The sequence below is a fragment of the Nordella sp. HKS 07 genome (genome assembly GCF_011046735.1).
Classification (GTDB): Bacteria; Pseudomonadota; Alphaproteobacteria; order Rhizobiales; family Aestuariivirgaceae; genus Taklimakanibacter.
This window is the reverse complement of record NZ_CP049258.1, coordinates 845651-959123: the sequence shown is the minus strand read 5'-3', so window position 1 is coordinate 959123 and position 113473 is coordinate 845651. Positions and strand designations below refer to the sequence as shown.

At 61.6% G+C, this 113473-nt stretch carries 109 protein-coding genes, 1 tRNA gene, 1 pseudogene and 1 riboswitch (2 of these 112 cut by a window edge); of the genes and pseudogenes, 48 read left to right on the top strand and 63 right to left on the bottom strand.

Annotation, left to right across the window (positions count from 1 at the left end):
• A protein-coding gene (locus G5V57_RS04630) for a heavy metal translocating P-type ATPase (protein ID WP_371744729.1) crosses the window boundary here: on the top strand, window positions 1-1895 show its 3' portion. The gene continues 580 nt to the left of window position 1, outside the view; 1895 of the gene's 2475 nt are visible here — the last part of the coding sequence; the start codon falls outside the window, past its left edge; its stop codon occupies window positions 1893-1895.
• Between the two features lie 103 nt (window positions 1896-1998).
• Window positions 1999-4389, top strand: coding sequence for an EAL domain-containing protein (locus G5V57_RS04625; protein WP_165166410.1), 2391 nt, complete (start codon window positions 1999-2001; stop codon window positions 4387-4389).
• Window positions 4390-4442: 53 nt separating this feature from the next.
• On the opposite strand, the gene G5V57_RS04620 is transcribed toward G5V57_RS04625, so the two are convergent.
• The gene (locus G5V57_RS04620; RefSeq protein WP_165166409.1) at window positions 4443-5618 is read right to left on the bottom strand and encodes an MFS transporter; all 1176 of its coding nucleotides are present in this window, start codon (window positions 5616-5618) and stop codon (window positions 4443-4445) included.
• A gap of 96 nt (window positions 5619-5714) precedes the next feature.
• The gene (locus G5V57_RS04615; protein WP_165166408.1) at window positions 5715-6608 is read right to left on the bottom strand and encodes a CHAD domain-containing protein; all 894 of its coding nucleotides are present in this window, start codon (window positions 6606-6608) and stop codon (window positions 5715-5717) included.
• Between the two features lie 162 nt (window positions 6609-6770).
• Between G5V57_RS04615 and G5V57_RS04610 the strand changes: the two genes are divergently transcribed.
• Window positions 6771-6847: transfer RNA gene (locus G5V57_RS04610), tRNA-Met, on the top strand.
• Here G5V57_RS04610 and G5V57_RS04605 read toward each other — a convergent pair.
• The 6 genes from G5V57_RS04605 to G5V57_RS04580 all read right to left on the bottom strand — a co-directional run bounded on the left by G5V57_RS04605 (window position 6833) and on the right by G5V57_RS04580 (window position 12587).
• The gene (locus G5V57_RS04605) at window positions 6833-8407 is read right to left on the bottom strand and encodes a recombinase family protein (protein WP_165166407.1); all 1575 of its coding nucleotides are present in this window, start codon (window positions 8405-8407) and stop codon (window positions 6833-6835) included. The genes G5V57_RS04610 and G5V57_RS04605 overlap by 15 nt on opposite strands.
• 1061 nt (window positions 8408-9468) lie before the next feature.
• Complete coding sequence (locus tag G5V57_RS04600; protein WP_165166406.1) at window positions 9469-10398, bottom strand: hypothetical protein; 930 nt, start codon at window positions 10396-10398, stop codon at window positions 9469-9471.
• Window positions 10399-10665: 267 nt separating this feature from the next.
• Window positions 10666-10908 carry a hypothetical protein gene (locus G5V57_RS04595; RefSeq protein WP_165166405.1) on the bottom strand — a complete coding sequence of 81 codons (243 nt, stop codon included), beginning with the start codon at window positions 10906-10908 and terminating at the stop codon, window positions 10666-10668.
• A complete protein-coding gene (locus G5V57_RS04590; protein ID WP_165166404.1) occupies window positions 10905-11222 on the bottom strand; it encodes a hypothetical protein in 318 nt (105 codons plus the stop codon). The genes G5V57_RS04595 and G5V57_RS04590 overlap by 4 nt, the downstream gene beginning before the upstream one ends.
• 239 nt (window positions 11223-11461) lie before the next feature.
• Complete coding sequence (locus G5V57_RS04585; RefSeq protein WP_165166403.1) at window positions 11462-12010, bottom strand: inorganic diphosphatase; 549 nt, start codon at window positions 12008-12010, stop codon at window positions 11462-11464.
• A gap of 64 nt (window positions 12011-12074) precedes the next feature.
• Window positions 12075-12587 (bottom strand): DUF6328 family protein, encoded by a 513-nt coding sequence (locus G5V57_RS04580; protein WP_165166402.1) that lies wholly within the window; start codon window positions 12585-12587, stop codon window positions 12075-12077.
• Between the two features lie 200 nt (window positions 12588-12787).
• Between G5V57_RS04580 and G5V57_RS35110 the strand changes: the two genes are divergently transcribed.
• The 3 genes from G5V57_RS35110 to G5V57_RS04565 all read left to right on the top strand — a co-directional run bounded on the left by G5V57_RS35110 (window position 12788) and on the right by G5V57_RS04565 (window position 14400).
• Window positions 12788-13246, top strand: coding sequence for a thermonuclease family protein (locus G5V57_RS35110; protein ID WP_371744728.1), 459 nt, complete (start codon window positions 12788-12790; stop codon window positions 13244-13246).
• 419 nt (window positions 13247-13665) lie between these two features.
• Complete coding sequence (locus G5V57_RS04570; protein WP_165166400.1) at window positions 13666-14061, top strand: Hsp20 family protein; 396 nt, start codon at window positions 13666-13668, stop codon at window positions 14059-14061.
• A gap of 24 nt (window positions 14062-14085) precedes the next feature.
• The gene (locus G5V57_RS04565; RefSeq protein WP_165166399.1) at window positions 14086-14400 is read left to right on the top strand and encodes a hypothetical protein; all 315 of its coding nucleotides are present in this window, start codon (window positions 14086-14088) and stop codon (window positions 14398-14400) included.
• A 2842-nt stretch (window positions 14401-17242) separates the two neighbouring features.
• On the opposite strand, the gene G5V57_RS04555 is transcribed toward G5V57_RS04565, so the two are convergent.
• Entirely contained in the window at window positions 17243-17380 is a 138-nt protein-coding gene (locus G5V57_RS04555; RefSeq protein WP_165166397.1) for a hypothetical protein, read from the bottom strand.
• 719 nt (window positions 17381-18099) lie between these two features.
• Between G5V57_RS04555 and G5V57_RS04550 the strand changes: the two genes are divergently transcribed.
• The gene (locus tag G5V57_RS04550) at window positions 18100-18378 is read left to right on the top strand and encodes a hypothetical protein (RefSeq protein WP_165165499.1); all 279 of its coding nucleotides are present in this window, start codon (window positions 18100-18102) and stop codon (window positions 18376-18378) included.
• A gap of 64 nt (window positions 18379-18442) precedes the next feature.
• Here the strand turns inward: G5V57_RS04550 and G5V57_RS04545 are convergent, their stop codons facing one another.
• The 9 genes from G5V57_RS04545 to G5V57_RS04505 all read right to left on the bottom strand — a co-directional run bounded on the left by G5V57_RS04545 (window position 18443) and on the right by G5V57_RS04505 (window position 28116).
• Window positions 18443-18655: a hypothetical protein gene (locus G5V57_RS04545; RefSeq protein WP_165166396.1), complete on the bottom strand. Its 213-nt coding sequence runs from the start codon at window positions 18653-18655 to the stop codon at window positions 18443-18445.
• A gap of 377 nt (window positions 18656-19032) precedes the next feature.
• Window positions 19033-19797, bottom strand: a complete 765-nt coding sequence (locus tag G5V57_RS04540) for an outer membrane protein (RefSeq protein WP_165166395.1) — start codon at window positions 19795-19797, stop codon at window positions 19033-19035.
• Window positions 19798-19990: 193 nt separating this feature from the next.
• Window positions 19991-20284: a hypothetical protein gene (locus G5V57_RS04535; RefSeq protein WP_165165498.1), complete on the bottom strand. Its 294-nt coding sequence runs from the start codon at window positions 20282-20284 to the stop codon at window positions 19991-19993.
• Window positions 20285-20729: 445 nt separating this feature from the next.
• On the bottom strand, window positions 20730-20885 hold the full coding sequence (locus G5V57_RS04530) for a hypothetical protein (RefSeq protein ID WP_165166394.1): 156 nt from the start codon (window positions 20883-20885) through the stop codon (window positions 20730-20732).
• Between the two features lie 1749 nt (window positions 20886-22634).
• Window positions 22635-23558 (bottom strand): energy transducer TonB, encoded by a 924-nt coding sequence (locus G5V57_RS04525; protein ID WP_246737657.1) that lies wholly within the window; start codon window positions 23556-23558, stop codon window positions 22635-22637.
• Window positions 23558-24340, bottom strand: coding sequence for an ABC transporter ATP-binding protein (locus G5V57_RS04520; protein WP_165166392.1), 783 nt, complete (start codon window positions 24338-24340; stop codon window positions 23558-23560). Before G5V57_RS04520 ends, G5V57_RS04525 begins: the two co-directional genes overlap by 1 nt.
• Window positions 24337-25338 carry an iron ABC transporter permease gene (locus tag G5V57_RS04515; protein ID WP_165166391.1) on the bottom strand — a complete coding sequence of 334 codons (1002 nt, stop codon included), beginning with the start codon at window positions 25336-25338 and terminating at the stop codon, window positions 24337-24339. The genes G5V57_RS04520 and G5V57_RS04515 overlap by 4 nt, the downstream gene beginning before the upstream one ends.
• The gene (locus tag G5V57_RS04510) at window positions 25331-26194 is read right to left on the bottom strand and encodes an ABC transporter substrate-binding protein (RefSeq protein WP_165166390.1); all 864 of its coding nucleotides are present in this window, start codon (window positions 26192-26194) and stop codon (window positions 25331-25333) included. The genes G5V57_RS04515 and G5V57_RS04510 overlap by 8 nt, the downstream gene beginning before the upstream one ends.
• A 2-nt stretch (window positions 26195-26196) precedes the next feature.
• Window positions 26197-28116: a TonB-dependent siderophore receptor gene (locus G5V57_RS04505; protein WP_165166389.1), complete on the bottom strand. Its 1920-nt coding sequence runs from the start codon at window positions 28114-28116 to the stop codon at window positions 26197-26199.
• Between the two features lie 193 nt (window positions 28117-28309).
• Window positions 28310-28515: riboswitch (cobalamin riboswitch) on the bottom strand.
• 414 nt (window positions 28516-28929) lie between these two features.
• On the opposite strand from G5V57_RS04505, the gene G5V57_RS04500 reads away from it, so the two are divergent.
• The 4 genes from G5V57_RS04500 to G5V57_RS04485 all read left to right on the top strand — a co-directional run bounded on the left by G5V57_RS04500 (window position 28930) and on the right by G5V57_RS04485 (window position 33977).
• On the top strand, window positions 28930-30036 hold the full coding sequence (locus G5V57_RS04500) for a hypothetical protein (RefSeq protein WP_165166388.1): 1107 nt from the start codon (window positions 28930-28932) through the stop codon (window positions 30034-30036).
• Window positions 30036-31970 carry an AAA domain-containing protein gene (locus tag G5V57_RS04495; RefSeq protein ID WP_165166387.1) on the top strand — a complete coding sequence of 645 codons (1935 nt, stop codon included), beginning with the start codon at window positions 30036-30038 and terminating at the stop codon, window positions 31968-31970. The genes G5V57_RS04500 and G5V57_RS04495 overlap by 1 nt, the downstream gene beginning before the upstream one ends.
• 3 nt (window positions 31971-31973) lie before the next feature.
• Window positions 31974-32444: an AAA domain-containing protein gene (locus G5V57_RS04490; protein WP_371744806.1), complete on the top strand. Its 471-nt coding sequence runs from the start codon at window positions 31974-31976 to the stop codon at window positions 32442-32444.
• 1050 nt (window positions 32445-33494) lie between these two features.
• Window positions 33495-33977 carry an N-acetyltransferase gene (locus tag G5V57_RS04485; RefSeq protein ID WP_165166385.1) on the top strand — a complete coding sequence of 161 codons (483 nt, stop codon included), beginning with the start codon at window positions 33495-33497 and terminating at the stop codon, window positions 33975-33977.
• On the opposite strand, the gene G5V57_RS04480 is transcribed toward G5V57_RS04485, so the two are convergent.
• Complete coding sequence (locus G5V57_RS04480; protein ID WP_206530198.1) at window positions 33978-35198, bottom strand: MFS transporter; 1221 nt, start codon at window positions 35196-35198, stop codon at window positions 33978-33980. It abuts the gene before it with no gap.
• Window positions 35199-35468: 270 nt separating this feature from the next.
• Between G5V57_RS04480 and G5V57_RS04475 the strand changes: the two genes are divergently transcribed.
• The 6 genes from G5V57_RS04475 to G5V57_RS04450 all read left to right on the top strand — a co-directional run bounded on the left by G5V57_RS04475 (window position 35469) and on the right by G5V57_RS04450 (window position 41834).
• Window positions 35469-36536 (top strand): PotD/PotF family extracellular solute-binding protein, encoded by a 1068-nt coding sequence (locus tag G5V57_RS04475; protein ID WP_246737523.1) that lies wholly within the window; start codon window positions 35469-35471, stop codon window positions 36534-36536.
• A gap of 223 nt (window positions 36537-36759) precedes the next feature.
• On the top strand, window positions 36760-37785 hold the full coding sequence (locus G5V57_RS04470) for a PotD/PotF family extracellular solute-binding protein (RefSeq protein ID WP_165166384.1): 1026 nt from the start codon (window positions 36760-36762) through the stop codon (window positions 37783-37785).
• Window positions 37786-37834: 49 nt separating this feature from the next.
• Window positions 37835-38689 carry an ABC transporter permease gene (locus G5V57_RS04465; protein ID WP_165166383.1) on the top strand — a complete coding sequence of 285 codons (855 nt, stop codon included), beginning with the start codon at window positions 37835-37837 and terminating at the stop codon, window positions 38687-38689.
• Between the two features lie 17 nt (window positions 38690-38706).
• Entirely contained in the window at window positions 38707-39501 is a 795-nt protein-coding gene (locus tag G5V57_RS04460) for an ABC transporter permease (protein WP_165166382.1), read from the top strand.
• A gap of 20 nt (window positions 39502-39521) precedes the next feature.
• Complete coding sequence (locus tag G5V57_RS04455; protein WP_165166381.1) at window positions 39522-40643, top strand: ABC transporter ATP-binding protein; 1122 nt, start codon at window positions 39522-39524, stop codon at window positions 40641-40643.
• Window positions 40644-40655: 12 nt separating this feature from the next.
• A complete protein-coding gene (locus G5V57_RS04450; RefSeq protein WP_165166380.1) occupies window positions 40656-41834 on the top strand; it encodes a LysR substrate-binding domain-containing protein in 1179 nt (392 codons plus the stop codon).
• Between the two features lie 101 nt (window positions 41835-41935).
• Here G5V57_RS04450 and G5V57_RS04445 read toward each other — a convergent pair whose 3' ends face one another.
• Both G5V57_RS04445 and G5V57_RS04440 read right to left on the bottom strand, forming a co-directional pair.
• Entirely contained in the window at window positions 41936-42232 is a 297-nt protein-coding gene (locus G5V57_RS04445; RefSeq protein ID WP_165166379.1) for a histone-like protein 2, read from the bottom strand.
• Window positions 42233-42620: 388 nt separating this feature from the next.
• Complete coding sequence (locus tag G5V57_RS04440; protein WP_246737522.1) at window positions 42621-42917, bottom strand: NAD(P)-dependent oxidoreductase; 297 nt, start codon at window positions 42915-42917, stop codon at window positions 42621-42623.
• Here G5V57_RS04440 and G5V57_RS34205 point away from each other — a divergent pair.
• The 4 genes and pseudogenes from G5V57_RS34205 to G5V57_RS04425 all read left to right on the top strand — a co-directional run bounded on the left by G5V57_RS34205 (window position 42873) and on the right by G5V57_RS04425 (window position 46484).
• A complete protein-coding gene (locus G5V57_RS34205) occupies window positions 42873-43034 on the top strand; it encodes a hypothetical protein (RefSeq protein WP_246737776.1) in 162 nt (53 codons plus the stop codon). The two genes, G5V57_RS04440 and G5V57_RS34205, sit on opposite strands and share 45 nt — an antisense overlap.
• A 457-nt stretch (window positions 43035-43491) precedes the next feature.
• Window positions 43492-44997, top strand: a pseudogene (locus G5V57_RS04435) (GH1 family beta-glucosidase).
• A 48-nt stretch (window positions 44998-45045) separates the two neighbouring features.
• Window positions 45046-45324, top strand: a complete 279-nt coding sequence (locus G5V57_RS04430) for a hypothetical protein (protein WP_165166378.1) — start codon at window positions 45046-45048, stop codon at window positions 45322-45324.
• Between the two features lie 128 nt (window positions 45325-45452).
• The gene (locus G5V57_RS04425; RefSeq protein WP_165165892.1) at window positions 45453-46484 is read left to right on the top strand and encodes an IS110 family transposase; all 1032 of its coding nucleotides are present in this window, start codon (window positions 45453-45455) and stop codon (window positions 46482-46484) included.
• Between the two features lie 619 nt (window positions 46485-47103).
• On the opposite strand, the gene G5V57_RS04420 is transcribed toward G5V57_RS04425, so the two are convergent.
• Window positions 47104-47535 (bottom strand): hypothetical protein, encoded by a 432-nt coding sequence (locus tag G5V57_RS04420; RefSeq protein WP_165166377.1) that lies wholly within the window; start codon window positions 47533-47535, stop codon window positions 47104-47106.
• A 410-nt stretch (window positions 47536-47945) separates the two neighbouring features.
• Between G5V57_RS04420 and G5V57_RS34770 the strand changes: the two genes are divergently transcribed.
• Window positions 47946-48761 (top strand): oleate hydratase, encoded by an 816-nt coding sequence (locus tag G5V57_RS34770; RefSeq protein WP_165166376.1) that lies wholly within the window; start codon window positions 47946-47948, stop codon window positions 48759-48761.
• Window positions 48730-49515, top strand: coding sequence for an oleate hydratase (locus G5V57_RS34765; RefSeq protein WP_165166375.1), 786 nt, complete (start codon window positions 48730-48732; stop codon window positions 49513-49515). Before G5V57_RS34770 ends, G5V57_RS34765 begins: the two co-directional genes overlap by 32 nt.
• Before the next feature lie 178 nt (window positions 49516-49693).
• On the opposite strand, the gene G5V57_RS04405 is transcribed toward G5V57_RS34765, so the two are convergent.
• The 10 genes from G5V57_RS04405 to G5V57_RS04360 all read right to left on the bottom strand — a co-directional run bounded on the left by G5V57_RS04405 (window position 49694) and on the right by G5V57_RS04360 (window position 58549).
• Window positions 49694-50272: a hypothetical protein gene (locus G5V57_RS04405; RefSeq protein WP_165166374.1), complete on the bottom strand. Its 579-nt coding sequence runs from the start codon at window positions 50270-50272 to the stop codon at window positions 49694-49696.
• A 295-nt stretch (window positions 50273-50567) separates the two neighbouring features.
• On the bottom strand, window positions 50568-51503 hold the full coding sequence (locus G5V57_RS04400; protein WP_165173817.1) for a glyoxylate/hydroxypyruvate reductase A: 936 nt from the start codon (window positions 51501-51503) through the stop codon (window positions 50568-50570).
• Window positions 51503-51958, bottom strand: coding sequence for a type II 3-dehydroquinate dehydratase (locus tag G5V57_RS04395; protein ID WP_165166373.1), 456 nt, complete (start codon window positions 51956-51958; stop codon window positions 51503-51505). Before G5V57_RS04395 ends, G5V57_RS04400 begins: the two co-directional genes overlap by 1 nt.
• Window positions 51959-52018: 60 nt before the next feature.
• Window positions 52019-53062 carry a LysR family transcriptional regulator gene (locus G5V57_RS04390; protein WP_206530197.1) on the bottom strand — a complete coding sequence of 348 codons (1044 nt, stop codon included), beginning with the start codon at window positions 53060-53062 and terminating at the stop codon, window positions 52019-52021.
• Between the two features lie 8 nt (window positions 53063-53070).
• Complete coding sequence (locus tag G5V57_RS04385; protein ID WP_165166372.1) at window positions 53071-53748, bottom strand: DUF1028 domain-containing protein; 678 nt, start codon at window positions 53746-53748, stop codon at window positions 53071-53073.
• A gap of 12 nt (window positions 53749-53760) precedes the next feature.
• A complete protein-coding gene (locus tag G5V57_RS04380; protein ID WP_165166371.1) occupies window positions 53761-54180 on the bottom strand; it encodes a RidA family protein in 420 nt (139 codons plus the stop codon).
• Between the two features lie 43 nt (window positions 54181-54223).
• A complete protein-coding gene (locus tag G5V57_RS04375; protein ID WP_165166370.1) occupies window positions 54224-55222 on the bottom strand; it encodes an NAD(P)H-quinone oxidoreductase in 999 nt (332 codons plus the stop codon).
• Window positions 55219-56406: an acetylornithine deacetylase gene (gene argE / locus G5V57_RS04370; protein WP_165166369.1), complete on the bottom strand. Its 1188-nt coding sequence runs from the start codon at window positions 56404-56406 to the stop codon at window positions 55219-55221. Before argE ends, G5V57_RS04375 begins: the two co-directional genes overlap by 4 nt.
• Window positions 56407-56418: 12 nt before the next feature.
• Window positions 56419-57870, bottom strand: coding sequence for a 4-hydroxyphenylacetate 3-hydroxylase family protein (locus tag G5V57_RS04365; protein WP_165166368.1), 1452 nt, complete (start codon window positions 57868-57870; stop codon window positions 56419-56421).
• A gap of 64 nt (window positions 57871-57934) precedes the next feature.
• Entirely contained in the window at window positions 57935-58549 is a 615-nt protein-coding gene (locus G5V57_RS04360; RefSeq protein WP_165166367.1) for a HutD family protein, read from the bottom strand.
• Window positions 58550-58712: 163 nt separating this feature from the next.
• Between G5V57_RS04360 and G5V57_RS04355 the strand changes: the two genes are divergently transcribed.
• Both G5V57_RS04355 and G5V57_RS04350 read left to right on the top strand, forming a co-directional pair.
• Window positions 58713-59135, top strand: a complete 423-nt coding sequence (locus tag G5V57_RS04355) for a heme-binding protein (protein WP_165166366.1) — start codon at window positions 58713-58715, stop codon at window positions 59133-59135.
• A 5-nt stretch (window positions 59136-59140) separates the two neighbouring features.
• A complete protein-coding gene (locus G5V57_RS04350) occupies window positions 59141-59758 on the top strand; it encodes a glutathione S-transferase (protein ID WP_165173814.1) in 618 nt (205 codons plus the stop codon).
• A 20-nt stretch (window positions 59759-59778) separates the two neighbouring features.
• On the opposite strand, the gene G5V57_RS04345 is transcribed toward G5V57_RS04350, so the two are convergent.
• Window positions 59779-60468 (bottom strand): alpha/beta hydrolase, encoded by a 690-nt coding sequence (locus G5V57_RS04345; RefSeq protein WP_165166365.1) that lies wholly within the window; start codon window positions 60466-60468, stop codon window positions 59779-59781.
• Window positions 60469-60682: 214 nt separating this feature from the next.
• Here G5V57_RS04345 and G5V57_RS04340 point away from each other — a divergent pair, with 214 nt between their 5' ends.
• From G5V57_RS04340 to G5V57_RS04330, 3 genes are read left to right on the top strand one after another with little or no spacing between them, the layout of a single operon-like run.
• Window positions 60683-62218, top strand: a complete 1536-nt coding sequence (locus G5V57_RS04340) for an amidohydrolase family protein (protein ID WP_165166364.1) — start codon at window positions 60683-60685, stop codon at window positions 62216-62218.
• Window positions 62215-64068 carry a S41 family peptidase gene (locus G5V57_RS04335; RefSeq protein ID WP_165166363.1) on the top strand — a complete coding sequence of 618 codons (1854 nt, stop codon included), beginning with the start codon at window positions 62215-62217 and terminating at the stop codon, window positions 64066-64068. Before G5V57_RS04340 ends, G5V57_RS04335 begins: the two co-directional genes overlap by 4 nt.
• Window positions 64069-64087: 19 nt before the next feature.
• Window positions 64088-65302 (top strand): hypothetical protein, encoded by a 1215-nt coding sequence (locus G5V57_RS04330; protein WP_165166362.1) that lies wholly within the window; start codon window positions 64088-64090, stop codon window positions 65300-65302.
• Window positions 65303-65319: 17 nt separating this feature from the next.
• Here G5V57_RS04330 and G5V57_RS04325 read toward each other — a convergent pair whose 3' ends face one another.
• From G5V57_RS04325 to G5V57_RS04315, 3 genes are all read right to left on the bottom strand, one after another.
• Window positions 65320-66951 (bottom strand): murein L,D-transpeptidase, encoded by a 1632-nt coding sequence (locus G5V57_RS04325; protein WP_165166361.1) that lies wholly within the window; start codon window positions 66949-66951, stop codon window positions 65320-65322.
• Between the two features lie 136 nt (window positions 66952-67087).
• The gene (locus G5V57_RS04320; protein WP_246737521.1) at window positions 67088-67486 is read right to left on the bottom strand and encodes a DoxX family protein; all 399 of its coding nucleotides are present in this window, start codon (window positions 67484-67486) and stop codon (window positions 67088-67090) included.
• Between the two features lie 134 nt (window positions 67487-67620).
• Window positions 67621-68244 (bottom strand): TetR/AcrR family transcriptional regulator, encoded by a 624-nt coding sequence (locus G5V57_RS04315; RefSeq protein WP_206530196.1) that lies wholly within the window; start codon window positions 68242-68244, stop codon window positions 67621-67623.
• 81 nt (window positions 68245-68325) lie between these two features.
• Between G5V57_RS04315 and G5V57_RS04310 the strand changes: the two genes are divergently transcribed.
• Both G5V57_RS04310 and G5V57_RS04305 read left to right on the top strand, forming a co-directional pair.
• Window positions 68326-69066: an SDR family NAD(P)-dependent oxidoreductase gene (locus tag G5V57_RS04310; protein ID WP_165166360.1), complete on the top strand. Its 741-nt coding sequence runs from the start codon at window positions 68326-68328 to the stop codon at window positions 69064-69066.
• Window positions 69067-69135: 69 nt separating this feature from the next.
• A complete protein-coding gene (locus G5V57_RS04305; protein ID WP_165166359.1) occupies window positions 69136-69381 on the top strand; it encodes a GlsB/YeaQ/YmgE family stress response membrane protein in 246 nt (81 codons plus the stop codon).
• A gap of 67 nt (window positions 69382-69448) precedes the next feature.
• Here G5V57_RS04305 and G5V57_RS04300 read toward each other — a convergent pair whose 3' ends face one another.
• Window positions 69449-70477 carry a proline racemase family protein gene (locus G5V57_RS04300; RefSeq protein WP_165166358.1) on the bottom strand — a complete coding sequence of 343 codons (1029 nt, stop codon included), beginning with the start codon at window positions 70475-70477 and terminating at the stop codon, window positions 69449-69451.
• Between the two features lie 66 nt (window positions 70478-70543).
• Between G5V57_RS04300 and G5V57_RS04295 the strand changes: the two genes are divergently transcribed.
• Window positions 70544-71056 carry a TIGR00645 family protein gene (locus G5V57_RS04295; protein ID WP_165166357.1) on the top strand — a complete coding sequence of 171 codons (513 nt, stop codon included), beginning with the start codon at window positions 70544-70546 and terminating at the stop codon, window positions 71054-71056.
• A 135-nt stretch (window positions 71057-71191) separates the two neighbouring features.
• Here the strand turns inward: G5V57_RS04295 and G5V57_RS04290 are convergent, their stop codons facing one another.
• The 4 genes from G5V57_RS04290 to G5V57_RS04275 form a co-directional block, all read right to left on the bottom strand.
• Window positions 71192-72679, bottom strand: a complete 1488-nt coding sequence (locus tag G5V57_RS04290; protein ID WP_165166356.1) for a sodium:proton antiporter — start codon at window positions 72677-72679, stop codon at window positions 71192-71194.
• 108 nt (window positions 72680-72787) lie between these two features.
• Window positions 72788-73948, bottom strand: coding sequence for an acetyl-CoA acetyltransferase (locus G5V57_RS04285; protein WP_165166355.1), 1161 nt, complete (start codon window positions 73946-73948; stop codon window positions 72788-72790).
• Between the two features lie 155 nt (window positions 73949-74103).
• Window positions 74104-75480 (bottom strand): glutamine synthetase family protein, encoded by a 1377-nt coding sequence (locus G5V57_RS04280; protein WP_165166354.1) that lies wholly within the window; start codon window positions 75478-75480, stop codon window positions 74104-74106.
• Between the two features lie 21 nt (window positions 75481-75501).
• Window positions 75502-76854: an aspartate aminotransferase family protein gene (locus G5V57_RS04275; RefSeq protein ID WP_165166353.1), complete on the bottom strand. Its 1353-nt coding sequence runs from the start codon at window positions 76852-76854 to the stop codon at window positions 75502-75504.
• 122 nt (window positions 76855-76976) lie between these two features.
• Here G5V57_RS04275 and G5V57_RS04270 point away from each other — a divergent pair, with 122 nt between their 5' ends.
• Together G5V57_RS04270 and G5V57_RS04265 are read left to right on the top strand one after the other, a co-directional pair.
• Window positions 76977-77834: a D-amino-acid transaminase gene (locus G5V57_RS04270; protein WP_165166352.1), complete on the top strand. Its 858-nt coding sequence runs from the start codon at window positions 76977-76979 to the stop codon at window positions 77832-77834.
• A 534-nt stretch (window positions 77835-78368) separates the two neighbouring features.
• Window positions 78369-80459: a catalase gene (locus G5V57_RS04265; RefSeq protein WP_165166351.1), complete on the top strand. Its 2091-nt coding sequence runs from the start codon at window positions 78369-78371 to the stop codon at window positions 80457-80459.
• 86 nt (window positions 80460-80545) lie between these two features.
• On the opposite strand, the gene G5V57_RS04260 is transcribed toward G5V57_RS04265, so the two are convergent.
• Window positions 80546-81031: a low affinity iron permease family protein gene (locus G5V57_RS04260; protein WP_165166350.1), complete on the bottom strand. Its 486-nt coding sequence runs from the start codon at window positions 81029-81031 to the stop codon at window positions 80546-80548.
• 142 nt (window positions 81032-81173) lie between these two features.
• On the opposite strand from G5V57_RS04260, the gene G5V57_RS04255 reads away from it, so the two are divergent.
• Entirely contained in the window at window positions 81174-81881 is a 708-nt protein-coding gene (locus G5V57_RS04255) for a hypothetical protein (protein ID WP_165166349.1), read from the top strand.
• A gap of 310 nt (window positions 81882-82191) precedes the next feature.
• Here G5V57_RS04255 and G5V57_RS04250 read toward each other — a convergent pair whose 3' ends face one another.
• From G5V57_RS04250 to G5V57_RS04240, 3 genes are all read right to left on the bottom strand, one after another.
• On the bottom strand, window positions 82192-82377 hold the full coding sequence (locus G5V57_RS04250; RefSeq protein ID WP_165166348.1) for a hypothetical protein: 186 nt from the start codon (window positions 82375-82377) through the stop codon (window positions 82192-82194).
• A 679-nt stretch (window positions 82378-83056) separates the two neighbouring features.
• Window positions 83057-83638 (bottom strand): general stress protein, encoded by a 582-nt coding sequence (locus tag G5V57_RS04245; protein ID WP_165166347.1) that lies wholly within the window; start codon window positions 83636-83638, stop codon window positions 83057-83059.
• A gap of 26 nt (window positions 83639-83664) precedes the next feature.
• Window positions 83665-84099 carry a hypothetical protein gene (locus G5V57_RS04240; protein WP_165166346.1) on the bottom strand — a complete coding sequence of 145 codons (435 nt, stop codon included), beginning with the start codon at window positions 84097-84099 and terminating at the stop codon, window positions 83665-83667.
• A 408-nt stretch (window positions 84100-84507) separates the two neighbouring features.
• Between G5V57_RS04240 and G5V57_RS04235 the strand changes: the two genes are divergently transcribed.
• Complete coding sequence (locus G5V57_RS04235) at window positions 84508-84759, top strand: hypothetical protein (RefSeq protein ID WP_165166345.1); 252 nt, start codon at window positions 84508-84510, stop codon at window positions 84757-84759.
• A gap of 140 nt (window positions 84760-84899) precedes the next feature.
• Here G5V57_RS04235 and betA read toward each other — a convergent pair whose 3' ends face one another.
• Together betA and G5V57_RS04225 are read right to left on the bottom strand one after the other, a co-directional pair.
• The gene (betA, locus tag G5V57_RS04230; protein ID WP_165166344.1) at window positions 84900-86555 is read right to left on the bottom strand and encodes a choline dehydrogenase; all 1656 of its coding nucleotides are present in this window, start codon (window positions 86553-86555) and stop codon (window positions 84900-84902) included.
• Between the two features lie 83 nt (window positions 86556-86638).
• On the bottom strand, window positions 86639-87514 hold the full coding sequence (locus G5V57_RS04225; protein ID WP_165166343.1) for a MurR/RpiR family transcriptional regulator: 876 nt from the start codon (window positions 87512-87514) through the stop codon (window positions 86639-86641).
• An 80-nt stretch (window positions 87515-87594) separates the two neighbouring features.
• On the opposite strand from G5V57_RS04225, the gene G5V57_RS04220 reads away from it, so the two are divergent.
• The 6 genes from G5V57_RS04220 to G5V57_RS04195 all read left to right on the top strand — a co-directional run bounded on the left by G5V57_RS04220 (window position 87595) and on the right by G5V57_RS04195 (window position 95741).
• The gene (locus G5V57_RS04220) at window positions 87595-88392 is read left to right on the top strand and encodes an N-formylglutamate amidohydrolase (protein ID WP_165166342.1); all 798 of its coding nucleotides are present in this window, start codon (window positions 87595-87597) and stop codon (window positions 88390-88392) included.
• 30 nt (window positions 88393-88422) lie between these two features.
• Window positions 88423-90168 (top strand): amino acid permease, encoded by a 1746-nt coding sequence (locus G5V57_RS04215; RefSeq protein ID WP_206530195.1) that lies wholly within the window; start codon window positions 88423-88425, stop codon window positions 90166-90168.
• Between the two features lie 73 nt (window positions 90169-90241).
• Window positions 90242-91723 carry an amino acid permease gene (locus tag G5V57_RS04210; protein ID WP_165166341.1) on the top strand — a complete coding sequence of 494 codons (1482 nt, stop codon included), beginning with the start codon at window positions 90242-90244 and terminating at the stop codon, window positions 91721-91723.
• A 67-nt stretch (window positions 91724-91790) separates the two neighbouring features.
• Window positions 91791-93167: a glutamine synthetase family protein gene (locus G5V57_RS04205; RefSeq protein ID WP_246737520.1), complete on the top strand. Its 1377-nt coding sequence runs from the start codon at window positions 91791-91793 to the stop codon at window positions 93165-93167.
• Window positions 93168-93179: 12 nt separating this feature from the next.
• Window positions 93180-94574 carry an aldehyde dehydrogenase family protein gene (locus G5V57_RS04200; RefSeq protein ID WP_165166340.1) on the top strand — a complete coding sequence of 465 codons (1395 nt, stop codon included), beginning with the start codon at window positions 93180-93182 and terminating at the stop codon, window positions 94572-94574.
• 6 nt (window positions 94575-94580) lie between these two features.
• The gene (locus G5V57_RS04195; RefSeq protein WP_165166339.1) at window positions 94581-95741 is read left to right on the top strand and encodes an iron-containing alcohol dehydrogenase; all 1161 of its coding nucleotides are present in this window, start codon (window positions 94581-94583) and stop codon (window positions 95739-95741) included.
• 65 nt (window positions 95742-95806) lie between these two features.
• Here the strand turns inward: G5V57_RS04195 and G5V57_RS04190 are convergent, their stop codons facing one another.
• From G5V57_RS04190 to G5V57_RS04165, 6 genes are all read right to left on the bottom strand, one after another.
• A complete protein-coding gene (locus G5V57_RS04190; protein ID WP_165166338.1) occupies window positions 95807-96130 on the bottom strand; it encodes a type II toxin-antitoxin system RelE/ParE family toxin in 324 nt (107 codons plus the stop codon).
• Window positions 96131-96135: 5 nt separating this feature from the next.
• Window positions 96136-96408, bottom strand: a complete 273-nt coding sequence (locus tag G5V57_RS04185) for a type II toxin-antitoxin system Phd/YefM family antitoxin (protein ID WP_165166337.1) — start codon at window positions 96406-96408, stop codon at window positions 96136-96138.
• A 197-nt stretch (window positions 96409-96605) separates the two neighbouring features.
• Complete coding sequence (locus G5V57_RS04180) at window positions 96606-97040, bottom strand: copper chaperone PCu(A)C (protein WP_165166336.1); 435 nt, start codon at window positions 97038-97040, stop codon at window positions 96606-96608.
• Between the two features lie 5 nt (window positions 97041-97045).
• Window positions 97046-98128, bottom strand: a complete 1083-nt coding sequence (locus G5V57_RS04175) for a nickel/cobalt transporter (RefSeq protein ID WP_165166335.1) — start codon at window positions 98126-98128, stop codon at window positions 97046-97048.
• Complete coding sequence (locus G5V57_RS04170) at window positions 98125-98760, bottom strand: DUF1007 family protein (RefSeq protein WP_165166334.1); 636 nt, start codon at window positions 98758-98760, stop codon at window positions 98125-98127. The genes G5V57_RS04175 and G5V57_RS04170 overlap by 4 nt, the downstream gene beginning before the upstream one ends.
• 107 nt (window positions 98761-98867) lie before the next feature.
• Window positions 98868-99821 (bottom strand): zinc ABC transporter substrate-binding protein, encoded by a 954-nt coding sequence (locus G5V57_RS04165; protein ID WP_165166333.1) that lies wholly within the window; start codon window positions 99819-99821, stop codon window positions 98868-98870.
• A 165-nt stretch (window positions 99822-99986) separates the two neighbouring features.
• Here G5V57_RS04165 and G5V57_RS04160 point away from each other — a divergent pair, with 165 nt between their 5' ends.
• Window positions 99987-100709 (top strand): cytochrome c biogenesis CcdA family protein, encoded by a 723-nt coding sequence (locus G5V57_RS04160; protein WP_206530194.1) that lies wholly within the window; start codon window positions 99987-99989, stop codon window positions 100707-100709.
• 109 nt (window positions 100710-100818) lie between these two features.
• On the opposite strand, the gene G5V57_RS04155 is transcribed toward G5V57_RS04160, so the two are convergent.
• Window positions 100819-101670, bottom strand: coding sequence for a LysR family transcriptional regulator (locus G5V57_RS04155; RefSeq protein ID WP_165166331.1), 852 nt, complete (start codon window positions 101668-101670; stop codon window positions 100819-100821).
• A gap of 102 nt (window positions 101671-101772) precedes the next feature.
• Here G5V57_RS04155 and G5V57_RS04150 point away from each other — a divergent pair, with 102 nt between their 5' ends.
• Window positions 101773-101937: a hypothetical protein gene (locus tag G5V57_RS04150; protein ID WP_165166330.1), complete on the top strand. Its 165-nt coding sequence runs from the start codon at window positions 101773-101775 to the stop codon at window positions 101935-101937.
• Window positions 101938-102094: 157 nt separating this feature from the next.
• Here G5V57_RS04150 and G5V57_RS04145 read toward each other — a convergent pair whose 3' ends face one another.
• The 5 genes from G5V57_RS04145 to nthA all read right to left on the bottom strand — a co-directional run bounded on the left by G5V57_RS04145 (window position 102095) and on the right by nthA (window position 106351).
• Window positions 102095-103525 (bottom strand): sugar-transfer associated ATP-grasp domain-containing protein, encoded by a 1431-nt coding sequence (locus G5V57_RS04145; protein ID WP_165166329.1) that lies wholly within the window; start codon window positions 103523-103525, stop codon window positions 102095-102097.
• A 162-nt stretch (window positions 103526-103687) separates the two neighbouring features.
• On the bottom strand, window positions 103688-104614 hold the full coding sequence (locus G5V57_RS04140) for a Kdo hydroxylase family protein (RefSeq protein ID WP_165166328.1): 927 nt from the start codon (window positions 104612-104614) through the stop codon (window positions 103688-103690).
• Between the two features lie 168 nt (window positions 104615-104782).
• Window positions 104783-105082, bottom strand: a complete 300-nt coding sequence (locus G5V57_RS04135; protein WP_246737519.1) for a nitrile hydratase accessory protein — start codon at window positions 105080-105082, stop codon at window positions 104783-104785.
• Complete coding sequence (nthB, locus tag G5V57_RS04130) at window positions 105069-105728, bottom strand: nitrile hydratase subunit beta (protein ID WP_165166327.1); 660 nt, start codon at window positions 105726-105728, stop codon at window positions 105069-105071. The genes G5V57_RS04135 and nthB overlap by 14 nt, the downstream gene beginning before the upstream one ends.
• The gene (gene nthA / locus G5V57_RS04125) at window positions 105725-106351 is read right to left on the bottom strand and encodes a nitrile hydratase subunit alpha (protein ID WP_206530193.1); all 627 of its coding nucleotides are present in this window, start codon (window positions 106349-106351) and stop codon (window positions 105725-105727) included. Before nthA ends, nthB begins: the two co-directional genes overlap by 4 nt.
• 59 nt (window positions 106352-106410) lie before the next feature.
• On the opposite strand from nthA, the gene G5V57_RS04120 reads away from it, so the two are divergent.
• Window positions 106411-107088 carry a haloacid dehalogenase type II gene (locus G5V57_RS04120; protein WP_165166325.1) on the top strand — a complete coding sequence of 226 codons (678 nt, stop codon included), beginning with the start codon at window positions 106411-106413 and terminating at the stop codon, window positions 107086-107088.
• A 10-nt stretch (window positions 107089-107098) separates the two neighbouring features.
• Window positions 107099-107656, top strand: coding sequence for a DUF1349 domain-containing protein (locus tag G5V57_RS04115; protein ID WP_165166324.1), 558 nt, complete (start codon window positions 107099-107101; stop codon window positions 107654-107656).
• On the opposite strand, the gene G5V57_RS04110 is transcribed toward G5V57_RS04115, so the two are convergent.
• Entirely contained in the window at window positions 107657-108445 is a 789-nt protein-coding gene (locus G5V57_RS04110; RefSeq protein WP_246737518.1) for a gamma-glutamyl-gamma-aminobutyrate hydrolase family protein, read from the bottom strand. It abuts the gene before it with no gap.
• Between the two features lie 46 nt (window positions 108446-108491).
• Between G5V57_RS04110 and G5V57_RS04105 the strand changes: the two genes are divergently transcribed.
• Window positions 108492-109694: an acyl-CoA dehydrogenase family protein gene (locus G5V57_RS04105; RefSeq protein WP_165166323.1), complete on the top strand. Its 1203-nt coding sequence runs from the start codon at window positions 108492-108494 to the stop codon at window positions 109692-109694.
• Between the two features lie 157 nt (window positions 109695-109851).
• Here the strand turns inward: G5V57_RS04105 and G5V57_RS04100 are convergent, their stop codons facing one another.
• On the bottom strand, window positions 109852-111282 hold the full coding sequence (locus G5V57_RS04100; protein WP_165166322.1) for a PLP-dependent aminotransferase family protein: 1431 nt from the start codon (window positions 111280-111282) through the stop codon (window positions 109852-109854).
• A gap of 98 nt (window positions 111283-111380) precedes the next feature.
• Between G5V57_RS04100 and G5V57_RS04095 the strand changes: the two genes are divergently transcribed.
• Together G5V57_RS04095 and G5V57_RS04090 are read left to right on the top strand one after the other, a co-directional pair.
• Complete coding sequence (locus tag G5V57_RS04095; RefSeq protein WP_165166321.1) at window positions 111381-111830, top strand: carboxymuconolactone decarboxylase family protein; 450 nt, start codon at window positions 111381-111383, stop codon at window positions 111828-111830.
• On the top strand, window positions 111827-112306 hold the full coding sequence (locus G5V57_RS04090; RefSeq protein WP_165166320.1) for a cupin domain-containing protein: 480 nt from the start codon (window positions 111827-111829) through the stop codon (window positions 112304-112306). Before G5V57_RS04095 ends, G5V57_RS04090 begins: the two co-directional genes overlap by 4 nt.
• Before the next feature lie 14 nt (window positions 112307-112320).
• On the opposite strand, the gene G5V57_RS04085 is transcribed toward G5V57_RS04090, so the two are convergent.
• Window positions 112321-113220 (bottom strand): MurR/RpiR family transcriptional regulator, encoded by a 900-nt coding sequence (locus tag G5V57_RS04085; protein WP_165166319.1) that lies wholly within the window; start codon window positions 113218-113220, stop codon window positions 112321-112323.
• Between the two features lie 2 nt (window positions 113221-113222).
• Window positions 113223-113473: the 3' portion of an ABC transporter ATP-binding protein gene (locus tag G5V57_RS04080; RefSeq protein ID WP_165166318.1), read on the bottom strand. It continues 1351 nt past the right edge of the window; only the last 251 of its 1602 coding nucleotides appear in the window; its start codon lies off the right edge, out of view — the gene reads right to left on this strand; the stop codon is at window positions 113223-113225.

Below are 113473 nucleotides of genomic sequence, written 5' to 3'. Positions count from 1 at the left end.
GCGCATCCGCTGAGGCGCATGACGACCATGCCAAGCCCATCGAAGGTCATTGGTGGCAATCGGCCAAGGGCTGGCTCGTCATCATTTCCGGCGCGCTGATCGCCGCCGCCTATGCCGCGACCCAGCTCGTTCCCGAGGCCTCCTATTATGTGTTCCTCGCCGCCTGCGCGGCGGGTGCCGTTCCGGTGGTCAAGCGCGCGCTGACGGCGGCGCGCTTCGGCTCTATCTTCACCATCGAGATGCTGATGACCATCGCGGTCATTGGCGCCATCATCATCGGCGCCACCGAGGAGGCGGCTCTCGTCGTCTTCCTCTTCGCGGTCGGCGAATTGCTGGAAGGCGTGGCCGCCGGACGCGCCCGCTCCGGCATCAAGGCGCTCGCCAATATCGCGCCCAAGACGGCGATGGTCGAGACCCGCAACGGTATCGTCGAGACGCCCATCGAACAGATTGCCATCGGCGCCATCGTGGTGGTGCGCCCGGGCGACCGGGTTCCCGCCGATGCGACGGTCATCTCCGGCACGTCGTCTCTCGATGAATCGGCGCTGACCGGTGAATCGGTGCCGCGCGTCAAGGAACCGGGCGATACGGTGCTCGCCGGCTCGATCAACAGCGAGGCGCTCTTGCGCTGCCGGGTCGAGAAGCCGGCGGAGGACAATCTGATCGCCCGCGTGGTGCGCCTCGTCGAGGAAGCGGCCGACGCGAAGGCGCCGACCGAGCGCTTCATCGATACGTTCTCGCGCTATTACATGCCGGCCATCTGCGCGGTGGCGATCCTGGTGGCGATCGTCCCGCCGCTCGCCTGGGGCGAGGACTGGTCTACCTGGATCTATCGCGCTCTGGCGCTGCTGCTCATCGGCTGCCCGTGCGCGCTCGTCATCTCGACGCCGGCGGCCATTGCCTCGGCCTTGGCGGCCGGCGCCCGGCGCGGCCTGCTCGTCAAGGGTGGCGGCGTGCTGGAGGCGATCGGCAAGGTGAAGGCGATCGCCTTCGACAAAACCGGCACGCTCACCGAAGGCAAGCCGAAAGTCACCGACATCGTTGCGCTCGGCGATCTCGACGAGGCCTCCGTGCTCAAGGTCGCGGCGGCGGCGGAATCGGCTTCCTCGCATCCCCTCGCGGCGGCGATCGTAGCGGAAGCCAAGGCGCGCACCATCGCCTTCACCCCGGCGAGCCATTCGGAAGTACTGCCCGGCAAAGGCCTCAATGCCATCGTCGAGGGCCTGATCATCACGATCGGCGCGCCGGCGCGGCTCGGCGTCACCAGCGCCGAGGTGCTGGATCGGGCCCGCGCGCTCGAAGCACAAGGCAAGAGCGTCTCCGTCGTGCTGGCGGGCGGCAGGCCGCTGGGGCTCATTGCGCTCCGCGATGAGCCGCGCGCCGATGCGGTGCAGGGGCTGAAGGAAGTGTCGTCCCTCGGCATCAGGACCGTCATGCTGACCGGCGACAACCGCGCCAATGCCGAGGCGATCGGCAAGAGCCTGGGCATGGAAGTCAATGCCGAGCTCCTGCCCGAGGACAAGCTCAGCTTTGTCAAGAAGCTCGCCGCCGAGGGCGGCGTGGCGAAGGTCGGCGACGGCATCAACGACGCGCCGGCGCTCGCCGCCGCCACCGTCGGCATCGCCATGGGCTCGGGCACCGACGTGGCGCTGGAGGCGGCGGATGCGGCGGTGCTCAACAACCGTGTCAGCGATGTCGCCGCACTTGTCCGCCTGTCACGGCGCACGCTCAGGATCATCCGCGAGAATGTGACGATCGCGCTCGGCCTCAAGGCGGTGTTCCTCGTCACCACCGTCATGGGCATGACCGGATTGTGGATCGCCATCCTCGCCGATACCGGCGCCACCGTGCTGGTGACCGCCAACGCGCTGAGACTTCTCAGGGGAAATCGCTAGATCTGGCGAGTTCCCTGGATACTTAGGAAGTTGTTAACCTACGCGGTCCACGGATTCTTAGAGGTTTGTCTCCATTTTTCAGCATAGTTGACGGGACGACACCATGCTGAAAGTACTGACCTGCCTGACCGTGGACCACGATCTGCGGCTTGTCGCGGTGGCGGCCGCGATCTGCGCCATCGGAAGTCTTGTTGCAATGCGGCTGTTCATGCGGGCGCGCGCATCGGACGGCATTCTGCGCCGGCAGTGGCTGGTGATGGCGGGAACCGCCGCCGGCACCGCCACCTGGACCACCCATTTCCTGGCCATGCTGGCTTTCGCGCCCGACCTTTCCACCGGCTACGATCCCTTTCTCACCACGATCTCGCTTCTGATCGCCGTCGTCGGCATGACCCTCGCCTTCATCGTCGCCGGCTGGTCGTCGACGGGCTTCCATCCCTGGCTCGGCGGCGCGCTCGCCGGTCTCAGCATCAGCGCCATGCATTATATCGGCATGGCGGGCTTCCGTGTTGCCGGTACGGTCCAATGGGAAACGGGCTATGTCGCCGCATCGGTCACCGCCAGCATCGCTCTCGGCATGGTGGCGATCCATCTGACACGCTGGCCCGACACCATCCGGGGGCGCTACGGCGCGGCGGTGGCCTTCGTGCTCGCCATCTGCAGCCTGCATTTCACCGGCATGGCGGCCGTCACCATCCTGCCGGATCCGCTGGTCGAGGTGCCGTTGGGCGCGGTGCCGAAACAGGTCATGGTGCTCTTCATTGCCGCCGCCTCGGCTTTGGTGCTCGCCATCGGGATCGCCGCCTATTTCGCCGACAAGTCGGCGCGCGGCGAAGGCCAGGCGCGGCTCAGGCGCCTCGCCAATGCGGCGATCGAAGGCCTGATCATCGTCAAGGAAAACCGCATCGTCGACGTCAATACGAGCTTCGAGGAGCTCACCGGCTGCAAGCGCGACCAGATCGTGGGCAAGAGCCTGTTCGACAACTTCCTCACCGTCGAGGGCGGCGTCGCACCGCCGGCCGGCGCGCTCAAGAGCGAGGGAGTGCTGCGTGGCGAGGGCGGCCGTCTGATCCCGGTCGAGGTCCTGTCGAAGCCGGCCGATATACTGGCCGGTGGCCGTGTCTATTCGGTGCGCGATCTGACCGAGCAGAAGACGGCGGAGGGCCGCATCCACTATCTCGCGCATTTTGACGCGCTGACCGGACTTCCCAATCGCAGCTCTTTCCTCGAGCGCCTCGCCGCCGAGATCAGCGAAGCGCAGGAGAAGAACGAAAGTTTCGCGCTGCTGAGCTTCGATCTCGACCGCTTCAAGGAAGCCAACGACATGTTGGGACACGCGGCGGGCGATCTCGTGCTCAACGACATTGCCCGGCGCTTCAAGGCCGCCCTCAACACGTCCGAATATGCGGCCCGTTTCGGCGGCGACGAGTTCTTCGCCATCCTGCCCGATGCCGGCAGCCCCCAGCAGGTCGTGGCTTTCGCCGAGCGCATCCTCGCCCACTTGCGCGCGCCGATGACGATCGAGGGCAACGAGCTGTTCATCGGGGCGAGCGTCGGCATCGCGCTGTTCCCGGCCGATGCCAGGACCGCGCCCGAGCTCATGGCCAACGCCGATCTCGCTCTCTATCGCGCCAAGGATCGCGCCGATGGCCGCGCCTGTTTCTTCGAGTCCGATATGGACTTCGAGGTGCGCGAACGGCGCAATCTGACGCGTGACCTGAGGCTTGCTCTGGCGCAGGGACAATTCGAGCTCTATTACCAGCCGCAGTCGCGCCTCACCGACAACCGGACCGTCGGCTATGAAGCGCTGATCCGCTGGCACCATCCGCAGCGCGGGCTCGTCTCGCCGGCCGGGTTCATCCCCATCGCGGAAGAGACCGGGCTCATTGTCCAGATCGGTGAATGGGTGCTGCGTGAGGCCTGTGCCACGGCGGCATCCTGGGCCGAGCCCTACCGGATCGCCGTCAATCTCTCGCCGGTGCAGTTCAGCCAGGGCGGATTGACCGAGACCGTGCATGCCGTCCTCGTCGCGACCGGACTTTCGCCGAAGCGTCTCGAGCTCGAAGTCACGGAGTCGCTCCTGATGTCCGATCCCGACATGGCGCTGCACACGCTGAGACGGCTCAAGGCGCTTGGCGTCTCGGTCGCCATGGACGATTTCGGCACCGGCTATTCCTCGCTGTCGACGTTGCAGTCGTTTCCCTTCGACAAGATCAAGATCGATCGCTCCTTCCTCGACAAGCTCGGCAAGCACCACAAGTCGGCCTCGATTATCCGCGCCGTGCTGGCGCTCGGGCGCAGTCTCGAGATCCCGGTTCTGGCGGAAGGCATCGAGACCAAGGCGCATCTCGATTTCCTGAAGGACGAGGGATGCGACGAGGCGCAGGGCTATTTCCTCGGTCGGCCCATGCCGCAGGCGATGATGTTTCCGGAGACTAGCGCGCATCCCGGAGAAGTGGAATCACTTCGCCGAAAAGGATTCGCGCCAAGTTAATATGGTGGAGCAAATCCTTATCGCCAAAGTCTTCAACTTTGGCGGGATTTGCTCTACGCCTTTGCGGGAGCCGCTGTGCGTTTCTGCATCAGCTGCAGCAGCAGGATGAATCCCAGCGCCACCGCCATCGCCACGGCGCACAGGCCGAAGGCGAAGCTCGTCGATTGCGCGGTCGCCACCCAGCCGAAGAACCAGGGCGCCAGCACGCGCGGCAGGCCCGCCACCAGGGAAACGATGCCGAGGCCACGCGCGGGATTTTCCTGCATGTGCCTGGCGGTGATGGCGAAGATCGCCGGGATGACGCAGGCGGTCCCGAAGCCCGTCACTGCGAAGGCGACGGTGCTGAGCAGGAAGTTGTTGGAAATACCGATCAGCACGAAGCCGGCGGTGGCGAGGATCAGCGATCCGAGGATCAGCGGGATATCGCCGAAGCGGGCGCGAATACTGTCGCCGCCTGCGCGGACGCCGGAATTGCACAGGCCGAAGAAGGCGGTGCCGAGGCCGGCAATGGCGGCGAGACTGGGGGCCTGCTCGTCGAGGAGCTTGGCCGACCACATGATCGCGGCGGTCTCACCGGCGATGACGAGGCCGGCGGCGAGGCCGAGGATGATCAAGGGGGTGAGCGGCGGCGATGGCGTGCCGGGCGAGACCCGCGCCATGGCGGAGAATCTGGGCTTGAGGCGGCGCGCCGCGAAGACCAGCGTCGTGCCGATGCCGAGGCACAGAATGACGGCGGCCCAATGGGGACCGGCATCGGCGCTGACCAGGCTGCCGACCAGCGCGAAGACCGCCATGGAGGCCGAAGCCGAGGCATGGAAGCTGGTGAAAATCGGGCGCTTGAGGTCGCTTTCCACATAGCTCGCCTCGGCATTCATGAAGAGGTCGAGCAGGCCCTGGGCGGCGCCGAACAGCACGAAAGCGATGAGGAACCAGAGCGGGCTCGCGGAGAGGAGCAGCAGGGCGCCGGTCAAGGCGACGAGCGGCATGCTGGCCAGGATGATGGCGCGGTTGCTGGCGAAGCGGGCGAGGGCGCCGCCCGAGGACATGACGATCACATAGGCGATGCCGTAGAAGGTGATGCCGAGGCCGAGCATCAGGCTGTCGATCCCGGCGTTGCGCATGACGACCGGGATGGCGCCCGCCCACATGCCGGAGGACACGCCATAGCCGATGAAGACGGCCGTCGTGGCGGCGCGCTGCGACGTGAAAAAGCGGGCTGCGGGGAACATTTGCGGCGGGACGTTAACTACCGCGAAGTGATCCGGCAAGCGGGGCCGGCGCAGGGCTGGCCCGCTCAGCGATGTCAAATTTGCATGGGGATGCGGCTAAGCCGCCAAATGTCGCCATAAAGCGTCGATACGGGCGGCGAAGTTCTTGGGTTCCTCGGCAAAAAGATGCCCCGTCTCGTTGGCGATGCGGGCGAGGATGGACTTGCGCCGCCGGTCGATCAGGGCCAGGGCCCGGTCCTTCTGGGCGATGGCGGCGAAGGGGCTGTCGGGACGGGCAAATTCGTCGGACAGATCGTCGAGGTCGTTGAGGTCGCCCAGATCCTCGCGCAGTTCCTGCAGTTCCCCCGCCCAGACCTTGAACAGCTTCGGCCACAAAGGACTTAAGAGCTCGATATGGTGGAGGTGATGGATGACGGATTTGCGCGCTTCGTGCAGCAGCGGCGTCTCTTCCCGCTCGAGACCCTCGCGCAGCAGCCGGCGGGCCTTGGCAAAGCAGGCGCGCATGCCCTGGACGAACAGGCGCATGTCGCGCTTGGGCAGGGGCCAGTCGGCGATGCGCGGGCGCAATTCCTCGATCGAGGCGAGGGCCGTCTCTATGCGCCGGCCGGTTTCCTCCGGGCTTACCACATCGGCGCGCAGCTCCCGTGCCGCCGCCTCGAGTGCGGCGAACACCACCTGGTCCGCCTCGGCGTCGCCGGTTGCGGCCTTGAGCTTGGCGATAGCTTCGCTCATGGCTTCGGTCAGCCGGAGTGCCGCAAGGGCATGGGCGGCGGTGCGCAAGGCTTGGTTTTCCTGCTGGAAGACCTCACTTCCCAGAGACGGCTTCATCAGGCGCAGCAGGCTGCGGGCGAGCTTCAGGCGCCGCCTTGCCGGATGCACGGTCTTGCCGGTTCGGGCCTGTTCTAGGTCCTGGGCCAATGCCCGCATGGTCTTGCGCATCGTCCGGCGCAAAGCCTCACCTGCCGGATGATCCACCGAGATCTTCGGCACTTTTCTGTCCCTCGACTGCCCGGCCCGTACCCTGTCCGGGTTCCTTGTCACAATCAACGATTTCCACTGAAATTTCTTCAGGATGGGGGTTCACAAACAGCATTTCGATTGCTACATACATCCCGCGTTCGCACATCCCTTGGTTCGTCCAAGCCGTTTTGACGCGGGATGGAGCAGCCCGGTAGCTCGTCAGGCTCATAACCTGAAGGTCATAGGTTCAAATCCTATTCCCGCAACCAACAGTGCCGTACGTGTTCGGGGTCTCCTGCAGCCTGCAGGAGACCCCGAACTTTTCCATCGACCTCCAGCGTCATGCGGCCGTCGACCGGGCCTGAGCGGATCTCGGCGATCGTCGAGCGAAAATCTTCCCTTAATTTCAACGCCTCTGTGTCCTTGCCGGCGAGGACTACGGCAAGGTTCTGGTTGGCGGACATGGCGGCGGCCAGGCTGTGGGTCTCCGGGATCATCCGCCGCACCTTCTCCTGCGCCTTTGGCTCGGCGTTGGGGAGCTCGGCCGCCAGTTGGTGGCGGTCATATTCGAGGTCGTGCAGGCGCTCCCTGACGGCCTGCGAATCCAGGCCCGTCTCAAGACTCCGGGTCAGGTTGGCGATCTTGCGGTCGAGCTCGGCGAGCTTCTTCCTAATCTCCCCGGCGCCGGCGCGGCGCACCGCCAGCTGGCGCTCCACCTCCTCGCGAAACACCTTCTGAAAGCGCGCGATCAGGATAGGGTCTTGGAGGGCGGCCCTCACCGCCTCGATCGTGATCTTCTCGACGCGCTCGACGGCGAGACCATTGCCATTGCTGCAGGCACCGGAATTGAGCCGCTCGGCGCAGCGATAATAGGCGCCGGCCTTGGTCATCGGTCCGCCGCAGACGCGGCAGCGGATCAGGCCGCTCAGGAGCGACTGCGGCCGGCGGAACTCGCCCAGCTTGCGCAGGCCCCTCAGATTGTTGGCGCGCCGGCGCTGGACCTCGTCCCAGAGGTCCACATCGACGATCGCGAGATCGGGATGCTCCTCATAGATCCAGAGATCGGCCGGGTTCTCGCGCGCGATGCGCCGGCCGGTCTCCGGGTCTTTCCGGAAGCTTTGCCGGTTGAACGTCAGCCGGCCACGATAGATCGGATTGTTGAGCGTGCCATTGAGGCGCTTCGGATTGCCGATGAGCGTCGACACACGCCACAGGCCGCCGCGCGGGCCCGGCACGCCTTCGCGGTTGAGATCTGCCACGATCTTGCGGGGACTCTTGCCGGCCGAATATTCGTGGAAGATCCGTCGTACGATCGTCGCCTCACCCTCATTGACGGTCCGTTTTGCGGTGCCGGCGACGTCATACCCATAGCAACGCCCGCCCGGGATGCCGCCGCGCTTGACGACACCGATGAGCCCGCGCCTGGTCTTGACCGCGAGATTGCGAAGGAAGTCCTGACCCGAAATGCCTTTCCAGGCGGCGTGCATCATGGTGAGGCGGCCGTCGACGATCGTCCACAGCTCGACGCCCGCATATTCGGCGATGTCGTGGAGCGAGGCCATTTCCTTCAGCGAGCGCGCCAGACGGTCGGTGTCTTCCGCCATCAGCGCATCGAAGCCGCGCTCTTTCAGGGCACGGACCATGGCGAGATACTGCGGTCGCTGTGCCGTGTGGAAACCGGACTTGCCGGCATCGGCGAAGGTCAAGACGACGTCACCGCCGCCCTTGCGCGCGATCTCGGCGCGGCATTCGTGCACCTGATCGTCGATCGATTTCGCATTCTGCTTTTCTTCGTCGCTATAGCGCGCGTAAATCGCCCAACGCTTCATGGTCGAGTTTCTCCACATACTCGCGAGCCGCTCGGATGGCCATCTGGTCGGTCATAGAGATCAGGACGGCCTGCAACTCGGAAGGTAGACTGCTGAAGGGCGCCGGAGCAAGGGGCGGCCCAGTTACGGTGGTTGCGGGTTGTGGACGGCGTTTCATGGCCGGCGCTTGACGTAGTCGAATGAGGGCGTCGGTTTCACGGGCCTAGGCGGCTTGGCGCGCAACTGCTCATATTCAACCCAGGAGCGATGCCAATAGCTGCCGGCCTCGAATATCGGGGGATCTGCTTCGCCCATGAGCGATTCAAAGCGGTCCGCGTCAGGCGATTTTGCACCGATCCGGATCATACTGCTGGCGCTCAATGGAGCACCCTGCATGCCGGCTTCCTCCCGCGCTTCGCCGGCGCACCCTTGCTCATCGGCTCGTCTGTTCCAAGCGGGCGAGGGCGATTGGTGCCCTGGTGCTCGCAGATGCTCCACCCTGAAGACCTGCGAGGGCAAGCGGAGGGACTGGCAGCGGTTTTACAAGTTCTTGAAGGAGAAACGATGAGCGAGATTGGTTCCGTCTAGGAGGAGCGCAACCGCGTCGTTGCCGCCCTCTCGAAATGCTTTCCAGCTGGCATCGCCAAGACCGCAATCGAAGGCTGGGACCCTGAGTGGCATTGGTGGGTCTATATCGACCTGCCGAGCGGACAGGTGAGTTGGCACGTCCACGAAAGCCAGCTTGATCTTTTCAGGCATTTGCCGCCCTACACGAAGCCCTGGGACGGCCACGACACACCTGAGAAGTATCGGCGCGTCGCCGCGCTGCAGTAATTCCGGCCATCGCCGGTTTCCGAGCCTGACGGAGGAAGATGATATGATCCCCGACCCAAGAGCCCTGCTTTTCGCCGCCTGTATCCTCATGGTTCTCAGCGCCATCATCGGAGGCGGCCTTGTCTGGCTGATCTTCTAATCCACCCGCAAAACTCGACGCCAGCCCGCTCCTTTGGAAACCAGGGGACGAGCTTTTGCTTTGAGGTCCGCCCTGGCCCTACGTGGCCCATGCCGTGGCTGACACGGCTCTAGGTATAGCGAGCAGAACTCACTAGCGACAGCTCGTCATCATCGCGCTTCAGTTCGTCGTCATCCCGCTGCCGTCCGCCCATGGCCCCAGCAACAGAAGCTATGAATGCCCCGATTACCATTGACAGCGCACCAAGAATGGCTGCCGTGGCACTGGCTTTGCGGGCGTCATCTGCAGCCTGCTGTGCCTTCGCTTTAAACCCGTTGGCCTTGGTGAGGATGGCCTCGACACGCGCTTGCGCATCCTGCTGCGCGAGGCCGGTCCTTGCGGCGACAAGACTGGCCAGATAAGTCCGGTCTTCTTGAGTAACCTCACCCTGCAGTGCCCCCATTACGAGGATGCGGGACGCTTGCGCCGATGCAGCCTGATCTGCTTCCGCGCCTGTAGTTGTCAAGCGCGCTGGATCGGCGGGCCTCAGCAAGCTGTCCACCAGATAGCCGGTCGCCTCATTCTGATTGTTCGCCTGGGCAGTCTGGCTAGCGGCATTGGCGGCGCCGCCAGCGACAGAAGCCGCGACATGAGTTCCAGCCCCGAGAAGCATAGTCGTATGGATGCCCACTAAGCCTATGATGAGTAGCGTCGCCATTGCCCATGCCATGAAGCCGTGTGCCGTATCGCGGAAAAACACTTCGTCAGAATGAACGCCAACCCATTTGGTCCGAAGTCGCCCGGAGAGGTAGCCACCTAGAGCTGAGGAAAGCCATTGAACAACGACGAGCCAGATCGCCGTTGATGCGGCTACGGTCGCCAGGCCTGCGCTTTCTCCCGACCAGGGAGAGATTAGGGTAAGACCCAGCCCCGAGCCAAGAAGCACGAGCACCGCCGTTGCGGCCACGGCGGCGAATGCGCCGGCAAATATGGGTCCCCATACGACCGCTGGCTTTGAAGCCTCGTCCATCAGCGGAACCTCACGTGTAACGGTTGCCATATCGTCCTCCTAACGAAAGAAGAGGAGGAGCAGCAGGATAATGGGAATGGGAACACCCAACATCCAAAGTAGAATACCGCGTCCCATATGGTCCTCCTTCGATCATTCTCGGAACAACTTCCTGAGCACTGTGTAACCCGCAAAGTGAGCACCAGTTCCATTTTGTCGTCTCAGGAGGTTCGCAGAACGAGGCCCGCCACGAAACGGTGCTCGGCATCGTGGCGGGTTTTACTGTGGGATCTTCAGAAAAGTGCCGATGCAGTTACTCTATTTCTTCGTAGTCTGCTCCGTTTGGCTCTTAGCGGGCCGACTGCTGCGCCACTTGTCGAAGTCTTCCGAGAATTTCTTGCGCCGCTCCTGGCGCCATTCGTCGTAGTCTTCGTCTAGCTTCTTCATCTGCTCGCCCCGCCAATGCCGATAGTCAGGATCATAGTCATCCTCATCCCGGGAACGCGGACTTTCCGATCCGCCTTCGCCCTGACCGTAGCCACCCCAATTTTCACCTCTCATGCCTCGTCCCCGCGTCCCGCTTCTTTGGCTTTCCTCTGGATAGCCCCATCCTCCTTCGGGGCCGCCATAGTCACGCTCATAGCCGCCGCGGGTGAGGCCACCGCCCCGGAACTCACCGTACCTGCCTTGCTCGCCATCACCACCAAAGCGAGATGATCCGAATTCGCCGAAGCCTTGGCCAGATCCGCGTCCGCCGTATTCACCGCGACCATATCGACCCTGATAGCGGTCGCCATTGTCCTCATCATCGTCAACAAATCGCCCACGGGCGTCGCGGGGGTGTTCGCCTTCGTCGAAATCGCGATGATTGTCACGTCTGTTCCTCATGAGTTTTGTCCTTCAGAAAAAAGCCGTCCTTGCGGGCCAAACTCGGCGCTTCAAACAATGTTCCGGCCCCGATGGGATGAATCGATAAGAGGCGGTGGTCATTCAATCCTCTCCAATCGCCCTTAGGTATTTCTGTAGTGCCTGCGGGTCGCCATTGGCGCTGATCTATGAGGGCGGAAATCAAATAGCCATCTTGGCCTGCGTGGGCACCGCAAGCGTGCAGTCGCTAGTGTTTCTTTCGGAAGAGCTTTTGTGCGTCCTCGATAAGGCGCGCGGCCCGCTTTGGACCGACGTCCTTAATGCACTCGAATTGTTTGTCGAAGAGCCGATTGTAGTTGATGAAAAATCCCTTGATGTCTTTGAGCACGTGGGGGCCAAGGTCATCGAGGCTGCGCGCGCTATCGTGCACGCGGGCACGCTCGGCCAGCGCGATTAATCTGTCATTACGAATCCAATCGCTGCCCTTTTCCTTCTGGCGAGCCTCAATGGCCCCCAGTGGGCGGGCTTTCAGTGTGCATCCGGGCACGGCAGGCGCATCCGTCAGCACCAGAACGTCGAGCGGATCGCCGTCTGGGGCCAGCGTCGAAGGCACGAAGCCGAAATCAAATGGAAAATTCATGCCTTCGGGAAGAACTTTTGCCAGCTCAAATGTATCGCTGTCCGGATCATAATCGTACTTGTTGCGGCTGCCCTTTGGGGTCTCGATGATGACGCGCAATGCTCCTGATTTCTTATCGTAAGGTTCGAGTTCCAGAAGCAGTTTGCTGCGGGCCATTGTTGTTTCTCACGGAGAACCTACAGCGACAAACCCACAGCGCTGCGCCCGGTTCCCCTTGTGCTCATCTGGAGCTTCTATTCTGCGGTCTGGGGGGCCTCGCGCTCGGCGGCGACCAATCAGGATCTAGCTTACGACGGGCGCGGAGCGCCAATGGCAATGCAAACCACAAGGACGCGAATATGCAAAAAAGTCCGACAGCAATACAGATGCTGAGAAAACTGCGACCCATCAGGACGACCCCTACGATATAGAGTTCCAACGAAATGGCGGTTGCCAGGGGGCCCATGGCAATAGCGATGAGCCATGAAGCAAATGATACGAAAAACACAGAAATCGTAGTTTGCTCGGCAAGGCGGTGATAGGCGGCTGGCGTCATAATTATCGCAATAGACACGGCGATGAGCACTATAGCGCCGTAATGTAGGTATTGCTCCAAGATCGGTAGTGATGAAAAGTGTTGGTTGAAGACCGCGATAAGCTGGAATCCGAATAAAGCTTGAATGCCGGGGAGCACCATTCGCGCTTCCTCAATTACACTCTGCCCAATCGCCTCGATGCTCGATTTCTTCTCCATGAGGCCGCCTTTTGACCCTCGCCGGCTTCGGAAAAAGCAAAGCCCGGACGTGCATTTGCGTTTTTGGGCACCCGCCGGACCGGGAGGCATCCGTGGCCCGCCGGCTAGATGGCTATGAACGCACCTCGATCATGGCCCTCTTCGTAATTCGGACGCTGGTTAAATGGTTCCAGGCGTCGAGTTGAGTACGACATCCGTCGGTGCTTTTGGGTTTCGGGAAAGCTTACCCGCGCGCCAATGTCATATTTCACGGCGGAAGGCACCTGGGACGCGCCAAGGCTGCCGCCGACGCCCTGGCGGCGATGACAGACGGCAAGACGGTGACCTGCGAAGGACGCGAGCTTGACGACTATGGCCCGTTGATCGCCCGCTGCTCGACTGATGACGTGTCCGACATCGGCGCAAAGCTCGTCAGCCGTGGTCTGGCCTGGGCCTTCGTCAAGTATTCGGCCGACTACATAGATCTCGAGATGAAACCGCAGCGTGACAAACTCGGGGTTTGGCAGTCCAGAACCCAGCCGCCATGGGCAGGCGCTGGGAGACGTCTCAAAAGGTCTCCTCTTCCGAAGGTGGCTGTCCGATCAAAGGCAACATCAGCGCCAAGGGCGAGAAAATCTACCACGCCCCATGGTCGGAGAGTTATGCCAAGACGCGGATAGACACCTCGAAGGGGCGAGAGGTGGTTTTGCTCCGAAGCGGAAGCTAAGGCCGCTGGCTGGGGCGCGCCTTATCGGTAAGCGAGCACTATTTCAGTGGCCCGCCAGGGTTGGGCATTAGCTAGGTGGAGACCTGGCGGGCCTTGGGCTGCCTGCCGGCGGCGGCAGGCAACAGGCAACGAAATGCAACGGTAAATTGTTCCGTAGGCAGGGTGCCCGCCGGACTGGGAGGCAATCCATAGCCCGACGGGCGAGATGGCCATGAATTGAGCGCAATCATGACCATTTTCGTAATGCGGGGTGCTCGTAAATGGTTCCGGACGCCGAGTTGAGCGCGAAGCTCGTCGGCGCGTAGGGTGTTCGTCGCTCACCGGAAGGAACTCACAATAAAATTTTTTGCGAGGGGGGTCTTGAACGTCTGTGTGGCCGAACTAGATCAAATTTCGCCGGATCACTCGGGTATTCAGGTTCCGGGAAATTTTCCGCCCTATGACATTATTAGGAAAGACGAGGCGAATTATACTATCCGTCTCGCTGTGGCGGGCTTCTCAACGCGCGACATCAACATCACAACTCAGCAAAACCTCTTGACCGTTGCGGGCCGAAAAGAACGGGAGCAGGGGCGCCATTATCTGCATGAAGGTATCCCGAACAAGGATTTCGAGCGTCAATTCAGCCTGGCCGACCATGTCGAAGTGACGAATGCCCATTATGAGGACGGTATTCTCGAAATAGAGCTGCATAAGGAGATTCCTGAAGCAGCGAAGCCGCGCAAAATCTCCATTAATGGGAGTGGCGCGCACAAGCTCCTTTCGTGAGGTGGTGCCATGCGAGGAATGAAGATGGCAAGGAAAATCCCTTGCGAGCTCAACCTTGATGGTGTCCTGCGACCTTCGGACGCCTTCATGCACCCGAATGAAGTTGTGTGCGACTCTGATCTTTCGATCAACGAGAAGCGGGCAATTCTTGCTTCCTGGGCCTCTGACGCCTGCGCCGTCGAATCTGTTCCTGAACTGCGCAGGGCGCCGACCGGCACAACCGTGACATTCGATGAAATCATGGACGCGCTCAGAGAGCTGGATGAACAGGCCCGGCAGGGTCTCAAGCGAACGCCGGCCTATCGAAGGTGGGTGAGGCAGAGCGACCTACGGAGCTAACCCCACCGAGGGTCCGCTCACCGCCCTCGCGCGGCTCTCGGAGAGCCTGCCGCAGAGCACCACAGCGGCGGCAGGCTCGCTTAAATTCGAAGATGCACTCCACCATGAAACTTCACAGCGTATTATGGGCGAGCGCCGCCAAACTCGCGAGTCGCCAGACCGTTCGCCGCGTCGAGCTCTATGCCGAAATCGCCCGGCGCCAAGGCTATCCGGTTACGGACGAGGCAGCTCGGGAACTCGCCGCCCTGGAGGCGGAGGCCGATAATTGCCGCCAAGCACTGCGCCGATTAGGGGCCTTCCGACCGGATAAGGATCCGACATGCCCTTATTGCTGGATCGTGAATGAGGACCGTGCCTCCGTTTCACACAGTGTCCAGCCGGGGTTGTATCGCTGCTCAAAGTGCGATGGCGAATACAGTTTATCGGCCGGTTCGTAATTATAGCGGGGGAACCCGCGTTTTTTTGGAATGCGGGTTGGCATTTTTGTTTTGCAACGATCCGCCGGCGCCAGCAGGTGCATTGCGGCTGATGCCGGCGGTTGTGGTGCCGAAGGGGAGTGCGTGGCTCCGGAACGCGGAACTTTCCACCGAATAAAAAGTTCCTCAGCAAAATTGGAGGAATCTCTCATGGCAGTAAATAAACCGCCCGGCGATAACGCGCGTAAAGGCGCCGTACGCAAGCGCTCTCAGCTTAAGACTCAGATGGAAGGCGAGGAGCATTGGACGAAGCGGGACAAGACGTCTGGCGAGTTCATGGCTCAGAAGAAAGACCCTGAAGCCCCGCCATATAAGGGGGTGCGGAAGGAATGAGGCCTGGCAAATCCCGCTCGCTCGGTCACAAGATCCAGCGCCTGGATGAGCAGATCAAACGCGCCGCAGCTCTCGCGCAGGTATCCGAGCAACAAATCGCCGAGTTATATCTCATGCATAAACAGTTTTGCGAAGAGAGCCGTGCGAGACAACTTCGACCGCGCCGCCGAGGACGCTAGCATTTCAAAAAAAGAACCCGCCAGGGAAGCGGGTTCAGGCTGCTGATTAGAGGATCATCAGATCAATGCAGAAATTCTCGCGGGGTTCCTGCAGGCGCGACATTTCTTGAAGGGGACGGCGGTGCGTTGCCGGCCACCCCATGGCGAGCTTCAATAGGGGCTCGTTTGCGTTTGAAAATGGTCCGCCGGCGCTGCGCTGGGCAGTGCGTTGAGTGGTGAGCGCCGGCTAGCTTGGTGCCGGCCCTGAGGCTTCCCAGGCAGCAGCCTGAGCTCAGCGACGATGAGTGATGGGGCGATGCCTTGCGTGGCGAAAAGGAGGATGTGCTGTACGAGAGCGCTATGGTGTAAAAATCACGGCCCGCCAAGCCTTGGAGAAGCCTTGGAGATGAAAAGGACACAAGAGGCGAGAAGCCAAGCGGGCACGCGTTCCTGCGATGGGCAGGTGAGGATCAATTCCGTGCAACCAAGAATGTTCCGGGCTCACCGCCCATCTCATAGCAGGGAAAAACCGGAAATGTCCTTAGGACGGACGTCTCGTTGCGTTCGGGGAACACATTCTTGCAAACGTAGGCACAAAAAAGGCCCGCCGAAGCGGGCTTAATAAGTCCTGGTGATCAAATCAATGGCCCCTGTCACCGGGCTTGTGTCCAACATCGCGAACGTCGGCGGTTGCGGGGACTGTGGTGAACGCCATCGTTACTGCCACGGTGGTTAAGAGCAGCGTGGATACCACGCCAATTGTCTTCAGGAGATTTGTCATGCCGTCCTCCTAAACCTTGGTTAAGCCGCCCGGCTAACAAAGAATTTAAGACCTTCCGGACGCTACGCCAGAATATTTGACGCAAGGGAATCAAACTACTTTTTAATCAAAATGTACATAGAACTTGCGATATACGGATCGGGCGCTTCGCTTACTTCGCGCCATGCTCAACCCAGCCTACGGCAGGCCTGGCTTCTGATCCAGCCGGCGCCTTCTGCCACCATTTCGACCTGGCGGACAACGGGCGTCTCGCCATTCTCGCCGGCATAGACGGTCATCTGGGTTTTCATCGGCCGGCCGTGAAAAAGGGTTCGCCGCGAACAGGCCAGCGAACCCTAGGTAGATGTCAATGGGCACATAACGCGAGTGCGCTGACCAAAGTTCCACTGAGCTGCCTAGCCTGTGAGAAGTTCTCTGAGATTACCGGATAACTCACGCTGCCCACCGAACCAAAGGAAAAACAAAGGCTTGCGCGCTTGCGGTCTCGTCCAGAGCGGGTTCCCGCAACCAACTTTGCGAACGTCGGGGCTTCCTGCCACCAGCAGGAAGCCCTAACTGTTTCCGGCGACCCCTTCGTTCAATCGGTCGAACCTGACCTGATCTGGTCAATGGTGCTGCGGAAGCCATCCCCGAGTTCGAGCGGGCCAAATCAAGGGTCCTGGACCAGGTTCTCGTTTTCCACTTACCGAGCCGCGAGGGGTGGCGATCTTGCGGTCGATCTCCGCCACGTGCCGGTCGGCATCGGCGCTCGTCGCATTCTGCTCGGCGAGCCGGCGGTCGACATGGGCGCAAGAGACTTCGGCAAAGCGCGCGACCTGCGCGCAACGCGTCGATCGTGATCTCCTCGACCTTGGCGACAGCGATGCCGCGGTTGTTGGTGCAGGCGCCCGAATTCGCCTGCTCGGCGCCGCGGAAATAGGCTCCCATCTTTGTCATGGGACCGCCGCGCAGGCGGCACTTGCGCTACGCGACGTGGGGCGCCGGATTGCGCGGCGTTGGTGTAGACGCCGACCTCGGTGCCGCCCCTCCTGGCGATGAGGGCGCACGCCTCGCTGATCCGATCGTCGATCGACTTAGGGTTCTGGAGGTCGTCGCTACAACGCGTGTAAATCGCCCAACGCATCTTTGATCTGCCTCTCGACAAAAGCTTCGAGGGTCTGCTTGGGGCGCCAGAGGACTTTGCGAATGTCTTCGATCGCCTGAGCAAGCCGGCGCTGCTCGGATTGTTGCATTCCTCTCTCTTAATACTTGGGGCGTTAAACATCGCGCTCGGGCTTGTGATCGCGAGCGGCTCGCTTGGGTCGAAGGAAGAGGCACTGCCTCGATACTTACCTACATTCGCAACGACAGGCGAAGCTATCGACAAAGGGGGTGTATTACGTCGGTCTCGCTATAGTGTTGGGAAGCCTGGCTGAAATCAGCGTCCACCTGCGCAGGATCTAGGCCATCCTGCCACCACGGAGCAAAGGGAGTGGGGGCGACGCAAAGCCTCATTAGACTGATTCACCACAACACCTTTGCCGTTCTTCGATCCACTTCAGACGAGACCACTTTTCGGCGGACAGCGTCGTGAATTGAGCGAGGGGTCTTGTTATAAGCAACATCTGCATTCGGCCGATGAATCCACCGAGATAAGACGGATTTGAGTTGGTCGTCGGCCTGCTGGAAGGGCTATAGCAAAATAACTTGCGGCAGCAGGCATCTCGAACGGAGCGTCGTCAGTCAACTGAGCGCGAGCTGTCACCGCCATCTCCCACTGAGCGCGTGGCAACATTGAACCAGCATGCCGCCTATGCGGCAATATATCTTCCGATCTAGGATTGAGGTGCTCTCACACAAAAGTGACGTGAGGTCTCTCATACGTGATTCCGGAATCCATGCTCCCTGTTGTCAAATGCGATGGGGCTAATGGACGTTTGCACGTCCTCAACAAGCAGAAAAGGATATGGGCATGATTAGACTAGCGAAAGCATCAGCTGTGTTCCTGCTTGGTTTGGGCTGTCTCGCGGCAGCACCGCTTGTTTCAAGCACTTTCTTTGGCGGCGACATGGCATTTGCAGATCAGCGCGACGTGGGCCACGCCAAGCGTGACAAGGGCAAGCAGGATGCAAACAAGCAGGTCGCGGGCAATCAGGTGGGCGGCACAGCAACAGCGGACAAACGCGACCCTGGACATGCCAAGCGCGATAAGGGCCAGCAGGACGCAGGCAGAGTGAGTCAAGGCAACTAATGCGGACTGCCCGATTTAGCTAACCATTGCCGCGTTCGCATTGACGGGTGGATGCGCGCCGTTATCAAACGGTGATTGTTTCTAACTCGGCGTGTATCCACCCCTGCGCCAAGTCCCGCTGCGGATGACGGCTCAACTTCAGAGCCAAATGCGTGAGGGTGCCAACCTTCACAAGACAGTTTTCGTCGTCAATCATGACCGTGAACAGTTGATTGCTCGGTGCAGGATCGACGCTGTGGACAACCTCGAATAAGCAGAAGCAGACGCTGGCGCTCATCGCGGTGCTGACGATCTACGGGCTGGAGATATCACAGTGCGGCAAGCGCGTGATCCGGCGGGTGAGGCAGTTTCAATTGGTTCCGGCCCCGCACAGTCGACGAATCGCTGCCTCAGGCTGGACGCAGCGGGCCGTTCACCTCCGCCTCCTGAGGGGAGGAAGCCAGGGTAGTTTTTCATGGCTCCAAAGTGCGAGGTCAGGCCGGTGCGCACGGCCATTGGCGGCAGATTGTCGTCCCTCGCGAACCAGACCACGTCTTTTTCCTGGTGACCGGATCAAAGGACCCGCCATGAGGCGGGTCCAGAGGTGCCGATGTCGCCTGACTGCGAAGGACGAGACATCGACCCGATGTCCAAGATGCCTGACGGTGGCAGCGATCAGATGCCGCCAAAGTGCCAGCTCAGGCCCACGCGCACAGCATTGAAGTTGTTGTCGAACTTGGTCTTACCGCTAAACCCGAAGTCGGCCTGATCGACGGACACTTCAGTACTTTCAAGATCCGTATAGCGGTATTCGATATTGCCGCTCAACTCGTCCGTGAAGGCATATTCGAAACCGCCGCCAAGCGTCCAGCCCCAGGCGGTGTCGCTCTCGCTCTCGTGAACGGACGGCGCCAATAACCTCACTTCAGAGTCGACCCCGCCGGCGGCGAGACCTCCCGTCAAGTAGATGAGCGAGCGGTCCATGGCATAGCCCAGGCGCAGCCTCAGTGAGCCCAGCCAGTCGATCTCCTGCTTGACTTCGCCGATCGGGCCTGGATCGGTCTCGCTGAAGAAGAGATCGGTATCGCCGTCCATACCGGCAAACTCGATATCGCCTTCGAGACCGAAGACAAAGCTATCCATCTGGACATTGTAGCCGGCATGCGCGCCGCCTATCCAGCCCTCCAGGTCGATTTTGCCGTCGTCTCCCTCCAGCATGACGACGTCATCGCCGTCAATTCCCTCGAACACTGGAGGGTTGGGTACCGCACCCGCAAGGTCACTGAACCCAACATCGTTCTCGCCCCAGGCGTAGCCTCCCTGAAGGCCGAGATAGCCTCCCGTCCAGTCGTAATAAGTTGGTTCGACGATGTCGGCGGCCTGCGCGCTGCAGATCATCAGGGCGGATGCGGCACCCGCCAACAGGAAAGTTCTAGGCATAATCCCCTCCTAGGTACGTCGCTTGCGAGCCGTCCTGCTCCGGTTGTGGACGGATTATGCTGCGAGTCAATAAATTGGAGGGAAGCTTCGAAACAATTCCAGAATTGTAGCTGAAAGGTTACAGCTGGACCACAGGCGATTGGTCACCGGCTGATTTGCCCGTATGGCGGCGTTGAAATCCTGACGAGGAGTTTCACCAATGGGCAGCACGAGTTCCTTGTCCCGACGAGATAAAAGAAAGGAGCCTGTCGAAGGCTCCTTGAAGTTGAGTTGCAGGCCGTTGCAATGAACGGCTGATTATTCCCTTACCAGGGGTCTGTTTGCTCTTGACGTATTTGCCCGCCTTGTCACGCGTGCCGTGTCCAACATCGCGTACGTCCGCAAATGCCTTCGCACCGCCAAATAAATTGCTCGAGACCAGCGGTGTTGCAACGAGGTACGCAAATGCAAGCAAGAATATGACTGATGCTTTGAAGAATACAGTCATGCCCATATCCTTTCTTTTGCCGTCTGGGACGATTCATATCGTCCGTGCACGTATAATATCATTAGAATTTCACTCAAACAATCGAGGCCTAGATCAAATTTCTGTAAATGTTGGAGGGTGAGTTTTCAGATTAAGGGCGACATGCTCGCATCGTAATTTTCACATCGCGCTTAGAACACAATTCTCACCCACGCATCACAGAAAGACGAGACTTACGTCGCCGAGCGCCCATGACGTCGCCCTAGCGCGACTGACTCTGACCTAACGGAAGCGTATAAGCAATATACCAAAGGATGTAGGTGCTCCGACCTGCGGAGAGATGGACATACTGTTGAAAGTCCTGACGAGAATCAAAGAAAGGAGCCTGTCGAAGGCTCCTTGAAGTTGAGTTGCGGGCCGTTGCAATCAGCAGCGGATTAGCCCCCAGGAGCTGTTTGCTCTTGACCTATTTGCCCGCCTTGTCGCGCTTGCCGTGTCCAACATCGCGCTTGTCCGCAAATGCCTTGTCGCCGTTAAAAAAAGTGCTTGAGAAAAGCGGTGTTGCCACGAGATATGTTAGCCCAAGCAACAGTACGACTGATGCTTTCAAAAGCTTCTTCATGCCCATATCCTTTCTTTGCCGTCTGGGACGATCAAATTCGTCCGTATGCATGCGAATTGTTGTCGTGCTTAAGACTCAATTCTCGCCAACATAAATCGCGCAAGAATCAATGCGACTTGCGTCGCCGCGCGCCAGCAATATCGCCTTCACTCGACCGACATTGACGCGAAGGAAGGGCGTAAGCAATATACCAAAGGATGTAGGTGCTCCGAGCTGCGATGGACATAGGGCTGAGGCTGAAGTGCAACTAGTTGCGTCGCTGGACCTACTTGGAATCCTTCATCGGGTGTCTTCGTCTGGGGTAGCTGTCCGTTTCGGCCGCAAGGGCCGCGTCGCGATCCGTTTAATATCGTTTGTTTTCAATCCGCTGGCAAGAGCTTCGCGCCCGCGTATCACTCCAAAAATTCCAATGCGCGCCGCGTCTCAATGACGCCGCCCGCGCCTTGAGAAACCCCGGCGCGGCTCGGCGGTTCAACCTTCTCAAGTTTACCCGTTGCTAAAAACTCCAACAGTGACGTCTGCTTCTGTAACCTTGATGCAACATTGAAGGCGACTATCAGTTTTCTGATTTCGAGGTTCGGCTGCCGATTCCCACTTTAAAACATCGGAGGAGCTCAAGTTTTTCGGCACGCTTCGCCTGCGCGCCGGTCTCTATATGGAGCTGGGCGCCGAGGATTTCGATCTCAACTTCTCAGGCACTGCCGGCGATACACCCCGACCTATTGCGCGCCGCTCTTCGGTTCCTCCGGCGAAAGCCTGATCTGCACTTTGCTGATGCCCGCTTCCGAGGGGGACATGGGCTGAACCACTTCCGCGAGGATGAGTGATGGAGCCAGGCCTTCAGACGCGAGATGGAGGATAGGTGAGCCACCCAATGGAGGTTTGCCGGGGTATCTTATTCTCTACGCTCCAGGATCGCCTTGGCTTGTCTGAGGACTTCGCCCAGTGCTGCGATAGTTGCCGGCTCAAAATACGCCTTTGGTATGCTCTAACTCCCAGCGCAAAATGGATCTCGCCAGATTCTTGTGCGAACGGCGTCGGGAAACAACTGAAAATGAATCAGCTCCTTCAGGTGGAGGGATTGCAATGGGGGCAATCTCTCGCTGGAGGTAGGAAAATAAGGTTAGCTCTGACGTGGTCCCAGGCAGCCTCATAGTTTTCGCAAGGCCGCGACCAGGAGAGGTGAAGGCCTATTTGGGGCTGGAAGATTCCATACTGGCAAAATGAGCAATTCGCGCGATGTACAGTCACCTCGTAGCCTGGCGTTTCAAAACAAACATAGAAGGACATAAAAGAGTGGAACACACCTTCGCGTTGTCAATCCTTTCCTCCAACATATGTTCCATTCGACGGCATGGCCGCGCGGTCAGCACAACCTTTACGCCCCTTATAGGGGCCGGTCCTTGACCGTGAGGGGGGACTTGAAGGTGGGCGTGCTTCGATCCCGTCGCCGGTATCAGCCCTGGTCCATCACATCCAGCAGCCGTTCCATTTCTGCCAGGTCAACATCCCGGGCCTCTATCAATCTGGCGAGGATGGCGCGCGCTTTCTCGGAGGGGGAGGCCTTGCTTTTCGAGTTCCCCGACGATTTCATTCTGGGCCGCAATATCAAAGCCGCCAGCTTCGGCGCGTTGCCGCGCCTCCTTGAGAAGGGTGAGAAGAGTGGTCTTGTTCATCCAGCCATGATGGCATCGAGGAAGGGCGACGTAAATCGGCTATGATCCATCGATCAGCGACGCGCCGGAATTCTCATCGGGTGCCGAATACCAAAGGCACCGTGAACGCCCATCGCGCGCGCCCGGCCTCCCTGGGGATGGGCGGGAAAGGAGATGCGCGTCGGACCGCAGCCAGAGCGATCCGGTCGAGGACCGGATTGCCCGATGTTCGAACCAGACGGATGTCCGATGCGCTGCCATTCGAGGCGATTGTCAGGCTGACAACCACCTTGCCCGGCGCCCCCACTCCCGACCGCGCGGCAGCGCTTTGCACGCGGGCTTGTATCTTGCCGCGATAGGCGGCAACCGCGCTGCTGCTCGGCCCCCCGATCCGGTCAGGTCGCTCGCCGCTCGAGCCCGTGCCTTGCGCGCCCTTCGGCGTGGCCGGTTCCTTGCCTCTCTTGGCCTTGGCGTCCGGCCGTGCCTCGGTCTTCGTCTTGCGCGATGTCTTTGCAATCTCGGGGAGCTGAGCTTTTGTCCGCGAAGCTGGCTCTGTCGACCTGGCCAGTGTTTTCTCGGGATTCGCTGTTTTTTCTCTGTTTATCGGCAAAGGCGAGGGCGCGCGCTCGTCCGGCTCGGGCGGGGGTCCCGGCGGTTTATCCGTCGCGTGGGAACGAGGCGCTGGATCCGTCTGTTCCGGCATGATCGGATCGATCTGTTCGGCGCGGGCCGAAGGCGGAACTCCTGGCGTCGTTTTTTCCTGTTCGGCGCCGACATCGTCCGCGGCGAAGAGGTCGACAGCGATCGCGTCCGGTTCCTGTGTCGCCGACGCCAATTGCGGCGGTCCGATCGCGATCAGCACGACCAGCAAAGTAGCCGCGTGCAGAGCCGTGGAAAGTCCGACGACGGAGGCAAACCGGCCCGGCCTTTCTCCTTCTATCGGCCGGATCGGGCCATCGGGATGCGGCCGAAGCGCGATCTCGGCACCGAGCGTCGCAGTGGCCGGGGGCTTCGTCATCAATCGCGTCGGGCCGGGCCGATGGGCTGGACGATCAAACGGCCCTGGGCCTCGCCGAAATGAGCCTCGATGCCATAGACGGCGCGTAATATGTCTGGCGTCAGCACGGCCTCGGGCGCTCCATCGGCCACGAGCTTTCCGTGCGCGAGCAAGATCAGGCGCGAGCAAAATCGTGCCGCGAGCCCGAGATCGTGCGTCGAGACGATGACGCTTCTGCCTTGCAGCGTCGCGAGGTCCTTGAACAGCCGCATCACGGCGATCTGGTGGGCGGGATCGAGGCCGGCAGCCGGCTCGTCGGCCAGAAGCACCGGTGTTTCCTGGGCCAAGGCCCGCGCGATCAACACGCGCGCCCGCTCGCCGCCGGAGAGCTCGCTCGCCGGCCGGTCGAGAAAGGCTTCGATGCCCATATGGCGTATGGCCTTGTCCACCGCGGCCTGATCGGCGGCGCTCAGCGGCGCGAAACGGCCCAGATATGGCGTGCGCCCGAGCGCCACCAGCGCCTCGACGTGCATGGGCCAAGAGATCTCGTGGTCCTGCGCGACATAAGCGGTCTTGCGCGCCCTTTCTGCGGGCTTCATGGCGCGGCCGTCCATGCCGTCGATACGGATCTCGCCCGTATGGGGCAGAAGCCCCATGACCGCGCGCAGGAAGGTGGATTTGCCGGCGCCATTCGGACCAATGAGACCGACAAACTCACCGGGTTTCACGTCGAGCGAGACGCTGTCCAGAATAAGGCGTCCGCTTAAAGAAGCGCCGAGCCGGTTGAGCGAGAGCAGCGTCATGCGAGCTTGCGCCTTTCGCGGTAGATCAGCCACAGGAAGAAGGGCGTGCCGACGATGGCGGTGAGAACGCCGAGCTTGAGATCGCGCTCAGGCGCGACCAGGCGCACCGCTATGTCCGCGGCGAGCACCATTGAGGCGCCGCCCAGCGCGCTGGCGGGCAGCAGCCGTGACGGTCTGCCGCCCACCAGCGGGCGCAGGAGATGGGGGATGACGAGGCCGACGAAGCCAATGGCGCCCGCCACCGCCGTTGCAGCACCTACCGAGGCGGCGGTTCCGAACACCGCCAGGAACTGAACCCGGCGCATATTGATGCCCATGCTGGCGGCCGTATCGGCGCCGAGCGTCAGCGCGTCGAGCGCGCGGCCGAGCATCGCCAGACATATCCAGCCCAGCAGCATGAAGGGAAGGGCGATCCAGACTTGGAGCATCGAGCGGTCGGTGAGCGAGCCCAGCATCCAGAACACGATCTCCAGCGCCGCGAAGGGATTCGGCGACAGATTCAGGACCAGCGAGGTCATGGCGCCGGCGAAGCTCGACACGGCGACACCGGCCAGGATGATGGTGAGCACGCTGCCGCGCAGGCCAGCCAGCAATTGGACGACGAACATCGCCAGCACGGCTGCCGCCAGAGCCGTCAAGGGAAGCGCCAGGGGAAATATGGCGCTCAAGCCCGTATAGATGGCAATAACCGCGCCAAGCGAGGCGGAAGCGCTGACACCGATCAGGCCCGGCTCCGCCAGGGGATTGCGGAGATAACCTTGCAGGGCGGCGCCCGACAGGCCGAGTGTCGCGCCGATCAAAAGGCCGAGCAATGCCCGTGGCAGCCTTACCTCCTGCATGATCAGGGCGATCGCATCGCCCTTCTCGGAGAACAGTGCTGCGATGCTGTCGATGAAGGCGATGGCCGCGGGTCCGACCGTCAGCGACAGGATAAACAGGATCATCGTGAGGAAGCCAAGGACGGTCAGCGCCAGCCGGTATCTTTGGACATCATTCATGGCCGGTGCCGCCCATCTTGCCGTCCGCCGTCTGGCGCAGAATCCGCACGGCCTCGGCGGTAAACGGTCCTCCGCAAATGGTGTATTTGGGGGGCACGGCGGTGTGGATGCCGCGCCGCGCCAGATCGCGATAGGCCGGGTGGATGAAGTTCGCCTCCGCGAGCGCCGGCGCCGAATAATCCTCCACGCCGTCGACCAGAATATCGGGCTTCGCAAATATCAGCAGTTCCAGAGGCAGTCTGGCGGTGCCGGTGAAACCGAGCTTGGCGGCGATATTCGTCAGGCCGGATGCCGTGATCAGCGCATCGACGAGAGTTCCCGCCCCTGAGGTGTAGCTGTCCGCGTAATAGGTGGCGACGCTGGCATCGGGGGTGGTACCGCTCGCCAGCGCCGCCAGTTCCCGGTCGAGCTCGGCGATGATCTCGGCGGCGCGCTCCCGCCGTGCGAGCACCTCGCCCAGCCGCCGCAGATTGGCGCGGATATCGTCCAGCGAATTCTCCGGCGCGAACTCCTCGACCCGGATGCCGAGCCGGCGCAGCAGCTGAACGGTGGCCCGCGTCGTGTAGGTACCGGCAAGCACGAGGTCGGGCTGCATGAGGAAGATTTCCTCCGCCAGCCCGTGATTGATCGCGTAACCCTTCGCCTCGGACGCCAGCGTCGAAGAGGCCGGATCGACGGCCAGATGGGATACGGAATGCAGTTGTCCGGGGGAAGCGACGAGCATCGCCATCTGGTCGGTGCATAGATTCATCGACACCACGCGCTTCGGTGGCGTGCCCTCGGCAGCGGTGGGCGCGCCGGCGAGCAAGACCAGCATCACTATTGCCCGCCACATGCCAAGGGCCACCCTTTGCATGCTCAGAAGCTTCCTCGCAAGCCGATGAAGGCCGTGCGCCCAGGCGTGTTGTAGTCGAACACCTCTTCGTAATCCTCATCGAGGAGGTTCTCGATCCGGCCATAGATCTCGAGCTGATCGTTGAGCCTGAAGCTGCCGCCGGCATTGACGAGCGTATAGGCGTCGAGGGTCACCCGGTCATATGGGTACGTGATGTATTCCGTATCCTTCTGCCTGCCGTTGAAGTCGGCATCCGCGAAGACGCGCGCCCGGCCGTCGTAGAAAATATAGGCCAGGGCGAGCGAGCCCGTGTGCCGCGGCCGCCTTATCTCTTCGAGCCGCGGGCCATGATCCTCGGTCTGCTCGGTCGCGTCGGTATAGGTGTAGGTGGCCGTGGCGGTGAAACCGTTCTGGAGATCGAGTGTCGCCGACACCTCGACACCCTGCCGTTTGCTCCTGCCGTCGCGATTGATCGCGGTGCCGATGAAGTTGGAGTCATAGACGACGACGATCTCGTCGGTCAGATCCTGACTGAAGTACGTGATGCCCGCCACCAGGTAGCGGTCGAAGAAGCCCTGTTCGATGCCGATATCCCAGCCGAAGCTCTGTTCCGGCTTCAGGTCGGGATTGCCGATATAGGTCGATGGTATGTATCCGTACTGCTCGGTGAAGGTGGGATTGGTGACACCGGTGCCAATCGAGGCGTGCAGTCGAGTCGCGGTGTCCGGCACCAGCCATGCGCCGCTCACGCTGTAGGTCGTCGCATTGGCGAAGCTGTCATTGAAATCGCGTCTCAGCGCGGCGTTCAGATAGAGCTGGTCGAGGAAGGCGCCGCGATATTCACCCACCACCGAATTGGCCTCGCGCGCGAGCGTCTCGTCGAGATGCGAAGGGGCGAATGTCTCGCGTTCCCACTCATAGCCGCCGGTCAGCTGATGCTGCGCGGCGAGAAGGCTCGGCGTGTCGAACCGGTAGCTCGCCTGATAGGTCGCGTTGTAGCGGTTGCCGTCGTCCCAGAACCGGGCGCCGCCGAATGTGCTGGCGTAATTGTCCCGGTATGTGTCGGAGCCGGTGAAACGCGCTTTCTGCGTCAGCGCGCCGTCGAGCGCCAAATTGGTCGCGCCGATCGAGCCGTAGAATTCCTCGGTGGCCGTCCAGTCGTTTCCATCGATCACCCTGCCGTCCTGAGGGTCGGCGTCGCTCTTGCGATCGACATAACGCAACGTGCTGTCGAGCGAGAGGTTCGGCGCGAGATCGGCATTGAAGCGGCCGTTCAGCGTGGTATTGCGGTCGCCATCCTCTTCATGCCCGAAGTCCGAGATATTGAAGCCGTCATTGCGGCGAAATGCGCCGGAGAGCGCCAGATCGTACTTCTCGCCGCCGCCGGAAAGGCCCAGGCTTCCGAAATAGGTGCCGTCGGTTCCGGTTTCCGTTCGGGCAGCGCCCTGATAATCGTTCCTTTCGCCGCGCCTGGTGATGATGTTGATGACACCTGCCGTCGCATTCGAGCCCCAGAAGGCGCTTTGCGGTCCGCGCAGGATTTCGATGCGGTCGATATCGTCGACCAGCAGGCTGCCGAAGTCGAATTCGCCGTTGGAGGTTTCGTTGACCTCGACCCCGTCGATCATAACGAGCAGGTGGTTGGCTTCGGCGCCGCGCACCCTGATCTGCGTCGGCCCGCCATGGGAGCCGGTGCGGGACACGGCGAAGCCCGGAACCTGGCGCAAGGCATCGGCGACGTAACGTATCTGGTTCTTCTCGAGCTGCTCGCCGTAGATGACCGTATAGGCGCGCCCCGATTTTTCCTGTTCGATCGGCGTCAGGCCGTCGGTCACCAGGATCGGATCAAGCATCGTCGGTTCTTCCGCCCCGGCCTCGCGAAACAGGCCGATATCGCTCAAGGCCAGCGCTGCGATGCCGGCACCAAAAATTCTTCTCTTCATCCCATCCCCAACTGCGATGTGCGGGAGCAAACAAGGTTTGTCCCGAGGTTTTCGACAAACCGCAGGCGGATGGGCGCTTTAAGGGTTTCGTCCGAAATGGACGTCAATCGACCCCGGCGGTCTCCGGCATGCGGCAACACTTCTCACGTGTCACCGCCACGGACGACCGCGCTCGACCACACCCCGTGGTCAAGCATGGGTGACCGGATCCGGCAGGTCTCCTGACTTCCGTGTCGTCGTCCTCTCCCGCCTTCCCGGCCGTCTACGGCCAGTGGCGCATTTGGGGGAGGACTCAACGGTTACAGTTGCGGGGGCAGTCTCAGCTTCGGCCGAAGACTCGGCCTCACTGTGTTCCCTTTCAATCTGCCTTGCGGCAGAACCAGCTCCGTCGGCGAAGCTAGCTGTTGCGCCGGAGAAGTCAACGGCTTGCTCACAGATTTGGCGGCGTGCCTGACCGCCATTCGGCGAACGGGAAGCGTTCCAGATCATGTGTTGATCGAGCTCAAGGCGGCTCAATCACTTTGGGTAAAGCGCTATTTGACGCAGTGACCCTGCAGGAGGTGCTCCACCGGCGCCCAGTCGATATAGCGGGGATGGGGCCAACTTGGCGTGGGTTTCGGAGCCTCGATTGCTTCCAGGGAATCGATAATCCCCACAAGCATTGCAGCTCCGCGATTGGATCGGCGCGGTGACGTCCGCGCTGGACGCGCATGTGGAAGAGCAGGTTGAGCGGACGCGTGGCAAATAGACAGGCCCACAATTCTTTGATTTCCTGTTAAATTTTGTGCGAGACTTCCGCGAAACAGAACAAGCGTGAGCATGTCCTCCAGGCCGTTGTTGAAGAAAGGAATAGCAGAGCTTGAAAAGCTCTTCGATCAGAACCGTGATGATCCGCAGTTTCTGAAGACCCTGCTTGCCGAATTGTCCGAGCGGAAGGTGCCGCGGGCGAGGGAGTTGCATCGAAGGGCGCTTCAGGCGGTTTCTGTCAGTCGCGAGACGCCCAAAGCTAAAGCAGAGATTGAGGCTGCACGGGAATCCCGCGCACGGGTGGCGGCATCTTCACGTGCAGCTGCTGCGATCCCGCCAGAGCAGTCCGCTCACGCGGCCGAGCCAATCAAGGAACCGCAAATCCGGGGGCCGGTTCGTATAGCTCCGGAGCCGCCGCCTGTTACCAACAAGGCAACGGATATTCTTGGTGCATGGACGGCGATGGAGGTGTTATCGCCCCCTTCGTTCCGTAAGCCGGAAGACCTGGCAAGCGGAGACCGCTTCCGTATCGCGCCACTGGACAAGGGCAAGCTGCCTTGGGAGGGGGATGGCGAGAAAAGCCGTCCCAACCAGAAGCTCTATTATCAGATCGTCCTGGGCAGCATCGATATGGAGGCGGCAGTCTCCTCGCTGCTCCAGATCTATTCGGATAGCCGGATTGAAAGACCCTCGGCGCGGGGGGAAGCCGTGCTCGCGACGATCATGGTCGATCGTACCGGCAGGCCAGTCGAGAGTGAGGCCGTTTCGATCTCTAGTTTCGGCTGGGGCGTTCCCGTGGCCTTGGCCGGGAGGCTGCGCGACCTTGGTAACTGGTCGCAGGTCGAACGCCAGTTGGTCGAACAGCTCGAGGAAAAAATCGTCTCCGAAGACAAGGACGGCAATCCGCTGCCGCTGACGGCAAAGGCGATTGATGCCGCCTATCGGTGGCTGGTGGAAACGCTCGGGCTGGACGCTCGTTTCGCAGAACAGCCTGTCTTCGCCGTCCGCTCCTATCAGTATTTCAAGCTCCAGGACCCGCCTGAATCGATCCTGCTGAACTCGTTCTTTCTTGAGGACCTCGCCAGGGCCGCCGAGCTAACCGGCACCGAAAGGGTACGGCGAACCTCAACCGCTATCTTGGCACGACAAAACCGAAGGCGCGGCGGAACCTGATGAAGGACAACCAGGCGCTTTCGGAGGCGCTGGAGCCGGTAAGATTTCCGTCTGGCGCGTGGCCCGCCAGCGGCCGTCATCCGCTGGTCATGCTTCAGCAGTGCGCTGTTAATCTTGCCATCAAGGACCTGACATCGGACGGCATCCTTGCCGTTAACGGACCTCCTGGAACCGGGAAGACGACGTTGCTCCGGGACATCGTGGCGGCGATCGTCACAAAGCGGGCTGAGCTTCTTTGCAAATTCGGCGATCCGGAAGACGCCTTTACGCCATCAGGCCAGAAGATCAAAAGAGGCAGCGCTTTCATCCATCTCTACAAGCTGGATGAGAAGCTGCGTGGTCATGAAATCATCGTCGCCTCATCGAACAACAAGGCTGTGGAAAATGTCAGCGCGGAATTGCCCGGAATGGGTGCTATCGCGGCCGATGCGACGGGCTTGCGATATTTCAAGACGGTTTCGGATGCTCTTTTGGAGCGCGATAGCTGGGGCGTGATCGCCGCCGTGCTCGGCAATGCCAGAAACCGCAGCGATTTTCGCCAGACCTTCTGGTGGGACGACGATGTCGGCTTCCAGCGGTATTTGCAGGAGGCGAGCGGTAATCCGCAGCTGATCACCGAAAAGACGGAAACCGGAAACCGGCAACGCCGCCCCGTCATCGTCGAGCGGGAAAACGCGCCTGAAGGTCACGACGATGCGCTGAAGCGCTGGCGCAATGTGCGGCATAAATTTACGAAGACGCTGAGCGAGGCGAAAACCGCGCTCGCGAACTTGCAGGTCATCCACGATCTGTTGATCGCGATGGCGAAGGCCCGGGCAAAGTTCGCAAAGATCGAAGCGGAGATCGTCTCGCGCGGGCCTGCGCTGATGGAGGCGGAACAGACGGCCGATGATGCCGTCTTGCTCCAGCAAAGCCAGGAAAAACTGGTTTTGGCGCTGAAGCGGAATGTGGACGACGCGATGCAATTAAGGCCCGGCTTCTGGAGTCGCCTTTTCAGAACGTCGACCTTTCGCGCCTGGCAGTCAAATCATGGCGCATTGGCCGAAAAACTGAAGGGCGCGAATGCCCGCTTCGTCTCTTTGAAGTCCGATGCCGATACCAAGGTGGCGGCGCATTCGCGGCTGAAGGCCGACGCTGAAGAACTTCAGAAAACAAGATCGGAGTTGATCGCATCGCATGAGGGGGATCGAGAACGCTACGCGGCGCTCGCGGAGCAATATTCAGGCACTTTCCTCTCGGAAGAGTTCTTCGAAAGACGGCATGCCGATAGGCAAAAGACCGCGCCGTGGCTTGACGATCAGACGGCGAGGCTGCGTAACGACGTGTTCGAGGCCGCGATGGATCTGCACCGCGCTTTCATCGACGCGGCGGCGAGGCCGGTGCGGCACAATCTCAATGCCTTGATGGACAGTTTCGGCGTTCGTTCGCTGGGCAACGCCGAAAGGGATGCGCTGATCCCGCATCTGTGGTCGACCTTGCTCCTTCTGGTGCCGGTGGTGTCGACGACATTCGCTTCCGTCTCCCGGATGTTCGGCAGGATCGATCCCGAGGAGTTCGGATGGCTTCTTGTGGATGAGGCCGGACAGGCTTTGCCGCAGGCTGCCGTGGGAGCGCTGATGAGAACGAAGCGCGCCGTTGTGGTGGGCGATCCGATCCAGATCGAGCCCGTGGTCGTCCTGCCGGACCAGTTGACCGACGCGATGTGCCGTCAATTCGGGGTCGATCCGCTGCTCTACAATCCGCCCGGAGCGTCGGCGCAGACTTTGGCGGATGCCGCGACCGAATATTACGGCACCTTCGAGACCAAGTTCGGCACCCGTGAAGTAGGTGTGCCGCTGCTGGTTCACAGGCGCTGCGACGAGCCGATGTTCTCTGTCTCGAACATGATCGCCTATGAAAACCTCATGGTGCAGGCAAAGACGGCCAAAGCCTAGGCCATTCGCGATGTTCTCGGCCCGTCGCGCTGGATCGATGTCGAGGGGCGCGGCCAAGAAAAATGGTGCCAGCGGGAAGGCGAAGTGCTGTTGGAACTGCTGCGGCAGCTTCGGGACAGAGGAATCGAACCCGACTTTTACATCGTGACGCCGTTCGTCGTCGTTCAGGACCGGATGCGGGAAATGCTCCGCTCCAGCGGCCTGCTTGGGGGATGGGTCGAAAACCCCTTTGCCTGGGTCTATGAGCGCGTGGGCACGGTCCATACGGTGCAGGGCCGCGAGGCGGAGGCGGTCTTCTTCCTGCTTGGCGCGCCCAATGCCGAGCAGCGCGGCGCGCGCGGCTGGGCGGGTGGGCGGCCGAATCTCCTGAACGTTGCCGTGACGCGGGCGAAAGAAGCCGTCTATGTCATCGGCAATCGGTCGCTTTGGAAGAGCGCCGGGGTGTTCCAGTCACTGGATGATTTTCTAAGATAACCCACGAAAAAGGCGAAGAAGAAAAATAGAGAAACGATCCCACCGGATTCAGCAAAGTCCGAAACGCGAGACGGCGGAGCAGCAACGGCCTCAGGCATGATTGTGTGTCCTCGGAGTGATGGACGCTTGACATCGTGGGCCAAACGGCAGGATTGGGAAATATCAAGCTTGGAGTTGCGTTCGGACTTCGACAGCTGTGTTGGACGGCTGGGCTTAACCGAACCATAGCCGGCCTATGCCCGGCCACCCAATTGGCGGCTCCAAGACGTTTCATCTCCGAGTAAAAACTCCGCAATCCTTCAGATCATCAAACCCCTGCTAGAGGATCAACCGAATGGCTCTCGATCTCCGAAAGGCCTGTAAGATCCTGCAAGCTTTGTTGCGTGCGTGGATCAAGAAGGATGGGGGTGATGTCCTCGAGAATGTCGCACAAACCAGCACGGCATCTTACTGCGGAAGCAATGGCAAGCCCGCTCTTGTGAGAACGCGATTATCCTCCCCGTCACAGCCGGGCGTGACGACAGGCGATGAAGCTGCAAGTCAATCTCACAAGCCTATACCGACGCCTCGTCCTCGCCTGCTCCGTGATTCAGCAAGATTCTCCCATGCTTGCGAGGTTGCCGACATGGCGAAAGCTCGCGGCAATCCTGCGTACGATCAGCTTGCCCTCAAGGCGGCACCCAGCACTTTGTCACGGTTGGCAAATCTGCAGGCGAGCTATTGCTCAAGCAGTCTCAGATATTGCGCCCAGTGGCGCCAACGCCCGGCTTGGCACATTCGGCGGTGTTCATATTGATACCGAAAATCCCGACTTGTTTGGGCCACCAACAAATGCGCCAAGAAATGTCGCCACGTAAACTGAGCGCGGAGTAATGGCTGAACGATTGGGTTTCCGCTTGCCGATGAAATGGAGCTTAGAGAAGTTCCTCCTCTAGTCTAGCTAGCGGTAGCGGCCCCACAAATACTGCTTTGCACGCACAAGGCAAGCAATCCGGCGGCTTGACGCGGCAACGATCGCCTCTATGCGCGGGCCAGCAAAACAGGATGATCATGACCGAACAATCTCCACCCGACGCCGAAATCACGCTGCGTCGGATTTCCGCGCTGACCGTCTGGGACGTATGCGAGCTCAGCAAAACGCTGTCGCCCGAGCATCGCGGGCTCGTAGCCGACAATGGCGCCTCGATCGCGCAGGCGCATTTTTCCGAGAATGCCTGGATGCGCGCCATCTATGCGGATGAGACGATGGTCGGTTTCGTCATGCTGCATATCGGGGCCGACTATGATGACGGCATAGACTGTCCGGGCGCCTTCCTGTGGCGCCTGATGATCGGCGGACCTTTCCAGCGCAAAGGCTATGGCGAGAAGGCGATGGCGATCATCGTCCGCGACCTCAAGGCTCAAGGGTTCACGGAACTTTTCACCAGCTATGGTCAGGAGGCCGGCAATGCCGAAGGCTTCTATAAACGCCTCGGCTTCGTGACGACGGGTGAAATGTATGACGACGAGGTCGAGGCGGTGCTGAAATTCTGATCAGCCTCGTCTGGCGAGGGCCTGTGTGTAGAGAGCCGGGTCGAGCCTGAGTGCCAGCACGGCGACGATGAGGATCAGCGCCGATTGCAGCGCCCAGATAAGCGTGAAATCCGGCACGAGGCTATAGAGAGCGGAAATCAGAAGCGGGATCAGCGCCGCGATGATGAAGCCGCCGCCCTGCATGGCGGCGCTGAGCGCGCCGGCGCGCCACGGATCGGCGAGGTGATCGAGGCTGATCACCAGGGCCAGGGCGAAGCAACCGCCAAGCCCTGAGCCCAGCAAAGCCGCGATGAAATAGGGGCTGAGGTCGGGCGCAAGGATGAGTCCGCCGAAGCCCGCAAGCTGCAAAGCAAGGGCGAGCCAGAACCACGGCCGCTTGTCGCGCGACTTGCGGCTGAGAAACGGCAGGCCGAGGGCCGTCACTGTCTGGGCCAGCGCCATGACCGCGACGATGGCGCCGCCCGTGGCGGCGGTATGGCCGGTGCTCTGAAAGAAGGGAGCCAGCCAGGCGATGGTGAGGGAATAGCCGCTATTGACGAGACCGAAGCAGGCCATCAGCAGGAAGGCGCGCGGTGCGCGCCAATAGGATGGCATCGGACCGTTCTCGGCGCGCTTTTGCGGAGTGGATTTCCTGATCATCACGGCGGCGAGCAAGGCGCCGAGGAGCGCCAAAGGCGCGAAGAGGGCAAGGGAAAACTGCCAGCTGCCGGCCCATGTGGCGACACGCGGCGCCAGATAGGCGCCGAGTGCGCCGCCGCCCATCAAGGACGCGGAATAGAGGCCGGTCATGGTGGACACCCGATGCGGGAAACGGGCCTTGAGGATTCCCGGGAACACCGCCTGGACGGCGGCGACGCCGAGGCCGCAGATCAGGGCCGATGCCAGAAGCAGGATCTGCTCATGGGCGATGCCGCGCAAAGCCAGACCCAAAGCGAGAAGCAGCATGCCGCCCAGGACGACGCCGCGCCCGCCAAGCATCCGCTGGAGGCGGGGTGCGGCGAAGCCCAGCACGCCCATCAGCAGCATCGGCAGGAAGGTCATGACGGAGAGCACCGTCATGCCCATGCCCGTCGCGCCTGAGATCTCCTGCGCCAAAGGGCCGACAGCCGTCAGGAAGGGGCGCAGATTGAGGCCGATGACGATGATGAACGCCACGAAGGCAGCGCCTCCCGCGGCCGGCGCGTAGCGCGCGCCGGTCTCCGGCGACCGATCGGTGCTCACGTCGGCAGCGTAGCAGTGTCGCGTTTGAGGATGACGCTGGTGTTTTGCGGCAATGGTACAATCATATCGTGCACATTATTGTGCGCAGGTGTCGTGAGCAAGTCTCAGGTCACGCCCGAGGCTGGCGAGGATCGGGACGGTGCCAGGTGCCCCGCTAGGTCCGTGTTGCTTTGGAACATCAGAACCAGATGAACGGAAAATAATAGTTACCTTGCCTGCCGTTTCGGACAGACTCTTGCGCGGTCAAAAAAATGGATCGCGGCGACCGCCGTGATCGAGAGCAAGAAGTCATATAAACGGAGGAAACGACTGCATGAAAAGAGTTCGGATCGCGCTCGGCGCGATGGTCCTTATGCTCGCCGGCACGGCGCATCGGCGCAAGAGAAGCTTGTCGTCAGCATCTGGGGCGGCAACTGGAAGGAAGGCGCCGGCATCATCGCCAAGGAATTCACCAAGCGCACCGGCATGGAGGTCGAATTCATTACCGGGGGAACGCTCGACCGTCTCACCAAGGCGAAGGTCGCCAAGGACAATCCGGAATCGGACGTGGTCTTCACCACGAGCCAGGTCGGTTTCCTCTATCAGGCCGACGACCTGTTTGAGATGCTCGACAAGGGCAAGATCTCCAACTTCGCCGGTCTGCACCAGGTTGCCGATCGCGGCGATTATGAAGTCGGCATCTATTCTTACGTTTACAGTCCGGTCTACCGCGCCGATCTCATGCCCAAGGACTTCAGCATCAGCTCGTGGAACGATCTGTGGTCGTCGGAAGTGGCGGGCAAGCTGTCGCTGCCCGACTTCGATCCGAGCCATATCATCATCGCTTCCGCGGTGCTCGCCGGGGGTGCCGCGGCGAACTGGGAAGTCGGCATTCCGCTGCTCGAGAAGCTCAAGCCCGGCGTAAAAGCCTTCTACCAGTCGGACGCGACGAGCCAGGATCTGCTCAAGTCGGGTGAAACCCCGGTCCAGGTCATGCTGTCGATCAATGCCTATCACCTGATCGCCAATGGCGTGCCGGTCACAATCGCCATTCCGAAAGAGGGGGCTGTCGTCGGCATCGACGTGCTCGGCATCAACAAGGGCACCAAGAAACCTGATGCGGCGCAGGAATTCATCAATGTCGCGCTCGATCCGGAAATCCAGCGGCAGCTCTGCAACTTCCATAAATGCTCGCCGATGCACAAGGACGCGAAGATTGATCCGGAAATCGCCAAGCTGCCCGGCATCTTCACGACCCCCGAACAATGGTCGACACAGGCGATCACCACGCCGGATGAGGTCCGCGCCAAGCTGCTGCCGACCTGGAAGGCCTGGTTCACCGAGAACATGATGCAGTAGGCGGCGTTTTTCGGACTTTCTTTGCGGATGCGCCAGGCCGGCAACGGCCTGGCGCATTTGTTTTTGGCGAGTGGCCTTCTGCTTAGGAACATTGGAAGCAGACCAACAAAAAATAATAATTCTCTGATTTAGTCCTGTCCGTAAGATTGTCCCGATCCTCAAGCAGGCGTTGCTACGCAGGGTCAATATAGAAAACGCCAAACAAACAGGGAGAAATGTCCAGATGAAGAAGCTTTGGGTCGCGCTCGGCGCGCTCGTCGTCACCCTCGCCAGCACCGCCGCTTCGGCGCAGGAAAAGCTCATTGTCAGCGTCTGGGGCGGCAATTGGAAGGACGGCGCCGCCATCATCGCCAAGGAGTTCACAAAGCGCACCGGGATGGAGGTCGAGTTCATCACCGGCGGCACGCTCGACCGGCTCGCCAAAGCGAAAGTCGCCAAGGACAATCCTGAATCGGACGTGACCTATACGACGAGCCATGTCGGCTATCTCTATCAGTCCGACGGCCTCTTCGAGAAACTCGACAAGAGCAAGATCCCGAATTTCGCCAACCTGCATCCGGCGGCGGATCGCGGCGACTATGAAGTCGGCGTCTATTCTTATGTCTATAGCCCGGTCTTCCGCACCGATCTCATGCCCAAGGACTTCCGCATCAGCTCGTGGAACGACCTGTGGTCGGAAGGTGTGGCGGGTAAGCTGTCGATGCCGGATTTCGATCCGAGCCACATCATCGTCGCATCGGCGATCCTGGCCGGCGGCAACGCCACCACATGGGAAGCCGGCATTCCGCTGCTCGAAAAGCTCAAGCCCAATATCAAGGCCTTCTACCAGTCGGACGCGACCAGCCAGGATCTTCTCAAGACGGGCGAAACGCCGGTCCAGATCATGCTGTCGATCAACGCCTATCACCTGATCCAGAACGGCGTGCCGATCACCATCGAGATCCCGAAGGAAGGGGCGGTCGTCGGCATCGGCGCGCTCGGCATCAACAAGGGCACCAAGAAGCTCGACGCGGCGCAGGAGTTCATCAATGTCGCGCTCGATCCGATCGTGCAGCGCGATATCTGCAACTTCCACAAATGCTCGCCCATGAACAAGGATGCCCAGATCGATCCGGAGCTCGCCAAACTGCCGGGCATCTTCACCACGCCGGAGCAGTGGTCGACCCAGGCGATCGTGACACCGGATGAGGTCCAGGCCAAGCTGCTGCCCACCTGGAAGGTGTGGTTCACCGAGAACATGATGCAATAAGCGGACATTGGATGGCCCGCCGCAAGCGGGCCATCCATTTCATTTGCCAATGTCCAAGCGCCCCTTCCTCATCCCGTTCCTGGTTCCGGCCATACTCGTCGCGGTCATCTTCCTCGCGGCGCTGGCTGAGATCCTGCAATACAGTTTCCGCGAATTCATCCCCGGCTCTCTCGATGTCGGCGGTTTCACGCTCGACAATTTCGCCCGCATCTACCGGCCGGTCTACTTCATGGCGGTCGTCAATACCTTCGTGCTGAGCCTCGCCACCGCCTTCTTCACGCTGATACTGTCCTATCCGATCGCCTTCGCGCTGGTGCGTACCAAGGTCGAGTGGATCAGAACGCTCCTCATCCTGTTGTCGATCACGCCGTTGTTCACCGGCGAGATCGTGCGCACCTATGCGTGGATGCTGGTGCTCGGCACCAATGGCTTCCTCAATACGGTGCTCATGAATCTCGGCATCATCGCCGAGCCCGTCACCTTCATGTATACGCGCGCCGGTGTCGTCATCGCGCTGGTCCAGTTCGCCATGCCGGTGATGATCATCATCCTCGCCACCGCCATCAGCCATATCAATACCGATTACGAGAAGGCCGCCGCCAATCTGGGCGCTCCGCCCGCGACCGTCATCCTGCGCGTGATCATCCCCCTCACCATGCCCGGGATCGTCTCCGGATTCATTGTGATCTTCGCCTGGACGATGAGCGCCTTCGCCACCCCGCAGCTCATCGGCGGCGGCAAGGTTCTCATGATCTCCAACGCCATCTATCTGCAGGGCTTCTCGGCCCTGAACTTCCCCTTCGCCGCCACGCTCAGCGTGATCGCGCTGATCAGCGCTTTCGCCAGCTTGGCGCTCATGAAACTCGTCGCCGGCCGCCTCGAGCGGCAGACGGCGATCCACTGACGGGAGCCGCGAGAGCCATGTGGAGACAAACACTGTTCTGGCTGGTCGTCAGCTGCATCCTGTTCTACATGACGATCCCGGCGATCGTCGTGGTGATGACATCGTTCAATCCGGGCGAGATCCTGTCCTTCCCGCCCGAGGGCTTCTCGCTGCGCTGGTATGAGAAGGCGCTCACTTATCCGGATTTCCGCGCTGCTTTCCAGACCGGCCTCATCATCGCCTTGATTTCCTCGACGCTGGCGCTCGCCGTCGGCACGGCCTTCGCCTTCCTGGTCGTGCGCTATGCTTTCCCGGGCAAGAGCCTGCTCGAGGGTATCCTGTCCTCGCCGCTGATCATCCCGCATTTCACCACGGGCTTCGGCTTCCTGCTGCTCGGGGCGCGATTGAGCCTCACCCAGACGCTCACCATCATCATCATCACCCATGTGGTGCTGGTGCTGCCCTTCGTCGCCCGCGCCGTCTATGTGAGCCTGCTCAATATCGATCCCAATCTCGAGCGCTCCGCCGCCAATCTCGGCGCCTCGCCCTTGATGGTGCTGAGCCGCATCACCATACCCCTCATCATTCCGGGCATGGCCGGCGGCTGGCTGGTGGCGGCGATCCTGTCGCTCACCGAATTCTCGGCCTCGCTTTATGTCACGGCGAGCCGCACCCAGACGCTGCCCGTCGCCATGTACAACTACATGCGCGAATATACCGATCCCACGGTCGCCGCGGTCTCGGCGCTGCTCATCATCTCCACCATGCTGATACTGCTGGTGGCCAATCACTTCCTCGGCCTGCGCAAGGTCCTCGCGATAGATTCTCACTGATGACAGGTGGCTCGACCAGCATGAATAAGAACAACCGGCTAGGTGGTACCGGCGGGGACAGCGGCCATTCGGTGGATATCGTCGAGGTGACGAAGACCTTCGCCAATGTCACCGCCGTGCATAAGGCTTCGCTTAGCATTCGCAAGGGCGAGTTCATGACGCTCCTCGGCCCCTCGGGCTGCGGCAAGACCACGCTCCTCAATATGGTGGCGGGCTTCGAGACGCAGAGCTCGGGCGCCATCCATATCGACGGCAAGGACATCTCCAGTGTTCCGCCCTATATGCGCGAGACCGGCATGGTGTTCCAAAGCTATGCGCTCTTCCCGCATATGAATGTCTTCGACAATATCGCCTTCGGCCTGCGCATGCGAAAACTGCCGGCCAGGCAGGTCCAGGCCGAGGTCGAGCGGGCCCTCGACATGGTGAAGCTCTCCGGCATGGAGGGGCGGCGGGTGCGCCAGCTCTCGGGCGGCCAGCAGCAGCGCATCGCTCTGGCGCGCGCCATCGTCATAAGGCCGAAAGTGCTGCTCCTCGACGAGCCGCTCTCCGCGCTCGACAAGAATCTGCGTCTGCAGATGCAGGTCGAGCTCAAGGAGCTGCATCAGAAGACCGGCCTCACCACCATCTTCGTGACCCATGATCAGGGCGAGGCGCTCAGCCTGTCGGACCGCGTGGTAGTCATGAATCGCGGTGAGGTGCAGCAGGTCTCGGCGCCGATCGAGCTCTACACCCAGCCGGCCAACGGCTTTGTCGCCTCCTTCATCGGCGAGATCAACGCCTTGCCTAGAGCGCGCTGCCAGAAGCAGGGCCAGGATTTGCGCTTCGAGGTCTGTCCGGAGATTACCCTGAACGGCCGGCAGCTGGCGCGCCAGGAAATCAAAGACGGCCAGATGGTCCATATCTTCATCAGGCCGGAGCATATCGAGATCGCCGGGCCCCGGAGCGTGGGCGCCAATATCATCAAGGGCAATGTCGCCGCGCATATCTATCAAGGCACGCATACGCAGACCCGGGTCAATGTTGCGGGAATAGGCCTGATCGAACTGCGCACCAAGGGGGCAACGGCGATCGACCAGGCACCACTCGGTTCAGAGATCGCGCTCTCGGTGGCGCTCGACGAGGCCGTCATCCTGCCGGCTTGAAGGAGGTAATCCATGGCCGAAGCTCCAGATAATTCTCCCGATCCGGCGCTCCGGCAGCGCTTCCTGAATGGCATGGGGCTTGCCGCCTGCACGGTCAATGTCGTCACCACCGAGGGCCAGGCGGGCCGCCATGGCGTCACCGTATCGGCGATGGCCTCGGTTTCGGCCGACACGTCGCGCCCGACGCTGCTCGTCTGTGTGCATCATCTGAGCCCGGCGGCGCAGGCGATCATCGACAACGGCATCTTCTGCGTGAATGTGCTGCGCGACGACCAGTCCTTCATCTCCGATTGCTTCGCCGGACGCTTCAAGACGCCGGACGGCAATAAATTCTCCTGCACCAGTTGGACCACGCTCGCCACCGGTGCGCCGCGCGTCGTCGACGCGCTGGCCGCCTTCGATTGCCGCATCCTGTCGGCGCAGAAAATCGGCACGCATTATGTGATTATCGGCAGCGTCGAGGAGATATTCGCCCTCGATCGCGGATCACCCTTGATCTATGCCAACCGCGCCTACGGCACGCCGTCGCGCATCGACACCCGGCGCGACGGTCAGTCGGAAGACGTGGAATCGGTCCGGCTTGGCGCCTTTCATACTTTCGGCCCGCATGTGGTGCCGCAGGTGCTGAGCCGCCTCGCCGCCCGGGGCCGCCAGATCGATCTCAAGCTGGTCGAAGGCGACCACCGGCGCGTTCTCGAGGCGATCAAGGCCGGCGATGTCGATCTCGCCCTCATCTATGATTTCAATCTGGGCGACCAGATCGAGACCGAGCTTCTCACCGAACTTCAACCCTATGTTCTGCTCGCCGAGAACCATCCGCTGGCGCGGGAGAGCGCCTTGCCGCTGGCGACGCTGGCAAACGAGCCCTTGATCCTTCTCGAGCCGCCGCCGAGCGGGGAATACTTCTTGTCGCTGTTCAGCGAGAGGGGGCTTACGCCCCATATCCGCTTTCGCACCGCGTCCTTCGAGATGGCGCGCAGCCTCGTCGCCGGCGGCTTCGGTTACAGCCTTCTGTCGACGAAACCGGCGGCAACCATGTCCTATGACGGCAACGCGCTGGTGACGCGGCCCCTGGCGGATGAGACACGGCCGAGCCAGGTGGTCCTGGCGCGCCGCGCGCACACTGAACTTGGCGCCGGCGCTGAAGTTTTCGCGGCGGAGTGCAGAGGTCTCTTCGGCGTGGCAAACTGAGTTCGGTCATCCCGACCGAAAGTCGGGAGCCATTGATCAGCAACCCGTCCGAGATCCATGCGCCCCGTCTGGAGTGACGGGGCGCAACTGGCGCATTCAGCTCATTCGGAGCCCGAACCACCGCCCGTTTCGCTGAGCGCGCGAGCAACGATCGCTTGCCGGAGCGCCCGCTTGACGATTGCACGCTTGATGGCTTTGCGCGCAATGGCCTTCTTGACCGCCCGACGCTTCAAGGCTTTGCGCGCGATGGCCTTCTTGACCACCCGACGCTTCACGGCTTTGCGAACGACGGCTTTCTTGACCGCCCGACGCTTCACGGCTTTGCGAACGACGGCTTTCTTGACGGCGCGCCTCTTCAAGGCGCCCTTGACGGCTTTCCTCTTTACCGCACGTCTCACCAAGGCTCTCTTCGCTGCTTTCTTTGCCACATTAGCCTCCTGTGACTGGCGCGGATGCCACCGCGCGCGAATCATCAGCTCAACGACAATGTTGAGCTTTCCGACTCGACCGAACAGATGTTAGGTTGTAACTCGCTCTTTAACAACAATTTTGAATCGTCGGTCGAGGACGGCACAGAAGTTAAGCAGACCATTTGCGCATTAGGCAGGCGCCCCCTGGTCGGCTGTGCTTGGTGACGATTTCATTGACGACCTCCACGAACAGCGGCACCAGCATCAGGCGCAGCAAGAGCCTCAGTCAGGAGAAGGCGGGAGTTATAACCGGCGGTGCAACCATCTCGCTGGGATGGGGCGACGCCGTCACAACGCCGTTCTTGCCGGTTGTCGATCAATATCCCCGTTTCGGATCGACGTGGTGAAGCGGCCGTTCGCCCCAGCGGATGCGCCGAATGCTCTCGGCGACATCGCGCGCCGCGATGGCCGGGGTGGTGTTGCTGGCGAGATGCGGCGTGATCAGCACATTGTCGAGCGACCATAGCGGATGGCCTTCCGGCAAGGGCTCCTGGACGAAGACATCGAGCGTCGCCTCGGCGATGCGGCCGCTGCGCAAGGCCTCGATCATGACCGCTTCATCGACGACTTGGCCACGCGAGACATTGGTAAGTTTGGCGCCTTCGGGCAGCAATGCGAGCCGCGCGGCCTCGTCGCGGGGGGCTTCGGCTACAGCCTTCTGTCGACGAAGCCGGTGGCAACCATGTCCTATGACGGCAACGCGCTAGTGACGCGGCTCTTGGCGGATTAGACGCGGCCGAGCCAGGTGATGCTGGCGCGCCCCGCGCGCGCCGAGCTTGGCGCAGGTGCTGAGGCTTTTGTGGCTGAGTGCATAGGCCTCTTCGACCTGGTGAGCTGAATTCCATCGTCCCGACTCCATTAGTCTGCCGGGCGGACGGCTCGATAGCACAGCGAAAAGACTCGATGGGCCACTAGCTAACCGATCGCTCCCGAGCAACCGGCAGCATTATCCGCAGCCTGTCGCTTTTGGGCCAAGCGGACATCAACCGGCACCCCGAGCCGGCTGGATCGGTAGAAAATGACCCAAACCGGAATACGACTTGTTTACAGCCCACCCGCCCAATTCTATTCTAACTGATGTTGCTGCGAATATTGCCGCTGGAGCGCTGCGAAAGCGACGTCGCGCACCGACGCCAATTCCACTTGGCCATTGGTGCGCCGACTCCTGTTATCCTCAGGAGGCAAGCATGGGCAAAAGGACCAAGCGAACTGATCCCCTCAAGGGTATTGGCACTGCCACACTCGGAGTAGCCGCACCTGCAATGAGCTCTCCACCAGGGGCGCAGGCCCAGCAAAAACCGGAGTACGAAGCCCCGCGCGAGTTCCCAAAGGATTTTCTATGGGGCGTGGCAACGGCAGCCTACCAGATTGAGGGAGCGTGGAACGAGGACGGCAAGGGACCATCAATTTGGGACACGTTTGCCCACACGCCGGGCAAGATCAAAAACGGCGAAACAGGCGATGTCGCGATCGACCACTACCATCGCTACAAGGAAGACGTGCAGCTGATGAAGGACATGGGCGCGAAGGCCTATCGTTTTTCCATCTCGTGGCCGCGCGTCTTTCCTGACGGCACCGGACAGGTCAATCAAAAGGGCCTCGACTTCTACAATCGGCTGGTGGACGAACTGAAGGCGGGTGGCATCGAGCCGTTCGCAACGCTTTACCACTGGGACCTGCCACAGGCGCTGCAAGACAGGTACGGCGGCTGGCAGTCAGCCGAAACCGCGAAAGCGTTCGGGCAGTATGCCGATGTGATCGCGAAGAGCCTGAGTGACCGGGTAAGCCACTTCTTCACAATCAACGAGTTCAAGCAGGTCACCGAGACGGCGTACCGTGGCGTCGAACTGCATGTACAGGGCAAGACGGTTCGTCTGATGGGGGCTCCCGGCATCTTGCTTGAAGACGGGCCGCTCAATCAGGTGCGGCACCACGCGGTCCTCGGCCACGGCTTGGCCGTACAAGCGATCCGTGCGATGGGACGCGTGGGCACGAGGGTCGGACCGGCCGAGAACATGGGTCACGCGATCCCGATCATCGACGCGCCCGAACACGTGAAGGCCGCGGAAGCGGCCACCAAAACGCTGAACGGCTACTTTCTCGGACCCATAATGGAGGGCAGGTACGACGATGCCTATCTGAAGGCGGCGGCGAAGGACGCACCGAAGTTCACCGACGATGAGATGAAGATCATCGGCTCGCCGGTCGATTTTGTCGGCATCAACGTCTACATCCCGCTGCTTCTGATCATGGCGTCGGACGAGCCGCCGGGATAACGGGAAGTGCCGTTCAGCATCTCCCACCCGAAGATGTTCTCGGCTTGGCACCGGCTCTTGCCGGAGTCCCAGTATTGGTCACCGCGCCTCCTGCACTCGATCTGGAAGCCGAAAGAGATCTACATCACCGAGAACGGATGTGCGGCGAACGACGAAGTGGCAGCCGATGGCAACATCTACGATTCCGACCGGCTGACCTATCTGAGAAACGGCATGATGTGGCAGCAGCGTGCGACTGCCGAAGGCATTCCGCTGAAAGGGAACTTCGTGTGGAGCGCGATGGATAACTTCGAGTGGATCAACGGGTACGGCGACCGCTTCGGTATCGTGTATGTGGACTTCAGAACACAGAAGCGTACACCGAAGCTCAGCGCTCAGTGGTTCCGCGAGGCGGCCCGACGCAATGCCGTGGTGTAGCGCCAAGGGGACAAGTCAAATAGGAGGCTACAATGATCGCTGCTGGGAATGGTCCTTCAATCGCCGATCCAATACGCCGCCGGTCTGAATGAGGTAGCGGCAAAGGCTCTGAGGAATGCCACAGATCAAAACGAGTCCCGGGTTGTATTGACGGCCGCCCTGGCGCGGCTTGGCAGCCTGGAGGAAGCACGTGAGGAGGCCAAGCAATATCTGGCGACAAACCCTCAATACAGGATTGGGCGAACGACCGAATTCCACCCCTACCGCCACATGGCGCTGCGCGACAGGATTGCCGAAGACCTTCGCAAAGCTGGCCTTCCGGAGTAACTGCGTCGGAACTCGAAAGCGCCGCATGCTGGAGTCCGCTTCTGATGCTGTGGACGGCTCCTCCACCTGGTGCGCAAGTGCCATAGGATTGGTGGCCAAAAGGTGACCACGATTCGGAGGAGCTCGATATGCAAGCGGTGACGACAATCGGTTTCGACATTGCGAAGTCTGTTTTCCAGGTTCACGGCATTGACGCAGACGGCCAGGGGGTTATTCGCCAGCGTCTCAAGCGGTCACGGGTTCTCGGTTTCTTCAGGAAGCTTTCGCCTTGTGTGGTTGGTATCGAGGCATGCGCGTCCTCGCACCACTGGTCGCGCGAGTTGCAGGCACTCGGGCACACGGTTCGATTGATGCCGCCGGCCTATGTGAAGCCGTATGTGAAACGCCAGAAGAACGATGCGGCCGATGCCGAGGCCATTTGCGAGGCGGTGCAGCGGCCAAGCATGCGGTTCGTGCCGACCAAGACACCCGACCAGCAAGCCTGTCTGATGCTCCACCGTACGCGGCATCTGTTCATTCGCCAGCAGACTGCGCTGATCAATGCGATCCGCGCCCACCTTGCCGAGTTTGGCATTGTCGCACCAGTCGGCCGCAATGGCGTCGAGAAGCTGCTCGATGTGGTTGCCGATCCCGACGATGGACGCGTGCCCGAGATTGCGCGCGAGTGCCTGGAGGCACTGGGCCGTCAACTATGGCAGCTGAAGCGGCAGATCCTGACGTTCGACCAGCATATCAACGCCTGGCATCGCTCAAACGAGACCAGCCGTCGGCTCGACGAACTCCCCGGGGTCGGTCCGGCGCTGGCAACCGCGCTGGTCGCCAGTATTCCCGATCCGAGGGCGTTTCGCTCGGGACGCGACTTCTCAGCCTGGATTGGGCTGGTGCCGAAGCAGAACTCCAGTGGAGGCAGGGAGAGGCTTGGCAATATCACCAAACAGGGCGATCGATACCTGCGCTCGCTGTTCTGTGCTGGCGCGTTGGCGGTGATCCGATACGCGAAAATCCACGGCACCAAGCATCGGCCATGGCTTGCCAAGCTGCTGGAGCGGCGGCCGACAAAGGTGGCCGCGATCGCGTTCGCCAACAAGATTGCCCGCATGGCCTGGGCGATGATGGCCAAGGGCGAGCGTTACAGGGAACCCGTCGCGCTGGCTCGCTAGGGCACGGCGACTTTGGACGAGATCGCGCCGGCAACGGCGTGATGTGAAGGCTGGAAAGGACTGACAGCAGGTAACGCAGAACCGGTCGATCCGGCGATCAGGACAACCCACATGGGCCACAGCATTGTCGAATGCGAGCTTTTGACCGGGACCTGATCCGCGGAAGGCATTATGGCCAGCGGCCCTATGAGCCGCGCTCAAAGGCCGAACACATGGCTGCTACGACCAGCGCTGCGACATGCAAAAGAACCTTGACAGCCCGGAGCCGTCCACACATGGCCCTTTTCCGGAAGTAGCGGAATGTCCGACTTGAGTCCGCGATCCACTCCATAACGGACATTGGCGAGCAGGCAAAAAACCATTCCCTTTTCAATTAGCTTCTACGTGACTCTAGGAAACCCCGGCTCGCTATCAGCCCATCGAAGTCACTCCCTTCCCCGAATTCTGCCGCCCGTCGTCTAAGGTTGCTAAAAAAGCCGGAGCCGAGAAATTCCAGATGGCGGAACTACTCACTGACCCGATCCAGTACCTCCAGGTCTCGGTGCCGCTTTGGGCGTATGCAGCGCAACTCCTCTTGCCTGGCGACGGTGCACAGGGCACGGCTTGGCGCGGGTCTAATCTACTTCGCGCTGCCAAGCAGGTAGCCACCCTCCCAATGCCAGATTTGCTTGTCGTCAACTGTGACTTTGGCGATGGCCTGGAATCCGGCGAGAGATCCGCTTCCGGCGTGGAATGCGCACAGACCAAGCGGTGGCTTGGCGGTATCGTAGACGACGCAATATCCAACAGCCGAGTCTCCAGGCCCGACCGCAAGTACCACGGCGCTGCTGGTAAACAACGAACTGCCGGTAACCGGCCCGTAGTAGAGGATTTTGGATCCCTTGGGTATCGCAGCGACGTTCGATTCGGTAACTGTGCAGAAGCTTGGCGCCTCTCCGGAATACTGACTGCATTCTTTCGCAATTTTGAGAGGTTCCATCTCGGAGCCGGCGAACGCCGCCGAGTTTACTGATAAGACGGCTCCGATTGACAGGATCGATAGTGTGCGCATAGCTCGCTCCTAGCTTCTCGTTGAATGAGCGCATGAAATCAGCTTTGGTCGTATTGGCGTGGGCTAATTGATTGAATCGGCGAATGCGTTGCCGAATTGCTCGCGCAGTCATCAATGCGGGAGATGGAGACCGAGCGACCCCAGTCCCGGAATTCAGAAGACGCCAGTTTGGCGCTCCTGTCAAAGGATCTAATGAGCATTACCTAAAATTTGAAGCATCATGATGTTCATGCTGAGGCCTGTTCAATCGGCTTTTGACCCTGAGCGGAAGCGCGGATGCTTCACAGTCCTTGCTGAGCTAGATTGCTTGTTCGACGAGCGTGTCGCGTCCCATTTGGCATTGGTCGGCGGTGCGTCGGTCGGCGGGAAACGGGAAGACTTCCGAAACCCGGACTCCAGGGAGGAAGCAGATGAAGGCGCATCTCATCGGTGGCGGGTTTGGCGGATTGGCGGCGGCGGCGTTGCTCATCCGGAATGCAGGCGTTGCCGGGCAGGACATCACGATCTACGAGGCGGATGAGCGGCTGGGCGGCGGGTTCTTTTTGGACGGCAGTCCCCAGAGCGGCTACAACCTGCCTGGCTCTATTTTTGATAGGGAATTCCGCTGTGCTTTCGACCTGCTCGCAACAATTCCCACGGAAGCCAACCCCAAGATTTCAGTCAAAGAGCAACTCTTCACTTTCAACAGGGAGCACCCATTCGACGACCAGACACACATCGTCGATCGCGACCTCCGTACCGTGCATGGCCCGCGTTACGGGTTGAGCTGGAGCGACGGCTTTGCACTCGCGCGGCTCTCGCTCACGCCCGAAGCGTGGTTGGACGGGCGGCGGATAGAGGAGTTCTTCTCTCCGAAGTTCTTTGAGACGGAATTTTGGCTGTTATGGTCGACGCTCATGGGGTCGCTACCTCAGCATAGCGTCGTCGAATTCCGCCGCTACATGAACCGCTTCGTCTACTTGTTCCCCGACCTCTCGACCATGGCGCACGTTCTGCGCTCGCCCTTCAACCAGCACGAAGCGTTCGTAAAACCCCTGGTCGCTTGGCTGGAGCCGCGCCGCGTGAACTTCTTGACCGGCACTTTCGTCAAGGACATCGGCTTCGAATCGTCGCCCGGCCGGATAACCGTCAACCGACTCGACTACGAACGTGGGGGCGCCGCGGCCCTCGGTCATCGTCGCGCCGGAGGATATCGTGCTGTTGACGACCGGGTCGCAGGCGGCTGACCTTTCGGCGGGATCGATGACCGCGGCGCCGAAGCCGGTGGGCACCGGGCGGTCCTGGGCGCTGTGGAAGCGCCTGGCTGAGGAGCACAAGGGCTTTGGCAATCCGGACGCGTTCTTCGGCGCCCCCCGCATAGTCGACTCGCGCTGGGTGACATTCACGGTCACCACGACGGGTACGGAATTCATCGATCAAATGACCAGGCTGACCCGCAGCGACCCCGGAAGCGGCGGGCTTCTGACCTTGAAAGACTCAGGGTGGGTGCTGTCGGTCTCGATCTTCCTCCAGCCGGAAATCCTCGATCAGCCCCAGGGCACGTCTGTCTGGTGGGGCTATGGGCTCTATCCCGAACGCCAAGGCACTTTCGTGAAGAAACGCATGGATCAATGCACGGGCGAGGAGATCCTAGGGGAATTGCTGCGCCATCTTCGGTTCGAGAAATCGGACGCGATCATGAAGTCATCGATCTGTATTCCCTGCAACATGCCCTATGTGAACAACATCTGGCTGGTGCGCAGGCACGGCGACAGGCCACCTGTAGTGCCGGAGGGGGCGACCAATCTCGGACTCATCGGCCAGTATGTGGAGATTCCGAAAGACATTGCGTTCACCTTCGAATACTCAACTCGCACCGCCTGGGAGGCCATTTACCGCCTCCTCAAGCGTGGCCCTCCGCCGCCGCCCGTCTATCAGGGCCAGTTCGATCCGAAGGGTGTGTGGGCGGCTTTCAAAGTGTTTCTAGGTCTCGGGCCCTAGTGTGCTGAACGCGAAGTTCCTGATATCAGGCGGCCAGCACCGACAGGAACTTGCGTTCAAAAGCACACTAGATTCATTAAGCTTTCTAATGTCCTTCCGAATCCGAAGTTCACTCGCAAGGTCCCGCTGGCTGTGGCGAACTTCGGATTCGGGACACTAGAACGACGAAGCGGCATTCTCATTCGCGGACAAAAGCGAAATTGGCGGTGTTGCGGTTCGTTCCGGCTACAGAGTCATTTACCGTCTCGGCGAAGGAATTGGGGCCTGTCCGTTCAAGCACCATCTGTGCCGTGCGGTCCCCATTGACGAGACCTCCCCACCTAATGGTCATCACCAGTCGGTTGCCGCGAAGGGTACCCTCCAGTTTGGCAGGCCCAGTCTTGGAGCCCGTATAGGTTCCGACATACCTGTTATTGCCCGCTTTCCGAAGAGAAAATCCAAGAGGTTGCCGGAACACCAACATTCCACAACTACCGCTCATGATGATAACGACCTCGGTCCCCCTTATCGAGACCCGGCACCTCGCTGAAATTTCACCGTATATTTTGACATACGCCTTTCCCGAACCAGTCCAATTTCCCGCCAAGTTGTCAAAGAAGCTCTCTGAGGCAGCATCTGCGGGCGAGATGAGCAATATGCTGGCAACTGCGGCAATGAAAGAAGCGTATTTCATGGTCGTGGTAGTCCGGACGAGTGCCCAAAAAGCAAACTTGCTTTTCACTTTCCTGGAGCCATGAAGACACAGATTCTTGGACATTTGCTTTGCCGGCAGCCACTGCCTATTCCCGAAGGGTTGGCGGGAACATTGACTTTATAGGCTTATTTAACCAGACGAAGTAGAAGTTTTGCGGCGCAGCGCGTGGGCGGCATTGATGAGCCCGCTTGCAGAAACGGACTTCCGCGACCAGGCCGAGCCGGCCGCAAGTCCGGTCATGTCCGCTATGCCGCCGAAACCGGAGGTAAATTCAGAGCAGGACTCATGATTCCACGCCCGAATATTCGGGTGGAGAGCACTTAATTGGCCCCAACCTTCGCCGGGTTGACGGTAGCGCTCAGTAGCCCCGCTTCGGATCGACGCGGTGTAGCGGCTCTTCGCCCCGGCGGATGCGCCGGATGCTCTCGGCGACATCACGCGCCGCGATGGCCGGGGTGGTGTTGCTGGCGAGATGCGGCGTGATCAGCACATTGTCGAGCGCCCAAAGCGGATGGCCTTCCGGCAACGGCTCCTTGACGAAGACATCGAGCGTCGCCTCGGCGATGCGGCGGCTGCGCAAGGCCTCGATCATGGCCGCTTCATCGACGACCTGGCCACGTGAGACATTGATAAGCTTGGCGCCTTCGGGCAGCAGTGCGAGCCGTCTCTTGTCGAGCAGCCCGTGCGTCTCGGGCGTCAAGGGGAGCATGCAGACGAGGATCTCATTTGCGGCAAGGAACCCATCGAGCGCGCCGGCGCCCGAGACGCAGTTCACATGCGCCAGCTGCTTCTGCGTGCGGCTCCAGCCCGAGACCGTGAAGCCGAGATTGGCCAATGCCGTTGCCGCCGCCGCGCCGAGATCGCCGAGCCCCAGAAGGCCAACCTTGATCTCGGCGAACGGGCGCGGATGGATGAACTCCCATTTGCCGCGCGCCTTGGAGCGCTCGAAGGAGGGAATGTCGCGGGCATAGCGCAGGACGGCGAAGAGCACATAGCTCGTCATGAGCTGGACCATGCCCGGATCGGACAGGCGGCAGATGGGGACGTCAGGCAGGTCATTGCGGCCGACGATCTCATCGACGCCGGCGCCGAGATTGGTCACCAGCCTGAGATGAGGATAGGGTGCGAAGAAGCCCGTCGGTGGCTTCCAGACGAGGGCGTAGTGGATCTCGGACGTGTCGCCCGGCTGCGCGCTCAGACGAAAGTCGAGGTCGGGCAGTTCGGCCGCGAGCGCGTCCCGCCAGGCTGTTGGATCGTCGGTTGGACTATAGAAAACCAGCGCCTCGCGCTTCATCACTTCGCCTCTCTCTTCAACAACCGTGCCATGGCCATGACAGCCAGTTCGTAGCCGTCAGGACCTAACCCTGCAATGATTCCCGTCGCCGCCTTGGAGATGAAGGAGTGATGCCGGAACGGCTCGCGCCGGTAGATATTGGTCATATGCACCTCGATGACCGGCTTGGCGAAGGCGGAAAGGGCGTCGAGCAGGCCGATCGATGTGTAAGTCAGGCTGCCGGCATTGATGATGATGCCGTCCTCGCTCTGGCGCGCCGCGTGGATCCAGTCGATCAGCTGGCCCTCGTGATTCGACTGGCGGAAATCGAGCGTGAGGCCCTGTGTCGCGGTGACGGCGCGGCAGCCGGCCTCGATGTCGGCCAATGTCTTGGCGCCATAGACGCCGCTCGGGTCGACACCATAGAGATTGGTGTTGGCGCCATTGACGATCAAAGCCCTGAATATTCGGCTCATCCGTGCACTCCTGGGGATTGCGTGGGTTGGTCAGTGAAAGGGAATGATGCACAACGCGCGTCAGCCGAGCGGCGCCATGCCAGGCATCTGATTGGTCGAGATCACATTGCGGCAGTGGTGCTCGAAGGCCTGGGTGATGCTGGTCTTGCGCAGTCCCTTCAGCGTTGCGAGGCCGAACACCATCGGAGGATAATTGCCGGCCAGCGGCACATAAGCGAGCGGCTTGCCGTTGAGGGCCGCCTTGTTGCGTGGCCGCGCCGTCGCCAGCGAATAGCCGAAGCCACTCGCCACATAGCTGCGGATGGCTTCCGGATACTCGGTCCGCGTGAGGATATTGGGCGCCAGATTCTCGCGCAGGAAGAGCGACATGAAATATTCGCGGCTCAAGGGCAGGTCGAGCAGGATGAAGGGCAGGTCGACAAGGTCGCGCAAATGGAGCGGAGCCTTTGACACGAACTCGTGATCGGCCGGCAGCAGGGCATAGGTCGGCAGCTTCGCTAACGGCTCGAAATCGATATCCTCCGGAATGTTCTGCGAATAGGTCACCGCAATGCTGATCTCGGCGCGGCGCAGCCTTGCGACGAGCGAGGCCTCGTCGCCTTCCGAGACATGCAATTTGACGCGCGGGAACTGGTCGAGGAAGCCCTTGCAGACTTCCGAGATGATAAGCGGCGCATAGGTGCGGAACGAGCCGATATTCAAAGGACCGCTGACCGAGCCCGCCACCTCGTCAGCGACATTGTGCAGTTCCTCGGCCTGGTCGAGGAGCGTCTTGGCCGCCTGCAGGAAGCGCACGCCGGCCGGGGTCAGCGACAAGCCTTGCGCGTGATGGCGCACAAAGAGCTGGATATCGAATTCGGCTTCGATCTGCGCGATGGCGGTTGAAATGGAAGGCTGCGAGATGTTCAGCCGCTCGGCGGCTTGCTTGACGCTCCTGGTTTCGCCGGCCGCGACGAAATATAGAAGTTGCCGCAGTGTAAAGCGTAGCGGCGATCGCGCCGGATCGGCTTTCGTCACAATATTCGACCGGACTTGGACACGTATCTCCTCCTGCTGGAGATACGAGTTTATGTCACCTTTGAAGGCCTGTTCAATGCGTATCACGCCTGCCTCTATTGGTCGCCGGGAACCCCATAGGAAGGGGCGGTAGACGGGTCGAGGGCGCGGGTCACATAGGCGTCCATCTGCGGTTGCCACAGTGCCCAAAGTCTTGCCAGTTCGCCGATGGGGTCGGTCTCGTGCCAGTCGACGCGCAGATCGGCAACCGGCCAGGCGACGTCGCGCACCAGCAGCATGCCGACCGAATGGACCGGGCCTTCCTCGCCGCCCGCGGCGAGGGCAGCCTGCATGGCGGCGATGAGCCGGTCGCCCAGCGCGGCCTGTTCGTCGGCGAGAAAGGCCTCGACCATGTGGTCGGGCACCTGCGGATCCTTCAGCAGGTTGCCGGCCGCCACGACATTGGGCGCTTCCTTGATGCGGTGGGTGCCCAGCGTCTTCGCTCCGGAGAAGGAGGCGGTGCCGCCCTGGCGGTCGACGAGGGCCAGTTGGCGGTAGTCGAGATGAGGGGCCGTCGCCTTGAGCTTCGCCAAAGCCTCAGGCGCCGAGAGGCCCGAGGCGAGCAGATCGAGACCTTTGGGCCCTAGTGTCGGGTCGGTGATATTCTGGGTGGCGACGGCGCCGACGCCGGCGCGGGCATGGGCGCAACGCGCCGCCACACAAGGGCTCGAGGAGGAGACCGCGATACCGAACATGCCGGTGCGCCGGCAGCGGGCGGAGATCGAGAAGGTCATGACGGCGGCACCTCAGGTCTTGTCGGGAATGACGGCGGTCACTTCGATCTCGACCACCCATTCGGGGCGGGCCAAGGCCGGCACAACGAGGCCGGTGGAGCAGGGGAAGACGCCTTTGAGCCACACGCCCATCTCGCGATAGACGGCTTCGCGATAGCGGATGTCGGTCAGATAAACGACGATCCGGCAGATATGCGAGAGCTCGCTGCCGGCTTCCTCGAGAAGCATCTTGATGTTCTCCATCGTCTTGCGCGTCTGCAGCGCGGCATCGCCGACATGCAGGCTTTCGCGCGTATCGAGATCCTGCGCGACCTGGCCGCGCAGAAACACCATCGTGCCGCGCGCGACGACGCCTTGCGAAAGATCGTTGTCAAGCTTCTGCTCGGGATAGGTCTGCTTCGTGTTGAAGGGGCGGATGCGCTTATGGATCATGGAGTTTCCTCATCTCAGAAGGGTTGAAGCGGATTGTTTTCTCTCAGCAGCGCAGCACCACTTTGCCGACCTGTTCGGAGGCTTCAAGGATGCGATGGGCTTCCGCCGCTTCGGCGAGCGGCAGTTCGGCATGGATGACCGGGCGTACGCGACCTGTCTCGACGAGCGGCCAGACATGACGCTCGAGGGCACGCTTGAGGCGGGCCTTCTCGTCGGCTGATTTCGGCCGCAGCGTCGATGAAGTCAGCGTCAGGCTCTTGCGCATCACGACGGTGAAATCGAGCGTGATGTTGGCGCTTTCCATGAAAGCGAGGCTCACATGGCGTCCACCGGGGCCCAGAGCCGCGAGATTGCGCGGCATATAGGAGCCGCCGACGATGTCGAGCACGACATCGACGCCGCGCTCGCCTCTGGCCTCGCCGATCACCGAGACGAAATCCTGGTCGCGATAGACGATCGGATGGGCGCAGCCGAGCTTGTGCAGAAAGGTCGCCTTCTCCTTGGTGCCGGCGGTGGCGAAGACGGTGGCGCCAATGGCATTGGCGAGCTGGATGGCGATGGTTCCGTTGCCGCTGGCGCCGCCATGGATCAGCACCGCCTCGCCGCAGCTGAGGCGGCCGAGCTCGAAGAGATTGTGCCAGATGGTGAACAAGGCCTCGGGCAAAGCGGCGCATTCGCGCTCGCCGAGAAAGCCCGGCAGCTTGAGGCAGCAGCGCGCATCGGCCACGGCATATTGCGCATAGCCGCCGCCCGAGAGCAGAGCGGCCACACGGTTGCCGACCTTGAGATCATGGACCTCGGCGCCGCAGGCGACGACCGTGCCGGCCACTTCGAGGCCCAATATCTCGGAAGCGCCGGGCGGCGGCGAGAAGATACCGCGGCGCTGCATGATGTCGGGCCGGCACACGCCGGCATAAACGACCTTGATCAGAACCTCGCCCGGCCTGGGCTCTGGCACCGGGAAGGTATCGACCGACAGCGCTTCAGGACCGCCCTTGGTCCTGGCGATCACGCCGCGCATGGTCTTTGGCAAAAAGGTCATGAGATCATCCATGTCGCTAGCGGCTGGCGCAGCCTTCCGGCAAGGCGCTCGAGCATCCGCTCGGTGGCGGCGAGTTCATCGAGACCGATCCACTCATCGGCCTTGTGGGCTCGTGTCATGTCACCCGGCCCGCAGATGACGGTCGGGATTCCCGCTTCGGCATAGAGCCCGGCTTCGGTACCGAAACTGACGGTCCTTGGCCTTGCTTCCGTGCCGGCTAGGCGCGCGACGGCGGCGACCGCCGGATGATCGGCGGCTGTGGCGAGTTGGGGATAGGCGACGATCTCCTCGATCAGGATATCGGCTTCGGGCGCCGATCTCCGCAACGCCTGGCACTCGGCGGCGATTCCCGCCTCGATACGACTGCAGAGGACCGGGATACCGCCTTCGCGATCTGGAATGTTGCGGATCTCATATTCAAGCACGGCGCGGTCGGGCACCAGATTGAGCGCCGAGCCGCCGTGGAGCGATCCGACATGAATAGTCGTATAGGGCGGATCGAAGCTCTCATCCCGTGGACCGGAAATCGCCACCTCGTCGGCGAGATCGCCCAGCATGGCGGCGATCCGCGCCGCCGCCGTCACCGCATTGGCGGCGCGATGCGGCAAAGCCGAATGGCCGGTCCGGCCCGTGACCGTGATGCGGTAGGCGACCTTGCCCTTATGCGCGGTGGCAATCTGAAGCGAGGTTGGCTCGCCGACGATGCAGACCGCCGGTTTCACCGGCAGGCCCGCGACTTCGGCGACGAGATCCGGCGCGCCTCGGCAGCCCACTTCCTCGTCATAGGAGAAAGCGAGATGCACCGGCGTCTCGCTCGCTTCCCGATGAAGCAGCGGAAGCTGGGCCAGGATGGCGGCGATGAACCCCTTCATGTCGCAGGCGCCGCGGCCATAAAGCCGCCCGTCGCGCAGCGATGCCTCAAAGGGCGGGCTCGACCAGTTAGGCTCGCTGGCCGGCACGACATCGGTATGAGCCGAGAGCACGATGCCGGCGCGATCGGTGGGGCCGATCGTCGCCAGCAGGGAAGCCTTCTTGGCCATCTTGTCGGGTAGGCGCCGCGACGCGATGCCTAGGGACGCCAATCGCTCCTCGACATAGGCGATGATATCGAGATTCGAATTGGCGCTGACCGAGGCGAAGCCGACGAGCTCCTTCAGGATGGTGGCCGATGCCGGCGGCGTCATGATCCAGGACCGTCAGAGCGAGCCGTTGACCCGCTCCGACAGGCCGGCCGACCGGCGCACGAAATCGAGCGGCCCGGAGAAGTCGAAGGCGTTGTAGGTGGCGGCCAGATGGTTGAAATGCGGCGCCTGGGCGAACTGGACGAAGGTCAGCCGGTGATTGGCATAGTCCGAATTCAAGAGGTCGCGCGCGAAGGCCAGAAGCTTGCGACGGTCCTCCGCCTGCCAGGCATCGTTGAGGCTGTAGAATTTCGCCAGCCAGTCCTTCGAGTCGCCGTTGTTGAAGGCGGCAGCGCTCGGCGTCACGCAGATCTGTCCGCCGCACAATTCGCGCGCGATATGCATCATCTGCGGGAGATTGGCGCAGGCATGGATGCGGCCGGCATAGAGGATCGACTGATGCGGCATCAGCAGCCCGCCGGGGCTCTTCTGCGCCAGCGCGATCGAGGCGGTGAGATGGGCGTTGATGCCCTCGCGGTAGCAGACGAGATCGGCGAGCTTCTCGCGCACCGCCTGCAGCTTGTCGAGACCGGTCTGCTTGGCATTCCACAAAGCGGCGCCGATCATCATGTCGGCGACGTAGAGAAGGCGCAGCGTATAGGGGAAAGCCGAATAACGGTGCAGCGTGCCGCGGATATAGGCGGCGGCGCGGGTGTGCCGGTAGAAGAAGATGTCCTCCCAGGGGATGAGGACATTGTCGAGCACCATCAGGAAGTCGACCTCGTCATATTTGTTGGCAAGCGGATAGTCGTCCTTGCTGCCCTTGCCGGCAAAGCCCGAGCGGGCGATCATCTTCACGCCGGGCGCGCCCATCTTGACGATGCCGCCCACCGCATAGTTCGACAGCTTCTCATTGGTCCAGGCGCCGACCGTCGGCTTGAGGAAGGCCTGGTCGGCATAGCCGGCCGCCGTTTCGTATTTGGCGCCGCGCACGATGATGCCCTTGTCGGTCTCCTTGACGACATGGACCATCATGTCGGGGTCCTGCTCCTGCGGCGGCTTGGAGCGGTCGCCTTTGGGATCGGTATTGGCCGAGACATGGAAGACGTCGGTCTCGATGACGCGCTGGATATGGCGGGTGATATTCTCGGAGAACTGCGAATCGATCTCGTTGAGCACGTCCTGGCCGTCATAGAGCGACCACATCTCGCCGACCGTCTCGTCGCCGACGCGGGTGACGACGCCGCCTATGTCGGAGATGACGGTATCGACGGCTTTCCATTTGTCGTGCCAGTCCTGCTGTTCCCTGGGCAGGCGGTTGAAGATCGAATGGGTGCCGTTCGCGTCGCTGTAGGTGAGGGTCTCGGCATGGCTGTTGTCGTGCTGCATGTCATACATGCGGGCGCGGATGTCGATGATCGGCTTCATGGACGGATGCCCGGTCACATCCTTGACGCGTTCCCCATCGACCCAGACCTCGCGTCCATCGCGGAGGCCTTCACGATATTGCTCACCTGTTCTGATCATTGTCTTCACGCTGTTTTTTGAGGTTGCGGGAAGCCTAGGAGAGGACGCTAGATAGCGAAAATAATTAATTCCTGCCAGTTGCTTCAAAAAAAGCGAATAGGGCGTCCCGACTTTCGGCGGCGGGGACCAGATCGGCCAGAAGGGCGGCGCAACCCGCCGTGCCAACCAGGGTTATCGCAGCCGGTCTTGCCGCCAGCAAGGTCTCCCCGGGCAGGCAATTGACGCTGGTATTGCCGGCCTCCACCCTCCATTCGCCGGCAACGGCAAAGAGCAGCACGGCATGGCCCTCCGCGAGAACGACCGGGTGCCGGCCCGCCGCCAGCGGCCGCACCGACGATCGCCATGAAGTCGCGCGCGTCATGACATTGAGGACGCGCACATCGTCGCCGGAGGCCTCGCAATGGGGCGCCTCGCCGCTGTCGAAGGTCAGGGGCGTCATGAGTCCAAGCCGCTCGACCCTGCCGTCAGCGAAGATCAATGTCGTGGCGCTCCCTGAGATCCGTGTGATGTGGCGAGTGATGCCGGGGAAAGCGGAGAAGGTGCTGGCAGGGGGAATATCGGCGAGGCTGACCCGGAGATCGAACTCGTCCGTGGCGGGCCAGAGGAGAATATCGCGCGTGATGCCCTGGCCGTTCTTCCAGGGTTTGGCTTCATAGCCCTCGGCGCGCAACAGTCGCATCAATCTCACCTTTCGTTTGGCATCGCGGAGTCTAGACGAGATGGCGCTGAAGCGGCGTGCATGTTGAATAAGATTTTCCGATCCAGACGGAATAGGAAAAGTAATTTATCGCCAACGTGGCGTGCTTCATCGTCATGCTCAAAATGCAAGGAATCACACCCAGATGACGACCAGACCGGCGTTGAAACTGACACATGAGGGCGCGCTCAAGGCGCTGGCGGGAGCGGTCGCGAAGGCCAATGAGCTCGGCGTGCCGCAGAACATCACGGTTGTCGATGACGGCGGCAATCTGCTGGCCTTCCTGCGCATGGACGGCGCCAAGCTCCTGTCGATCGAGACCTCGCGCTCGAAAGCGATCACCGCCGCCTCGCACCGTCAGCCGACCTCCAGGCTCGATCCCAAGAACGAGATCAAACTCGCCATCGCGGCCGGCGGCCGGCTCACCAATCTGGAAGGCGGCCTGCCGATCATCATCGGCGGCTTCTGCGTCGGCGCGGTCGGGGTCGGCTCCGGCACTGGCGCGCAGGATGTCGAAGTGGCGCGCGCCGCGCTCGCCGCCATCGGTGCTGAGGACCAGGTGCCGTGACCATGCTGAAGCTCTTCTACGCTCCGACGTCGCCCTATGTACGCAAGGTCATGGTCACCGCGCATGAGCTCGGCCTTGCCGATGGGATCGAAAAGCTGCCGAGTGCCGCGCATCCGGTGAAGCGCGACGAGCGCATCGCGCTCGCCAATCCGCTGGCCAAGATCCCGGCGGCGATCACGCCCGAGGGCGATACTCTCTTCGACAGCCGGGTCATCTGCGAATATCTCGACGCGAACGTGCCGGGCCGCCATCTGTTTCCCGCCGAGCAGAAGGCGCGCTGGCGCGCGCTCACCTTGCAGGCGCTGGGCGACGGACTGCTCGATGCCGCCTTGCTGTCGCGCTACGAAATGACGGCGCGACCGGAAGCCCGACAATGGGCCGACTGGGTGCAGGGGCAGATGACCAAGGTCGATGGCGCCTTGGCGCGGCTCGAGGAGCATGTCGAGACGCTGTCGGGGCCGTTGACGATCGGCCTCATCACCATCGGCTGCGCGCTGGGTTATCTCGACTTCCGTTTCGCTCACCGGCCCTGGCGGGAAGATCACCCGCGCCTGGCGGCCTGGTATGCGGTCTTCGCCGAGCGTCCTTCGATGCAGGCCACGATTCCACGCGACGCAAGCTGACCTTCAGGCGCCGGGGCGCCTCAGACCGCGGCGACGGCTTCGTCGATGAGTGCCACCACCGCGTCCGGCTGTGAGGCGAGCGAGGCATGGCTCGCCTTGAGCGTCACCACTTTCCTAGCCTTGAGGCGCCCCGACATCCATGTCTGATTGTCGGGCGCGATCATGCGGTCCTCGCTGGAGATCTGATACCAGGACGGTTTCTTCTTCCAGGCGGGCATCGAGACCGTGTCGCCGAAGGTGCTGGCGAGCGGTGCCTTCTGCGTCGCCGCCATCACCAAGGCTTCGTCGGCGGAAAGATCCTGGCAGAAGCTTTCATGAAATTTATCCCGCTTGATCCACAGATAGCCGTCGCTGTCGGGCTCGAGATTGGGGGCGGCGACCGGCGGCGACTTGGCGGTTATGGCGCCGGGACTTTCGCCGGCATCGGGCGCGAAGGCGGCGATGAAGACGAGGCCCGCGACGTTGGGCTGGCCGCCGGCTTCCGAGATGACCGCACCGCCATAGGAATGCCCGACCAGGATTACCGGCTGCTTTTGCTGGGCGATCATCTTGCGCGTGCGCCCGGCATCGTCGGTGAGCGAGGTGAGCGGGTTCTCCACCGCCATGACCGACTTGTGGCCTAAACGGGACAGTCCGAGAATGACCTTGCTCCAATGGGCGGCGCCGCCCCAAAAACCGTGCACGAGAACGATGCTGGCCTGCTTGGGCATGGGGATCTCCCTGCAAAAAAGCTGTGGTCAGCTCCCCGACCGATCCTGGCCCCGCGGGCCCGTCGATGCAAGCCGATTGCGCATTACAAAGCGGTCACGATGGGATAAGGGCCGGCGGCATCTGGCATCTGGCGTGAGGGCAAGTTTTATTGTATAATTAAAACAGTGCGGGGGCGTACGCACATCCGGAACCGATCACCAGTCGAGGTCACTCATGGTCTTGGTGCTTGCCGGTCGTGTCGCGCCTTGTGACCCGAATGATCCCGACGCGGTATTCAAAGGCCGCGTCTTCCTCAATGATACCGGCAGCATAGAACATATCGCCAAGGGTGCCGGCGGTGCGCCGGCCGGCTTCGCCAATGCCCCTGTCATCGATCTGGGGAATGATTTCATCCTTCCAGGTCTCATCGATCTGCATAATCACATCGGTTACAATACGCTGCCGCTCTGGGCCGAGCCGACGCGCACGACGCCTTATGCCCATCACGACAGCTGGCCGAACGCTCCCAGCTATCAGGCGTCCATCACCTGGCCCTCCAAGGCTCTCGCGGCAACCGAGCCCGAGGCGCTGCTCGCCTATGTGCAACTGCGGGCACTCGTCGGCGGCACCACCGCCATGCAAGGATGGCCGACCGCCAATCGCCAGCATGTCCAGGTTCTGCGCAATATCGACGACGAGACGGCAGGCGGCACCAGCCGCGACCTGATCTACACCTCGACGCTTACGCTGAAGCCCCTGGAACTCGCGAAGCGGGCGCAGGCGCAGAGAAACGGCGCCGGCTTCATCTATCACTGTGGCGAAGGGGCGGTCGGATCGCTGGTGAAGCGCGAATTCGTCGACAGCGCCAATGCCGGCTGCCTGACCCAAACCTTCATCGGCATCCATTGCAATTCGCTCGCCGAGGCCGACTGGACCCGCTGGCCCCAGGCCGAGGCGGGCGCCGTCGTCTGGTCGCCTTTTTCCAACCTTTGGCTCTATGGCTCGACAACCAATATCAAGGCGGCGCGGCGGCAGGGCGTCGCCATCTGCATCGGATCCGACTGGGGACCATCCGGTACCAAGAACATCCTGGGCGAGATCAAGGTGGCCAAGCTCGTCAGCGAAAGGGATGGGCTCGGGCTCAGCGACCGCGATCTCGTCGCCATGATGACCAGCAATCCGGGCGATGTGCTGACGCGCTGCTGGAAGAGAGCGATCGGCCGGCTCGTCAAGGGCGCATTCGCCGATATCACGGTGATCAAGTCGGCCGGCGACAAGCCTGTATGGACACAAGTGATCGAGGCGACCGAAGCCGATATCGCTCTCGTCGTTATCGATGGCCTGGCGCGCTACGGCAATCCGAGCCTGATGCAGAAGGCCGGGCGGCCCAGCGCCAAATTCAGGCTCGCCGGCAAGGACCGGCGCTTCGCCATCGCCAATCCCGATGCCCCGGACAAACCCTGGAAATGGGAGGAGTTCACCAAGCTTCTCAAGGCGGTGATCGCCGATCCGAAGACCGCGTTGACCCGGGCCGAGGCACGGTTGCGGGCCTATGCCGGCCCGCTCGATTCCCCCAACGCGCCGCTGCTCCTGGCGCTCGATATGCCCACCGGCGGCGGCGCCTTCGCCGGGAACATAAGGGATCATGCCGACAAGGTGGTCATCCCGCCGCTCAGCTCCCTCGTTCACGACAAGAAATTCTTCGCCGACATCACCGGTCGCGGCTTCCACGGCGGATTGCTGGACGGCCTCGCGGAGTTCTACCGATGAAACGGGCAGCCCGCCGGCGGGCCACAGGCAAAACGCAGATCCGCACCGAGGACATCGTGCCCCAGGTCGCCAAGCTCAGCTGGGCCGAGCGGCTCGACGTGCTGGACACGCTGATGCTGGTGCTCGGTGAGCTCTATGTTCATCTGCCGCTCAAGCGCTCGCTTTATGGCTTCGATGTCATCCGGGCCCTGGTGAGCCTGCGCCAGCAGCTGACCCAGATCGACGATACCCAGTTCCACCGCGAGATGACGACGATCATCAGCCGGCTGCGCGACGCGCATACGCAGTATCAGGGCCCGTGGACGCAGAAGAACATCGTGGCGAGCCTGCCCTTCCTTATCGAAAGCTACGGTCCCCTGGACGACACGACCTATATCGTCTCGAAAGTGGACACGCGCACCGTCAAGGACAAGCATTTCGAGGAAAACGTCCACATCACCCATTGGAACGGCATCCCCTTCAGCCGCGCGGTCGATCTACATGCCGATGTGGAAACCGGCGGCCGGCCCGATTCCAGGCGCGCCCGGTCGCTCGAGTCGCTCACCTTCAGGGCACTGGAGTATCGTCCGCCACCCAATGAGGAATGGGTGGACATCGACTATATCGATAACGAAAATCAGCCGCGCAGCATAAGGCTGCACTGGGAGATATTCGACCCGGATCTGGCTCCCAACAGCGAGCGCGACGCGCTCGCCACGCGCTTCAAGCGCAGCATCCATCTGGGCGCCGAAGCGGTACGGCGGGCCAAGAAATTCCGCTTCAACCATGCCCTGTGGCAGGCGGAGAAGAAGGTCGCGAAAGTCCGCGCCGGCAAGCAGCGGATGGCGACCCAGTTCGCGGATTTCCTGACCGCCAGCACCGTCACGACGAGCAAGGGCAAGTTCGGCTATCTGCGGATCTGGAGTTTCAATGTCGACGATGATCAGGCCTTCATCGATGCCGTGTCGACGCTCGTGCAGGATTTGCCGGATCGCGGCCTCATCATCGATGTCAGAGGCAATCCGGGCGGGCTGATCTGGGCGGCCGAGCGGCTTCTCCAGATCTTCACGCCGCATCCGGTGACGCCGACCAAGTTCGCTCTGCGCGCCACGGCGACGACGGCGGCGATGGCGCGCGCCGTCTTCAACCGCGACGACCTTGGCGCGTGGTCGGAGTCGCTCGACAGCGCGGAGAACACCGGCGAGCCCTATTCGAGCCATATCCCGATCACGCCGCCGGAGGAATGCAACAATCTCGGCCAGCGCTATGGCGGGCCGGTCGTGGCCATCGCCGACGCCAATACCTATTCGTCGGGAGATCTCTTCTCAGCCGGCATCGTCGACAATCGCATAGGCCCTCTGGTCTGCGTCGGTCAGGCGACGGGTGCTGGCGGCGCCAATGTGTGGTCGGCGCGGGATCTCGCCGATTCCTTGCGCCCCGCTAAGATTTTGCTGCCGCGGCTGCCGGACGGCGTCGATTTTACCATGGCGATACGGCGCGCGGTACGCTCGGGACCGGCCGACGGCGCGCTGATCGAAGATGGCGGCGTCGTGGGCCAGCCCTATGTCATGACCGGCACCGATATCCTCAATGGCAACCGCGATCTCATCGAACAATGCGCCGAGATGCTCGCGGCTCAACCCTGGACGCGGATGAATGTCCGGCAGGCGGCGGGCGGCATCGAGGTCGAGACCGCGGGGATCGAGCAGGTCGACCTCTTCGTCGACGGCCATCCCGCCGGCTTCCCCCACAGCATTCCGGGCGACGGCAAGCACCGGATCAAGCTCGCGGTGAAAAAAGGTCAGATGGTGGAAGTCGCAGGCTTTGCGGAAGAGAGCCTGCGCCAGAAGCGGCGCCTGACGATCAGATAGGCCACGACAGGAGACAAGTATGGCGGCTCCCGCGACGGTGAGTGCATCCGGCTTCTTCAGCATGACGCGGGCGAATGCCGGTCTTGGCGAGGCAGTCATCCGCATGGCGTCGGCGACCAGCGGAACGCTTGCTCTCGGCGGCAGCACGATCAGGCTCAGAGGCGATGCCGCGACCAAGACGCTGACCGGCAGGCTCTCAGGCCAGGCTTTTTCGCTCAAGATCAAGAATCGCAACCTGCTGAGCGGAAAGGTCGGGGCCGACACGCTGGAGCTCAGCCGTGTCACGCTGCGCCCGATCCCGGCAAGTGAGCAGGCGCAGTTCGATGCGGGCCCGCCGCCGCCGGTCAAGGCGATATTCGACGCGACCCCGAATTATCTGACGGCCACCGGCGATCCCACGATCTTCTGGGATCATTTCGGCAATCTCTTCTTTCGCGGCCGGCTCGACGGTTCGGCGCGCCTCCTGTGCATCGCGTCCGATCCGGGCCCCGCCGAATGCCTGCCCTTCGCCCGGCGTTCGCTCATCGGCGATTCCGGCCAGAAGACGCAAGGCTTCCTCGCCAAATTGGGGCTCACACGCAGCTATGTCCTGGTCAACGCCTTCGCCGTCGCCATGCGTCCAAGGGCCCGGACCAAGGGGCTCGCCGTGTTGAAGAACAATCAGGCGATCAAGACGGCGCGCCACGCACTCTATGACGCGCTCCTGGCGGCCGGTCCGCTTCAGGCAATCGTCGCCTTTGGCGATGTCGCGCAGCAGGCTTTCGATATCTGGGCCGAAACAAATCCGGCCGCCAAGGCGCTGCCGCTGTTCCGTCTCGCGCATCCCGCCGCCGTCGATCGCGACGGCAGCGGCGATGACGCGGCGTTGAAGGCCTGGGCGAGGGCGGTGAGGAAGCTCAGGAAGATCGTGACGCCCGACGCGGATGGCGACGCGACGGGCTCCAACTTCGGCAAGTTCTTCACGGAAGTGGATTATGTCCGCATTCCGCGCTGGGATTTCCCGAAAGTGACGCCGCTCTATGTCGGCGATGACTCCTGGGGCAGGGCGGCGACGCCCCGGCACAATAATTGTGCCAAGCGGCCCAATCCCGATGACAGCGTGAGCCTGATCCTGACGCGCCCTGCCGGGCAAGGGCAGGGACTGCGTTATATCTACGGCAACGGCCAGCTCACGGGCGCCAAGAACGAGGCGGGACAGGATGTCCCGCTCGATGGTGACGGTCTCGAGGTCTGAGCCAGGGGCAGATCAACTCAGCCGCCCGCTTCCGAACCCGCCAGCACCCTGGCCAGCTGCTCGTCGCGTTTGTAGACGTCGCGGCGGAAATGGATCGAGCCGTCCTTGTTCGCCCAGGCGGTCAAATAGGTCACATGCACCGGGACCGGCGTCTTGAGATTGATGATGCGCTGGCCGCCTTGCGCGATCTGGGCGTCGATGCGCGCTTTCGACCAGCCCTGACCGGCGAGAAGCAATTCGGCGAGATCGAGCGGGTCCTGCACCCTTATGCAGCCATGGCTGAAAATACGCAGATCGTGGTTGAACAGGCTCTTTGACGGCGTGTCGTGCAAATAGACATTGAAGCGGTTGGGGAACATGAACTTCACCCGCCCCAGCGCGTTCTTAGGCCCCGAATCCTGGCGCAGCGAATAGGGCATGCGGCGCATCGACGACCAGTTCACGGTAGCGGGATCGACTTCCGTACCGCCATCGCCATTGCCGGAGAAGACGCGGATGCGCTCGCGCTTGAGCGCGTTCGGATTGCGCTTGAGCTTGGGCAGATATTCGTTGTTGGCGATATTGGGCGGCACGTTCCAATAGGGGTTGAGAACGATGTATTTCATCTTCTCGGAGAAGACCGGTGTACGGGTGAAGGGCTTGCCGACCACGACACGCGCGGTATGCACGGTCTTGCCGTCCTTCACCACCTTGAGCTCCTGGTCGGCGATGTTGACCAGGATATAGAGTTGGCCCAGATCGTCATCCATCCAGCGCCGCCGCTCCATATTGATCTCGAGCTGGCGGATACGGTCGGCGACCGGCACGCTCATCGCGTCGAAGGAACTCTGCGCCAGGATGCCATCCTCAGTGAGACCGTGGCGGTATTGGAACCACTTCACCGCGGCGACCAGGTCGGTATCGTAGAGATCTTCGCCCTTGTCGGCATCGGCCGGGAGATCGCCGGTGAGGAGCAGATATTTGCGGATGGCAAGGATGCGCTGGTCGCGCATGCCCGGCTTGAGCGCACCGCCCTTGCCGATCACCGGGAAGCCGCCCCTGGCTTCGATATCGCGATAGGCGGCAAGCGCCGATTTGAGGCGCTGATATTCCGGCGTCTGCGGCTCGAGCGTCCTGACATAATCGGCGATGCTGTTTGCCTGCTCGGCGCCGTCGATCAGGGTGAGCGCCCCGAGCTCCTTGGAGACGATGGCGTTCTCCTTTCCGGCCGCCTGCGGCTCGACGATGCCGCGATTGATGTCGCGGCCGAAATCGATGAAAGCGCGGGTGAGGAGGAATTCGAGCTCGGCTAGCTCGCGCGGCGTCTTCGCCGTTTCCATCTTCGCGTCGATCTCGGCGACCCGATAAGCAAGGGGATCGAGCCCCAGATCCGCGGCGCCCTTGATCGCGTCGAGCACATCACGGGCCTTCGCCTTGGGACCACTATCGCGTACCCAGAGGGGTTTGTAGTCGCGGTCGTCGGCATAGAAGACATAGACCTCGACGATGCGTTCGTCCGACTGCTGGTCGCCCATGAGGGGTTCGCCGCTGTCGATGATCTTGCGGATCTCGGCGGCGACCATTTCATTCTCGGCGGCCTGCGCCAGCGGGGCTGCCATCCATAGAAGTAGCACTACCGGCGCCCAGGCCAACAGGCGGGCAAAGGACATAGCTATTCCTCCGTAAACTCCCTGAATCGGAGCTTATGGGGGAAGGCGCGCTTACACCAGCGTCAATTTACCCGGGACGTAAAATTTAAGAGTTTGAAAAGGCCCGCTCTTTCGAGCGGGCCGCATCAGGAAACGCTCAGGCCTTTCCGCGGCTGGCGTCAACGCTCCAGGGGCCGGGGCCCGCGGCGGCGATATAGAGGAAGATAAAGCAATAAAGGATTGCCAGCTCGCCATTATTGAGAATGGGATGGAAGCCCTGCGGCGCATGCACCATGAAATAGGCGACCGCCATCAAACCGGACAGGATGAAGGCGGTGAGGCGGCTGAAGAGGCCGATGACCAACAGAATGCCGCCGACGATTTCCAGAATGCCGGCAATGCCGCCCGGCGACATCGGCGGCACATTGGCGAGCCCTTCGACCGCCGGAAAGCCGAAATACTTGGCCGAGCCGTGGGCGAAGAAAAGCAAAGCGGTGATGATGCGCAGCACGCTCAGAAGCTGTGGCGCGAAGCGCGAAAGAAACATGAAGTCCATGGAATCCCCTTATCCGTTCCGTTTGACAGCCGGCGGTGCCTCTTCCGGGTGGCCGACAAAATTCGCTACCGAGCACACGTCATAATGGCAATGTCAGAAGTTTCACTTTCTCGTTATCACGCGAATCAGGCGCGTCAGCTGGCCGTCAGCGGATCCCAGGCGGCCATGGCGCCGTCGATGATGGTATTCAGCTTGTCGCATGTTGCACCGTCGCGGGCCTGGATCGACAGGCCTTCGAGCAGAGTCGCGTAGAAGCCGGCCAGGCGCTCGGCATTGGCGGTTCTAGGGACATCGCCTTCCGCCATGCCGCGCGCGATGCAGGCTTCGAGGTCGAGATAGGACTGGCGTCGATGCGCCGCCAGATGGTCGCGCACGTCCTTGTTCTGCGGCGTGCCGAGAAGGGCCGACAGCACGATCATGCAGCCGGGAGGCTGGTTGGGCTTCGTATAACTCGCCGCATAATCGCGCAGCATCATCTCGATTGCCTGGCGCGCCGTCGGCGCCGTTTCAAGCGCGCGCCGCGCCGGAACGCCCTCTACCGCATTGTAAAGGTCGACCGCCTCGCGGAAGAGCTTCTCCTTGCAGCCGAAGGCGGCATAGAGGCTCGGCCGTTCGATGCCCATGGCGTGAGTAAGGTCAGTCAGGGAGGTGCCCTCATAGCCGCGCTCCCAGAACACCTCCATCGCGCGGCGCAAGGCTTGGGCGCGGTTGAAATTACGCGGCCGGCCGCGTTCGCCCGGCGGATTATCCTTTTTCATACCGTTCAGTAAATAATTCTCTTGACGGTCCAACGCAAGACTCTCATATTTGTACCGATCGATACAGTAATGGAGAGTGAAATGAGCAACTTGTCCGGAAAAGTAGCGCTCGTCACCGGCGGCAGCCGCGGCATCGGCGCCGCCATCGCCAGGCGGCTCGCGGCTGAGGGGGCGGATGTCGCCATAAGCTTCGCGAAGGAGGCGGCCGCGGCGGACAAGGTGATTGCCGACATCGAAGCCCAGGGCCGCAAAGGACTAGCCATCGTGGCCGACAGCAGCGATCCCGAAGCGGTCAGGCGCGCCGTCGTCGAAACGGTGAAGGGCCTGGGCCGCCTCGATATTCTCATCAACAATGCCGGCGTCTTCCCCTTTGGTCCCTTCGAGGCGGTGAGCCTCGAGGAATACGACCGCACCATGGCGATTCATGCGCGGGCAGCGTTCGTCGCTGCGCAGGAAGCCTCGCGGCACATGCGCACGGGCGGCCGCATCATCGCTATCGGCAGCAATCTCGGCGAGCGCGTGCCGTTTCCGGGTGTCGCCCTCTATGCCATGAGCAAGTCGGCGCTCATCGGTTTCACCAAGGTACTCGCCCGCGATCTCGGGCCGCGCGGCATTACGGTGAATCTCGTTCAGCCAGGCTCGACCGAGACCGATATGAATCCATCCGACGGCGCAAGCGCCGATGAACAGCGCGGCCTCACCGCGCTCGGTCAATTCGGTTCGGCAACGGATGTGGCGGCGGCCGTCGCCTATCTGTCGAGCGACGGCGCCCGCCAGGTCACCGGCGCGTCGTTTCTTGTCGATGGCGGCGCCAACGCCTGACGAAGACTGCCTTAGCGGCCGCTCTGATTTCTGATAGGTTCGTTGCCGTAGACTAACCTGGAGGGGACTATGAGCATTATCATCGCGATCATTATCGGCCTCATTGCCGGCTGGCTGGCGGGCCAGATCGTCAAAGGGGGCGGCTATGGCCTCATCGGCGATATCGTCGTCGGCATCGTCGGCTCGCTCATTGCGAGTTGGCTGTTTCCGCGACTCGGCATCTCGCTCGGCGGCGACATCCTCGGCGCGATCATCTCCGCCACGATCGGGGCCATCATCCTGCTGGTCATACTGCGGCTCATCAAGCGCGCCTGAACGCAGTTTTACTTCTGCTTTCTGTTGCAAGGATCCCGGTCCGGAGCGGTCGGGATTTTTTGTTTCGTCAAATGCTGGGCCAGGTATCGGCGATCTTGTAGCCCGACGGCCAGGGATCATCGGGATCGAGCAGCAAGGTCGAGGTGCCGGTGATCCAGGCGCGCCCGGCGATCGAGGGAATGATCGCCTTGCGCCCGGCAATCTCGGTCTCGTCCTCGATGCGGCCGTCGAAGCGCGATTCGATGATCGAGCGGCCGACGAAGCGCTCGCCCGTTCTGAGCAGGCCCTTGGCATGCAGCACCGCCATCAGCGCCGAGCAGCCGGTGCCGGTCGGCGAGCGGTCGAGCTTGCCCGGATTGACGACGCAGGCATTGCGGCTGGAGAGGTTTCCGTCGACCTGCTCGAGCTCGCCGGTCATGAAGCAGAAAGAGATGTGGTTCCAGCCGGCGAGGACCGGGTGCCGGAAGCCCAGCTGCTCATTGGCCGCCTTGACGATCCGGCGGCCCATGACCGCAATGTCGCGCGCTTCCTCCGGCTTCATCGCGAAGCCGAAATCCCGGGCGCGGGCGATGACGAAACTGTCGCCGCCGAAGGCGATATCGACGGTGACGGCGCCGACACCCGGCACATCCAGCGTCACGCCGAGCTTGTCGGCGAAGGAGGGCACATTGCGCAGAATGATGCGCTCGGCCTTGCCGTTCCGGCATTCGGCCCGGATGGAGATCAGACCCGCGGGCGCCTCCAGCACGAGCAACGTCTCCGGTTCCTGCATCGGCAGTATGCCGGTGTCGAGCAAGACGGTCGCCACGCAGATGCAGTTCGAGCCCGACATCGGCGGGGTGTCCTCGGGCTCCATGATGATGAAGCCCATCTGGGCTTCGGGGTTCTTCGGGGGCACCAGCAGGTTGACATGGCGGAAGACTCCGCCCCGGGGCTCGTTCAGGACGAAATTGCGCAATTCCTGGTCGTCGGCGATGAAGCGCGACTGGTCCCACAAAGTCGAGCCGGGCGGCGGCGCCACGCCCCCCACGATGACATCGCCGACCTCACCTTCGGCATGGCAGCCGACGATCTGGACCGCCTTGCAACTCCGCATGGTTTCTGCCTCTTGATTGCCCGAATTGATAGGTTATGAAAACGCCGGACATAACGGAAGGGCCCCATGAAACCCATCGAGCATTTCATCGAATCGATCATCCTCGCCTCTCGCTGGTTGCTCGTGGTGTTCTATCTGGGGCTCGCCCTGGCGCTCGCTATCTATGCCTTCTCCTTCGCCAACAAGCTCATCGAGTTCGTCAGCAAGGTCATGGTGCTAGAGGACACCGACACCATCCTCAAGATGCTGGGGCTGATCGATGCGGCGCTGGTGGCGAGCCTGGTGGTGATGGTGATCATCTCGGGCTATGAGAATTTCGTCAGCCGCTTCGACAAAGCCGACGGCGAGGTGCACTGGCTCGGCAAGATCGATGCCGGCTCCCTCAAGGTGAAGGTCGCCTCGACCATCGTCGCCATCTCCTCCATCCACCTTCTGCAGGTGTTTCTCAACTCCGCCCAGTATACGTCCGAGCAGATCATGTGGCTCACCATCATGCATATGGCCTTCGTGGTCTCGGCGATCTTCCTCGCCATCATCGACAAGGTGATGTCGGCCACCGGCAAGGGCAAGGAAGAGTAGCATCGGACCGAAAAGCTTGTGGCCGGGCCTGACCCGGCCATCGAAGCGGTTTTCGGATAATCCGATGCGCAAATCAGAGAGTTGGAGCGCCGGACGATTCTATGTGAGCGTCCGGCGATCTAGGTCCGGCAGTCATCACATATAGAAGATGAAGGTCAGGAGCGCGAATAGGGGCAGCAGGATCGTGACCGACCACAGCATGTAACCGAAGAAGCCCGGCATGTTGACGCCGGAGCGCCGGGCGATCGAATACACCATGAAATTGGGCGCGTTGCCTATATAGGTGAGGGCGCCCATGAAGACCGCGCCGGCCGAGATCGCCGTCAGCGTCATTTCCTTCGCGTACATGAGCTCCTGCGGATCGCCGCCCCCCAGCTCGAAGAAGACCAGATAGGTCGGCGCATTATCGAGGAAGGCCGACAGCATGCCGGTCAGCCAGAAATAGGCGGCGGTGTTGGGTGAGCCATCGGCGCTGCTGACCAGCGCGACGAGTGGCGCGAAGACGCCGTTCTGGCCCGCCTTCAGCATGGCGAGCACCGGGATGATGGTGATGAAGATCCCGGCGAAGAGCTTGGCCACTTCCTTGATCGGTTCCCAGGAAAAGGCATTGGCTTCGCGATCCGCCTTGGGCGTCACCGCGAGGGAGACAAACGTCACGGTAATCATCACGAGGTCGCGCAGGATGTTCGCGATCTCGGCATCGACGCCGAGAATGCGGACGGTGCCGAGCGAGGCGGAGGCGCTGAGCAGGATCGCGCCGATGATGACGCCGAGCAGGACGATGTTGAGGCCGCCCGACAGGCGCAAACGCTCGTCGTCAGGGGTGGGATCAGGCTTCGAATGGCCGTCCTGGCGATAGATGATGCTGTCGAGAATGAAGAACATCACCAGAAGGACGGCGACCAGGAACAGCGTTTCGAGAAAGAGATGCTCGGTGGTCCAGAAGAAATCGACGCCGCGCAGGAACCCCAGGAACAGAGGCGGGTCACCGAGCGGGGTGAGCGAGCCGCCGATATTCGCGACGAGGAAGATGAAGAAGATGACGACATGCGCATTGCGCTTGCGGTCGTCATTGGCGCGCAGCAGCGGGCGGATCATCACCATGGCAGCACCTGTCGTGCCGGTGAAGCTCGCCAGCGCCGAGCCTATGGCCAGAAGCCCGGTATTGACGGCGGGCGAGCCATGGAGATTCCCGCGCAGCACGATGCCGCCGGCGACCGTGAAGAGCGCGAGCAGGAGCAGGATGAACGGAATATATTCGAGAACGATCGCATGACCGATTGCCGCGGTGGCGGTCGCCGAATCGAAGAGGGTGAAGAGGGGCAGGAGGACGAGGGCGGCCCAGAACGCCGCGATCTTGCCCTGGTGATGTTCCCAGAAATCATGGGCCAGCAGAGGAAGCAGCGCGATCGACAGCAGGATGCCGAGAAAGGGCACCGCCCAGGGCAGCAGTAATTCGGCGCCGTTGAGTTCCGCCGCTTGGGCCTGTGCCGGCCAGAGGAGAGGGAGGAGGAGCGCTATCGCAGGAAGCGCGCGCCGAATACCCTCGCCCCGCGATGCCGGGAGAGGGAAGGGGCCCGACGCGAAGCGACGGGAAGGGTGAGGGGCCTTGCTGAACGGCATTTCGAAACAGACCTTTTCGTTTGGTTCAGCGAATGCCGACCGTGCGTGCAATAAAACTGTGTTCAAGGGGTCCCCTCCCTCTCCCCGCTCACGCGGGGCGAGGGACTTTTACCTCAACCGCTCGAGGATCGAAACATAATTGGCGACCGCGGCGCCACCCATGTTGAAGATCCCCGCCAGTTTCGCGTCCTTCACCTGCATGCCCTCGGCCTTGCCCTCGAGCTGCAATGCCGCCATCACATGCATCGATACGCCGGTGGCGCCGATCGGATGTCCTTTGGATTTGAGGCCGCCCGAGGGATTGACCGGCAGCTTGCCGTCCTTCTGCGTCCAGCCCTCGGCGATGGCGCGCGCACCCTGGCCTCTGGGGGCGAGGCCCATGGCCTCGTATTCGAGGAGCTCGGCGATGGTGAAGCAATCATGTGTCTCGACGAAGGATAGGTCGGCAAGGGACGTGCCGGCGCGCTCATGCGCTTTGCGCCAGGCGACTTCGCAGCCCTCGAAATTGACGATGTCGCGCGCGGACATCGGCAGATAGTCCTGGACATGGGCGAGGCCGCGCAGATGCACGGCCTTGGGAAAGCGCAAGGCAGTTTCCGTGTCGCACATCACGATGGCCGCGGCGCCGTCTGAAACCAGCGAGCAGTCGGTGCGCCGCAAAGGTCCGGCGACGATGGGGTTCTTGTCCGACACCGTATTGCAGAATTCGACCGAGAGCTCCTTGCGCAATTGCGCGTAAGGATTGGCGACGCCGTTCTTGTGGTTCTTGGCGGCAATGCGGGCGAGCGCTTCCGACTGGTCGCCATAACGCTGAAAATAAAGTTCGGCGATGCGCCCGAATATGCCGGCGAAGCCGCCCGGCGTGTCGCCTTCCTCGGCCCGATAGGAGGCATTGAGCAGGATGTCGCCGATCTGATCGCCGGGCGCCACGGTCATCTTCTCCGCCCCCACCACCAGCACGAAACGGGCGGCGCGCGCGGCGATCGAGGTGTCGGCGGCATGGATGGCGGCGGAACCGGTGGCGCAGGCGTTCTCCACCCGCGTCGCCGGTTTGAAGCGCAGGTCCGGCGATGCATTCAGCGCGAAGGCGGCCGGGAAAGACTGCTTCTCGAAACCGCCGAAATTGCCGACATAAATGGCGTCGATGTCCTTAGGTGAAATGCCGGCATCGGCGATCGCTTGCGCAGCGATGCCGGCGATCAGGCTTTCGAGCGTTTCGGCTTCGAGCTTGCCGAATTTCGAATGCGCCCAGCCGATGATGGCGGTCATGGGTCAGCTCCCTGTATGAGTTAGCTGACCCATAACATAGAAGCCTTTCCCGTTCGGATGAAAACATCCGAACGGGATAAAAAGGCTCGATTACGCAAAAATAGGAGCGCTTCCTTATCGCAAAAGTCGAGCAACTTTTGCGGGAAGCGCTCTGGTCAAATAGTTCTGAGATACCACTCGTAATCGCGCGCCGTCGGCTCGGCGAAGAAGCGATCGGCTTCGACCTCTTTCAGCGTACAGAATGTGTCGACGAAGTCCTTGCCGAAATACTCCTTGAGGATCGAGGCGCGCCAGAAGGCGTCGATCGCCTCGAACCAGTTGCCGGGAATATATTTGGCCCGCTTCTCATAGCCGTTGCCGGTGACGGGAGCGCCCGGATCGAGCTTCTCGGCGATGCCATGATGCATGCCGGCGAGGATGGCGGCCATCACCAGATAGGGATTGGCGTCGGCGCCCGCGGGGCGGTGCTCGATATGGCAGGTCTCGGGCGCGCCCGCCGGGATGCGCAGCGAGACGGTGCGGTTGTTGACGCCCCAGCTCGCCGATACCGGCGCATAGGAGTTGCGGCGGAAGCGGCGATAGGAATTGGCGTTGGGGGCGAAGATCAGCATGGATTCGGCCATCGACGCCTTGAGTCCGCCCAGCGCATTGAGCAGCAACTCGTTCTCGGTCGGGTTTGCTGCGGCGAAGAGATTCTTGCCGGCCTCGTCGGCGAGACTGATATGAATATGCATGCCCGAGCCTGTCCACTCGGAATAGGGCTTCGCCATGAAGGTGGCGACAAGGCCATGCTTGTCGGCGACGGCCTTGATGAGCCGCTTCAGCATGATACCTTCATCGCAGGCCTTCAGCACGTCGTTGCGATGGCGCAGCACGATCTCCATCTGGCCCGGCGCATATTCCGAGATCAGCGTCTTGGCCGGCAGGCCCTGGATGTCGGCATAGGCGTAGAGGTCGTGGAAGAAGGGCGCGAAATCGTCGAGATCCTGCAGGTGATAGGCCTGGTAGTGCTGCGGGCGCGCGCCGTTGGTGAGCGCCTTGGGCGCCCTGGGCGTGCCGGCGAAGGCCGATTCACGATCCATCAGGAAGAATTCGACCTCGACCGCGCCGACCGGCGTCATGTTGAATTCGGAGAAGCGCCCGACGATCTTTTCAAGGGCATTGCGCGGATCGGCATAATGGGGAAAGCCGTCGAGGTCATGCGCGGCGCCGATATATTGCGCCGCCGGCTGGGTGGCCCAGGGAATGGTCGTCATGCTGCCGGGTACAGGCCACAGCAGCAGGTCGCGGTCGCCTTCATCGAAGACGAGACCGGTCTCCGGCACATCCTGGCCGGTGGCGTCGAGAACAAGCGCCGAGATCGGCAGGAAGCGGCCGTCGCGCCAGCCCGGCACCAATTCGTCGCGGCGCAGGATCTTGCCGCGCTGGATACCGCACAGATCGGTCCAGATCAGATGAAAGCTTTCGATCCCGGGATTGGCGTCGAGAAAGCTCTGAGCTTCACTCTGGCGCTGCGGGGTGATGACGGTCATGATTCAAGGGCTCCCATCCGGTCAGACGAGTTCGGCAAGGCATTGGTCGAGGCCGTTGATCAGGCTCTCGACATGCGCTTCCGTCGTCGCGGGGCATATCAACATCATATTATGGAACGGCGTGATCAACACGCCGCGGTTCAGAAGATAGTGATGAATGGCCATGTCGATCGGGCGGTGGATGATACGGCCCGCTTCGCCGCCATTACGCGGTCTGTCCGGGCTGCACATGAATTCCACGCGAGCGCCGACGCGCACGACATGCCATGGTGCCCCATATTTGATGATGACATTCGCGATACCTCTTTCGAGCCTTCTGGCGAGCTCGATCAGAGGGGCGAAAGCCTCCCGGGTGAAATAGGTTTCGAGCATGGTGCGCATGAGCGCTACCTGCAGCTTCGAGCCTGAGAGCGTGGTGCCGATGCCGGAGCGGCCCGGCTCGCGATGTTCGAGATAGTTGCTGATGCGCAGCGCGGTCTCCGCCGAGAAGCCGTAGACGGCCGCGGGCACGCCGCCGGCGATCGGCTTGCCGAGCACGATGGCGTCGGGTTCGAGGCCATGGACGCCCGAATAACCGCCGGGGCCGGAGGACATGCAATGCGTCTCGTCCATCACCAGCAGCGTGCCGGTGCGCCGCGTGATCCGGCGCAAGGCGTCATGGAAACCCTCATCGGGCAGCACCATGCCGATATTGGTCATCAAAGGCTCGGCCAGCACGCAGGCGACATCGCCAGGCGCCAGCGCCGCCTCGAGGGCCGGTAAGTCGTTGAACTCGACGACCTTGGTGAATTGGGTGATGTCGCGCGGCTCGCCGATCAAGGCCGGATCGGCGACTTCTCTGCCGTTTTCGAGGCCGACAAAGGTTTCGTCCACAGAACCATGATAGCAGCCGTTGAAGACGAGGATTTTCTTGCGCCCGGTGATGGCGCGGCACCAGCGCAACACCGCGCGGTTGGCATCCGACGCGGTCGCCGTCACCTGCCAGGCGGGCAAGCCGAAGCGCTCGGCGAGGAGGCGCCCGACGATTGGCGCATCGGGTGAGGGCAGCATGGTGGTGAAGCCGTCGAGGCTTGCCTGGCGCAAGGTTTCGGCCAGCGCCTTGGGGCTGTGGCCGAACATGGCGCCGGTATCGCCCAGGCAGAAATCGACATAGAAGTTGCCGTCGGCATCGGTCAGATCGACGCCCGAGGCTTTTTCGATGAACAAGGGAAAAGGCGTGCCCCAGTCGATCATCCAATGCATCGGCACGCCGCGCAGCCAATATTTGGAGGATTCGTCCGACAAGGTCCTGGATTTCGGGTTGCGCTGCAGAAAATGGGCTTTTTCACGCGTCAGCATCGCCTCGACCGAGGCGTCCGTGATCCGGGAGGCCATGATATCCTTTACGGTAGTTGAGCCGGCACTTACCTAGCCGGGCCAGGGGGGAGGCACAACCCCCATGGATTTCTGCTCCAGAATCTGGTTTGACAGCGCTTCACGTCACAAGGGAAAATCCAATGAGCCGCGTCGTCTATGTGAATGGAAGCTATGTCCCTGAAAATGAAGGGAAAGTCTCAATTTTCGATCGCGGCTTCCTGTTCGCCGACGGCATCTATGAAGTGACGGCCGTGATCAACGGCAGGCTCGTCGATTATGAGCCGCATGCCGAGCGGCTGGAGCGCTCGCTCAACGAGATCCGCATGGCCTGGCCGTGCAGCAAGGCGGAACTTCGCCAGATGCATGAGGAGCTCATCAAGCGCAACAAGCTCGATGAGGGCATCATCTATATGCAGGTGACGCGCGGCGCCGCCGACCGCGATTTCAAGTTTCCGAAGGAGGCGAAGTCGACGCTCGTTGCTTTCACGCAGGAGCAGAAGCTGCTCGAAAACCCGTATGCGCCGGCGGGCGTCAAGGTCGTCACCATTCCCGATATCCGCTGGGCGCGGCGCGACATCAAGTCGGTGATGCTGCTGGCGCCGGTGCTCGGCAAGCAGAAGGCTTATGAAGAGGGTGCTTTCGAGGCCTGGATGGTCGAGGACGGCAAGATCACCGAAGGCACGTCGTCGAACGCCTATATCGTGAAAGACGGCAAGGTCATCACCAGGCCTCTGTCCAACAGCATCCTCGCCGGCTGCACGCGCCGTTCGTTGTTCCGCCTCGCCAAGGAGCACGGCGTCACCATCGAGGAGCGTTTGTTCACGCCGGACGAAGCCTATGCGGCGGACGAAGCTTTCCTCACCAGCGCTTCCAATTTCGTGCTGCCGATTGTCGAGATCGACGGCAAACGCGTCGGCGGCGGCCAGCCGGGCCCGGTGGTGCGCAAATTGCGCGACATCTATCTCGACGAGGCGCGCAGGCAGGCGGGGCTGAAGTAAGGCGCGGACGTTACCAGAGATACTTTCCTCAACTAGCGCCGCATACAGCCACGGGGCGCTTGGCTTTTATCTGCCCGGTTTGCGACCATCCACCCGGATCAAGGACAATGTCGCTGTTTCGCGACATGGAAGAATCCTCACGCTGAGCGCTCGCTTGCCTTTGCGCGCCGGCCTGGTCCTTGACAGTTCGGGGAACGATCTCCTGAGCGGATGCTCCCCCCGGAAGGGCAGGGGTTCCAAAAGTATAGCGACGCACCTCAACGCTTCTGCCTTATTCCCCATCGAACGCGCTTGAGCCGACCCGCACCCACGGACGCCGGAGGGGGAGGCGCGCAAAGTAATGGCGAACCATTCGGAACCAACACCCTTCCCCGTCATTGTCCTGACGATGTGCGGAGGGCTTCTGCAAGAGGACTGACGCGTGAATGCGACGATCCGACTGCAAAAGGAAGATCGCGGCGCAAAGCCCCAGCCTAATCGCATCCAACAGGTTCAACGAATTTCGCCCCCTCGGGCTCACAGCAGGAGACTCATATGAAATCGTCACGTGCGACAGGCTCGACTGGGGAAGTCGGTTCCGGCGGGGAACTCCATCAAAAGAGCGAGAAGACCGGTGATCGACTGACGACCAATCAGGGCATTACGATCTCAGACAACCAGAACTCCCTTAGAGTAGGTAGCCGCGGTCCCGCATTGCTCGAAGATTTCATGCTGCGGGAGAAAATCACGCACTTTGATCATGAGCGTATCCCCGAGCGGATCGTCCATGCGAGAGGGTCCGGGGCGCATGGCTATTTCGAGCTGACGAAGTCGCTTCGCCATCTCACCAAGGCAGGATTCTTGCAGAATACGGCCAAACAAACTGAGGTTTTCGTGCGATTTTCAACAGTCGCCGGTGGTGCGGGATCAGTGGATCTCCCACGCGACGTCCGCGGCTTCGCCGTCAAGTTTTATACCGACGAAGGAAATTTCGATCTCGTCGGCAATAACATTCCCGTCTTCTTTATCCAGGATGCGGTGAAATTTCCCGATCTGGTCCATTCCGTGAAGATGGAACCGGATCGCGGCTTTCCGCAGAACGCATCGGCGCATGACACCTTCTGGGATTTCGTGTCCCTGATGCCGGAAAGCATGCATATGCTGATGTGGGTGATGTCGGATCGCGCGATCCCCCGCTCGCTCAGAATGATTGAGGGCTTTGGCGTGAACACTTTCCGCTTCGTGAACGCTGAAGGCGACTCCAACTTCGTGAAATTCCACTGGCGCCCTGTCCTGGGCGCGGCTTCGGTGCTTTGGGACGAGGCTGTCAAGATCAATGGAGCGGATCAGGATTTCCACCGGCGTGATTTGTGGAAGGCCATAGACAGCGGGAACTTCCCCGAGTTCGAATTTGGCGTGCAAATTATCGATGAGGCAACGGCCGCCGGTCTGGACTTTGACATTCTCGACGCCACCAAGCTCATTCCTGAGGAGGTCGTGCCGCTGCAGATCGTCGGAAAAATGGTGCTAAATCGGAACCCGGACAATTTCTTTGCGGAGACAGAACAGGTCGCCTTCCATCCGGCCAATATCGTGCCGGGCATCGAGTTCTCGGATGACCCGCTTTTGCAGGGTCGCCTGTTTTCGTATCTCGATACGCAGCTTTCTCGGCTTGGCGGGGCGAATTTCCACGAAATACCCGTAAATCGGCCGCGCTGCCCGATGCGGAACTTCCAGCGCGACGGCATGCGCCGCATCGACGTCCCCAAGGGCCGCGTGGCCTATGAACCGAACAGCCTTGACCCCGATAGTCCCCGCGAAAGCGGTACAGGCTTCGCCACTCATCCTGAGGGCGATTTCGGCCCTCGAAAGATCCGGGAACGATCCGAAACCTTCAAAGACCACTACAGCCAGGCGCGGATGTTTTTCAACTCCATGTCAGAGCCCGAGCAGCGGCATATTGTGAGCGCCTTCGCGTTCGAGCTTGGAAAAGTGGAAACACCGGCCATTCGCAAGCGGATGCTCGGCCATCTGGCCATTATCGACAAGGCGCTTTGCGGCGGTGTGAGCAAGGCGCTTGGAACGACTGAGATTGATCCAATCAAGCCCGCCCTTGAACCGCGCGATCTCGCCCCTTCACCTGCGTTGAGCATAATCAAGAAGGCGCCAGCGACTCTTCGTGGAAGAAAGATTGGTGTCCTTCTCTCGAACGGCATCGACGGCTCTCTGGTCAAGCAATTCCGGAAGGCGATTGAGGCGGAAGGCGCGGAAATGGCCGTCGTCTGCCCAAAAATTGGCGGCGTCCTCCTGGCGGACAAGGCCAAGCTGCCGGCGGATCACGCGCTGTCGGGCGCCCCCTCGGTCATCTTCGACGCGGTCGCAGTTTTCACAAGCGACGATGGTGCAAGGGAACTCGCCGAGGAGGCCTCTGCCATCGATTGGGTACGGGACGCATTTGGCCACTTGAAGGTCATTGGGTTCAACGGTCCATCCGCAGAGCTGCTGAATAAGGCTGGCCTGTCGGGGATGTTTGATGAGGGCATTGTCAAGCTGGATGACAAGAAGGCCGATTTCCTAACCTTCATAAACGCTGCAAAACAGCAGCGGATCTGGGAGCGAGAGCCGAAGATCCGAAGCCCTGGATAAGGCAGTGCCGGCCGGGCTGCGGTTCCCCCGTGCCGGCGCTCGGCGCCCCCCTCTTCGGCAGGACGCTGAGAAGTTCGCGGGAGTTACTACGCGTGCAAAGTCCGTTTCGTCTTCGCTCCATTTTTCTTCGCGGATCGCGCGGCATGCCCACCGGGGCGGCGTTTACGCGTTTGCACCGCATGTTCGTCCTTTCGCGCCTCGTCGGCGATGGTCGCAAACTTCACTCTGAGGTCCGCCAGTTCCTCGTTGGTCAAGCACTCCAGATCAATCATCGAGTTCTTGGCGCCAGTCAATGCTCTGATAATTTCATCGAGCTTGATCTGCGTGGCCAAGCCGTCGCGGTTTTGGCTGTTCTGAATGACGAAGACCATCAGGAATGTAACGATGGTTGTCCCTGTATTCACCACCAGCTGCCAGGCGTCCGAATAACTGAAGAGCGGGCCGCACGCCACCCAAGTGACTAAGACAGTCAAAGCCAATCCAAAGGCAACCGGGCTGCCAGCCGCCCAGGCGACTTTATTGGCAAATGTGGCGAAAAGGTCTCCTGACGATGCTTTGGAGTTTCTCTTCATAGCCTGCCTCCTATTACGCCCACTCCTGCGATAGGCAGGCGTCCATCAATATTTTCTGCCCCACTAAGTTCCCTTCATGAGCTCAGGAACTTAGTTGCCCTCAAACGCTTTGCTCAATCGAACCCCCAAGGAGATTAGGCAAATGAGTAAAGTCGAACGCCCGGAAGCGCTTGCTCAGTTCGCAGAGTCGGCGCGACGTGGGGAGCAAGACGGAGTTGCCGGCCTCACGGCAACGGAGGCCACGACACCCCTCTCGACAAATCCGAAGGACAAGGACGATGCGGCAACGCGCATCCTGGCAGAGGGAGCAACCGGAAAGGACTTCCACTCGGAGGATGCTGTAGCACGGGTTCCAGATCGTATTCTCGAAAGTCAGGGCAAATCGAACGCCGTGTCAGAGGAAACCCAGGAAGCCGTCCAAGGCGACGATGCCCCCTATGACGCAACTCAAGATCCTCGCACTGGTAGGCCGCCTACACCGTTGGACGCCCAGCGCCTGGCACGCGACCATGAGCTGGATCGGCTATCCGCCGCGCTGACGCCCGAGGAAGAAGCCGACGAAGAAGATGCCGAGCCCCTGGAGGATGAGGCGGAAGAAGATTTCACAAGCGTCAGTGAAGACGATGAAGAGCTGGGAGATGAGGACATGGAGGATAGCGAGACCCAATTTGTCCAAGCTCCTGCCCGAATGGTTGCACCCCGCTCAGAAGAGGGATCGCCCTCGGACGACGAGGACTTTCCCGAACAAAGCGCGCTGCGAGATTCGGCGCGCGAGGACACTGAAGAGGACGCCGAACATGACGGGAGAATTAACATCGACGCTCCGCGCGCCGGCCATGGCAAGCGGTGATTCTGACGAGACCATAGAAGCGCTCACCATAGCCGACCGCTCTTATCCAAAAAGAGTCTTGAGCCGGGAAATCGGTTAGCCATCCTGCCTGCGTTGCCTTTTTCGACGGCTCCTTTGAACCTCTTGCGGTCCCTGCCATCGACCGCCGACTGAATGCGACGTCCGGTAGAACCCCGCTCTTCTGGCTCACGCCGGTAGTGCGACGACGTGGGGGCATTTGCGAACCTCAGAAGCTTGGGATTCGTCGACCGTGCAGAAACAAAAAGAGCCCCTTCGTTTAAAGGGGCTCCGTTGCAACGCATGACTTGTTCTAGCCGCTCGGAGTGCGGTCGTCTTCTTCATACTCAGGACGTATAGGTGTCGGATTCTGCTGCTGCTGCTGCTGCTGCTGACCGGGGTTCTTTGCTCCGCCGCCCTGCTGCTCCTGGCCGGGCCGCTGCCCCGGATTCCCTTGCTGTTGCTGGTTCTGATCACGGTTGTCTTTATTGGGATTCATGGAGTGCTCCTGTCTAGAGGGTTAGCTACTGGAAACCCTTCATGGGCCGGATGGTTCCTCCCGACCAAACAGGTCTCTGCAATTCCCTGTTCGCTTGCTGATTGTCTTTCTTCCCGCTGCGGATCCCCAGCGTCTATTGAGCCTCAAGCTTCGCTTCTTTGCGGTCCGCCCTGGACGAGTCCAGATGGTCTTCCGCTGATAGCCTTGCGCTTTCCTTCGCAAATCGCCGCATGGATCAAATAAAGCTCCGCTATCAGTCCGTCGTGAGCAAGGGCAAGCTTCCTCGCGCGCGTGATCTGCTTGTCCAGTCGGGCTGATTCAAGGGCGAGCTGCTTGCGACCATGCTCCTCCGCGCATCTTATCATTCGGACGAACTCCTTACATTGTAGCACTTCCGCGTCTTTCTCCAGCGCCCCAAGCTCGCTTGAGGTCTTATCTTGGTCTGCCGCGCCGTGCCTTGGCTCTTATCTTCACACTTATCTATCGAGCGTGACCGCCAGGGGGGTTAATGACCGCAATGTCCGCGTCAAAGGGCCCGCTCCAGATCGACTGAGGGCGGGCCCAAGAGGATAAGACTAGGTGATTAACCAGGGGGTCAATGCCATGGCGGCAGAAAGGTTCCACACCGCCTGGAATTAATTTGCCTCGGACTCGACCGGGCTACCCGCCGGAAAGCCCGTTACAAGGGCCTTCTGATGCGTTCGATCTCAGCTTCGGTAAGCTTGTAGGGAGGAGCATCCGGATCATAGGATTTCCAGCCCGCCTTCCTGTAGTCGTCGCCCAAAGTGACAGGGTCCAACGGTTCATGCCTGTCAAGGATCATCCGCACTTTCTCAGCCCGATCGTCGTCGGTTTTCACGGAAAGCAAAGTTCCGCCCCGCCGTATCGCCTCCGAATAAACATGGGCCTGGTCTTCCGGGACGCCTGCTTCTACAAGCGCGCCCACGACACCACCGGCCGCACCGCCTGCTAGCGCACCAGCCGCGGTCGACGCCAGCCAACCGGCAGCCACTATCGGACCGACGCCAGGGATGGCCAGAAGGCCAAGACCAGCGAGAAGTCCTGCGCCCCCGCCAATAACCGCTCCGAGCCCGGCTCCCGCTGCCGTCTTGGAAGCGTCATCTCTGTCGTCGTACTTGGCGCTGACATTGCGATTAGCAAGCAAGCTTATTTGCGACGAGGGGATGCCACCCGCCTCAAGGTCCCCCACCGCTCTCTGAGCGCGCTCGTAATTGTCATATATTTTTGTTACGGTCTGCATTGAACATTTTCCTTATGTGAGATTCATTAGTTCGAGACGACATTGCCTTTGTAATCGACGGCAACTTTTGAGGCCTTTCCATCTATCGTCGCCGTGCCGCGCCAAATGCCCTTGTCATCTTTCGTCAACATCGACACGTCCGTGTAGCCGGCGGCAAGCGCGCGATCTTGCGCCTGTCCTTCCGTGAAGCTGTTTGCTCCTTCCAGCGGCGCGCCCTCATCGACCGCAGCGGCCGTGAATACGCCCGATTTGCAATTGTCCATGAACACGGACTTGCCGATCATGCTATCGGCGGGCGCGCCTTTGCCGTTCACACGCATCCATGCTGCGTAGCGGGTTGCCTCGGCGCCGTTCAAAGTGCCATCGTTGTTCGCATCCGCCTGCTTCCACATTGTATTGCATTCCTCATCCGTCGCCGCAAAAGCCGGAACGGAGAAGACAAGGCAGGCGGTCGCCGCCAAGAGAAAAGCTTTCATATGATTGCCTCAGCTGTTGAAGGTTTCTCGCTTAAACAGCGAGTACGTGACTAAATGCTTTCAGTCGCGCTTAGTTCCTCTTTGGACGACCAGTTCTCCAATGCTTCTTCAGGAAGTTCGCCGCGCGAAAGCCGATCTGAGAGAGATGAATGACTCTAAACGCAACGGCCCGGGATAACCCAATAGAAACCGGAGGCGCCTCGACCGTATGGAACTGCTGTGAATGATTGCTTCGTTACTTGGAACTTAGTGCGTCTTGCGGACTTGACGACCTGCTTTTCGGGTCGCAGTCATTGCGGCGCCGTCGGAGCCCTACAATCAGCGTGCAGATGGCTTGCGGATCTCATCGAATTTAAAACGGAGCGTGGTCCCGAATGAACGAGGCGCCCACAGATGAAACCGGCAATTGAAAGGAGGCTTGATCACATGCACAATAGTCTACTTGACACTAATGAGCATCAATTACTCAACGCGGTACTCGCGCAAGTGTGTCGTGACCTGCAGGTCACCGACGACGCGACGCGGTCAAAGCTGCGGGACCACATCCTTGTTCTCGCCGATCATGGTGTGAGAGACTTTGAGACGCTGCGCAACTACGCCGCGCGGCCGCGGATCAACCGGTTTTCGATGGTCGATCCGGCCTAGTCCTAGGGGATGTGCTCAGGTCGGCACTCGTTCGTTCGAACAGTACCCCTTCGCGATGCCAGATCATTTGATTGCGAATGCGGTCCCCCTTCCGGAATGCTAATAGTGCCGTGCTGCGACGCATGGGGAGCAGCGAGAGACTACCTCTGACTTGTCTTCCAATTAGGATTGATCCACGGCTCCTGATTGGAGGCGGGGAGCGGCTCGCGGCCGAGAATGTGATCGGAGGCCTTCTCGCCGATCAGAATCGACGGCGCATTGAGATTGCCGTTGGTGATCTGGGGCATGATCGATGAATCGGCGACGCGCAAGGCGTCGATGCCGATGACGCGGCATTCGGGATCGACCACCGCCATTGGATCGCCCGCATCGCCCATGCGGCAGGTGCCGCAAGGGTGGAAAGCGCTTTCGCAGTGATCGCGGATGAAGCCGTCGAGCTCGGCGTCGCTTTTGAGATTCGCGCCTGGCTGGATCTCGCGGCCCTTGTAGGGCTTCAGCGCCTCCTGCTCGAAGATTTCGCGCGTCAGCCGCATGGCGGCGCGGAACTCCGTCCAATCGTCGGGATGCGACATGTAGTTGAACCTGATGGTGGGCGCTCCCTTAGGATCCGCCGATGTCGCCTTCACGAAGCCGCGCGACTTGGATCGCATTGGCCCGACATGGACCTGGAAGGAATGGCCCTTGGCGGCGGCCTTGCCGTCATAGCGGATGGCGATCGGCAGGAAGTGATATTCGATGTCGGGATATTCGACGCCGGCGCGTGAGCGGATGAAGCCGCAGCTCTCGAAATGATTGGTGGCGCCGAGGCCGGTCTTGAACAGCAGCCATTCGAGACCGATGAGGCCCTTCGAAAAGAGATTGAGGCTCGGCAGCAGGGAGACGGGCTTCAGCGATTCCATCTGAAAATAGACTTCGAGATGGTCCTGCAGATTCTGGCCGACGCCCGGCAGCGCGTGCACTGGCGTGACGCCGATCGACTGGAGATGCGCCGGATCGCCGATGCCGGAGATCTGCAGGAGCTTCGGGGAATTGATCGAGCTCGCCGCCAGGATCACCTCGCGGCGCGCCTCCGCCCGCAGGATCTCGCCGCCGCGCTCATATTCGACACCGGTGGCGCGCTTGCCCTCGAGCAGGATGCGGCGCGCGAACGCGCGGGCGACGAGCTTCACATTGGTTCGCTTGAGAGCGGGGCGCAAATAGGCATTGGCGGTGGACCAGCGCCGGCCCTGCCAGATGGTCCGCTCCATGGCGCCGAAGCCTTCCTGCTGGCGGCCATTATAGTCTTCGGTGACGGGGTAGCCCGCTTGCCGGCCCGCTTCGACGAACGCCTGATAGAGCGGATTCTTGCGGACGCCGCGCGTGACATGGAGCGGCCCGTCGGTGCCGCGCCAGCCTTCCTCGCCGCCATGCGAAGCTTCGAGCCGCTTGTAATAGGGCAGCACATGGCGGTGACCCCAACCCTCGGCGCCCATCTCCTCCCAGGTGTCGAAGTCGCGGGCGTGTCCGCGCACATAGACCATGCCGTTGATCGAGGAAGAGCCGCCGATCACCTTGCCGCGTGGTGTCACCAGACGGCGCCCGCCCAAAGCCGGCTCGGGCTCGGCGATGAAGCCCCAGTCATAGGTCTGCATGTTCATCGGATAGGATAGCGCCGACGGCATCTGAATCAGCGGGCCCATGTCGGTGCCGCCATATTCGAGCACCAGCACGCTGTGCCGTCCGTCTTCCGACAGGCGATAGGCCATGGCCGATCCGGCCGAGCCCGACCCGATGATGATGAAGTCGAACGACTCCATATGAACTTCCCCTTTTGGCGCTTATCCCTGCGCGCTCTTCTTGAGGGTAGTGGATCGCATAGCGGGCGGCCTTGCGCAATACGTCATGAATTGCGGCGTAAGCGGCCAGTTATGCCCTCGAGCTCGCGGATGCGCTGCTCGGTATCGGACCAGCGGCGGTCGACGATGTCGGCGATGAGCGCCTCGATCATGAAAAGTGTCGCGACGTTCGAATCCCAGCCCGAGGGCGCCTCGATACGCAAGGGAAAGGAGTGCGCGGCGATGCTGGCGATCGGCGACATCCATTGATCGGTGAACAGAACGATCCTGATCCTGCGCTGATGCGCGAGATTGGCGAGTTCGGCCAGCCTCGGGTCATAGCGGCGCACGTCGAAGGCAATGAGAACATCGCCGCGATCCATATTGAGCACATATTGCGGCCAGGACGCTGGCAGCGCCGGCATCAGCGTCACGCCGGGGCGGATCATATGCAGATGGGTATGGAAATACTCGGCGAGCGGCATGGTGATGCGCCCGCCGACAATATGGACGGCATGGCCCAGGTCGGCGATGAAGTCGGCAATATGGTCGAAGCTCCGGTGATCGACGAGCTTGAGGGAGCCGCGCAAATTCTCCATCACCGCATCGGCGAAGCGGTTGAGCACATGGGCTTCGGGCGCGTCCTTCGACCAGCGCTGATGGCGCGCGATCGGGTCCTTCAACTGCGCCGATACTTCACCGCGCAAGGCGGCCTGGAATGCCGGAAAGCCCGTGAAGCCGAGTTTCTTGGCGAGTCGCAGAGCCGTTGGCGTCGATACCCGCGCCGCCTTGGCGAATTCGGTGATGCTGGAAAGTCCCGCCACCGGATAGTTGGCGAGCAGCGCATGGGCGAGCTTGTGTTCGGCGGGAGTCAGCGTCGGCGCGCCGAGCCTCAGGCGCTCGGCAACGGTTTCGGTCTTGTCGGTCTTGCGCGTGGTCATGGTTGCTCTTGTAACGAATTTGACAGGCGATAGCGATTCTGAAATGATCGTTCCAGGTGGGACAAGGAGAGTCGTTCTCCATGCGTGGGTTGCTTCGCCCCGACGAGGGCGATCCGGTCATTTCGATCAATGAGAACGGGCAATCGCCGGTCGTGCTCGTGTGCGAGCATGCCGGCAGGGTGATTCCGCAAGCGCTTGGAAATATGGGACTTTCGCCCGAAGACCTGACCCGCCATATCGCCTGGGATATCGGGGCGGAGGTAGTGGCGCGTAGGCTTTCCGAGACACTCGACGCGCCGCTTCTGCTGCAGCGCTATTCGCGGCTGGCCTATGATTGCAACCGGCCACCCGAATCACTCGATGCCATGCCGGTAAAGAGCGAGGCGACGCGGGTGCCTGGCAATGAGAATCTCACCCCCGATGCGCGGCTCGCCCGCATCCGCGATATCTATCGCCCCTTTCATGATGCGGTGTCGGAACTGCTCGACCGGCGCGCGAGCCAGAACATCACCTCTCTCATCGTGACGATGCACAGTTTCACCCCCGTCTACCGGGGAATAAGGCGCCATCTCGATCTCGGCGTCCTGCATGACCGCGACACCCGTCTGGCCGATCTGGTGCTCGGCCTCGCCGGCCGCATGAAGGATATCGTGGTGCGGCGTAACGAGCCTTATGGGCCGCAGGACGGCGTGTGCCACACGCTCAATCTGCATGGCGGCACCCGCGGGATCCACCATGTCATGCTGGAGATCCGCAATGATCTCATCGACCAGGAGGCCGGCCAGGCGCAATGGGCAGCGCGGCTTGCGAGCGTGTTGGAGCAGGCCGTTTCGATCATCTTCCCTTCGACAATAGTGAGGACGCGGTTGAGTACATAAAACCGAGGCGGGGGCATATCGGAGGATGCAATGAGACCCAAAGATTATTCAGATTCCGAGCATCATGAGGACGTGAAAGTTCTACACGGCATGGGCTATGCGCAGGAACTCACCCGCCGCATGGGGCCATTCCAGAATTTCGCGATCTCCTTCGCCATCATCTGCATCGTGGCAGGTGGCATCACCGCGTTTCCAGCCGCCCTCAGCGCCGGCGGCGGCGGCTCGATCGGCTATATCTGGCCGCTCGGCTCGCTGTTCGCCCTGCTGGTGGCGGCCGCGATGGGACAGATCGCCTCCTCTTATCCGACCGCCGGCGGCATTTACCACTGGTCGTCGATCCTTGGCGGCCGGGGTTTCGGCTGGGCCGCCGCGTGGTTCAATCTGCTGGGCCTGATGTTTGTCGTCTCGTCGGTGAACTTCGGACTGTTTAACCTGTTCCGTGATCTGTTCCTTGCCCAGGTGCTGGGCATGGACGTCACCAATTGGACATCCACCGGCGAGTTTTCGACCGGCTGGTGGGTCCAGACGGCCTTCATTGCCGGCGTCACGATCGTCCAGGCGATCCTCAATCACTACTTCCTCAGGCTGACGACCATCCTCACGGACTGGAGCGGCTATATCATCCTGGCGACAACGGTCGTGCTGACGGTGTCGCTGCTCGCCTTCGCGCCGTCACTCGACTTCGGCCGCCTGTTCACCTTCACCAATTTCACCGGCGATGCCGGCGGTGGCGTGTGGCCACAGGCCAATGTTTTCCTCTATGTCGTGGCGCTCGGGCTGCTGCATGCGGTCTACACCATCACCGGCTTCGATGCCTCCGCGCATACGTCGGAGGAAACCCGCAATGCCCAGCGTGAAGTGCCGAAAGGAATGATCCGCTCGGTCTGGTGGTCATTCCTGTTTGGCTATTTCATGGTGTGCGCGATGGTGCTGGCGCTCCCCAATCAGACCGACGCGTCCGGCACCGTCATTGACGGAGTAGCCGCCGCGGCCAAGCAGGGCTGGGCCTCGTTCAACTGGCTCATGCAGGTCTCGCCCATGCCTTTCGCGCTTAAGGCGTTGATCATCATCGGCATTGTGGTGTCGAACTTCCTCTGCGCGCTCGCGGGACTGACCTCCTGCTCGCGCATGATGTATGCCTTCGCTCGCGATGGCGGCCTGCCGATGTCGAATGTGCTCAGGAAGGTGAGCCCGATCTATCGCACACCGGGAGCGGCGATATGGGTGGGTGGTGCCCTCTCGATTGTGGCAACTCTCTATGGCGGCGCATTCCTGGTCCTGTCGACGGGCTGCGCCGTGTTTCTATATCTGTCCTATCTCATGCCGATCGGCGCCGCGCTCAAAGGCGAATTCAGCGGCGAATGGACCAACAAGGGGCCGTTCGATCTCAAGGCGGCCTCCATTCCGGTGGCGGTGCTCGCCGTCATCGGTTGCGCGCTGCTGATCTTCGTCGGTGTGCAGCCGCCGCAGGAAAAGGTGGGCTATCTCATCGTGCTCATGATCCTGGCGCTTGCTGCCTTCTGGTTCGCGATGGAAGGCAAGGCGGCGTTCGGTGCGCTGTTCGCGGCGCTCACCGTCGCGGCCGTCTACTACTTCTGGCGGGACCCCGCGAGTAACTTCGGCCTCTGGGCAGCGGTCGTCGTCGCGGTGGTGATGGCGGCTCTGCTTCTGGTGCTGCGTGGCAAGCGCTTCGCCGGCCCGCCGATCGGCGACGAAATCGCCCGGCGCAGGGCTGAGATCGCGGCTGCCGAGGCGGCGATCGCACAGGGAAGTTGACGTGCGTTGACAAGAAACGGCGGCGCCCATGGGGGGCGCCGTCGCGGGCAACAACAGGGGAAACGGGGGACTCATGTCTCAAACGGAAAGTGGTGGCGTCAGCTTTACCAAGGCTGACGCCGGATATTTCGAGAAGCGACATCTCCAGCGCTATGCGGGGATATGGTCGCTATGGGCATTGGGTGTCGGCGCCGTCATCTCCGGCCATTTCTCAGGCTGGAATTTCGGCTTTGCCACCGGGGGCTGGGGCGGGCTTCTGGTCGCCGGCGCCATCATCGCCGTCATGTATATCGGCCTCGTCTTCTGCATCGCCGAAATGTCGCCGGCGCTGCCGCATACGGGGGCGGCCTATTCCTTCGGTCGCACCGCCATGGGTCCATGGGGCGGCTTTATCACGGGCCTGTGCGAAAACGTCGAATATGTAGTGACGCCGGCGGTGATCGTGACCTTCATCACGGCTTACGTGAACAGCATCTTCGGCTTCGATCCGAGCTACTCGCCGCTCATCTGGATCATCACCTATCTGATCTTCCTTGGGCTCAACATCTTCGGCGTGGCGCTCTCCTTCCGGGTGACGCTGATCGTGACGCTGCTGTCGCTCGCGGTCATGGTCACCTTCTGGTTCAGCGCTTTCCCGAACATGGACTTCAGCCGGTGGGCTCTTAATATCGCGCCCGACGGAAGCGAGCTTCCGGAAGGCAACGGCTCGCTGTTCCCGATGGGCGTCTCGGGCATCCTCGCCTCGCTGCCCTTCGCGGTGTGGCTGTTCCTCGCCATCGAGCAACTGCCGCTGGCGGCGGAAGAATCGGTGGATCCCAAGCGCGACATGCCGAAGGGCATCCTGCTCGGCATGCTGACGCTCGTGATTTCGGCCTTCATGATCGTGCTGCTCAATCCGTCGGTCGCCGGCGTCGGCGCCCACAAGCTCGGCTCTTCGCTCGAGCCACTGCTCGACGGTTTCCGCGCCATCTATGGCGATATGGGGGTCACGGTGCTCGGCATCATGGCGCTCACCGGGCTCATTGCGAGCTTCCATACGATCCTGTTCGCGCAAGGACGGCAAATCTACTCCCTGTCGCGGGCGGGCTATTTCCCGAAGGGCCTGTCGCTCACCCACCAAACCTACCGTACACCGCATATCGCGATGGTCGTGGGCTCGATCGTGGGCCTGCTCATCATGCTGGTGATCTGGTTCTCGCTCGGTGCGGAGAAGGGCGGCGCCATCATCGGCAGCGTGCTGCTCAACATGGCGGTGTTCGGGGCGATGTTCTCCTATATCCTGCAGGCGGTCTCTTTCATCCTGCTCAGGAAGAACAAGCCCCATATCAACCGGCCCTACAGGAGCCCGCTCGGCATCGGCGGCGCCGTGGTGACGATCATCATCGCGGTGGTCACGCTCTATTACCAGATCCAGGATCCGAACTTCTTCTATGGCGTGTTCTGGGTCGGCGTGTGGTTCGTGGCCGCGATCATCTACTTCGCTGCTGTTGGCCGCCACAAGCTCATCCTCTCGCCGGAGGAGGAGTTCGCGATGGAGCATCGCGCCAAGGCATAACGGACGACGACGGCGGCGCGGGAAACTCCCGCGCCGCTTTTTCATTTTGTATGAGAAAGAGAGAAAAATGGTTCAAGGCATGCTGACGCTGGCCCAGCTCAAAAAGGAAGTTGCGGCTGGCACAATCGATACGGTCGTCGCGGCGTTTCCCGACATGCAAGGCCGCCTGATCGGCAAGCGCTTCCACGCGCAGTTCTTCGTCGACGGTGCCTATGAGGAGACGCATGGCTGCAATTATCTCCTCGCCGACGACATCGATATGGAACCGGTGCCCGGCTACAAGGTGGCGAGCTGGCAGAAGGGTTATGGCGATTTCGTCATCAAGCCGGACCTGGCAACCATGCGGGTGACGCCCTGGCTCGACAAGACGGCGCTGGTGATCTGCGACGTGCTCGATCATCACGACCATTCGCCCTTGCCGCATGCGCCGCGCAATATCCTCAAGAAGCAGCTCGAACGTCTCAGCAAGATGAAGATGAAGGCCTATATGGCCTCGGAGCTCGAATTCTTCCTGTTCGACGAGTCCTATCAGAGCGCCCATGACAAGGCTTACGCCAATCTCAAGACGGCGGGCTATTATATCGAGGACTATCACATCCTGCAGACGACCAAGGAAGAAGGCGTGATGCGCGCCATCCGCAATGGTCTCGCTGGTGCCGGCATTCCGGTCGAAAACTCGAAGGGTGAATGGGGCCCGGGCCAGGAAGAGATCAATGTCAAATATGCCGAGGCCCTCGACATGGCCGACCGGCATGTGATCATGAAAAATGGCTGCAAGGAGATCGCCTGGGGGCTCGGCAAGGCCATCAGCTTCATGGCCAAATGGAATTACGGGCTCGCCGGCAACTCCTCCCACATCCATCAGAGCCTGTGGTCGGCCGACGGCAAGAGCTCGATGTTCCATGATGCCAAGGGCGATCACGGCATGTCGGCCATGATGAAGCACTATCTGGCAGGCCAACTCGCCCATGCCGGCGAGATCACCTATTTCCTGGCGCCCTATATCAACTCCTATAAGCGCTTCATGGCCGGGACTTTCGCGCCGACACGGGCGATCTGGAGCTTCGACAACCGCACCGCCGGCTACCGTCTGTGCGGCGCCGACACCAAGGCGATCCGCGTCGAATGCCGGGTCGGTGGTGCCGATCTCAACCCCTATCTCGCTTTCGCGGCACTGCTCGCCGCCGGCCTCGACGGGATCGAGAAGAAGATGGCGCTCGAGCCGGCTTTTGCGGGAGATGCCTACGACACCTCGAAGAAACTGCGTGAGATCCCCAAGACATTGCGCGAGGCGACCGAGCTTCTCGACAAGTCCAAGCTTCTGCGTGGGGCCTTCGGCGACGACGTGATCGATCACTATGTGCATACTGCCAAATGGGAGCAGTTCGAGTATGACCGGCGCATCACCGACTGGGAACTGAAGCGCGGCTTCGAGCAATATTGAGAGGATAGAAGAGTGGCTGAGAAGATAAGATGTGTGTCGCCGGTTGACGGCTCGGTCTATGCCGAGCGCTCGGTGGCGAAGAAGAAGGAAATCGAGGCGGCCTTCACGGCGGCCCATGCGGCGCAGGAGAAGTGGAAGCGACTGCCGCTGGCTGAGCGGGCGAAATATTGCTCGGCCGCCGTGGACGCGATGCTCACCATGAAGGATGCCATCGTGCCGGAACTCGCCTGGCAGATGGGACGCCCGATACGCTATGGCGCCGGCGAGCTTCGCGGTTTCGAGGAGCGCGCGCGTTACATGATCGCGATCGCCGAGCGCTCGCTTTCCGACATCCGCCCCGAGCCCAAGGAAGGCTTCCTGCGCCATATCAAGCGTGAGCCCTTGGGTGTCGTCTTCACCATAGCGCCGTGGAATTATCCCTATCTCACTGCCGTCAATTCAATCATTCCGGCGCTGATGGCCGGCAACGCCGTCGTGCTCAAGCATGCGGCGCAGACGATCATGGTGGGCGAGCGCTTCGCCAAGGCCTTCAAGGCGGCAGGCCTGCCTAAGAACGTCTTCCAGAATCTGGTGCTGTCGCACGACCAGACGGCCCAGATCATCTCGGGCGGTCATGCCAACATGGTCTGTTTCACCGGCTCGGTTGCCGGCGGCAAGGCGATGGAGAAGGCGGCGGCCGGGCACTTCATCAATGTCGGGCTCGAACTCGGCGGCAAGGACCCGGCCTATGTGCGCCCCGATGCCAACATGGCGCATGCGATCGAGAACCTGGTCGACGGCGCCTTCTTCAATTCGGGGCAGAGCTGCTGCGGCATCGAGCGCATTTATGTGCACAAGAAAGTGTGGGGCGATTTTATCGACGGCTTCGTCGACCTGACCCGGAAATATGTTCTGGGCTCGCCGCTCGACGAGGCGACGACGCTTGGGCCCCTGGTCAAGCTGGAGGCCGCCGATTTCGTGCGCAAGCAGATCGCCTCGGCTGTCCGCTCCGGCGCCAAGGCCCATATCGATCCCAAGAGCTTCGCGCGCGATCGCAAGGGTTCGGCTTACATGGCCCCGCAGGTTCTCACCTCGGTCAATCACCAGATGTCGGTGATGATGGAGGAGAGCTTCGGGCCCGTCGTCGGCATCATGAAGGTGAGCGATGACGAGGAGGCCATCGGGCTGATGAACGATTCACCCTACGGCCTCACCGCCGCGGTATGGACGGAGGACGCCGACGCCGCCGAGCGCATCGGCAACGAGATCGCCACCGGCACGGTGTTCATGAACCGCTGTGACTATCTCGACCCGGCATTGACCTGGACCGGCGTCAAGGATACGGGCCGGGGCGCCACACTTTCCGTGGTCGGCTATGAAGCACTGACGCGGCCCAAGAGCTATCACCTCAGAACCAAGACGAGCTGACATTCCATGACCATTCCAAACCGCAATATCAACTTCCCCACCGCGATCAAATTCGGCGCCGGGCGCATCAAGGAACTGGCGGAGCTGTGCCAGGCCAATGGCATGAAGCGGCCGCTCTTCGTCACCGATCCGGGCCTCGCCAAGATGCCGATGGTGGCGACCATTCTCGATGACCTCAAGAAGGCCGGCCTGGGCGTCGCCTTGTTCGCGGACGTGCGGCCCAATCCGGTGGAAGCCAATCTGCAAGCGGGGGTCAAGGCCTACCGGTCCGGCAAGCATGACGGCGTCATCGCCTTCGGCGGCGGCTCCGGTCTCGATATCGGCAAGCTCATCGCGCTGATGCACGGCCAGAAGATCTCGGTCTTCGATCTCGAGGATATCGGCGACTGGTGGACCAGGGCCGATGCCAGCAAGGTTTCGCCGATCATCGCGGTGCCGACCACCGCGGGCACGGGCTCGGAAGTGGGCCGCGCCGGTGTCGTCACGCATCCCGAGACCCATGAGAAGAAGATCATCTTCCATCCGGCGATCATGCCGAAAGTGGCGCTGCTCGATCCCGAGCTTTCGGTCGGCCTGCCGCCCAAGCTCACCGCGGCGACCGGCATGGACGCGCTTGCCCATTGCCTCGAAGCCTATTGCGCGCCGTTCTATCACCCGCTTGCCAAGGGTGTGGCACTCGAGGGCATGCTGCTCATCAAGGAGAATCTCGCCAAGGCGGTGAAGAAGGGCAACGACATCGACGCGCGCGGCAACATGCTGATCGCCTCCTCGATGGGCGCCACCGCCTTCCAGCGGGGCCTCGGCGCCATCCATGCGCTGTCGCATCCCTTCGGCGGCCTTTATGACGCCCATCATGGCCTCCTCAACGGCATCGTCATGCCCTATGTGCTGAAGGCCAATCGCAAGAAGATCGAGAAGGACATCGAGCGCGCCGCCGCCTATCTCGGCATCAAGGGCGGCTTCGACGGCTTCCTCAAATGGATCCTGGCGCTGCGCAAGGAAGTCGGACTCCCGCATAAGCTCGCGGATATCGGCATCGACACTAAGCGCCTCGACGAGGTGGCGAAGATGGCGATCAAGGATCCCTCCGCCGGCGGCAATCCGATCCCGTTCAGCGAGAAGCAATACAAGGCGCTCGCGAAGAAGTGCGTGACGGGCGATCTGTAAGGTCTCGCCATCCGATTGTCATCGGCATCCTGCTGGGTCGGCCAGCAGGATTCATCAGAAAGCGATCACCGCAACAGGCGGCGCTCGAGGAAGCTCTGCATATCGCGGCGGCCATCAACGACGCAATAGACCACGATGTCTGCGCCGATGATTCGATAGATGATACGATATGGCTTGTAATGAGCCTCCCGGTAGTCGGTAATGCCGACTGCCGCCAGTTCCTTCGGGATGTTGCCTCTTTGGGGCATGTCGTTGAGCCGGCGGCAAGCGTCGTCCAGTGCGTCAAGGATTCGATCTGCGCTTTCAGGCGAATCGTGCCGCGCGATGTAGCGATAGATGTCCTCGATGTCGCGTTCGGCGCTTTCCGCCAGCAGTACGCGATAGCGCATCGGGCTCAGTCTTTGATGCGGTTGCGGATTCGCTCGAAGGCTTCGGAAGCGGGCCGCAGCTTGCCGTTCTCCACTTCCTTGTTCGTGAGGGCTAGCGCCTTCAGGAGCGCCATGGTCTCCTGTGTCTCTTCATAGTGCGCCACATCCTGGAGCACCGCCTTCGCTTCACCGTGCAGTGTGATGATGACCGGAGTCTCGCCCTCGGCCAACCCTCGAATTACCTCAGGGGCATGTGCTTTCAGATAGCTGATAGGTTTGACACGAGCGGAGAGCTTCATGTGCGGGACCATCCTTTTGACCAGAATATAGTCTAAAGATGGTCTGATTTAAAGGCCCCGCACGGAATGTAGAAAGCGGGCGCTCTCATCGTGGGCTAGAGCATCGGCCCGAGAAGCGCGTGCGGTTCTCGGAAAAGCCGATGCGCAAAATCAAAGAGTTTGAGCGCCGGACCGATCCTACGAGACCGTCCGGCGCTCTAATGCCCCGAGCCGTCTTCGACGATCACCTCGACGGTGATCTCGCCGGCATTCAGAAAATCGAGCGTCATGTCGAATTTGTCGCCGGACTTGAGCGGCCTTGAGAGGCCGATGAGGCGCAGATGCCGCGCGCCTTTGCGCATGGCGACGGGCTTTGCAGGCTCGACCGCGATCGAGGTCAGGGGCGGGTCGTCATAGCGGTTGTTCTGGCGCAATTCGATCATCGAGCAGATGGGCGAGCGGGCCGCGACGAGCTCATCCTTGGTCTGGCCGCGGTTGGACAGGGGCACGAAGACCTGGGTCTCGCGCATATCCGACGGCAGCCCCCAGACATGGCCGATGGCGATCTCGCCGATCTTGAAGGAATGGGCCACTGCCTTGGGCGCGGCAGCGGCCATGGCCATGAGGGTGAGAATACGGCGCCGGTTGAGCATGGTCCCTACATCATCACATTGGTGGAGAAGAGCGAGCCCCAGAAAAGCAGGCCGCCGAGCCCCATGATCACCAGGCCGCCGATCGTCCGAAGGCCAAAGGCGGCGCGCTCGAGCCAGGCGGAATCCTTCCGGGCGAGGCGCAGCGCCAGCTTTTTCGAATAGACCGCAATGGCGGCGATCACAGAGACGGTGATCGCGGTGCCGAGTGCCATCACGAAGGTCGATGTCACGCCCGCCCAGTAGAGGCCCAGCACATTGGCGGAGATCAGCACCAGCAGCGATCCGGTGCAGGGCCGGATACCGACCGCGAAAGAAAGCGACCAGGCCTTGGCCCATGACCAGTCGCCCTTGACCTCGCTCGCCTGCGGTACATGAGCGTGGCCGCAGCCGCAGGCCTCGTCGTGCTCATGATGATGATCGTGGCCGTGGTGGTGATCATGATGGTGGTGATGATTGTGGGCGCCGGTATGTGCGGGTTCGGGCGCGTGCGCATGAACATGCGGCCGGAAGGCGGACCAGATCAGATAGGCGCCCATCAGCGCAATCAGGCCGTAGCTCGCACTTTCGAGGAAGCCCGCGACATCGCGCGCGGTCGTGCCCACCGCCGTGACCAGCAGCAACAGCGCGGTGATGATGGCGATCGCGGTCAGGGCCTGGATGAGGGCACTCAGGAAGGCGATCAGGATGCCGCGGCGAAGCTCATTCTCGGTGGCGAGCAGCCAGGCGGAGATCACCGCCTTGCCGTGTCCAGGCCCCGCGGCATGGAAGATGCCATAGCCGAAGCTCAGAAGCATCAGCGTATAGGCTGGAAGAAGCGAGGACTGCGCCTTCATCTGGCGGAGCGACTGCGACATGGCGCCATAGAAGCCCCGCTGCTTCTCGACGATCCACAAAGCGGGGTCGCTCCAGAAGGAGGGCATGTCGATCGTGCCGTCGGCGTTGCGCGGCTGGACGAGGAGCTTGCGCTTGTCGATCTTGGGCGCCGCCTCATTGGTTTGTTCCTGCGCCTGGAGCGGGCCCGGGAGAACCATGGCGCCTGCGATCGAGGCCAGCAGGAGAAGTGCCAGTAGCCGGGCTATCAAGGTCATTGGTTGCAGATGATCAGAGCCGGTTGCGCGAACATGCCGCCGAAATCCTCATCATCAGGCGGCTTCCAGTCGGTGCCCTTGGTGGAGAGCATCTCGCGAGTCTGGTTGAGCTGCTGGTCGGAGACAACGGGTTCGACCTTGAGCCTGCAGTCATTGGGCAGCGTGCCGATGACGCCGACCGGGTCCTGCTCGACATAGTCCAGGGCGATGTAGAATTCCGGATCATAGACCTTGTACTGGAATTCCACCTTGTGCGGGTCGACCGGTGTGGCGAGCGGCACGGTGAAGTGCAGTTCGAGCTTGCCGTTGCTGAAGATCTGGCCGGGATCGACGGGATCGGCCATGGGCACGATCTGACCATTGACGCGCGGCACTATGAAATAATTATAGTCCTTCAGCGAGCTCAGATTCTCGCGCGTCAAAGGCTCGAGCTCAGACTGGCTGTAGACGCCGTCGCCATTGGTGTCGAGGCCGTCGAGGGCCACTTGCGCATAGCCGTCGTCGAAGGTCCATTCCACCGCGATGCCGCTCACCTCACCCTTGTCGTTGAAGACGACATCGGAACGCATGGCGATCCAGACATGCGGATGGGCGAAAGCGGGCGCTGCCGTGCCCAAGACCATGGCCGTCATTGCCGCTCCGACAAGGATCGCGCGCCGCATTCCGGATCATTCCCCCAAATCAACCAAAGGCCAGGGATGATGCGAGAATGCGGCGGAAAAGTGAAGTTACGCTTGCGTTATTGGCTGCCCAGACAACCGACGAGCGATTTGACGAAACGTCGCATCATGCCGGCGTAGGCGTCGGGCCCCTTTGCTTCGGCGGCGCCAAGGCCGTCGAGCACGGCGCTCTTCGCGCGGGTGCCTTCGATGACGGTCTCCACGTATTTCGGCTCGAATTGCGGCTCGGCGAAGACGCAGAGCGCTTTGGTCTCGGCAATGCGATCATGGATCTCCTTCAGGCGCCTGGCACCCGGCGTCGCCTCCGGATTGACGGTGATGCTGCCGGCCGGGTTCATGCCGAAGCGCGCCTCGAAATACTGATAGGCGTCGTGGAAGACGATGTAGCGCCGGTCGCGCAACGGCGCGATCTCGGTCTTGATCTCGGCCGAGAGCCTATCGAGGCTGGCTGCGAATTTTGCGGCGTTCTCGCGATATTGCGCGGCATTGGCGCTATCGAGGTCGCTCAAGGTATTGGCGAGCGCTTGGGCGATCGCCTTGGCATTTTCGGGGTCCATCCAGATATGCGGATCATTGCCGCCATGATCGTGGTCGTGGCCTTCCGCTTCATGCGTATCTTCCGCCTCGCCCTCATGCGAATGAGGCTCCCACAGGCCGCCATCGCGGGCAGGCAAAGTCTTGACGCCCGGCGCTTCGGCTGCCTCGAAGACCTTCTTCCGGCCGATGTCCGGGTTTTCCAGCGCCTTGTGCAGGAATGCCTCGAGATTCTCGCCCACCGCCACGATCAGATCGGCATCCTGCATCGCCTGGACCTGGGAGGGAGTGAGCTGCGCGGTGTGCTCGGATACCGCGGCGTCGAGCAGCAATTGCGGATCGGCCACGCCCTTCATGACATTGGCGGCGATGGAATGGATGGGCTTGATCGTCGCCACAACCTGCGGGGCGGCAAGGCTGGCGGTGCTCAGACCTGTGGCAAACAGACAGGCCAGGGCAAAACGGGCGGTCGCGGGCATTCATTTCCTCCTCGATGTTATATTATAACATAACATAGAAATCGATCTGTCAAGTGACAGCTTGTTGATGGCCTGCGGCCTTTCGTGAGTTGTGCCTTTCCTCCTGACCGGCCAAGTTGCGGCGCCCCCGCGACCGGAGGGGCAGTAGGTGCGAGGCTTTCTGACGTGTTTTCCATTCTGACGGCGTTCTTCGGCGGGCTGCTGAGCTTTCTCAGTCCCTGTGTCCTGCCGCTGGTGCCGCCCTATCTGTGTTTCATCACCGGCGCCTCGCTCGACGATCTGACCGAGAACCAGGCGATTTCGCGCAAGCGCACGATGCTCGCCTCGCTCGCTTTCGTCCTCGGCTTCTCGACCGTCTTCGTGCTCCTGGGCGCCACGGCTTCCGTCGCCGGGCAGTATCTGCGCGAGCATCTGCCGCTCCTCTCCCAGCTCGCCGGCATCGTCATCATTCTGATGGGCCTGCATTTCCTCGGCGTTTTCCGTTTTGCCTTCATCAACCGGGAGAAGCGCTATCAGCAGGAGACGCGGCCTGCCGGCCTCTTCGGTGCCTATGCGGTGGGATTGGCCTTCGCCTTCGGTTGGACGCCCTGCATCGGGCCGGTGCTCGCCACCATTCTCGCGGTCGCGGCGAGCGAGGACAGCGTCAGGCAGGGCGCCTTCCTGCTCGCCGTTTACTCCGCGGGCCTCGGCGTGCCCTTCCTTCTCGCGGCGCTGGCGGTCGGCCGCTTCCTCACCTTCCTCAAACGCTTCGCCAAACATCTGAACATGGTCGAGAAGGCGATGGGCGTGCTGCTGATCCTCGCCGGCATCGCCTTCCTCACCGGCCTCCATCAGGCCTTTGCCTATTGGCTGCTGGAGACCTTCCCGATTTTCTCGAAGCTTGGCTAGCGCGCATCCCGGCGAAGTGGACTCGCTTCGCCGATAAGGATTCGCGCCAAATCAATATCTTCGAGCAAATCCTTGTCGCCAAAGTCTTCAACTTTGGCGGGATTTGCTCTCAGCGTTCCGCGGAGAAGCGCGTCATCAGATGGGTTTCGAGGCGATCGATGATGGCGCTCTTCTTCAGATGCGCGCGCTCGAGCCTGATGTTGAACTGGGCGAGCGGCGGAAAGCCCTCCGCGGCGGTGAGCTCGCGCATGTCGGGCGTGACGCTGCTCCGCACCATGGCGCTGATCGCGAGACCGCCCGTCACGGCCGCGCGCAGGCCCGTCATGCTGCGGCTGATCACGGCGGTGCGATAGTTGCGCTTCATGGTCTGCAGTGACGTGAGCATGAAGCGGGCATAGCTGTCGTCCTCACCGCGCATGGCGATCGGCACCGGATCGCGATCCTGCAGATTGCCGTCGCGCGGCGCCACCCAGACGATCTGGTCGCGGAAGGCGATCGGCCCACCGCGCACCGGGCCTTCGCCCTCGGTGATAAAAGCAAGGTCGACGGCGCCCTCGGCCAGCTTCTTGACCAGAAGCTTCGATTCCTCCAGCACCAGATCGACGGTGGCGAGGGGATAGAGCTCGATGAAGCTCCTGAGCACGTCCGAGAGAATGCGTGGCGCATAGTCCTCCGACAGCCCCAGCACCACGACGCCCTCGACGGAGCCGCGGTTGAAAGCGGCGAGCGCCCCATTGTAGGACGCCATGATGTCCTTGGCGTAGCCGAGAAACAATTCGCCGTGCTCGGTGAGCTCGACGCTCGAGCTGGTGCGCAGCAAGAGCGGCCGGCCCAGCAGATCCTCGAGGCGTCTGACCTGCAGGCTCACCGCCGATTGGGTGCGCCCGACCTGGCGCGCGGCTTGCGTGAAGCTGCCGGTCTCGCAAATGGCGATGAAGCTCTTCAGTAGATCGATGTCCATGGTCGCCGATGAGTTTCCCTCATGGCCTATATTTCAACTACTTGTTGGACAGATCAACTGGCGCGGTGTGGGATCAGGAGAGGAATTTGGAGGTGCCGTGTCATGTTCAACCAGGCATTGGTGGTGTTCCGGCGCGTAGCCGGGGCATTCGACACTTGGCGCGCCTCGCAGCGGCTGCGCGGCGCCGATGACGCCATGCTCGCGGATATCGGTGTAGCCCGCGGCCATATCGACTGGCTGGTACATCACGGGCGGAGGCGGAACTAGTGTGCTGAACGCGAAGTTCCTGATATCAGGCGGCTTACACCGACAGGAATTTCGCGTTCAAAAGCACACTAGAATCATTAGGTTTTCTAGTGTCCTTCCGAATCCGAAGTTCGCTCGGAAAGTGCCACTGGCTGTCGCGAACTTCGGATTCGGGACACTAGTCGATCAGCGCCATCGTCGCGGGATCGTTGCGGAGGTGGACGCAAATCAGCTCGCCCAGGCGCGAATTGCCGGCCGGTTCGCGGTAGGCGCGCTGGATGAGATCGATGCCAGGGGCGCCATTCCCCTCGATCAGCACCGGTCCTTCCGAGGTGATGGCGATGTCCCACCCGATAAGGACACGAGGGGCGAAGGTCGCATGCGCACGGCATGCCAAGGCGACCGTCTCCGGCCAGAAGGGCAGGACCCGGCCTTCTATAGCCGCTCCGGTGTCGGGATGATGTGTGCGCCATCCGACTTCGGGGCGCAGGCCGATGTCGGTGGCCGGACCCAATCTTCCCGATTTCATCTCGACGGCGGCGATGATGCCGCCGGCATGAGAGTTGTCGACAAGCCGGTTGGCGCCGACCGCCATCCGCAAGCCGGCATGGGTCGCCTCATACGTGCCTGTTTCGTCGAGAAGCGTAAGGATACGCACGGTCGACAGGGCGCCGTTGCTCAGATCACGGAGGGATTCGTGATTGAGCAGACGCGTCTGGATGATGACTTCTTCATCGCGATTCTTGATTCGCTCGAGCAGATCGCTCCGACCGACGCGCTCGCCATCGAGGAGCGATTGATAGTGATCATCCGGTGTGTATAGCCACGCTTCCGCGCCGGTCCCGCCATTTCCTCGCAGAGTCTTGATGAAGAGATCGCAAGGCGGCAGTCCCGAATCTTCGAATGGATTCCCGCTCCTTTGGATGAGATGGATATCCGGAACCTGCAAGCCGTTGGCTCTGCATTTCTTGATGAACTCATTCTTGTTGGCGATATTGGGAACGGCTTGCGATTTCATCAGCCGATAGATGCCGCCTTTGAGCTCGAAGCGATGCAGATACTCGCCCGCGCGCGCCAGCTTCTGCTCATCGAAAAGCTCGAACATGTAGTAGGAAGGAGGAAGGCAGCCGAACCGCCAGGCCACGTTCAGCTGTTCCATCACTTGTCTGGCTATGGATTTGCCGGTGCGCCGGGCAATGGCCCGACCATTGAGGATCGTGAACCAGATGCTCGTGAAGGCGAAGACCGGCGGCCAGGCCAGATACCAGGCCAATAAAGCGAGGCGGGCCCCATAGCCGCGCTCGCGCCAGAGGGCGCGGCAATAGGCCCGATGAATGAAACGGGCGCTCGTTTCGGCCCGTTGCCGCGTGATCCACAACAAATGCGGCGGCGGACAATGCAAGACACGCGAGCGATAATTCGAACCGTGCCTTCTGTCCACAACGGCCTCGACGATGCGGAATGCCAGGCTCGAGCGCACGGCGGGATTGCAGCTGGCGAGATAGATCTCTCCAAGATCGCTGCGAAACACCGCCTTCCAGAATCCAATACTTCGCTGCGATTCGTCGGTCGGCGAACCGTCGGGGGGCCGTGGGCCGTGGGAAAGCATGGTCAGCTTCCAGTTTGTCAAAATCCGCAGAGAATCTCGGCGGTCAGCCCCCTCAGTCGGTCAAAGTCCTTCGATGCATCACTCGCGTGGAAAATATCGCGAGGTCTGCAGTGAATTGCGTGGCATCACATATATCGAGCGGTTGGGAAGCTTGAGCATCTGCTACACCAGGGTGTGGCCGGACAAGCGCTCAAGGATTCTCAGCGCGGAGCGCGAGGGATCATGCATGACCTCCGGCGGCAGGAAGAAAACCTGATCGAGGGCATGCTGTCCGCTGACGCCGCCATGCAGAACGACGTCGGTCAGCGCTACCCATGCCGAGCCGGCGGGGAAACTGAAATTCCGCCGCGGCGATTTCTTTTGAAAATCGTCATCTTTCTTTCCCAGCTTGCGGATTTCCTCAAGCACGTGATCATAGCCGGTGCGCTGGCCCGTCACTATACCGGTGAGACTGGCTGCGCGGTCGGTGGCCGTCTCGAACCAGCTGCGCTCCACACGAATAGAAGGCAGGTAGCGCTGCGCGAAAAGTTCGAATCGCTCGCCGAGTTCCCACTCGCGCGGCCGGCCCGAGGGGTCGATGTTGCAGAAAATGCGTAGCTTGCTTCGTCCTTGCGTCGGGTAGAGGTAGGTCGTGTCGACATGGAGGCCTTGCCTCTGGGCGCGCTCGGCGGGACGATAGATGATGCGGTTCTGCTCGCAGGCGCGCGCGTAGTCCGGCACCAGGGTTTCCAGCAGGTTGCGCGACCACACGGAGTATCGGCGCAGCATCGCCTCGATCTCACGCTTCTCGGGCATCCGGATGGAGTTGAACAGCAGGCGATCGACGGCCATATCGAAGGTCAGGGTCGGACGGCCGTTGCGCTTGGCGCGTTGCTCATTGCCGCGAAAAATGATCTTGGGATCGGTGATGATGGCCCGTTCCCGGTCCGTCAGAGCAAAGCCGCGGCCTTTGAGAAACAACACATTGCCGTTCTCGAGCGCTTGGCGAACCCGGGCGCGTGTGTCGGGGGCGGAGAAATCGGTTTGTTCATCGAATTCGAGGACTTCGGCAACCGTATTGTCGACAGTGGTCTTGATATCAGAACTCATGTCTCCGTGCCCGTCAGTTGATCTACTATGGAGCGTATATCTGTTCGCTCGCCCGTTCCAGTGGAATTAGGACTCGGCGAGACCGGCCGGCAAGCTGATCAGGATTACATATCGGTAAGCCCGGAGCAGTGTTGCCCGAAAGCGTGCCCGGATGTTCGGGGCACTGCGCTAAGCGCGCTTCAGTTCGATCGGATGACCATGCGGTGTTGCCTTTGCGGCACGGTCCCAGGCATCTATGCGGGCGAGGCGTTCGGCTTCACTCAGCAGGCGCTTCTCCTCGACGAGCTTTTCCAGCGCGGCGAGCCAGCATTCATAGTAGCTGCGCGCCCCTTGCACCTTGATCTCGTGGCCCAGGGCTTGCGCCCATTCGGGCCAGGTGAAGGCGCCTTTCGCCTCGAGACTTACGGCAATCGCGAAGGCCTGCGCCTCCCACGGCTCGTTGAAGACCGGTTCGTCAGGCGGGTTCAAGATAGGGCTCCCACAGGTCGGCCGACACCGTGTCGCGCGGATGGCGCGCCTCGCCCCAGACCTCGCGGGCGGAGAACTTCACCGTATAGAGAGCTTGCGGGTTCTCACCCTTGCCGTGCGCATTCGTGTCGGGAAAGACATGGGCGCCATGCAGCCGCACGATCTCGCCGACATGGCCGCGCAGATAGCGCGGCAGGCGCGTATGCCCTGTCGGGTGCATGTTCCGTGTGCGAACTTTATCGCCCGGCTTGAAACGGGGTCCGGCGTCAGCTTCGCGCGAGGTCGGTCCGCCTTTGGCGAGAACCGCCGGCACGTCCTTGGCGAGGAGCTTGCCCGCCACTTTCTTGGGCGATGTGCTCATCCTGCCGGACGCGACTTCCTCTCTGGTGACGAGGCCCTGCGCGACCATCAGCTCGATGAGGCCGTCCGTCCAGATCTTATAGTAGCTCGAGCCCAGATATTGCGCCGGCGGCAGGCTTTCGCGGGCATGGCGCGATTTGTCGATATTCCACTCCCGCGCGGCGCCCATGGCGAGGGTCAGCGCCAGGATGCGGGACTCCCAGGGCGCATGGAAGACCGGTTCATCCGCCTCGGGCGCCACCGCGCCAAAGCCCATCTGACCGCCCAGATCCTGCGGGCCGTTCATGATGCGATGCCCGGTGACAAGGCAAGGCCGGTACCGATCATCGAATCGCGCGTCACCAGTCCGCTGAGCTTGTCCTCGCTCCAGCCCTCGGTCCCTTCGGGGCGCATGGGCAGCACGATGTAGCGGATCTCGGCGGTCGAATCCCACACGCTGATGGCGGTGTCGGCGGGTAGCGTCAGCCCGAATTCGGCGAGCACGCCGCGCGGATCGATGACGGCGCGCGAGCGATAGGGCGGCGCCTTGTACCAGACCGGCGGTAGTCCCAGTACCGACCACGGATAGCAGGAGCACAAGGTGCAGACGACGAGATTGTGCGTGTCGGGCGTGTTCTCGACCGCCACCATATGCTCGCCCTGGCGGCCGGTGTAGCCCAGAGAGGCGATGGCCGCCGTCGCGTCCTTGAGCAGCCAGGCCTTGTATTGGGGATCGCTCCAGGCCCTGGCGATGACGCGTGCACCATTGCGCGGGCCGATCTTGGTCTCATAGGTCTCGATCAGCACATCGAGGGCTTGCGGGTCCACATAACCTTTCTCGACCAGGAGCGATTCCAGCGCCTTCACCCGGAGCGCGATGGGAGAAAGTTCGGAGCCCTCGTCATGGTCGTGGTCATGGTCGTGTGGCATTGTGTTTCTCTCCAAGGTAGCTAGCATAGGCTCTGGAGAGCGGGGAGAGAAGCGGTCATATGGCCAAACTCGAGGGCATCCGGGCTTGTGTTTTCGACGCCTATGGCACGCTGTTCGACGTGCATTCGCCGGTGCAGAAGCTCGCCGCCGAGATCGGCGAAAAAGCCGACGCCCTGTCGCAATTGTGGCGACAGAAGCAGCTCGAATATTCCTGGCTCAGGAGCCTGATGGGCGTCCATGCCGATTTCTGGCACGTCACCAGCGACGCTCTCGATTACGCGCTCGCCTTCCATGACATCGACGAGCCGGGGCTCAAGGACGAGCTTCTGGCGCTCTATCTGAAGCTCGACGCCTATCCGGACGCCAAGGAGGCGCTGGCGGCGCTCAAATCCCGCAATATGCGCACCGCCATTCTGTCCAATGGCAGCCCGTCGATGCTGGACGCCGCGGTCCGCTCGGCCGGTCTCGACAAGCTCCTCGATCAAGTGCTCTCGGTCGAGGATGTCGGCATCTACAAGCCGAGCCGGCGCGTCTATCGTTTGGCTATGCAGAAATTCGTCATCCATGACGCGCCCGCCATCTGCTTTGTCTCGGCCAATACCTGGGATGCGCAGGCGGCGGCGCAGTTCGGCTTCCAGGTGGTCAGGATCGACCGCTTCAGCCTGCCCAATGACAGGATTCCCGGCAAGCCCGCGGGGCTCGTCAAGTCGCTCACCGAGTTGCCGGCACTTCTGTAGGAGAGCTTTCATGCAATGGCTCAACGAACCCGCCCAGTGGCGGGCGGATGGCGGGGACATCTCCTTCGTCACCGGCGACAGGACGGATTTCTGGCAGCGGACATTCAATGACTGGCGCAATGACAACGGGCATTTCTACCACAGGCACGTGACGGGCGATTTTACCGCTGAGGGAATTTTCTCGGCCGACTACCGGTCTCAGTACGACCAGGCCGGCCTCATGCTCAGGATCGGTCCCCACCACTGGCTTAAGGCCGGCGTCGAATTCGCTCACGGCCACGCGGCGCTGAGCTCCGTCCATACGCAAGCCGGATTTTCCGATTGGGCGATAGCGCGCGAAGTCGGTGTCGCGGATCTCGTCCATCTGCGCCTGACGCGCAAAGGGGAAGCGGTCTGCGTACAATATCAAGCGGGCGATGGATTCCGCACCTTGCGACTATGCACCATGCCGGGAGCCACCACCGTCACGGTCGGCCCGATGGCCTGCTCGCCGATCCAAGGTGGAATGAATGTCCGTTTCTCGGAGTTCAAACTCGGTCCGGCGGTCGACTTCGCCAGTGAGGTCTAGCTAGCTCGCCCGTGCCAGCTTCTCGTTCACGCGCCGCGCCGCATGCAGCCGCACCGCGTCGCCGAAGGCCTTGAAGAGCTTCACCGAGTCGGGATTGTTGGCGGCCTTGTATTCGGGGTGCCATTGCGCGCCGAAGGCGAAGGCCTTGGCGCCCTTCACCGACACCGCCTCGATGATGCCGTCCGGCGCGCGGGCCTCGACGGTAAGGCCGGGGGCGAGCTTGGCGATCGCCTGGCGGTGCAGGCTGTTCACCATGGCCTCACGCTTGCCGAGCATGCCTTCCAGCACGCCGCCGGGCGTGATGGCGATCGGATGCACCGGGCCATATTTCTCGTCCATGTCCTCGACCTTGCGCGAGCGGTGGTCGAGCCGGCCTTCACCCTTCTGCACCTCGGTCTCGAGCGTGCCGCCCATGACCACATTGAGTTCCTGGAAGCCGCGGCAGACGCAGAAAAGCGGCATGCCGCGGTCGAGCACGGCGCGGATCAGCTTCAAGGTGAGTTGGTCGCGGTGATGGTCATAGGGCTCGTGATCGGCGGTCGGCGTGTCGCCATAATGCGGCGGATGCACATTGGAGATGGCCCCGGTCATGAGAACGCCGTCGAAATGATCGAGCAGGGCCGAGAGATCCATTACCTCGGCGATGGCCGGGATCATCACCGGCAGGCACTGCGCCACATCGGAGACGGCGCGCACATATTTGTCGCCGAGCGAATGGAACAGAAGGTGATTGCTCTCATAGGTGTCGGAGGGCAGGCCGACGAGGGGGTGTCTGATCATGGTGGCCATTTGATACTCTAGAATGCGTGGCAAATCCATGGCACGTTGATTTACCATGGATTTCACGCTTCCCCCCGACATAGAAAGCCTCAGGCGCCGGACCCGCGACTTCATCCGCGCGGAAGTCCTGCCGCTCGAAACCCGCCCCGATGTCTATGACGAGCACGAGAATATCCGGCTCGACCGGCTGGATGAGCTCCGGGCCAAGGCGAAGGCCGCAGGGCTGTGGGCGCCGCAAATGCCGAAGGCGCGGGGCGGGCTCGGCCTTCCGGTCGTCGGCTGGGCGGCGCTCTATGAGGAGGCCAATCATTCGATCTTCGGACCGGCGGCGCTCAATTGCGCCGCCCCCGATGACGGCAATATGAGCGTGCTCAACAAGGCGCTGCCGAGCGACGCGCTCAAGGACAAATGGCTGCAGCCGATCATCGACGGGAAGGTCCGATCTTCCTTCGCCATGACGGAGCCGGCGCCGGGCTCGGGCTCGGATCCGGGCGGCATGATGCTGACGCGCGCCGAGAAGAAGGGTGACCGTTACGTGATAAGCGGCCGCAAATGGTTCATCTCAGGCGCGGCGCTGGCCCGGCATTTCATTCTCATCGCGCGGACATCGGAGGATGCGCGGCGCGGCCTGTCCGCCTTTCTCTATCATGGTGATGATCCGGGCTGGCGCATCGTCCGGCGTATCGACATCATGGGCCCGCAGGAACATGGCGGGGTATGCGAGCTCGATTTCGAGGGGCTCGAGATCCCGGTGGAGAACCGCCTTCTCGACGAAGGCGATGGTCTGAAGCTGACGCAATTGCGTCTGGGCCCGGCGCGCCTCACCCATTGCATGCGCTGGCTCGGCCTCGCCAAGCGATGTCTGGCGATCGCTCAGGATCATGTCGCGACACGTCAGGCTTTCGGCACAAAACTGGCCGAGCGCGAGTCGGTGCAGATGATGCTGGGCGATGTCGCCAAGGATATCGAAGTCGGCCGGCTCCTCACCATGAAGGCGGCCTGGACGCTCGACCAGGGCGGCAAGGCGCAGAGCGAGATCTCGATGGCCAAGATCCACGCCGCCGACACGCTGCACAAGGCGGCCGATACCGGCATCCAGCTCCTCGGCGCCAAGGGCTATTCCAAGGACACGGTGCTCGACTGGATCTATCGCTATGCCCGCGCCGCGCGCCTCATCGATGGCGCTTCCGAAGTGCATCGCATGCTGATCGCCCGCGCGCTGGCCAAGGACGGCGTCGATTTCTGGAGATGGGGCTAGTGTCCCGAATCCGAAGTTCGCCACAGCCAGCGGGACCTTCCGAGCGAACTTCGGATTCGGAAGGACACTAGAAAACCTAATGAATCTAGTGTGCTTTTGAACGCGAAGTTCCTGTCGGTGGAAACCGCCTGATATCAGGAACTTCGCGTTCAGCACACTAGCTTGCCCGCGAGGCCACAGCCTTGCGGATCAGCTTCTCGAGTTCGGCGCAATAATACGCAAGCCGCTTGTCCGGGAGATTTGTCACGCTGAGCACGAGGCCGGTATCGGTGGGGCGGGGCTCCTTGTACCAGGCGGAAAGCGCCGCCGGTCCCATGCCAAGACCCTGCGCTTCCCTGGCGATCTGCCGGTCATCCGTGCCTTCCGGCAAGCGCAGCAACAGACCAAGCCCAGCCATTGCTTCAACGCTCGCGACCGAGTTGCCCAATCGCGACCGCAAGGCGTCGCGCCGGCTGGCATAGAGCCGCTTCATGCGGCGCAGATGCCGCATATAGTGGCCCTCGCGCATGAACAGGGTCACGGCGCGCTGGATCTGCGGACCGGGGGCGGGCGACAGCGCCGCCGCGACGTCGCCGAAATGGGCAACGAGTTCGCCGGGAGCCACGATGAAGCCCAGGCGCAGCACCGGGCTGATCGTCTTGCTGAACGTGCCGATATGAATGACGCGTCCCGCCTGGTCGACCGCCGCAAGCGCCGGCGTGGCGCGACCCTTGAGCTGCAATTCACTCAGATAATCGTCCTCGATGATCCAGCTTTGTGCACCCGCCGCCCAATCGAGCAAGGCACGCCGCCGCGCCAGCGACAAGGTCGTGCCGAGCGGCGCCTGCTGGCCGGGCGTCACAAAAGCGAGACGGGCGCCGGGTGCCGAGCGGATGCCCTGCGCGACATCGAGGCCTTCGTGATCGGTGCGCACCGGCACGATGTCGATGCGGCTGAGCTCCAGCGCCTTGCGTGAGAGCGGATAGCCGGGCTCCTCCATCCAGGCGGTCTTTCCCGCGAGCGCCAGCGCCTGGATGACGAAACCCAAGGCGCCGGAGAAGCCATTGGTGATGAAAATCTGCGCCGGCGCCGCCGATATTCCGCGCGCGATGGCAAGATAGGCGGCGATCTCCTGACGCAGCTCAGGCTCGCCGCGAGGATCGGGATAGCTCGTCGGAACAATGGCCGTCTCGCGCGCGGCGCGCGCCATGAGGCGTGACCAGAGCTTGAAGGGGAACTCGTCCTGCGCTGGCACGCCCATCTGGAAGGGCAAGGGGCGGGTCGAGAAGCGATCGAACATGCCGGCGAGCCGCGTCTCTTCCGCGCCTGCTGCGGCGCGAGGTCTCGGCGGCACCGGCGCATAGTCGGCCACATGAGTGCCCGCCGAGCCCGATGTCACCGCGAGCTGAGCATCGACGAGGCCGTTATAGGCGGCCCTGACCGTGCCGCGCGCCACGCCCAGTTGGGCGGCGAGGTCGCGCCAGGAGGGCAGGCGAGCCCCGGGCTTCAACCGGCCTTCGCCGATCGCCGCGGCAATGCCGTCGCGGATCTGCCGGGTTAGGGAGGTGCCGCTGGCGCGATCCAGGCTCAAGGGGAAGGGGTCGGTCATGGCGGGGATGGTACAGCAGTATTTGCCATTCCTGGTACTTCTTATTGGCCCTTCCGGCGTTCATTTCACTCTCATCACAGCTCACCAGGAGAGATGCCATGACCCTTCGCATGGATTACGCAAAAGCCTCACCCGATGGCATCGCGGCCATCAGGAATGTGCGCAATTATGTCGCCAAGAGCGGCCTGTCGCAGAATCTCATCGATCTCGTCTATCAGCGCGTCTCGCAGATCAATGGCTGTGCCTACTGTCTCGACATGCACGCGCGCGACCTCATCAAGAGCGGTATGCCGATCGAGAAGCTGACTTTGCTGCAGGCTTGGCGGGAAGGCGGCAAGCTGTTCGATGAGCGCGAGCGCGCCGCTTTGGCCTGGGCCGAGACGGTCACGCGGGTCGCCGAGACCGGCGTGCCGGATGCCGATTTTGAGGCGGTTGCCGGGCACTTCACCGAGAAGGAGCTTGCCGATCTCACCTTCGCGATCGGTCTCATGAATCTCCTCAACCGGGTCGCCATCAGCTTCCGCGCCACACCGCAGGCCGCCAAATGATCGGCCGCCGCGCCAATCCTGTGTCCTTCGCGATGCTGGCGTTGCTCGTTTCGGGTGGCGCTCTCATTGCGGGCTTCGCGGCGTTGCGGCCATCCGGCCCCATCGCGATGACAAATGTCGTGGAGGAAAGCAGCGCACCGTCCCGCACGCGCGAGACGGTGATCTCCTGCGAGAAGCTCCCACATGTGCCGGGCAAATCCATCACCACGACATTGGTCGATTTCCCGCCCGGCATCGAGGTGCCGCGCCATCGCCATGCCGGCTCGGTCACCGCCTATGTTCTGAAAGGCACGCTCAACTCGCAGCTCGACAGCAATCCCATGGGCACGTTCGGTCCCGGCGGCAGCTGGTTCGAGCCGCCGGGCACGCTGCACACTTATGTCGGCAATCCGAGTGCCACCGAGCCCGCCCAGATCATGGCGATCTTCGTCGCCGACAGCGATTGCGGCAAGCTCACCATCTTCGAGGACGAGTGAGGATCACAAGCGGCTCACTTCTTCGGATTGGGCACGCGCATGAACTCGTCGAAATGGCGGCCGAGATCGCGCATGACCTCGAAGCGCTTCTTGGCCTTGGCGCCGAGCCTGGTCGCCACTGCATCGGTGAGGAGATTGAGGATAACGCTCAAGGCCGCGGTCGAATCCCAGAAGGTCTGCACATGCGTGTGACCTTCGAAAACATGCCGCGTATGGGCGAAGGCCCAATGGCTGAAGCGGTCGGTGACGATGACGGTCGGAAGTCCCACCTGCTTCACGCGGTCGAGCAGCTTCAGGCCGCGTGTCGCATAGGCTGCCGTGTCTATGTAGACGAGCAGGCTCTTCTTCGGATCGGCGGTCAGGATTTCGGTGTAGATGCCGGTATTGTTGTCGATATGGAAGACACCAGGTCTCGCATAAAGCAGCCGGCTGGCGAAATCGAGCGCCAGGCCCTGCGAGGCCTGGAAGCCGACGACGAATACGGTCTCGCGCTTCACGAGCTCGGCCACCGCTTCGGCCCACAGCTCGGAGCCTGCCAGCGCATAGGCCTTGCGCACCGCGTCGAGCTCGAGCTCCAGGCTTTCCTTGAGACTTTCGGGCTCACCGCCGCGCACCCGGAAGCGGTCATGTATATCGTCGACCGTGCTGTTGTCGTTCTGGACCGCCCCGCGCAGCCTTTCCTTCAGGTCGCGCAGGCCCGCGAAGCCCAGGCTGCGCACGAAGCGCGACACCGTCATCTCACTGACGCCGATGGTCTGGGCGAGGCTGGCCCCGGTCTCGAAGGGCAGGAGATGCTGGTTCTTCAGCATATGGGCGGCGAGGGCGCGCTCGGATTGCGACAGGCCCGCCATGCGCGGCTCAAGGAGCTCCTTGAGGTCGAAGGTCTGCATATCGCTCTTTCTGGTCTTGGGCATGGTCAGGCCTCTATGGAAGCGAGCCGCGGGATGGAGCGAACGAGCTCCCTTGTATAGTCATGGGCGGGCTCGCGCATGACTTTTGCCGCAGCACCCTCCTCGACGATCCGTCCGCTCTTGAACACATAGACGCGCTGGCAGAATGAGCTCACCACCGAGAGATCATGTGAGACATAGAGCATGGTGAGGCCGCGCTCGCGGCGCAACCGGTCGAGCAGTTTGAGGATCTGCGCCTGCGTCGTCACGTCGAGTG

Coding starts and splice junctions, on each gene's coding strand:
- G5V57_RS04625 (WP_165166410.1), top strand. CDS start 1,999: ATGCTGAAAGTACTGACCTGCCTGACCGTGGACCACGATCTGCGGCTT.
- G5V57_RS04620 (WP_165166409.1), bottom strand. CDS start 5,618: ATGTTCCCCGCAGCCCGCTTTTTCACGTCGCAGCGCGCCGCCACGACG.
- G5V57_RS04605 (WP_165166407.1), bottom strand. CDS start 8,407: ATGAAGCGTTGGGCGATTTACGCGCGCTATAGCGACGAAGAAAAGCAG.
- G5V57_RS04600 (WP_165166406.1), bottom strand. CDS start 10,398: ATGGCAACCGTTACACGTGAGGTTCCGCTGATGGACGAGGCTTCAAAG.
- G5V57_RS04595 (WP_165166405.1), bottom strand. CDS start 10,908: ATGAGAGGTGAAAATTGGGGTGGCTACGGTCAGGGCGAAGGCGGATCG.
- G5V57_RS04585 (WP_165166403.1), bottom strand. CDS start 12,010: ATGGCCCGCAGCAAACTGCTTCTGGAACTCGAACCTTACGATAAGAAA.
- G5V57_RS04580 (WP_165166402.1), bottom strand. CDS start 12,587: ATGGAGAAGAAATCGAGCATCGAGGCGATTGGGCAGAGTGTAATTGAG.
- G5V57_RS04565 (WP_165166399.1), top strand. CDS start 14,086: ATGGCAAGGAAAATCCCTTGCGAGCTCAACCTTGATGGTGTCCTGCGA.
- G5V57_RS04555 (WP_165166397.1), bottom strand. CDS start 17,380: ATGCAACAATCCGAGCAGCGCCGGCTTGCTCAGGCGATCGAAGACATT.
- G5V57_RS04550 (WP_165165499.1), top strand. CDS start 18,100: ATGATTAGACTAGCGAAAGCATCAGCTGTGTTCCTGCTTGGTTTGGGC.
- G5V57_RS04545 (WP_165166396.1), bottom strand. CDS start 18,655: ATGAGCGCCAGCGTCTGCTTCTGCTTATTCGAGGTTGTCCACAGCGTC.
- G5V57_RS04540 (WP_165166395.1), bottom strand. CDS start 19,797: ATGCCTAGAACTTTCCTGTTGGCGGGTGCCGCATCCGCCCTGATGATC.
- G5V57_RS04535 (WP_165165498.1), bottom strand. CDS start 20,284: ATGACTGTATTCTTCAAAGCATCAGTCATATTCTTGCTTGCATTTGCG.
- G5V57_RS04530 (WP_165166394.1), bottom strand. CDS start 20,885: ATGAAGAAGCTTTTGAAAGCATCAGTCGTACTGTTGCTTGGGCTAACA.
- G5V57_RS04525 (WP_246737657.1), bottom strand. CDS start 23,558: ATGACGAAGCCCCCGGCCACTGCGACGCTCGGTGCCGAGATCGCGCTT.
- G5V57_RS04520 (WP_165166392.1), bottom strand. CDS start 24,340: ATGACGCTGCTCTCGCTCAACCGGCTCGGCGCTTCTTTAAGCGGACGC.
- G5V57_RS04515 (WP_165166391.1), bottom strand. CDS start 25,338: ATGAATGATGTCCAAAGATACCGGCTGGCGCTGACCGTCCTTGGCTTC.
- G5V57_RS04510 (WP_165166390.1), bottom strand. CDS start 26,194: ATGCAAAGGGTGGCCCTTGGCATGTGGCGGGCAATAGTGATGCTGGTC.
- G5V57_RS04505 (WP_165166389.1), bottom strand. CDS start 28,116: ATGAAGAGAAGAATTTTTGGTGCCGGCATCGCAGCGCTGGCCTTGAGC.
- G5V57_RS04495 (WP_165166387.1), top strand. CDS start 30,036: ATGAAGGACAACCAGGCGCTTTCGGAGGCGCTGGAGCCGGTAAGATTT.
- G5V57_RS04485 (WP_165166385.1), top strand. CDS start 33,495: ATGACCGAACAATCTCCACCCGACGCCGAAATCACGCTGCGTCGGATT.
- G5V57_RS04470 (WP_165166384.1), top strand. CDS start 36,760: ATGAAGAAGCTTTGGGTCGCGCTCGGCGCGCTCGTCGTCACCCTCGCC.
- G5V57_RS04465 (WP_165166383.1), top strand. CDS start 37,835: ATGTCCAAGCGCCCCTTCCTCATCCCGTTCCTGGTTCCGGCCATACTC.
- G5V57_RS04460 (WP_165166382.1), top strand. CDS start 38,707: ATGTGGAGACAAACACTGTTCTGGCTGGTCGTCAGCTGCATCCTGTTC.
- G5V57_RS04455 (WP_165166381.1), top strand. CDS start 39,522: ATGAATAAGAACAACCGGCTAGGTGGTACCGGCGGGGACAGCGGCCAT.
- G5V57_RS04450 (WP_165166380.1), top strand. CDS start 40,656: ATGGCCGAAGCTCCAGATAATTCTCCCGATCCGGCGCTCCGGCAGCGC.
- G5V57_RS04430 (WP_165166378.1), top strand. CDS start 45,046: ATGGTCCTTCAATCGCCGATCCAATACGCCGCCGGTCTGAATGAGGTA.
- G5V57_RS04425 (WP_165165892.1), top strand. CDS start 45,453: ATGCAAGCGGTGACGACAATCGGTTTCGACATTGCGAAGTCTGTTTTC.
- G5V57_RS04420 (WP_165166377.1), bottom strand. CDS start 47,535: ATGCGCACACTATCGATCCTGTCAATCGGAGCCGTCTTATCAGTAAAC.
- G5V57_RS34770 (WP_165166376.1), top strand. CDS start 47,946: ATGAAGGCGCATCTCATCGGTGGCGGGTTTGGCGGATTGGCGGCGGCG.
- G5V57_RS04405 (WP_165166374.1), bottom strand. CDS start 50,272: ATGTCCAAGAATCTGTGTCTTCATGGCTCCAGGAAAGTGAAAAGCAAG.
- G5V57_RS04400 (WP_165173817.1), bottom strand. CDS start 51,503: ATGAAGCGCGAGGCGCTGGTTTTCTATAGTCCAACCGACGATCCAACA.
- G5V57_RS04395 (WP_165166373.1), bottom strand. CDS start 51,958: ATGAGCCGAATATTCAGGGCTTTGATCGTCAATGGCGCCAACACCAAT.
- G5V57_RS04385 (WP_165166372.1), bottom strand. CDS start 53,748: ATGACCTTCTCGATCTCCGCCCGCTGCCGGCGCACCGGCATGTTCGGT.
- G5V57_RS04380 (WP_165166371.1), bottom strand. CDS start 54,180: ATGATCCATAAGCGCATCCGCCCCTTCAACACGAAGCAGACCTATCCC.
- G5V57_RS04375 (WP_165166370.1), bottom strand. CDS start 55,222: ATGACCTTTTTGCCAAAGACCATGCGCGGCGTGATCGCCAGGACCAAG.
- argE (WP_165166369.1), bottom strand. CDS start 56,406: ATGACGCCGCCGGCATCGGCCACCATCCTGAAGGAGCTCGTCGGCTTC.
- G5V57_RS04365 (WP_165166368.1), bottom strand. CDS start 57,870: ATGATCAGAACAGGTGAGCAATATCGTGAAGGCCTCCGCGATGGACGC.
- G5V57_RS04360 (WP_165166367.1), bottom strand. CDS start 58,549: ATGCGACTGTTGCGCGCCGAGGGCTATGAAGCCAAACCCTGGAAGAAC.
- G5V57_RS04355 (WP_165166366.1), top strand. CDS start 58,713: ATGACGACCAGACCGGCGTTGAAACTGACACATGAGGGCGCGCTCAAG.
- G5V57_RS04345 (WP_165166365.1), bottom strand. CDS start 60,468: ATGCCCAAGCAGGCCAGCATCGTTCTCGTGCACGGTTTTTGGGGCGGC.
- G5V57_RS04340 (WP_165166364.1), top strand. CDS start 60,683: ATGGTCTTGGTGCTTGCCGGTCGTGTCGCGCCTTGTGACCCGAATGAT.
- G5V57_RS04335 (WP_165166363.1), top strand. CDS start 62,215: ATGAAACGGGCAGCCCGCCGGCGGGCCACAGGCAAAACGCAGATCCGC.
- G5V57_RS04330 (WP_165166362.1), top strand. CDS start 64,088: ATGGCGGCTCCCGCGACGGTGAGTGCATCCGGCTTCTTCAGCATGACG.
- G5V57_RS04325 (WP_165166361.1), bottom strand. CDS start 66,951: ATGTCCTTTGCCCGCCTGTTGGCCTGGGCGCCGGTAGTGCTACTTCTA.
- G5V57_RS04320 (WP_246737521.1), bottom strand. CDS start 67,486: ATGGACTTCATGTTTCTTTCGCGCTTCGCGCCACAGCTTCTGAGCGTG.
- G5V57_RS04315 (WP_206530196.1), bottom strand. CDS start 68,244: ATGAAAAAGGATAATCCGCCGGGCGAACGCGGCCGGCCGCGTAATTTC.
- G5V57_RS04310 (WP_165166360.1), top strand. CDS start 68,326: ATGAGCAACTTGTCCGGAAAAGTAGCGCTCGTCACCGGCGGCAGCCGC.
- G5V57_RS04305 (WP_165166359.1), top strand. CDS start 69,136: ATGAGCATTATCATCGCGATCATTATCGGCCTCATTGCCGGCTGGCTG.
- G5V57_RS04300 (WP_165166358.1), bottom strand. CDS start 70,477: ATGCGGAGTTGCAAGGCGGTCCAGATCGTCGGCTGCCATGCCGAAGGT.
- G5V57_RS04295 (WP_165166357.1), top strand. CDS start 70,544: ATGAAACCCATCGAGCATTTCATCGAATCGATCATCCTCGCCTCTCGC.
- G5V57_RS04290 (WP_165166356.1), bottom strand. CDS start 72,679: ATGCCGTTCAGCAAGGCCCCTCACCCTTCCCGTCGCTTCGCGTCGGGC.
- G5V57_RS04285 (WP_165166355.1), bottom strand. CDS start 73,948: ATGACCGCCATCATCGGCTGGGCGCATTCGAAATTCGGCAAGCTCGAA.
- G5V57_RS04280 (WP_165166354.1), bottom strand. CDS start 75,480: ATGACCGTCATCACCCCGCAGCGCCAGAGTGAAGCTCAGAGCTTTCTC.
- G5V57_RS04275 (WP_165166353.1), bottom strand. CDS start 76,854: ATGGCCTCCCGGATCACGGACGCCTCGGTCGAGGCGATGCTGACGCGT.
- G5V57_RS04270 (WP_165166352.1), top strand. CDS start 76,977: ATGAGCCGCGTCGTCTATGTGAATGGAAGCTATGTCCCTGAAAATGAA.
- G5V57_RS04265 (WP_165166351.1), top strand. CDS start 78,369: ATGAAATCGTCACGTGCGACAGGCTCGACTGGGGAAGTCGGTTCCGGC.
- G5V57_RS04260 (WP_165166350.1), bottom strand. CDS start 81,031: ATGAAGAGAAACTCCAAAGCATCGTCAGGAGACCTTTTCGCCACATTT.
- G5V57_RS04255 (WP_165166349.1), top strand. CDS start 81,174: ATGAGTAAAGTCGAACGCCCGGAAGCGCTTGCTCAGTTCGCAGAGTCG.
- G5V57_RS04250 (WP_165166348.1), bottom strand. CDS start 82,377: ATGAATCCCAATAAAGACAACCGTGATCAGAACCAGCAACAGCAAGGG.
- G5V57_RS04245 (WP_165166347.1), bottom strand. CDS start 83,638: ATGCAGACCGTAACAAAAATATATGACAATTACGAGCGCGCTCAGAGA.
- G5V57_RS04235 (WP_165166345.1), top strand. CDS start 84,508: ATGAAACCGGCAATTGAAAGGAGGCTTGATCACATGCACAATAGTCTA.
- betA (WP_165166344.1), bottom strand. CDS start 86,555: ATGGAGTCGTTCGACTTCATCATCATCGGGTCGGGCTCGGCCGGATCG.
- G5V57_RS04225 (WP_165166343.1), bottom strand. CDS start 87,514: ATGACCACGCGCAAGACCGACAAGACCGAAACCGTTGCCGAGCGCCTG.
- G5V57_RS04220 (WP_165166342.1), top strand. CDS start 87,595: ATGCGTGGGTTGCTTCGCCCCGACGAGGGCGATCCGGTCATTTCGATC.
- G5V57_RS04215 (WP_206530195.1), top strand. CDS start 88,423: ATGAGACCCAAAGATTATTCAGATTCCGAGCATCATGAGGACGTGAAA.
- G5V57_RS04210 (WP_165166341.1), top strand. CDS start 90,242: ATGTCTCAAACGGAAAGTGGTGGCGTCAGCTTTACCAAGGCTGACGCC.
- G5V57_RS04205 (WP_246737520.1), top strand. CDS start 91,791: ATGGTTCAAGGCATGCTGACGCTGGCCCAGCTCAAAAAGGAAGTTGCG.
- G5V57_RS04195 (WP_165166339.1), top strand. CDS start 94,581: ATGACCATTCCAAACCGCAATATCAACTTCCCCACCGCGATCAAATTC.
- G5V57_RS04190 (WP_165166338.1), bottom strand. CDS start 96,130: ATGCGCTATCGCGTACTGCTGGCGGAAAGCGCCGAACGCGACATCGAG.
- G5V57_RS04185 (WP_165166337.1), bottom strand. CDS start 96,408: ATGAAGCTCTCCGCTCGTGTCAAACCTATCAGCTATCTGAAAGCACAT.
- G5V57_RS04180 (WP_165166336.1), bottom strand. CDS start 97,040: ATGCTCAACCGGCGCCGTATTCTCACCCTCATGGCCATGGCCGCTGCC.
- G5V57_RS04175 (WP_165166335.1), bottom strand. CDS start 98,128: ATGACCTTGATAGCCCGGCTACTGGCACTTCTCCTGCTGGCCTCGATC.
- G5V57_RS04170 (WP_165166334.1), bottom strand. CDS start 98,760: ATGACGGCCATGGTCTTGGGCACGGCAGCGCCCGCTTTCGCCCATCCG.
- G5V57_RS04165 (WP_165166333.1), bottom strand. CDS start 99,821: ATGCCCGCGACCGCCCGTTTTGCCCTGGCCTGTCTGTTTGCCACAGGT.
- G5V57_RS04155 (WP_165166331.1), bottom strand. CDS start 101,670: ATGGACATCGATCTACTGAAGAGCTTCATCGCCATTTGCGAGACCGGC.
- G5V57_RS04150 (WP_165166330.1), top strand. CDS start 101,773: ATGTTCAACCAGGCATTGGTGGTGTTCCGGCGCGTAGCCGGGGCATTC.
- G5V57_RS04145 (WP_165166329.1), bottom strand. CDS start 103,525: ATGCTTTCCCACGGCCCACGGCCCCCCGACGGTTCGCCGACCGACGAA.
- G5V57_RS04140 (WP_165166328.1), bottom strand. CDS start 104,614: ATGAGTTCTGATATCAAGACCACTGTCGACAATACGGTTGCCGAAGTC.
- nthB (WP_165166327.1), bottom strand. CDS start 105,728: ATGAACGGCCCGCAGGATCTGGGCGGTCAGATGGGCTTTGGCGCGGTG.
- nthA (WP_206530193.1), bottom strand. CDS start 106,351: ATGCCACACGACCATGACCACGACCATGACGAGGGCTCCGAACTTTCT.
- G5V57_RS04120 (WP_165166325.1), top strand. CDS start 106,411: ATGGCCAAACTCGAGGGCATCCGGGCTTGTGTTTTCGACGCCTATGGC.
- G5V57_RS04115 (WP_165166324.1), top strand. CDS start 107,099: ATGCAATGGCTCAACGAACCCGCCCAGTGGCGGGCGGATGGCGGGGAC.
- G5V57_RS04110 (WP_246737518.1), bottom strand. CDS start 108,445: ATGGCCACCATGATCAGACACCCCCTCGTCGGCCTGCCCTCCGACACC.
- G5V57_RS04105 (WP_165166323.1), top strand. CDS start 108,492: ATGGATTTCACGCTTCCCCCCGACATAGAAAGCCTCAGGCGCCGGACC.
- G5V57_RS04100 (WP_165166322.1), bottom strand. CDS start 111,282: ATGACCGACCCCTTCCCCTTGAGCCTGGATCGCGCCAGCGGCACCTCC.
- G5V57_RS04095 (WP_165166321.1), top strand. CDS start 111,381: ATGACCCTTCGCATGGATTACGCAAAAGCCTCACCCGATGGCATCGCG.
- G5V57_RS04090 (WP_165166320.1), top strand. CDS start 111,827: ATGATCGGCCGCCGCGCCAATCCTGTGTCCTTCGCGATGCTGGCGTTG.
- G5V57_RS04085 (WP_165166319.1), bottom strand. CDS start 113,220: ATGCCCAAGACCAGAAAGAGCGATATGCAGACCTTCGACCTCAAGGAG.